We start from the raw sequence: 105258 nt of genomic DNA on the forward strand, positions 1-105258 counted from the left end.
TTCCCCATGTGAGAGTAGGTCATCGTCAAGATTAAATTCCGAAACCCCATTTGCGAAAGCAGGTGGGGTTTTGTTTTGGGCGGTCGAAAAGTGCGAAGAGGCGCCTCGGGGTGGCCTTCAGTGCTAAAGTCCATGCCCTCGATTTTGCTTTTCCCAAGGAAGCCGTTATGCCGGATGCGACGTCCCTCAGCGCTGGATTCATGGTGGTTCACGGCAACCGTTTGGACGAACTGCGCAGCCTGGTGGTGAGTTGGATGCGCCGTTATCCCCTGGCGCCCCTGGAAAACGAAATCGCCCTGGTACAAAGCAACGGCATTGCTCAGTGGCTCAAACTGGCCTTGGCTGAAGACCCGGAAGACGACGATATGGGTGGCTGCGGAATCGCCGCAGCCATTGATGTACAGCTCCCCGGCAGCTTCATGTGGCAGCTCTATCGCATGGTCCTGGGACGTGACGAAATCCCTCCAAAATCCCTGCTCGATAAAGCCCCGCTCACTTGGCGTCTGATGCGCCTGCTCCCGGAACTCATCGATCAACAGCACTTCGAGCCGTTGCAGCGCTTCTTGACCCACGACTCTGACCTGCGCAAACGCTACCAACTGGCGGAACGCCTGGCAGACCTGTTCGACCAATACCAGGTTTACCGCGCTGACTGGCTGGAAGACTGGGCTGCCGGTCGCCACCAATTGCGCAACGGCCGAGGCGAGCCCAAGCCCCTCAACCCTGCCAACTGCTGGCAAGCCGAGTTATGGCGTGCGCTGTTGTTGGACGTAGGTGAAGAGGGCATGGCCGAAAGCCGCGCCGGCGTGCACCAGCGTTTCATCGAACGTATCAATGCTCTTGAGCAAGCACCAAAGGGGCTACCTTCGCGGGTGATTGTCTTCGGGATCTCTTCCTTGCCCGCCCAAGCGCTCGAAGCGCTGGCCGGTCTGTCCCGTTTCAGTCAAGTCCTGCTGTGTGTGCACAACCCGTGTCGCCACCATTGGTCCGACATCGTGGCCGACAAAGACCTGCTGCGTAACGAATACAAACGCCAGGCGCGCAAAACCGGCATGCCCGTCACCATCGACCCACAAACCCTGCACCAACACGCCCATCCGCTGCTGGCCGCCTGGGGCAAGCAAGGTCGCGACTACATCAGCCTGCTGGACAGTTACGACGATCCCAACAGCTACCGCGCCGCTTTCCGCGATGGTCGAATCGACCTGTTCAGCGACAGCGAACCCACCACACTGCTCAACCAGCTTCAGGACGATATCCTCGAACTGCGCCCACTCAACGAGACTCGCGAACTATGGCCCGCTGTCGATCTAGAGCGTGATACATCCATCCGCTTCCACATTGCCCACAGCGCCCAACGCGAAGTGGAGATTCTCCACGACCAATTGCTCCAGCGTTTCAGCGCCGACCCCACGCTTCGCCCAAGGGACATCATCGTCATGGTCCCCGACGTCGACAGCTATGCGCCGCATATTCGCGCGGTATTCGGTCAACTGGACAGAATCGACCCTCGCTTCATCCCCTTCACCCTGACCGATCAAGGCCAGCGCGGCCGCGATCCCCTGCTGATCGCCGTCGAACACCTGCTCAAACTCCCCGATAGCCGCTTTCCCGTCAGCGAGATTCTCGACCTGCTGGACGTCCCGGCCTTGCGCGAACGCTTCGCCATCAAGGAGCGCGATCTGCCGACGCTGCACCGCTGGATCGAAGGCGCCGGTATCCGTTGGGGGCTCAACGCCGAGCAACGTGCGGGGCTCGGTCTGCCGAGTAAGCTCGAACAAAACAGCTGGCGATTTGGCCTTCGCCGTATGCTTCTAGGCTATGCCGTCGGCACCGGTGCGGCCTGCGAAGGCATTGAGCCTTACGACGAAATCGGCGGGCTTGATGCGGCCTTGATCGGCCCGCTGGTTGCTTTACTCGATGCGCTCAGCGATGCCCATCAAGCGCTGTCACAACCCGCAGCGCCCCACGAATGGGGCGAACGTCTGCAACGCCTGATGCAACTATTCTTCCTGCCCAGCAGCGAGCACGACGACTACCTGTTGGGTCATCTTGAGCTGCTCAGAGAAACCTGGTTGGAAACCTGCGAGTCCGTCGGCCTGCAGGATGAGTTACCGCTTACCGTAGTCCGCGAAGCCTGGCTGGCCGGCCTGGACCAAGGCCGTCTGTCCCAGCGCTTCCTCGCCGGAGCTGTCAATTTCTGCACCCTGATGCCCATGCGCGCCATCCCCTTCAAACTCGTCTGCCTGCTCGGCATGAACGACGGCGACTACCCACGCGCCCAGCCACCGCTGGATTTCGACCTGATGGGCAGCGACTACCGTCCCGGCGACCGTTCGCGCCGCGAAGACGACCGTTACCTGCTGCTCGAAGCCCTGCTGTCCGCCCGCGACCAGCTCTATATAAGCTGGGTCGGCCGTAGCATCCGCGATAACAGCGAGCGCCCGGCCTCTGTACTCATCGGCCAACTGCGGGACCATATCGCCAGCGGCTGGCACAACGCACAGGAAACACCGCTGCTGGACGCGATGACCCAGGAACACCCGCTCCAACCCTTCAGCGCCCGCTACTTCCACGAAGGTGATCCGCTGTTCAGCTACGCCCGCGAATGGCAGTTACTCCACGCCGCCCCGGATGCCGTTACACAGGAAGACCAACTGGCGCAGCACCAACAGGAGGAGCCCCTGAGCCTCGGCCAGTTACAGGATTTCCTGCGCAACCCGGTCAAACACTTCTTCAGCCAGCGTCTGAAAGTGTTCTTCGAAGCCGCCGAAGTGCCCTTGGCCGATGAAGAACCCTTCGTGCTTGACGCGCTGCAACGCTACAGCCTGAGCGATAGCCTGTTGAACGCTGCGCTGTCCCAACCCGAGCACCTCGACCAGGCCCTTAACGCCCAGGCCCTGCGGTTGCAAGGCAGTGGCCTGTTGCCGATGGTCGGTTTCGGCGAGTGCCTGCGCAACGAACTCATTGAGCCCCTGCCTGATTTGTTGCAACGCTACCAGCACTTGCTGGCTCTCTGGCCAACGCCACACACCGCTGCAGAACCGATCAGTTTCGAGCATCAAGGTATAGCGCTGGAAGGCTGGATCAGCGGCCTGCATCGCCGCAGTGACGGTGGATTGCTAAGTGTCACCACCATCCCCAATAGCATCGGATCGATCAAAACACGCAAATGGCATCGCCTGATACGTCCTTGGGTCAATCATGTGGTGGCCTGCGCCTGCGGCCTGTCGTTGAGCACAGGGCTGGTGGCCAGCGACGATACGTTGCTACTGGCCCCGCTGGATAAGCCCATCGCCCGGGAAATCCTCGGCAACCTGCTGCTGGCCTGGCACAGCGGCATGAGAGAACCGCTCCCGGTAGCCGTCAAGACCGCTTTCGCCTGGCTCAGCCAAACCGATCCGGTCAAAGCCCACGCAGCCGCGAGCAAAGCCTATGAAGGCGACGGCCTGACCACCGATGGCGAGCGCCGCGAAACCCCGGCGCTCACCCGACAGTTCTCCGATTACGCCGCACTGGTCGCCAGCGAAGAGTTCGAAGGCTGGTGCGAAACCTTATATCGACCGCTCATCAACGCCCCATGGCGATCACTCACAGGCGAGGAGGCCGGCGCATGAGCAGCAAACCCTTGGCCCTGGCCTTCCCGTTGCATGGCAGCCAGCTGATTGAAGCCAGCGCCGGCACTGGCAAAACCTTCACCATCTCCGCCTTGTACCTGCGTCTGGTCCTGGGCCACGGTGGCGATGAGTCCGGTTTCGGGCGTGAACTGCTGCCGCCGCAAATCCTCGTGGTCACCTTTACCGATGCCGCTACCAAAGAGCTGCGTGAGCGCATCCGCATTCGCCTGGCCGAAGCCGCGCGTTTCTTCCGCGAGGAGATTGAACAGCCCGACGCGCTGATCGCCGACCTGCGTGCGCAATACCTCCCCGAGCAATGGCCCGCCTGCGCCAACCGCCTGGACATCGCTGCCCAGTGGATGGATGAAGCGGCGGTTTCCACAATTCACAGTTGGTGCCAGCGCATGCTGCGCGAACACGCGTTCGACAGCGGCAGCCTGTTCACCCAGACCCTGGAAACCGACCACAGCGACCTGCTGGGCGAAGTGTTGCGCGATTACTGGCGGTTGTTCTGCTACCCCATGCATGACGATGCACTCAACTGGGTGCGCAGCAACTGGGGTGGCCCCGCGGCGTTGATGCCACGCGTGCGCGCACTGTTCGGCAGCGAACGGTCGCCGGATGAAACCCGCGAACCCGCCGAGTTGATCAACGCTTGCCTGCAAGAACGCCGCGAAGCATTGATAAACATCAAGGCTCCCTGGCAACAATGGGCCGCCGAGTTACGCGAAATCTGCCTGCAAGCGGTGGCCGCCAAAGCCGTCGACGGCCGCAAGATGCAAGCGCGTTACTTCGAGCCCTGGTTCGAAAAGATCAGCGCTTGGGCCGTTGACGAAACCCTGGAACAGTTGGACATCGGCACCGGCTTCACCCGCCTCACTCCCGACGGCATGGCCGAAGCCTGGAAGGGCGACCCGCCGCAACACCCCGGCATCGACGCCATGGCCGGCCTTAAAGCCGCCCTCGACGCGCTGCCAACCCCCGACGCTGCCGTGTTGCAACACGCCGCCGGTTGGGTGGGTAAGCGCTTCGAAGAAGAAAAACGCCGTCGTGCCGAAATGGGCTTTGACGACATGCTGATTCGCCTCAACGCGGCCCTGCAAGCCGATGGCGGCGAGCGCCTGGCCAGTGTGATCCGCGAGCAGTTCCCGGTGGCCCTGATCGACGAGTTCCAGGACACCGACCCGGTGCAATACAGCATCTTCGACAGCATCTACCGCATTGAAGAGAACCACCTCGACAGCGGCCTGTTCCTGATCGGTGACCCCAAGCAAGCGATCTACGCCTTCCGTGGCGCCGATATCTACACCTACTTGCGCGCGCGTAAATCCACGATCGGCCGTCACCACACCCTGGGCACCAACTTCCGTTCCAGCCATGCGATGGTCGAGGCAGTGAACCATGTGTTCCAGCGGGCGGAAACGGGTCGGGGCGCGTTCCTGTTCCGGGAGTCGAATGGCGACAACCCGGTGCCGTTCCACCCGGTGCTGTCACAAGGCCGCAAGGAAAGACTGCAGGTCGACGGCCAAACGTTGCCGGCGATGAACCTTTGGCACCTGGCCACCGACCAGCCGGTTTCCAACGCGGTGTACCGTCAGCAACTGGCTGGCGCCTGTGCCTCGCAGATTGTCGAGTTGCTCAACGGCGGGCAGCAAGGTACGGCTGGTTTCCTGCAACCGGACGACAGCTTCAAAGGCGTACTGCCGTCGGACATCGCCATCCTCGTGCGCGACGGCAAGGAAGCCCAAGCCGTGCGCGCCGAGTTGGCCGCCCGTGGCGTGCGTAGCGTGTACCTGTCGGACAAGGACTCTGTCTTCGCCGCCCAGGAAGCCCACGATCTGCTCGCCTGGCTCAAGGCCTGTGCCGAGCCGGATGTCGAGCGGCCGCTACGGGCTGCCCTGGCTTGCGTCACCTTGAACCTGTCACTGCCGGAACTGGAGCGTCTGAACCAGGACGAACTGGCGTGGGAAAGCCGCGTGATGCAGTTCCGTGGCTACCGCGCGATCTGGCGCACCCAAGGCGTGCTGCCGATGCTGCGTCGCCTGCTGCACGACTTCAAACTGCCGCAAACCCTGATCGCCCGCAGCGACGGCGAACGTGTGCTGACCAACCTGTTGCACCTCAGCGAGTTGTTGCAACAAGCCGCGTCGGAACTGGACGGTGAACAGGCGTTGATCCGCCACCTGGCCGAACACCTCGCGTTGTCCGGTCAAGCCGGTGAAGAGCAAATCCTGCGCCTGGAAAGTGATGAGCAACTGGTCAAGGTCGTGACCATTCACAAATCCAAGGGCCTGGAATACGACCTGGTCTTCCTGCCTTTCATCTGCTCGGCCAAGCCGGTCGACGGCAGTCGCCTGCCGCTGCATTACCACGATGAACACGGCAAATCCCACGTCAGCCTGCGCCCGACCGCCGAGTTGATCGCCCAGGCCGACGATGAGCGCCTGGCCGAAGACCTGCGTTTGTTCTACGTGGCCCTGACCCGCGCCAAACACGCCTCCTGGCTCGGCGTTGCCGACCTCAAACGCGGCAACAGCAACAGCTCGGTATTGCACCTGTCGGCGCTGGGTTACTTGCTCGGCGCGGGTGCTTCGTTGAGCGAATCCGCCGGCCTCGCGCGTTGGCTGCTGGATCTGCAGGATGGCTGCCCGGCCATCCACTACGTCCCTGTGCCCGACGCCCAAGACACCCTGTTTCACCCGCCGCGCAACACCGCCAACTTGCTCGCGCCCTTGTTACCTAAACGCAAGGCCGCCGAGAACTGGTGGATCGCGTCCTACAGTGCCTTGCGCATTGGCGACAGCATGAGCGTCGCCCACCTCGAAGCGCCCGAAAGCCCACAGGCGCAAAAGCTGTTCGATGACGAACGCCTCGATCCCGACGCACCGCGTGAAGTGGCAGCGTCCGGCGCAGACATTCACCGTTTCCCACGTGGTCCGAACCCCGGCACCTTCCTTCACGGTCTACTGGAGTGGGCCGGGGAAGAAGGCTTCAACGTGACCTCGCAAGCGATCGAACAAGCCGTAGGCGCGCGCTGCAATCGCCGTAACTGGGAAGGCTGGATCGTCACCCTCAGCGAGTGGCTGGGCCATCTGCTGCACACGCCGCTGCCGGTGGATAACGACCAGATCGCCCTGAGCAGCTTGCAGCACTACCAGATCGAAATGGAGTTCTGGTTCGCCAGTCATAAAGTCGACGTGCTCGCCCTCGACAAGCTGGTGTGCCAGTACACCCACAACGGTGTGTCCCGTGTCTCTGCCGAACCGGTGCTGCTCAACGGCATGTTCAAAGGTTTTATCGACCTGACCTTCGAACACGATGGCCGCTACTACGTGGCTGACTACAAATCCAACTGGCTCGGCCCTGACGATTCGGCTTACACCCAGGACGCCATGGAACAGTCGATCCTCGAGCATCGGTACGACCTGCAATACGTGCTTTACCTGCTCGCGCTGCATCGTCAACTCAAGGCACGCCTGCCGGACTACGACTACGACCGTCATGTCGGCGGCGCGCTGTACCTGTTCCTGCGCGGCACCCAGGCTGTCAGCCGAGGGGCGTTTTTCACCCGGCCGCCACGGGAGCTGATCGAAAGCCTGGACCTGCTGTTCCAGGGCAAGCCCATCCCGCCCAAGGCTGAGCCCGCCTGGGAACAAGGAGTGTTGTTATGAGCCTGTCGCCGTTACCGCTTGAGGCGCTAGCTCCCTTGAGCCGCGCCGCCGACCTGGTGCACCTGCTGGAGCGTTGGGTTGAGCGTGGTTGGCTACGGGCGTTGGACAAGGCCTTCGTGGGCTTCCTGCACGAACTCGATCCACACGCCGACCCCTTGGTGTTGCTGGCGGCGGCGCTGACCAGCCATCAACTGGGCCACGGCCATGTGTGCCTGGACCTGTTCGAAACCCTTAACGCGCCGGATTTTGCCCTGTCCTTGCCGCCCGAAGGCGACCTGCAAACCGGCGCCATGCTGCTGCCGTCGCAATTGCTCGACGGCCTCGACGGTGCCCATTGGTGTCATGTACTGGCCGCCAGCCCGTTGGTCGCCCTGGCGGTGGACGGCAGCGAATCGGCACACAGTCGTCCCTTGGTACTGTCGGGCAAACGCCTGTACTTGCGCCGCTACTGGACCTACGAACGGCGCATCGACACTGCCCTGCGCCTGCGTCTCGCCACCCAGGAAAGCGTCGCCGCCGATTTACCCCAGCGCTTGAATAGCTTGTTTGACCAGCCGGCGCCCGATGGCGTGATCGACTGGCAGAAACTCGCCTGCGCCCTGGCCACCCGCGGTGCATTCAGCATCGTCACCGGCGGCCCCGGCACCGGCAAGACCACCACTGTGGTGCGCCTGCTCGCGCTGTTGCAGGCGCCGGCCGTAGAGTCCGGCAGCCCGTTGCGCATCCGGCTGGCCGCGCCGACCGGTAAGGCCGCCGCGCGTTTGACCGAATCCATCAGCCAGCAAGTGCTGTCGCTGACAGTGCCGCAAAGTGTGAAGGAAAAGATCCCGACCCAGGTCACCACGGTTCACCGCCTGCTGGGCAGCCGTCCGGGCACTCGGCACTTCCGCCATCACCTTGGCAATCCGTTGCCCCTGGATGTGCTGGTGGTGGACGAAGCCTCGATGATCGATCTGGAAATGATGGCTAACCTGCTGGACGCATTACCGCCCCATGCCCGCCTGGTGTTGCTGGGCGACAAGGACCAACTCGCCTCGGTAGAGGCCGGCGCCGTACTCGGTGATTTGTGCCGCGACGCCGAAGCCGGCTGGTACAGCCCCCACACCCGCCAATGGCTGCAAACCGTCAGCGGCGAAGACCTCAGCGCCAGTGGCCTGCACGAAGACCTCGACGGCAGCCATCCCCTGGCGCAGCAAGTGGTGATGCTGCGCTATTCGCGCCGGTTCGGCGAAGGCAGCGGCATCGGCCAACTGGCGCGCTGGGTCAACCAGCAAAACGCCGACGAGGCGCGCAAGCTGCTGGCAGCGCGCAGCCACAGTGACCTGTTCTGCCTTAGCCTCAAAGGCGAGCACGACCACGCCCTGGAGCGCCTGGTGCTGGACGGGCAGGGCGACGGCGCCCAGGGTTATCGCTATTACCTCAACCTGCTGCACAGCGCGCGGCCCGCCGTCGACACCCCGCGTGACGACCCCGCCTGGACCCACTGGGCCCAACAACTGCTGCAAGCCTTTGATGCGTTCCAACTGCTCTGCGCCGTGCGCAAGGGCCCTTGGGGTGTGGAAGGGCTGAACCTGCGCATCACGGCCGCCTTGCGCAAAGTGCGGCTGATCGAGGGGGACGAGCAATGGTACGAAGGCCGCCCGGTGTTGATGACCCGCAACGATTACGGCCTGGGCTTGATGAACGGCGACATCGGCATTGCCCTCAAACTGCCTGAAAGTGATGGCGGGCCCCAGGTGTTGCGCGTTGCTTTCCCACGTAACGATGGCCAGGGTGGCGTGCGATTTGTACTGCCCAGCCGTCTCAATGATGTGGAAACCGTGTACGCCATGACCGTGCACAAATCCCAGGGTTCGGAGTTCACCCACACTGCACTGATCCTGCCGGACGCGCTGAACCCGGTGCTCACCAAAGAGTTGATCTACACCGGCATCACTCGCGCCAAGCGCTGGTTCAGCCTGATCGAACCCCGTGGCGGCGTGTTTGAAGAGGCCGTGCGACGCAAGGTCAAACGCTTGAGTGGGTTGATGCTGGAGTTGGGTCAGGAGTCAGAACTATCTGATGCTGTGCTATCGTTGCGGCATCACCCCGAAAACACCTGAGAGTATCGCTGCATGAACGTGGCCGTCTCGCCCACAGGGCGTAGTTTGAGCTGGAGACGCCTGCTGCTGGTGGCGGTTCTATGCCTGCTGGCGCCCCGCGTATTTGCCGAGGCTCCGGGCCCGGCTGACCAGCGCGCCCAGGCGGTCACCCAGGTGGTACTCGGTATCCTCAGCTATGCCCGCTGGCCAGTAGAGCCTGAGCAACTGCGCCTGTGCATCGTCGGCCCGACCCAATACACCGACGACCTGATCAAAGGCACCATCCAGGCCACCGGCCGTCCGGTCGTGGTGCGGCGCCTGCTGGCCGACCATCCCGATATCGTCAACGCCTGCGACGCCGTGTACATCGGCAAACTCAGCAATGACGAACGCAGCCGCCTGTTTGCCTCATTGATCGGCCACCCGGTGCTCAGCATCAGCGAAGGCGGCGACCAGTGCACCGTGGGCAGCCTGTTCTGCCTGCAGGTGGGGGATGAGCAAGTGTCGTTTGAGGTCAACCTCGACTCGGTGGCGCGCAGCGGCGTGCGCATTCATCCAAGCGTGTTGCAACTGTCCCGTCGCCGGGCGCCTGCGCCATGAGAGTGCGACCGACCCTGCGTTCGGTCATCGGCCGAGGGCACCTGATCCTCGCGCTGATGGCGGTGACCCTGGCCAGTGTGTCCCTGACCCTGCTCGGCGTATTGGCGCTACGGGTCTATGCCGAACATAACCTGCACCTGATCGCCCGCTCCATCAACTACACCGTGGAGGCGGCGGTGGTGTTCAATGACAGCGCCGCAGCCACCGAAGCTCTCAGCCTTATCGCTTCAACCGAGGAAGTCGCCGAGGCCGAAGTATTCGATGCTAGTGGCAAGCTGTTGTCGTATTGGACGCGCCCGGAAACCGGGATGCTGTCGCGGGTAGAACTGGAACTGGCGCACGCCTTGCTCGAACAGCCCATCATCCAGCCGATCCTCCATCAGGGGCGCACCATCGGCAGCATTCACCTGACCGGCCACGGCGGCAGCCTGTTGCGCTTCCTGCTCAGCGGCCTGGCGGGGATCCTGATCTGCACCGCCCTCAGCGCCTGGGTTGCCCTGCACTTGGCGCGGCGTCTGTTGCGCGGCATTACGGAGCCGCTGCAAAGCCTCGCCGCCGTGGCCCACGCCGCCCGCAGCGAGCGCGACTTTGACCGCCGCGTGCCGCCGGCCCGCATCGCCGAACTCGACAGCCTGGGCAGCGACTTCAATGCCTTGCTCGGCGAGATGCAAGCCTGGCAAAACCACCTGCAAAGCGAAAACGAAACCCTCGCCCACAAGGCCAACCACGACAGCCTTACCGGTCTGCCCAACCGCGCATACTTCGAAGGCCGCCTGATTCGCGCGCTGCGCAGCGCCGCCAAAGCCAAGGAACAGGTGGCCGTGCTGTACCTCGACAGCGACCGTTTCAAAGAGATCAATGACAGCTTCGGTCATGCCGCAGGTGATGCCGTGCTGGTGGCCGTCGCCGAGCGCGTGCGTGCGCAATTGCGTGAAGATGACCTGGTGGCGCGCCTGGGTGGTGACGAGTTCGCCATCCTGCTAGCGCCGCTGCACAAGGTGGAAGACGCCCAGCGCATCGCCGACAAAATCATCGCCAGCATGGACATGCCGATTGCGGTGCCTGGCGACACCCAGGTGTTGACCTCCCTCAGTATTGGTATCGCCCTCTACCCCGAGCATGGCGTCACACCTGGCACCTTGCTCAATGCCGCCGATGCGGCGATGTACCAGGCCAAACGTTTGTCGTCGGGCGGCCAGCAAACGGCGGAGTCGGAGAGCCCCGTCGTCAACGTTCAACACAGGAGCTGATCCCTTGTTCTCTACCGCGCGTTTTATCTTTATCACCCTGCTGGTGGCGTTGCTCGCCCTTGGCGGCTGCCAGACGGTACCCTCCAAAGGCCTGACCCCGGCGCAAGTCGCCGTCCTCAAGCAACAGGGCTTCGAGCTTACCGATGACGGCTGGGCGTTCGGCCTGTCCGGCAAAGTGCTGTTTGGCAGTGACGTCGAAACCCTTAACCAACCCAGCACCGACATCGTCCAACGCATCGGCAAGGCCCTGCTGGACGTAGGCATCGAGCGTGTACGCATCGACGGCCACACCGACGCCTCGGGCACAGAGACCTACAACCAGCAACTGTCCCTGCGCCGCGCCCAAAGCGTGGCGACGGTGCTGCAAGGCGTGGGCATGAAAGAAGACAACATCCAGCTGCGTGGGCTGGGCAGCAGTAACCCCGTGGCCACCAACGACACAGCGGAAGGGCGTACCGAGAATCGACGGGTGGCGATTGTGGTGATTGCCGACTGAGCCGGCAGTCCGATTTCAATCTGAAATCCAATCAAAATGTGGGAGGGGGCAAGCCCCCTCCCACATTTGAACGATGTTCGCTTAACTGCCCGGCGTCATCGCCTGCGTCAAGTCACCCACCACGGCCTTGCCCATCTCTCAGAGACACCGCGCAGCCCAGCCCTTTAATCCGCAAACCGAATCTCCCTTGTCTCCCCCATCAACAACCCCTGGTTCTGCTCCGTCACCTCGCGGATGTAATCCCACAGCAACGTAATCCGCTTCAACTTCCTCAGATCCTCACGGCAATACATCCAAAACTGACGAGTGATTGAAATCTGCTCCCCCAGCACCGGCAGCAACCGTGGATCCTGCGCCGCCAGAAAGCACGGCAAGATCGCCATCGACCGCCCTTGCTGCGCCGCCACGTATTGCGCAATCACGCTGGTACTGCGCAGGCTGGCGCTGGCGCCGGGCACTACATTCGCCAGGTACAGCAGCTCCGAACTGAAGGCCAAATCATCCACATAGCTGATAAACGGATGCTCGGCCAAATCGGCCGGGCGCTGGATGGGCGGGTGTTGGTCGAGGTATTCCTGGGTCGCGTACAGCTGCAGTTTGTAGTCGCACAGTTTGCAGCACACGTAGGGCCCGTGTTCCGGGCGTTCCAGGGCGATGACGATGTCGGCTTCGCGCTTGGACAGGCTGATGAAGTGGGGCAGCGGCAGGATGTCGACCGAGATGGCCGGGTAGGTGTCGACGAAGTGGCTCAACTGCGGGGTGACGAAGAAGCTGCCGAAGCCTTCGGTGCAGCCCATGCGCACATGGCCGGACAGCGCCACGCCGGAGCCGGACACCTGCTCGCAGGCCATGTGCAGGGTGCTTTCAATGGACTCGGCATACCCCAGCAAACGCTGGCCTTCGGGGGTGAGGACGAAGCCGTTGGTCCGGGACTTTTCGAACAGGAGGGTACCGAGGGACACTTCCAATGAGCTGATGCGCCGCGACACGGTGGTGTAGTCCACCGCCAGGCGCTTGGCCGCGACGCTGGCCTTGCGGGTGCGGGCCACTTCCAGGAAAAACTTCAGGTCATCCCAGTTCAGGGAACCCAGCGATGTGATGTTTTTTTGCATATTGGACCGGCTTTTATGTGCGTTCTTATTAGAGATTTGCACATCTATACTCCAAAAACAGTCCGAACGCCTCATTTCTCAAGGCGGTTTACGCGCCTTGTCTCTGCATAAATATAAGAGTTGGAGACCACATGAACGCATCTGCCGATATTTCTGTGCAACAGGTCAAGTTGCTGATCAATGGTGAGTGGGTCGAGTCCAAGACCACCCATTGGCAAGACATCGTCAACCCCGCTACCCAGCAAGTGCTGGCCAAAGTCCCGTTCGCCACGGCCGATGAAGTCAATGCTGCCATCGACGCCGCCCATCAAGCCTTCCAGACCTGGAAGCTGACGCCCATCGGCGCGCGCATGCGCATCATGCTCAAGCTGCAAGCCTTGATCCGTGAGCACTCCAAGCGCATCGCGGTGGTCCTCAGCGCCGAGCAGGGCAAGACCATTGCCGATGCCGAGGGCGATATTTTCCGTGGCCTGGAAGTGGTGGAGCACGCCTGTTCCATCGGCACCCTGCAAATGGGCGAGTTCGCCGAGAACGTCGCCGGTGGTGTTGATACCTACACCCTGCGCCAACCCATCGGCGTGTGTGCCGGCATTACCCCGTTCAACTTCCCGGCGATGATTCCGCTGTGGATGTTCCCGATGGCCATCGCCTGCGGTAACACCTTCGTCCTCAAGCCGTCCGAACAAGACCCGCTGTCGACCCTGCTGCTGGTGGAGCTGGCGCTGGAAGCGGGCGTACCGGCGGGTGTGCTCAACGTGGTGCACGGCGGCAAGGATGTGGTGGATGCGCTGTGCACCCATAAAGACATCAAGGCCGTGTCCTTCGTCGGCTCGACCGCTGTCGGTACTCACGTCTACGACTTGGCGGGCAAGCACGGCAAGCGCGTGCAGTCGATGATGGGCGCCAAGAACCACGCCGTGGTGCTGCCGGATGCGAACCGCGAACACACCCTCAATGCCCTGGTCGGTGCCGGTTTCGGCGCGGCGGGCCAGCGTTGCATGGCCACCTCGGTGGTGGTGCTGGTGGGCGCAGCCAAGCAATGGCTGCCGGATCTGAAAGCGCTGGCGCAAAAGCTCAAGGTCAACGCCGGCAGCGAAGCGGGCACGGATGTCGGCCCGGTGATCTCCAAGCGCGCCAAGGCCCGCATCCTGGAGCTGATCGAAAGCGGCGTGAAAGAAGGCGCCAAGCTTGAGCTGGATGGCCGCGACATCCGGGTGCCGGGCTTCGAGCAAGGCAACTTCGTCGGCCCGACCCTGTTCTCGGGTGTGACAACCGATATGCAGATCTACACCCAGGAAATCTTCGGCCCGGTGCTGGTGGTGCTGGAAGTCGACACCCTCGACCAGGCCATTGCGCTGGTCAACGCCAACCCCTTCGGCAACGGCACCGGCCTGTTCACCCAGAGCGGGGCGGCGGCGCGTAAATTCCAGAGCGAAATCGATGTGGGCCAGGTCGGCATCAACATCCCGATCCCGGTGCCGGTGCCGTTCTTCAGCTTCACCGGTTCCCGTGGCTCCAAGCTCGGCGACCTCGGCCCGTACGGCAAGCAAGTGGTGCAGTTCTACACCCAGACCAAAACCGTCACCAGCCGCTGGTTCGACGACGACACGGTCAACGATGGCGTCAACACCACCATCAACCTGCGCTGATTCGGGAGACGACCATGAAGATTGCATTTATCGGCTTGGGCAACATGGGCGCGCCCATGGCCCGCAACCTGATCAAGGCCGGCCATGCGCTGAACCTGTTCGACCTGAACCAGACGGTGCTCAAGGAACTCGCCGAACTGGGCGGCCGCATCAGCGACTCGCCGCGTGACGCTGCCCAAGGCGCCGAGCTGGTGATTACCATGCTGCCGGCCGCCGCCCATGTGCGCAGTGTCTGGCTGAATGAAGACGGTGTATTGGCCGGGATCGGCAACGGCGTGCCCGCAGTGGACTGCAGCACCATCGACCCGCAGACCGCGCGCGATGTCGCCGCTGCTGCCGCCAAGCAAGGCGTGGTGATGGCCGATGCACCGGTCTCCGGCGGCACGGGCGGCGCCCAGGCGGGCACCCTGACCTTCATGGTCGGCGCCACCCCGGAACTGTTCGCCACCCTGCAACCGGTGCTGGCGCAGATGGGCCGCAACATCGTGCATTGCGGCGATGTGGGCACCGGGCAAATCGCCAAGATCTGCAACAACCTGCTGTTGGGCATCAGCATGGTCGGCGTCAGCGAAGCCATGGCCTTGGGGGACGCGCTGGGCATCGACACCCAGGTGCTGGCCGGCATTATCAACAGCTCCACCGGGCGCTGCTGGAGTTCCGACACCTACAACCCCTGGCCGGGCGTGATCGAAACCGCGCCGTCGTCCCGTGGTTATACCGGTGGGTTCGGCGCCGATTTGATGCTCAAGGACCTGGGCCTGGCCACCGAGGCCGCTCGCCAGGCCAAGCAACCGGTGATCCTCGGTGCCGTGGCCCAGCAGTTATACCAATCGATGAGTCAGCGTGGGGAAGGGGGCAAGGACTTCTCGGCGATTATCAACAGCTATCGCAAACCCAAATAACCTTGTAATGGAGGCTTACTGTGGCGATCGGGCTGGCCCCGCTCGCCACAACAACGTCAAATTGCCCGCTTTGGAAGCGACTCAAGCAAACACAAAATACTTACGCACCGTCTCAACCACTTCCCATGTCCCCTTCATCCCCGGTTCCACCACGAAAATATCCCCAGCGCGCAGATGGATCGGCTCCATCCCCTCAGGGGTGATCACGCAGTAGCCTTCCTGGAAGTGGCAGTATTCCCACTTCACGTATTCCACGTACCACTTGCCCGGGGTGCAGATCCAGGTGCCCATGATCTTGCTGCCGTCTTCGCTGGTGTAGGCGTTGAGGTTGACGGTGTGCGGGTCGCCTTCGAGCTTTTCCCATTTGCAGGCATCCAGGACCGGCAGGGGATGGGTGTCGCGCAATACGGTGATGGGCTTGGACATGATGACTCCGAGGCAGGGAATGGAAAGATGCACCCTAAGGCCTTGGGCGTTGCGCCAGTGGTCTGAACTCGACATCGGGATGCCCAGAAGCGCAGGTGAATGCGACTCCTCTGGCCGTGCGCAGTCAATGTGGGAGGGGGCTTGCCCCCGATGGCGGAGGGTCAGTGGACACATAAGTGACTGACACACTGCTATCGGGGGCAAGCCCCCTCCCACATTAATCCTTGGTGGGAGCTCCACTGTGGCCAGGCAATACTTCTGAGCGTAAATAGGCCATTTCCTCGCAGTAAGTGCGAAAGATTTCACGCTTTACGCAGGAATTCGCAAGAAAATTCACGTCTGGCCCTCGTATCATTCACCCCAGTAACCGCCGAGAGCCTTTAAATGAACCCAATAAAAACGTGGTGGGACATCAGCCCGCCCTTGAGCACGGCGACCCCGACCTGGCCGGGCGATACGCCGTTCCAGGAAGAGCGTGTGTGGCAGTTCGGCCCGGAGTGCCCGGTGAATGTCGGGCGCATTACCTTGTCGCCGCACACCGGCGCCCATGTGGATGCGCCGCTGCATTACAGCGCGGACGGTGCACCGATTGGCGAGGTGTCGCTGGACGTGTACATGGGCCCGTGCCGGGTGCTGCATTGCCTGGACAGCGGCGCGCTGGTACAGCCGCATCAGTTGGAAGGGCGTGTGGATAACTTGCCCGAGCGCGTGCTGTTGCGTACTTATCCACAAGCACCGCTGACCGAATGGGATTCGAACTTCACCGCCATCGCCCCGCAGACCATCGAACGGCTGGCCAGCCTGGGGGTGCGCCTGATCGGTATCGACACGCCCTCCCTGGACCCGCAACAGTCCAAGACCATGGATGCCCACAACGCCGTGGCGCGGCATGGCATGGCGATTCTCGAAGGCATCGTGCTCGACGACGTACCGGAGGGCGACTACGAACTGATCGCCCTGCCGCTGCGTTTCGCCAACCTGGACGCCAGCCCGGTCCGTGCCATTCTCCGCCCGCTCAAGGAGCCCTCGCCATGAGCCAATGTCCTTTCTCTGCCGACTACCAGCCACCGGAAGAATGGCATAACGCCGAACTGAATTTTTCCGAGTCCATGAGCTATGGCGACTACCTGGACTTGGGCAAAGTCCTCAGCGCCCAGCATCCGCTGTCGCCGGACCACAACGAAATGCTCTTCATCATCCAGCACCAGACCTCCGAGCTGTGGATGAAACTGATGCTCCACGAACTCAAGGCCGCCCGCGAACACGTGCGCCTGGGCGAATTGCCGCCGGCGTTCAAGATGCTGGCGCGGGTCTCGCGGATCTTCGATCAACTGGTGCACGCCTGGGCCGTGCTGGCGACCATGACGCCGTCGGAATACAAGGCGATTCGCCCGTTCCTGGGGCAGTCGTCCGGGTTCCAGTCGTTCCAGTACCGCGAGATCGAATTTATCCTCGGCAACAAGAGTGCGGCGCTGCTGCGGCCCCATGCCCATCGGCCTGAATTGTTGCAGGCGTTGCAGGTAGCGATTGCCACGCCGTCGCTGTATGACGAAGCGGTGAACCTGATGGCCAAGGCGGGCCTGGCGATTGACCCCAAGCGCGCCGAGCGCGACCCGACGGCGGCGACCGTTCACGATGAGTCGGTGGAGGCGGCGTGGCGCGAGGTGTATCGCGACCCGAGCCGGTATTGGGACTTGTACCAGTTGGCCGAGAAGTTTATCGACCTGGAAGATTCGTTCCGCCAATGGCGCTTCCGGCATGTGACCACGGTGGAGCGGATTATCGGCTTCCAACCCGGCACCGGCGGCACCGAGGGCGTGGGTTACCTGCGCAAGATGCTCGACACCGTGCTGTTCCCCGAGCTGTGGCGAGTGCGCTCCACGCTGTAAACGCAATCAAATGTGGGAGGGGACTTGCCCCCCGATGGCGGAGGGTCAGTGGACACATAAGTGACTGACACACTGCTATCGGGGGCAAGCCCCCTCCCACATGGATATTACTGCGCAGCGGCGACCGCTTTCGTCTTACTCACTCGCAACCGGTAGGCCACATAGATAATCCCCACCCAAACCGGCATCGCATACACCGACTCGCGAATGCCCGGGATCGCCAGCATCACGCTGATGATCATAAGCATGAACGCCAGGCACAGGTAGTTGCTGAACGGGAACCAGAAGGTCTTGAACGACGGCGTCACACCTTGCTCACCCATGGCTTTGCGGAACTTGATGTGGGTGATGCTGATCAGCGCCCAGTTGATCATCAGCGAAGCAACCACCAGCGCGAACAGCAGCTCCAGGGCACTTTGCGGTGCCACGTAATTGACCACCACGCACAGCATCGTCACCAACGCCGAGATCGCCAGGGCCCGCAGTGGTACGCCTTGCTTGTTGAGCTTCATCAGCGCTTTTGGCGCATCACCTTGCTCGGCCAGGCCGAACAGCATGCGGCTGTTGCAGTACACGCCGCTGTTGTACACCGACAGCGCCGCGGTCAGCACCACGAAGTTGAGGATGTGGGCGGCGGTGTCGTTGCCGATCAGCGAGAAGATCTGCACAAACGGGCTGCCGCTGTAGGCATCGCCCGACGCGCCGAGGGTTTGCAGGAGTTGATCCCATGGGTACAGCGACAGCAGCACGGTCAATGCGCCGACGTAGAAAATCAGGATCCGGTACACCACCTGGTTGATCGCTTTCGGGATCACCTTGCGTGGCTCGCTGGCCTCGGCAGCGGTGATACCCACCAGCTCCAGGCCGCCGAACGAGAACATGATGAAGGCCATGGACATCAACAGCCCCATGCCGCCATTCGGGAAGAACCCTCCGTGGCTCCACAGGTTGCTGATGGACGCTTGCGGGCCGCCGGTGCCGCTGAACAGCAGGTAGCAGCCGAGCACGATCATGCCGACAATCGCCACCACCTTGATGATCGCAAACCAGAACTCGGTCTCACCAAAGAATTTAACATTCAGGGTGTTGATCAGGTTCACCGCGACAAAGAACACCAGTGCACTGACCCAGGTCGGGATCTCCGGCCACCAGAACTGGATGTACTTGCCCACGGCGGTCAGCTCGGCCATGCCCACCAGCACGTACAGTACCCAGTAGTTCCAGCCGGCCAGGAAGCCCGCGTAACCGCCCCAGTATTTGTGGGCGAAGTGGCTGAACGAGCCGGCCACCGGTTCTTCGACGATCATCTCGCCGAGCTGGCGCATGATCAGGAACGCGATGAAACCGGCAATCGCGTAGCCCAGGATCATCGACGGCCCTGCCGACTTGAGTACCCCGGCCGAACCGAGGAACAGCCCCGTGCCAATCGCCCCGCCCAAGGCGATCAACTGAATATGCCGGTTCTTCAGGCCACGCTTGAGGCCTACCGGGTTAACCATGTCATCCGCCATTAACGTTCCCTTCTACTTGTTTTTCTCGGGGTAGAACCCCTCAGAAGTGCTGAGGCGTCAGATATTACTCTGCGTAAACTTTTCGTAATACAGCTGAACGCCATCAAGTGCCTGATCCGCCAGCCATTGTTGGATGGATTCGACCATCGGAGGGGGGCCGCACACGTACATATCCGCCAATCCGTCGCGCAATTCGGCCAGGTCGAAATGGTCGGTGAGGTAGCCGCGCTTGCCGGGCCACTCGGGCGACGGTGCGCTCAGCACTTCGGTGTAGCGAAAACCGGGGATTTTCGAGGCGTATTGATCGATACGCTGCGCTTCGCATAAATCCTCAGCCCCGCGCACGCCGTAATACAGGTGCACCGGCTGCTCGCAGCCCGTGGCGGCCAGTTCATCGAGCATGCCGAGCAAGGCTGACAATCCGGTGCCGCCGGCCACCAGCACCAACGGTTTGCTGACATGACGCAGGTAGAACGCACCCAGAGGCGCCTCGATCAGCAACGCATCGCCGACGTGGCAACGGTCACGCAGGTAGTTGCTCATCACCCCATCCGGCAGCAGGCGGATCAGGAACTGCAGCTGATTGCCCGGCAGGTTGGCGAAAGAGTAGGAGCGCCAACCGTCCGTGCCGGGCACCGAGATGCGCGCATATTGGCCCGGTAGAAAATCCAGCGACGCGTCCAACCGCACCGTCAAGATCGCCGTACTGGCCGACACCTGCTGCACCTCGCTCACCGTGCCGCGCACCTGCACCGGCCCCGACGCATTGCACAGGCTTGAATCAAAGTCGAAGTAGAACGCCGCGTCGGACTTCACTCGGGTCTGGCAACTGAGCATCTTGCGCTGTTGCAGGTCGAGGCTGGAGAGGGCTTCCTCGTCCACATAGTCCTGGGTGTAATCCCCCGACTCGCACCGGCCCTGGCAGGTGCCGCACACGCCTTCGCGGCAATCCAGGGGGATCTTGATGCCATTGCGCAGTGCCGCATCCAACAGGATTTCATTCGCGCCCACCGGGAAAAACAGCGTCTTGCCGTCGGCAAAACTGAAGGCCACTTTGTGATTCATGTAGGGGCTCCGCATATTGATGACGTGCGCACAACCTGTGGCAAGTCCGCTCGCCACAAAGGCGTGTTCATAGGTGATAGAAATCCAGCACCGAATTGATGGTGTCGTTAAGCAGCAGCGCATGCTTGCGGGTGATCAGCCAGCTGTCGCCATGGGGCTTGAGGCGATAGGTGGCATGCCCGTAGAACTGCTCCGACGTGGCCAGCCGATAGAACAGCGTGTGCCAGTTCAACCGGACCTCCAACGTGCCATCCGCCTGCTCGGCGATGCGCACGTTGTTGATCAGGTGCAAGGTGCGCGGCATCGGTGTGGCAGACGCCGCTTTGCCGGTGCGCAGGCGGAACACGCGGTCTTCCAGGCCCGAACGGTTGGCGTAATAGATCAGTGACATCTCACGCTTGGGGTCGCGGGTGTAGACGTGCTCCGAGTCCCATTGCGGCAGGTGAAATTCGCTCTGCGGGTCGAACAACTGCACATAGGCGTCCCAGTCCTGGGCGTCGCACAGCTCGGATTTACGGTAGAAAAACTGCTCGATCCGGTACTGCAATGGCGCATTCATCATTTCACCTCCCGCAGTTTCAGCGCTTGTTGATCCAGGCCGTTGAGCAGAAAGTGCTGCCAGTTGCGGTGCTGGTTGACGTACAGGCCTTCATGGGTGAACTCGGTGCCGGTCATGGCCGGTTGGATGCCGATGGCCTCGCTGTTCGGCGTCGGCCCGGTTTCCCAGCGATGGCTGCCGCGTGAGATATCGCTCCAGCGTTCCAGGCGGCCCTGGAAACCACGCTGGGCTTCGCGAAACTCCACGAGGTCGTCCGGCGTGCCCATGCCCGAGACGTTGAAGAAGTCCTCGAACTGGCGGATACGGTTTTCACGGTCGGCGTCGGATTCGCCTTTCACCCCCAGGCACTGGCTGATGATCTCGGTCTTGTTCCACGCCACCGGGCGGATGATGCGCAACTGCGAGCTGATCTGGTCGAGGAAGAACAGGCTCGGGTAGATATTCAGGTTGCGCAGGCGGTGCATCATCCACTCGGCCTTCTGCTGGCCGTGCTCTTTCACCAGGCGCGGCATGATGGTGGCGTAGCCGGAACGCACGCTGGGGTTGGGCATGTCGCTGAACAACACGCTGTGGCCATTGTTGAAGGCGAACCAACCGTCATCGGTGTTGGCGTCGCCGGCGCCGAGCTTGCTGTAGTCCAGGGTGCTGGCGGACCCGGTGCCGTTCTCGGTATTCACCTGCTGGCGATGCTGCACCGTGGCCACGTAGTTGTAGTGCACGGTGCTGACGTGATACCCGTCCAGGCCGTTTTCGTTTTGCAGTTTCCAGTTGCCGTCGTAGGTGTAGGCAGACTTGCCCGGCAGCACCTCCAACTCACCGGTGGCAGACTGCGCGACCATCATGTCGAAGAACACTTTGGCGTCGCCGAGGAAGTCTTCCAGGCTGTCACGGCCATTCACATCCAGGCTGATGAAGACAAAGCCCTTGTAGCTGTCGATGCGCGTCTTTTTCAGGCCGCGTGTCGCCTTGTCGAAACCTTCCGGATATTCCCCCGGCGCCTTGACCTTCACCAGCCGGCCATCGCTCTTGTAGCACCAGGCGTGGAACGGGCAGGTGAAGGTCGACTGGTTGCCCTTGCCGACCCGGGTGAGGGTGGTGCCGCGATGCTGGCAGGCGTTGACCAGCGCATTGAGCTGGCCCTCGCCATCGCGGGTGATGATCATCGGCTGGCGCCCGGCACGCATCGTCACGAAGTCGTGATGATTGGCCAGTTCGCTTTCGTGGCAGGCGTAGATCCAGTTCTTCTCGAAGATCAGCTCCATCTCCAGGTCGAACAGCTCGGGCTCGGTAAACATGTCGCGGGCGATACGGAACACTGCGTCTGCCGGACGAAAATCCAGGCAGCTTTCGATAAAGCTTTTCCATTGCTCGACGCTTCTTGCACCACTCATGGGAGGCACCTTTTGATCATGGCTAAACAGGTGAGCCATTAAGAGGCTGCGACAAGGTGGCGGGCTATCCACTTAATGGGGGAAGGTGGGCCGCAAAGTTGGGCAGCAAATACCCACGGCGGTGCGGGGCGGTGACGCGACGCGCTACCGTCTGGCGAGGCAAGGGGCGTCAACACCTGCGGTTTATCCACATAGTTGGCGGTTGCTATCCACCCGGTTGCAATCGGGCCGGCGTGGCGTAGAACTTGCTGTGGAACCACAACGACGCGCCGCCAGAGCGCGCAACAGCCTAACCGCCGTGGGTGCACCCTGATGAGTAGCCAGACACGCGATATTCATATTCAACGCTTCGACCTCGAAGGCGCCCGCAGCTGGATGTCCGGCATTTGCGGGCCCCATCGCCTGGCGACGGCCACGCCCGAGCGCCTGCGCTTTCATCACAGTGCCAACGTGTTCAAGTCCCGCGCCACCACCCTGGGGGTGATCGAATACGGCACCGACGTGACCATCGATATCGAAGACGCCGAGCACTTCAGCAGCTACAGCGTGAGCCTGCCGCTGGTGGGCGAACAGGCGTTGAGCAAGAACGGTGAGTGCCTGGGTTCCAACCGCGATCAGGGCGTGATCATCGCGCCCAACGAGCACCAGGTGCTGGCGATTTCCGGTGACTGCCGCAAGTTGCAGGTGGTGATCACGCGGGCGGCGATGAGCGAATCGCTGGAAGGCTTGCTGCAACGGCCTATCGAAGCGCCGCTGCAATTTGAACCGGTGATGGATGCCGTGGAGGGCGCTTCGGCGTCGTGGTGGCGCATGGCGCGTTATTTCATCGCCGAGCTGGAAGGCAGCAGTGAGTTGTATGAGCAGGCGGCGTTTACCCGTGACCTGGAAAGCTCGCTGATCAAGGGCCTGATCCTCGCCCAGCCGAACAACTACTCGGAAGAACTGCGCGCCGTACTGGGGGTGAAACTGCCCCATTACCTGATCCGTGCGCGCCAGTACATTCACGCCAACGCCCGCGAGGCGCTGCACCTCGAAGACCTGGAAGCCGCTGCCGGCGTGTCGCGGTTCAAGCTGTTCGATGCGTTTCGCAAGTACTTCGCCCTGTCGCCCATGGCCTACCTGAAGAAGCATCGGCTGAATGCAGTGCGCCAGGAAATCCTTGAGCACGGTTCAATCCGCACCATCTCCGAGATCGCCCTGGGCTGGGGCTTTACCCACCTGGGGCGGTTCTCGGCGGAGTATCGAAAACTGTTCGATGAGTCCCCCAGCCAGACGTTGCAGCGCAAGCGTATGCGCAGTACTTGAACCTGATGAAGATCAACATGTGGGAGGGTTTCAGATCAGTTCTTCAACCAACTGCAGGCAATGACTAAGCCCTGGCGACTGATCATTCACCCGTCGGCTCAGAATGATCGGCGAGGTCGCTGTCGCTTCTACAACCGGCGTGTAGCCAATATCCGCGCGATGCAGCACCTGCACCGATGCCGGCACCAGCGTCACGCCCATGCCCGCACCGACCAGGCCGATGGCGGTCTGCAATTCGTTGGTCCACTGCGCCACCTTGAGGCTCAGGCCGTGGGCGTCGAACAGCGCGATCACATGGTCGGCATAGCTGGGGCGCGGGTTGCCGGGGTAGAGCACAAACGGCTCGGCGGCCAGTTGGGCGAGGGTCGCGGGGGCGCCCAACAAGGGGTGGCCGGCGGGCAGCACGGCGACCAACCGATCCTCCACCAGCACGCGCTGGACGATGGCCGGGTCGTCGATACGAATGCGCCCGAAACCCACATCGATACGCCCGGCCTTGAGCGCCTCGACCTGCTGCAAGGTGGTCATTTCCGACAACCCCAGTTCCAGCTCCAACGCCTCATGGTTGCGCAGCCGCCGAATCAATTCCGGCAGCACGCCATACAAGGTCGATGGGGCAAAGCCAATGCCCAGCCAGGTCTTCTCGCCCTGGCCGATGCGTCGCGTGTTGTCGCAGACTTTGTTCAACTGCTCGAGCAATACATTGGCGTGTTCATAGAAAAACCGCCCGGCCTCGGTCAGCCGCAGCGGTCGCCCGCGCTCCAGCAGAATCACGCCCAATTCCTCTTCCAATTGCTGGATCTGCCGGCTCAACGGCGGCTGGGCGATGTGCAGGCGTTCGGCGGCACGGGTGAAGTTGAGGGTCTGCCCCAACACCTGGAAGTAGCGCAGATGACGCAGTTCCATAACGGCTCCTTTCATACCTTGAGAGTATTGCTTGAGACTAATTCTATATTGGAAGCCAGGAAAGATGCGGCACAGAATCGACGTAAATCTATAAAGAACCCAACGGGTATTGCCATGCCGATTTGCGCCATCGAGTCGATCGAGACCATTATCGTCGACCTTCCCACCCTTCGCCCGCACAAACTGGCGATGCACACCATGCAAAACCAGACCCTGGTGATCATCCGCGTGCGCTGCGCCGACGGCATCGAAGGCATCGGTGAATCCACCACCATCGGTGGTCTGAGCTACGGTAACGAGAGCCCCGACAGCATCAAGGTCAACATCGACCGTCACTTCGCGCCACTGCTGATCGGCCAGGACGCCAGCAATATCAACGCGGCCATGTTGCGCCTGGAGCGCAGCATTCGCGGCAACACCTTTGCCAAATCCGGTATCGAAAGCGCCTTGCTCGACGCCCACGGCAAGCGCCTGAACCTGCCCGTCAGCGAACTGCTCGGTGGGCGTGTGCGCGATGCGTTGCCGGTGGCCTGGACACTCGCCAGCGGCAATACCGCCCAGGACATTGCCGAGGCCGAAAAGATGCTCGACCTGCGCCGCCACCGCATCTTCAAGTTGAAGATCGGTGCCGGTGAAGTTGGCCATGACCTGGCCCATGTCATCGCGATCAAAAAGGCCCTGGGCGAGCGTGCCAGCGTGCGCGTCGACGTCAACCAGGCCTGGGACGAGGCCGTGGCCCTGCGTGCGTGCAAGGTGCTTGGCGACAACGGCATCGACCTGATCGAGCAGCCGATCTCGCGCAATAACCGTGGGGGCATGGCCCGGCTCAACCTGTCGAGCCCGGCGCCGATCATGGCTGACGAATCCATCGAGTGTGTCGAAGATGCCTTCAACCTGGCCCGTGAAGGCGCGGCCTCGGTGTTCGCCCTGAAGATCGCCAAGAACGGCGGTCCCCGCGCGGTATTGCGCACCGCTGCGATTGCCGAGGCAGCCGGTATCGGCCTGTACGGCGGCACGATGCTGGAAGGGGGGATCGGCACCCTGGCGTCGGCGCATGCCTTCCTTACGCTGGACAAACTGGCGTGGGGCACCGAGTTGTTCGGCCCGCTGTTGCTGACCGAAGACATCCTTACCGAGCCGCCGCTGTACCGCGACTTCCAGCTGCATGTCTCCCATTTGCCGGGCCTGGGCCTGGCCATCGATGAAGAGCGTCTGGCGTTCTTCCGTCGTGACAAACACTAAGAGGCGCCGCCATGTTGTTCCACGTAAAAATGACCGTGAACCTGCCCGTCGACATGAACCCCGAGCGCGCCGCCAGCCTCAAGGCCGACGAAAAAGCCCTGGCTCGACGTTTACAAGAGCAAGGCAAATGGCGCCACTTGTGGCGCATCGCCGGGCTCTACGCCAACTACAGCGTGTTCGACGTCGACAGTGTGCAAGAACTGCATGACCTGCTGATGCAACTGCCGCTTTACCCCTACATGGCCATCGAAGTGAACGCCTTGTGCCGGCACCCTTCGTCGATCCATGCGGACGACCGCTAGGCCGGTTTTCACCCTGATAACTACAAGATGAGGAATGCACCATGTCCATCCGACTGTCCCAGACTGCCCATGCCCAACAGTTTCTCGAAGAAGCCAGCGGCAACCTCACTGACGGCGGCAACCCGCGCACCAAGGCGCTGATCTACCGGATCCTGCGCGATACGGTAAACATTATCGAAGACCTGGAAGTGACCCCGGAAGAGTTCTGGAAGGCGGTCAACTACCTCAATGAATTGGGCAAAAACCAGGAGGCCGGACTGCTCGCCGCCGGGCTCGGTCTGGAGCATTACCTGGACATGCTGATGGACGCCGCCGATGAGGAAGCCGGCAAATCCGGCGGTACCCCGCGCACCATCGAAGGCCCGCTGTATGTGGCCGGCGCGCCGCTGTCGAAGTACGAGGCGCGGCTGGACGATGGCAAGGACGAGGCGGTGCCGCTGTTTATGCGCGGGCAAGTGCGCGACACCGAGGGCAAGCCGTTGGCGGGGGCGATTGTCGATGTGTGGCAGGCCAATACCGGTGGCACCTATTCGTGGTTCGACCCGACGCAATCCGAATTCAACCTGCGCCGCCGCATCGAGACCGACGCCCAGGGCAACTACCGCTTTCGCAGCATCGTGCCCTCGGGCTATGGCTGCCCGCCGACCGGGCCGACCCAGCAGTTGCTCGATCAACTGGGGCGTCACGGCCAGCGGCCGGCGCATATCCACTTCTTCATCTCGGCGCCGGGGTACCGGCACCTGACCACGCAGATCAACCTGTCGGATGACCCGTACCTGCATGATGATTTTGCCTACGCGACGCGGGATGAGTTGATTGCCGAGATTCGCTTCAGCGACGATCCGCAACTGGCGCGGGAGTTTGGCGTGGAAGGGCGGTTTGCGCAGATTGATTTTGACTTTGAGTTGCAGGCCGCGGCAGCGCCGGTAGAGCAAAAACGCATGCAGCGGGTTCGTGCGTTGGAGGATTGATCAACACGGTCAAAAATGTGGGAGGGGGCAAGTCGAATCGTCGCACCGCCCCTCCCACATTCGAGCGATGGTGCTGCTCCTATTTGCGAACAACCAGATCAAGCACCTCATCCCGATCCTTGATCTTCTGCAACACAATCTCCGAGCGGATATCCATCACCCCCGCCGTGCGGTTCAGGTGGTTCACGATAAAGTCCGAAAAGTGCTTGAGGTTGCGCGCCTGCACGCGCAGTACATAATTGCTGGCGCCGGTGATCACGTAGGCGCTGGCCACTTCCGGCCAGCCCTGCACCTTCTTGATAAACGTCTCATGCCAATCCTCCACATCCTGGCGCAATGACAGGTGGACGATGGCCTCCAGTTCAATCCCCAGTTGCTCGGCATTCAACACCGCGCGGTAGCCGCTGATAATCCCTTCGCTTTCCAGCAGGCGTAAACGGCGCAGGCAGGCAGAGGGCGACAACGCGACTTTTTCCGCCAGTTCCTGATTGCTGATACGGCCATCCTGTTGCAGGAAATGCAGGAGGCGAAGGTCGGTGGCGTCGAGAATCATGATTAGAATAAATCCGCGTATTTTCGGTTGTTAGTCGAATTTCCTACAGCTTAATTAGCCTGTTACCCACCACTTTGCACGAAAATTCTCTAAATCTTCGTTCATTATTTGCTGCATCCTCACTTATAAAAACCAGGACAGCCCATGACCCCTCGCAGCCATTGCCAAGCCCTTGACACCCAGGACCCGCTGGCGCCGCTACGTCACCAGTTCGCCTTGCCCCAGGACGTTATCTACCTGGACGGCAACTCCCTCGGCGCGCGTCCAGTGGCGGCGCTGGAGCGGGCGCAGGCGGTCATCGTGCAAGAGTGGGGCAATGGCTTGATCCGCAGTTGGAACAGCGCCGGTTGGGCCGACTTGTCCCAGCGCCTGGGCAACCGCCTGGCACCGCTGATTGGTGCGCGCGACGGTGAGGTGGTGATCACCGACACCACCTCGATCAACCTGTTCAAGGTGCTCAGTGCCGCCTTGAGCGTGCAGCGCCAACGGGAGCCTGCGCGCAAGGTGATCGTCAGCGAAGCGAGCAACTTCCCCACCGATTTGTACATCGCCCAGGGCCTCGCCGAGTTGCTGCAACAGGGCTATTCCCTGCGCCTGGTCAACAGCCCGGATGAACTGCCCGAGGCCATCGACGGGGATGTGGCGGTGGTGATGCTTACCCACGTCAACTACAAGACCGGCTACATGTACGACATGCAGGCGCTCACTGCCTTGAGCCATGAATGCGGCGCGCTGAGCATCTGGGACCTGGCGCATTCGGCGGGCGCGGTGCCGATCGACCTGCACGGTGCCGGTGCCGACTATGCGATTGGCTGCACCTACAAATACCTCAATGGCGGCCCGGGCTCCCAGGCGTTCGTATGGGTCAGCCCGACCCTGGTGGACCTGGTGCACCAGCCGCTGTCGGGCTGGTTCGGGCATACCCGGCAGTTCGCCATGGAATCCAGCTACGCGCCGAGCGCCGGCATCGCCCGCTACCTGTGCGGCACCCAGCCGATCACTTCGCTGGCGATGGTGGAATGCGGCCTGGAGATTTTTGAACAGACCGACATGGCCCGCCTGCGCAGCAAATCCCTGGCGTTGACCGACCTGTTTATCGAGCTGGTTGAAAGCCGCTGCGCCGCCCATAACCTCGTGCTGATCACTCCGCGTGAACACGCCCGGCGTGGCAGCCATGTGAGCTTCGAACACCCTGAGGGATATGCGGTGATCCAGGCCCTGATCGCCCGGGGTGTGATCGGTGATTACCGCGAGCCGCGCATCATGCGCTTTGGGTTTACGCCGCTGTACACGAGCTTTACCGAGGTGTGGGATGCGGTGGAAATCCTCGGTGAGATTCTCGATAACAACACTTGGGACCAGCCGCAATTCAAGGTCCGCCAGAGCGTCACCTGAAGATAACGCAGATCAAAATGTGGGAGGGGGCTTGCCCCGATAACAGTGTGTCAGTCGCCGGATTTGCAGGTTGATACACCGCCATCGGGGGCAAGCCCCCTCCCACAGGGGACCTGTGACAACCGTTAGATAGTGCAACCACAATAATAAAGGGGCACACCACGTGACCACGCCAGACAACGGCTTTGCCGAGATCACCCACCGCGAACTGGGCCTGAGGCGCCAGCTCACTTCCGGCCAGATGAGCATGATCGCCATCGGTGGCGCCATCGGCACCGGGCTGTTCATGGGCAGCGCCTATGCCATTGGCTATGCCGGGCCCAGCGTGCTGGTGAGCTACGCGATCGGCGCGTTGATCACCTTGCTGCTGATGGGCTGCCTGGCGGAGATGACGGTGGCCCACTCCACCTCGGGTTCTTTTGGCGCCTATGCCGAGTTCTACATCAGCCCGCTGGCCGGGTTCCTGGTGCGTTATGCCTACTGGGCGGCGATTGTGCTGGCGGTGGGCGCCGAGGTCACGGCGGTGGCGATGTACATGAAGTACTGGTTCGCCAACGTGCCGGAGTGGGTGTGGATCGTGTCGTTTTCCAGTGTGCTCATCCTGCTCAACGCCATCAGCGTGAAGACGTTCGGCAACTTCGAGTACTGGTTTTCGACGATCAAAATCAGCGCCATCGTCGGCTTCATCATCCTTGCGGTGTACGTGGTGTTCGGCTCCGGCAACCCGGACTATGGCGTGCAGCACTACACGGCCCACGAGGGCTTCTTCCCCCATGGCCTGAGCGGCATGTGGATAGCGGTGATCGTGTCGATCTTCAGCTACTTGAGCGTCGAGATGATCGCCGTGGCTGCCGGTGAAGCGGCGGACCCGGAGCAGGCCGTGAAGAAAGCCTTTCGCGCGACCATCGTGCGGCTGGTGGTGTTTTACCTGCTGACCCTGGCGCTGATGCTCGCCATCGTGCCGTGGAACCAGGCCGGCCAGACCCAGAGCCCGTTCGTCACGGTGATGCAGACCATCGGCATTCCCGGCGCCACCGGGGTGATGAATTTCGTGATCCTGATCGCGGCGTTGTCGGCGATGAACAGCCAGCTCTACATCACCACGCGCATGATGTTCAGCCTGTCCCGCGCCGGCTTTGCGCCCAAGTCCATGGGTGCACTGAGCAAGAGCGGCATTCCGCTGAATGCCTTGCTGTTGTCCAGCTCGGGCATCGCCCTGGCGACGCTGTTGAACGTGGTGTACCCGCAAAGCTCGTTCACCCTGATGATGGCGATCTCGATGTTTGGCGCGATCTTCACCTGGTTCATGATCTTCCTCACGCACCTGTTCTTCCGGCGCTATCGCAAGCGTCATGGCGGCGCGAAGCTGTCGTTCCAGTTGCGCCTGTTTCCCTACAGCACGTTACTGGGCCTGGTACTGATGGGGGCGGTGATGATCACCACGTACTTCACCGAGGCGTTCAAGATGACCCTGGTGTTTGGCGTGCCGTTCCTGCTGATCCTGTCGGCGGTGTATTACGGGTTTTTCCGCAAGGGTAGGGCCAAGGTGTCGAACAAGGCCCTGGCGTAACCCGGCAAGTGTTCGAACGAGCGCGCGCATAACAGCAGCGTTCGGCGAGCCCACTCTTCCTGCAACGGTTGGGCGGTGAAGGGGTGTGGCGCTGGCCAGCGCGCCAACGCCGCCTGGGGCACGATGCCCAGGCCGGCGCCGCGGGCGACCATGCGCATCAGCCCGTCAAAACCCTCGGCGCGGATGCGCGTCTGCACACGAAAGCCCGCGTGCAGTGCCTGTTCTTCCAGGTACACCGAGAGTGCGCTGGCGGCGCCCAAGCCGACGAAGTCGAATTGCAGGCTGTCGACAAAACTCACCTTGCCGCCTGCCAGGGGATGGTCGCGCGGCATGATCAGCACCAGTGGGTCGTCGCGAAACGGCAGGGTCTGCAAGCCGTGGGTGTCCACGGCGTCGGAGATGATCCCCAGCTCCGCCGTACCCTGGCGCAAGGCCTGGGTAATGCGCAGGCTGGGCAATTCCTGCAGGTCGATATCGAGGTTGGGGTGTTCGCGCAGAAAGTCCGCGAGCAGTTCCGGCAGGTATTCGCTGAGTGCGGTGGTATTGCACAGCAGGCGCACCTGGCCTTTGACGCCGTTGGCGTATTCCGCGAGGTCCTGTTGCAGGTGATCGGCTTGTTGCAACAACAGGCGAGCGTGACGGGCCAAGGCCTTTCCCGCCGGTGTGGGGGTGACGCCTCGACGCCCTCGGTCGAGAAACTCGATGCCCAACGAGGCTTCCATCGCCCGGATGCGTGCACTGGCGGCGGCCAGGGATAAATGGCTGCGGGCCGCGCCGGCGGTGATATTGCCGGTGTCGAGGATGTGCAGGTAGAGGCGCAGGTCGATCAGGTCAAAGTGCATGGCTGGTTGCTCGGGTGACTGGACTGGCATCGTCAGCCTCACGCAAAACAAGAGGCTGCCTCAGTATATGGCGGATTTTAGAGTCCATCGAAAAGTCGCACACTCGGCCCATGAACACCTTCCTCGCGTTTTACCAAAACCTCGGCCCCGCCCTTACCTTGCTGGTGATCGGCACCTTTCTGTTGGCCGGTACGGTCAAGGGCGTCATCGGCCTGGGCCTTCCCACCGTTGCCATGGGCATGCTCGGCCTGGCTATGCTGCCGGCGCAGGCTGCGGCGTTGCTGATCATTCCTTCGACCGTCACCAACCTGTGGCAATTGGCATTCGGCGGGCACCTGAGTGCTTTGCTCAAGCGGCTATGGCCGATGTTGCTGCTGATTTTCCTCGGCACCGGGCTGGGCACGTTGTGGCTGGGGATGGACGGCGGGCAATGGGTGGTGCGCGCACTGGGCGCGGCGTTGCTGGTGTATGCACTGAGCGGACTGTTCCTGCCCGCGTTCAAGGTCAAGGTCCAAATCGAACGCTGGCTGGGCCCGTTGTGCGGGCTGATCACCGGCATCATCACCTCGGCCACCGGTGTGTTTGTGATTCCGGCCGTGCCGTACCTGCAGGCGCTGGGTTTGAACCGCGATCAACTGGTGCAGGCGTTGGGGCTGTCGTTCACCGTGTCGACCCTGGCGCTGGCCGCCGGTTTGGCCTGGCGCGGCACGTTGGGCGGTGGCGAAATCAATGCATCGTTGCTGGCGCTGGTGCCGGCGCTGCTGGGCATGTGGCTGGGCCAGGTGGTGCGCCAGCGCATCAGTGCGGTGCTGTTCAAACGGGTGTTTTTTATCGGCATGGCACTGCTGGGCGGGCATCTGCTGATCAGTGGTTGACGGCGCAGCGGTGTAAGCTGCTGTGAACCGATAACGAGGACCGCCCGTGAAAGCCCGATCCGATGAGCTACAGATCTTCGTCAGCGTGATTGAGTGCGGCTCAATTTCCGCGGCGGCGGAGCAGGTCGGGCAGACGCCGTCGGCGGTCAGTCGCACCCTGTCGCGCCTGGAAGCCAAGCTTGAAACCACACTGATCAACCGCACCACGCGGCGCATGGACCTGACCGAGGAGGGCAAGTACTTCTTCGAGCAGGCCAAGCTGATCCTGGCGCAGATGGACGCGCTGGAAGAGCGCCTGTCGTCACGCCAGAAAAAACCCGCCGGGCGGCTGCGCATCAATGCCGCCGTGCCGTTCATGCTGCATGGGATCGTGCCCTATATCGCAGAATTTCGCCGTTTGTACCCGCAGATCCAGCTGGAGTTGAACAGCGATGACCTGATCATCGACCTGCTGGAGCAGAGCACCGATATTGCGATTCGCATCGGTGCCCTGGCCGACTCCACCCTGCATGCGCGCTCCCTCGGCTGGTCGCCGCTGCATATCCTCGCCAGCCCCGACTACCTCAAGCAGTACGGCACGCCGACGACGGTCGCCGAGCTGGCTGACCACACCTTGCTGGGCTTTACCCAGACCGAAACCCTCAACCATTGGCCGCTGCGCCATGTGGAAGGCGACCGCTGGCTGATCCAGCCCAGCGTGGCCGCGTCCAGTGGTGAAACCCTGCGCCAGCTGGCGTTGGAAGGGCAGGGCATTTGCTGCCTGTCGAACTTCATGACCTCCGAAGACATCAATGCCGGACGCCTGGTGCCGGTGCTGGAGGCGTTCAACAGTGGGTATCGCCAACCCATCCATGCGGTGTTCTACCGCAACTCGCAATTGGCGCTGCGCATCCAGTGCTTCCTGGACTTTATCCAGGCCAAGCTGGCGCGGTATGCCTGCTGATTCGTGACCGTCACGCAAGAGTGAATTGGGCGGTACGGGCTTATTCGTCAGGGATGAGTCCGTAACAATGGACCCATCACTTACCCCGTCAGGAGCACTCTCCATGAACGTATTCATTACCGGCGCAGCCGGTTTTATCGGCGGTTCCATCGCCACTGGCCTGGTCAAGGCCGGTCACACCGTTACCGGCCTGGTACGCAGCGCCGAGCAAGCGGCTGAAATGACCGCCCTGGGCATCAACCCGGTGATCGGCACCCTCGATGATGCCGCTGTGTTGACCGAGCAAGCGCAGAAAGCCGATGCGGTGATCAATGCCGCGAGCAGCGACCATCGCGCTGCGGTGGAAACCCTGCTGGCCGCGCTGAAAGGCTCGAACAAGCCATTCCTGCACACCAGCGGTTCGAGCATCGTGGGGGATGCCTCGGGCGGTAAGGCCAGCGATGTCATCTACTTCGAAGACAGCTTGCCGGAGCCGACCGTCGACAAGGCTGCCCGCGTGGCCATCGACAACCTGATCCTGGCAGCGGCCAAAGACGGGGTGAATTCGGCGGTGATCTGCAACACCCTGATCTACGGCCACAGTCTTGGCGTGAAGCGCGACAGCGTGCAACTGCCGCGCTTGCTCAAGCAGGCACGCAAGAGCGGTGTGGTGCGCCATGTCGGCACCGGGCAGAACATCTGGTCCAACGTGCACATTGACGACGTGGTGGCGCTGTACCTGCTGGCACTGACCAGGAACGTGCCGGGCACTTTCTACTTTGTGGAAAGCGGCGAGGCCTCGTTTATCGACATGACCACGGCTATCGCCCACGCCCTGAACCTGGGCCAGCCACAGGATTGGCCATTGGCCGAGGCTGAAGCCGAGTGGGGCTATGAAATGGCCAACTATGGCCTGGGCTCCAACAGCCGCGTGCGTGGCAAGCATGCCCGCGAGTTGCTGGGCTGGGTGCCGAAGCGTACGTCGGTGGTGGAGTGGATTCGCGACGAGATGGTGTGATGTTCGCTTGAAACCCAGGTGCTGCTATCGGGAGCAAGCCCCCTCCCACATTTGACTGAGTTCCAACGCTGGAATGCAGTCAAGTGTGGGAGGGGCGGTGGGACGATTCGACTTGCCCCCGATTGGGGCCACTCGATCTTTCAGACTGGCCCCACCGGGCTCAATTCCGTACCATTCCCCGCCTTATCCCCCGCAATGCCCTGGTACCTCATGAACCTCACCCGCCTACGCGCCGATGCCTTGGCCGGCCTCACCACGTCCTTTGCGCTGCTGCCCGAATGCATCGCCTTTGCCCTGGTGGCTCACCTCAACCCGCTGATGGGGCTCTACGGCGCCTTTATCATTTGCACCCTTACTGCCTTGTTCGGCGGCCGGCCCGGCATGGTGTCCGGGGCGGCAGGCTCGATGGCGGTGGTGATCGTCGCGCTGGTGGTGCAGCACGGCGTGGAATACCTGCTCGCCACGGTGCTGCTGGGCGGGCTGATCATGATCGCGTTCGGCCTGTTGCGCCTGGGCAAGCTGGTGCGCATGGTGCCGCACCCGGTGATGCTGGGGTTCGTCAACGGCCTGGCGATCATCATTGCCCTGGCCCAGTTGGAGCATTTCAAGAGCGGTGAAAACTGGCTCAGCGGTACGCCGTTGTACGTGATGACCGGCCTGGTGCTGGTGACCATGGCCATCGTCTACCTGCTGCCGCGCATCACCCGTGCGGTGCCGCCGGCCCTGGTGGCGATCCTTGGCGTGGGCCTGGCCGTGTACCTGCTCGGCCTGCCGACCCGTACCCTCGGCGACATGGCCCACATCGCCGGCGGCCTGCCGACCTTCGCGCTGCCGCAGATCCCCTGGACCCTGGAAACCCTCGGCATCATCGCCCCCTATGCATTCCTGATGGCCATGGTAGGCCTGCTGGAAACCCTGCTGACCCTGAACCTCACCGACGAAATCACCGAGACCCGTGGCTACCCCGACCGCGAAAGCGTGGCCTTGGGCGCGGCGAATATGCTCTCGGGCCTGTTCGGCGGCATGGGCGGTTGCGCGATGATCGGGCAAACCGTGATCAACCTCAGCTCCGGCGGGCGCGGGCGTTTCTCCGGGGTGTTCGCCGGGGTGATGATCCTGCTGTTTATTCTGTTTCTGTCACCGCTGATCGAGCGGATCCCGCTGGCGGCGCTGGTCGGGGTGATGTTTGTGGTGTCGCAGCAGACCTTCGCCTGGGCGTCCCTGCGGGTGATCAACAAGGTGCCGCTCAATGATGTGCTGGTGATTATCGCGGTGACCGTGATCACGGTGTTCACCGACTTGGCCACCGCCGTGCTGTGCGGCATCGTGATCGCAGCACTGAACTTTGCCTGGCAACAGGCCCGTGAGCTGTATGCCGATGAGCATCTGGAAGCGGACGGCAGCAAGCTCTATCGCCTGCACGGCACCTTGTTTTTTGCCTCGACTACGCCGTTTCTGAACCAGTTCGATCCGGCCAACGACCCCGCCCAGGTGACGTTGGATTGCCGTCACCTGAGCTTTGTCGACTACTCGGCGATTGCCGCGCTGATGACCCTGCGCGAGCGCTACAGCAAAGCTGGCAAGCATCTGCGGGTGCTGCATTTGTCTGAGCGCTGCAAGCAGTTGCTCAAGCGTGCCAAGGTTCACCACGACTGATTTTTACGGCCCGACCAGGTCTTCCAATTCCTGGGCGCGGGTCTGTGTCATGTCCAGCACGCAGCCGGTGCCGTTGACCTGGTCGATGGTGCCGCCGGTGGCGGAGCCGGCGAAGGCGCAATTGGCGTCACGGTATTTGATCCACAGGCGCTGCAGGTCCTGCAGTTGCTGTTTGCGTGTGCCTTCCTGGGCGGCGAGGGCGGTCTTGTAGGCTGTGTTCAGGCGCGTGTCTTGCACCTTGGTTTCCTTGACGTTGCAACTGACCATGTCGGCAGTGGTATTGGCGCCGTCCATGCATTTTTTCAGGGCCGGGTTGTCGGCGGCGGCGGCAGTGCCGCACATGGCGAGTAGCAGGGCGCCGGTGGCGAGTGTCGTACGAATCATGCTCGATTTTCCTGGCATCAGTGGGTGTGCATTCTATGACTCAAGGGTGTTCGTCGAGTTTCCAGCCTTCTCTGATCTTGATGTAAGAACATCCCTCGAATTTTCATACACGGCCCTTGGGCTTATCCCAACGCGACAGCGCTTATCCGTAAGCGAAAGTTACTTTCATACAGTTTGAAAATACGCCTCGGTAATGATTTATGAGTTTCACAACCCATTCGACGTGACCCTTTCCGAGGAGTACCGCATGGCCGCATCACCGGGCTTCGGGCTGTTGGCATACGCTGCCATCGCCATCATTGCTTTGATCGTGCTGATCGCACGTTACCGGCTCAACCCGTTTATCGTCATCACCCTGGTGTCCATCGGCCTGGCGCTGATGGCCGGGATGCCAGCAGACTCCATCATGGGTTCCTACGAGGCCGGCGTCGGCAAAACCCTGGGGCATATCGCCCTGGTGGTGGCGCTGGGCACCATGCTCGGCAAGATGATGGCCGAGTCCGGTGGCGCCGAGCAGGTGGCCCGCACGCTGATCAACCGTTTCGGCGAACGGAATGCCCATTGGGCCATGGTGTGCATCGCGTTCCTGGTGGGGCTGCCGCTGTTTTTCGAAGTGGGCTTTGTGCTGCTGGTGCCGATCGCCTTTACCGTGGCGCGGCGCGTGGGGGTGTCGATCCTGATGGTCGGCCTGCCGATGGTCGCCGGCCTGTCGGTGGTGCATGCGTTGGTGCCGCCGCACCCAGCGGCGATGATGGCCGTGCTGGCGTATAACGCGTCGGTGGGGCAGACCGTGCTCTATGCGATTCTCATCGGTATTCCGACGGCGATCATTGCCGGCCCGCTGTACGCCAAATTCATCGTGCCGCGTATTCACCTGCCGGCGGAAAACCCGCTGGAACGCCAGTTTATCGAGCGTGAACCTCGCGAGCGTTTGCCGAGCTTTGCCCTGACCATGGGCACTATCCTGTTGCCGGTGGTGTTGATGATGATCGGTGGCTGGGCCAACGTGATTTCCACCCCGGGTACGGGCTTCAACCAATTCCTGCTGTTTATCGGTAACTCGGTGATCGCGCTGCTGGTGGCGACCCTGGTGAGTTTCTGGACCCTGGGCCTGGCGCAGGGCTTCAACCGCGAGTCGATCCTCAGGTTCACCAATGAATGCCTGGCGCCGACCGCGAGCATCACCTTGCTGGTGGGCGCGGGTGGCGGTTTGAACCGGATATTGGTGGACGCTGGCGTTACCAACGAAATTCTAGGCCTGGCGCATGCCTTCCACCTGTCACCGCTGGTGATGGGCTGGCTGTTCGCTGCGTTGATGCGGATTGCGACGGGCTCAGCCACGGTGGCCATGACTACGGCTTCGGGCGTGGTGGCCCCGGTCGCCCTGGGCCTGGGTTATCCACACCCGGAATTGCTGGTGCTGGCCACTGGCGCGGGTTCGGTGATCTTTTCCCACGTTAACGACGGTGGCTTCTGGCTGATCAAGGAATACTTCAATATGACGGTGATCCAGACCTTCAAGACCTGGACCGTATTGGAGACGCTGATCTCTGTGGTTGCCTTCGGTCTGACTTACGGCCTGTCCTGTATTTTGTAACCCGGAGCCCCCATGGACATCCTCTACCAGATCCGCGCCCGCCAGGATTCCTTCAGCGCCGGCGAAGGGCGTATCGCCAGGCTGATGCTGGAGGATGTGGGCTTTGCCGCCTCGGCCAGTCTGGAAGAGCTGTCCCAACGGGCCGAGGTCAGTACCGCCACCTTGTCGCGCTTTGCCCGCAGTGTCGGTTGCCGGGACTTGCGCGATCTGCGCCTGCAACTGGCCCAGGCCAGCGGCGTCGGCAGCCGCTTCCTGGACCCGGCGGGGTTGCCTGAACAGTCGGCGTTTCATCGGCAGATTCTCGGCGACATCGAAGCGACGTTGCGCCAGCACTTGTCCGGTTTCAACCAGGCCAGTTTTGTCGATGCGGTCAACCTGCTGGGTAAGGCGCGGATGATCCACGCGTTTGGCATGGGCGGGCCATCGAGCTTGTGCAGCGATGAACTGCAGGTGCGCCTGGTACGCCTGGGCTATCCGATTGCCGCCAGCCACGACCCGGTGATGATGCGCGTCACGGCTGCAACCCTGGGGCCGGAACACGCGCTGATCGTCTGCTCGCTCACCGGCCTTACCCCCGAGTTGCTCGATGTGGTGGCGCTGGCACGCAACTACGACGCGCGCATCGTCGCCATCACTCTTGCCGACTCACCCCTGGCGCAGTTGGCGGATGTGCTGCTGCCGCTGCAACCGGCGGAAACCAGTTTTATCTACAAACCCACGGCGGCGCGTTACGGCATGCTGCTGGCCATCGACCTGCTCGCCACCGAACTGGCGCTGGCCCTGCCCGACGACAACCAGGAACGCCTGCGCCGGATCAAGCTGGCCCTCGACGATTATCGCGGCGGCCCTGACAGCCTGCCGCTTGGAGATTGATATGACGTACGACACGCTGATTCGCCAGGCGCTGATCATCGATGGCAGCAACACCCCGGGTTATGTCGCCGATGTGGGGCTGCGTGACGGGCGCATCGAGACGATCGGCGACTTGTCGACGGCGGCGGCCGTGCATGAAATCGATGCGACAGGCCGTGTGCTGGCGCCGGGCTTTATCGACGTGCACACCCACGACGACACTGTGGTCATCCGCCAGCCGCAGATGCTGCCCAAGCTCAGCCAGGGTGTGACCACGGTGATTGTCGGCAACTGTGGCATCAGCGCCTCACCGGTGAGTTTACGCAGCGATCCGCCCGACCCGATGAACTTGTTGGGCAGCGCTGCGGCATTTGTTTATCCCCGTTTCAGCGACTATCGCAGTGCCGTTGAAAGCGCTCATCCAGCGGTCAATGTCGCAGCATTGATCGGCCACACGGCGCTGCGCAGTAACCACATGGACGATCTGCATCGCACCGCCACACCGGATGAAATCGCCGCCATGCGTGTGCAGTTGCACGAGAGTCTTGAGGCCGGCGCCCTCGGTTTATCCACAGGCCTGGCCTACGCCAGCGCGTTCAATGCCGAGACCGATGAGGTGCTGCAACTGAGTGAAGAACTCACGGCCTTCGGTGCGGTGTACACCACCCATTTGCGCAGCGAATTCGAACCGGTGCTGGAGGCGATGGACGAGGCTTTTCTGATCGGCCGGCACTCACAGGTACCGGTGATTATTTCCCACCTCAAATGTGCGGGAGCGGGGAACTGGGGGCGTAGTCCACAGCTGTTGGCAGCGTTGGAATCGGCGGCGAAAACCCGCCCGGTGGGGTGTGATTGTTATCCCTATGCGGCCAGTTCTTCTACCCTGGACCTCAAGCAGGTGACCGACGCGTTTCGTATCACGATCACCTGGTCGACGCCGCACCCTGAAGTGGGGGGGCGCGACTTGCAGGACATCGCTGGCGAATGGGACGTCTCCCTGATGGACGCCGCCCGTCGTCTGCAACCTGCGGGGGCGGTGTACTACGGGATGGATGAAGCGGATGTGCGACGTATCCTCGCGCATCCGTTGTCGATGGTGGGGTCGGATGGCTTGCCTGAAGATCCGTTTCCGCATCCTCGCTTATGGGGCGCGTTCCCACGGGTGCTGGGGCATTTCAGCCGGGATGTCGGCTTGTTCCCGTTGCACACCGCCGTGCACAAGATGACCGGCTTGTCGGCAGCGCGTTTTGGGTTATCCGAGCGTGGCGAAATTCGCGAAGGGCACTGGGCCGACCTGGTGTTGTTCGACCCTGTGCGGGTGCGCGATGTGGCGGACTTCAATGAACCACAGCGGGCAGCGCAAGGCATTGATGGCGTGTGGGTCAACGGCGTGTTGAGCTACAGCGATGGCCAGGCGAACGGTCAGCGACCGGGGCGGTTCCTGGCGCGCAGTGGGGATTTGCGTGGTGGGTTTTCGACTCTATAGTGGGCGCTTTCATACACGGAGCGATTGCCATGCACTTAGGAAAAGTCACCCCCATCCTGCGGATTTTCGATGAGGCCAAGGCGCTGGAATTCTACGTCGACTTCCTGGGCTTCAAGGTCGATTGGCAGCACCGCTTCGAGGCGAATTATCCACTGTATCTGCAGGTGTCGCTGGGCGATTGCGTGCTGCACCTGTCCGAGCATCATGGCGACGCCTCTCCGGGCACGGCGGTGCGGATCCAGGCGCAAGGGGTGGATGCGTACCAGCAGCAGTTGCTGGGCAAGGATTACCGTTACGCCAAGCCTGGGGTTGAGGAAACGCCTTGGGGATCGCGGGAGATGAGCATCAAGGATCCGTTTGGGAATCGCGTGGTGTTTGTTGAGGAAGGCGAGGGCTGAGCGGCAAATCGCAGGCAATAAAAAACCGCCTTGGTAGGCGGTTTTTTTTTGCAACCCCAGTTAGTGGCTGGGGTTGCATTCTTACAGGAAGCGCTGACCCGCCTAAGGGATACTAATGCCGGTTATCGTCTCGCGCAAGGCTTGACGAGGGGCGTTGCTTTTTATCTGTCGACTTTATTTCTATTTAGAGTTGGTGGCAAAAATTTGCAACATATCAGTTGATCTTTCCAGCAGGTTTATCGTCGCCTGTCACACCTTTGATTCGGATGTTGATTAGTATCACCCCCGTTCCAAGTATGTCGTTTTGTAGGTGGCTGGGTATGCGCGCGGAATTATGGACCGAACGCCACGGGCTAGTAATCCGTGCCGGATTCATGCGGGAGGAACCAAAGCCCGGCCGCCTCACAGGAAGCGTTGACCCGCATCCAAAGGCTCACGTGTTCCGGTAAGTGTGCTGGAGGTAAGGCCCAACTCACGGAGGGCCGAGTATGTCTAAGTTTGCACGACGTACATGGAACCTCGTAGTGAATGCCGTACGTGTTTATCACGTGTGGACATTCCTGCGGGACAGCTTCGATGACCTGTAAGGTCTGAGAAGTGGAGCCGCTTCGGTTAATACCGAAGCGGCTTTTTGGTTTCTTAAACCCGGAAGTGACTGACCATCTGCTGCAACTGGCTACCCAAACGTGCCAGTTCCACGCTCGATTTTGCCGTCTCGTCGCTCGCGGTGGCGGTCTGCTCGGACACATCACGCACATTCACGATGCTGCGGCTGATCTCTTCGGCCACGGCGCTTTGCTGTTCGGCGGCGGCGGCGATCTGCTGGTTCATCGACTGGATGTTCGACACTGTGCGGGTGATGTTTTCCAGTGACACACCGGCCTTGCGCGTCAGTTCGACACTGCTGTCGGTGAGGCTGCGGCTGTTGTTCATTACGTTGGCAACTTGCTGGGTGCCGTTCTGCAAACCGGCGACCAGGCCTTCGATTTCCTCGGTGGACTTCTGCGTGCGCTGGGCCAGGCCGCGTACTTCGTCGGCGACCACGGCAAAGCCGCGACCGGCTTCACCGGCACGCGCCGCTTCAATCGCTGCGTTGAGGGCCAGCAAGTTGGTCTGTTCGGCCACAGCCTTGATCACATCCATCACGCTGCCGATCTTGTTGCTCTCTTGTTGCAGGTGCGCCATGGCGTCGGTGGAACGCGCCACTTCGGCGGCCAGGCGTTCGATCTGGGCGATGGCCTCGGCTACCACTTTGTCGCCAGCGCGGGCTTGGCCGTCAGCATCGGCGGCGGCCAGAGAGGCTTGCTCGGCGTTGCGTGCGACTTCCTGCACGGTGGCGGTCATTTCGTGCATCGCCGTGGCGACCTGATCGGTCTCGATTTTCTGGCTGTTCACGCCGGCGCTGGTCTGCTCGGTGACGGCCGACAACTCTTCGGCGGCGCTGGCGATCTGGGTCACGCCGTCGCGAATACCGCTGATCAATTCACGCAGGGTCGTGCCCATGCGCTGAATACCTTGTTGCAATACGCCCAGCTCATCGCGACGGGTGACCTGGATATTGTGGCTCAGGTCGCCGGAAGCGATGCGTTCAACCACGGCCAGGGTTTCCTGCAGTGGACGCGTGATCTGGCGGGTGATCACCAGTGCCGCAATGATACCGACCAGCAGTGCCAGCAAGGTGCTGATCAACTGCAGGCTGCGGGCCTGGGCGCTTTCAGCGTCGCGACGATCCAGCTGGATGTCGTACAGCTTGTCACTGATCGTGACGATATCGGCGCCTTGGGTGGTCATTTCGGCACGGGCAGCCACGATATTGGCGTTGGCGGCCTTGTAGTTCTGCACGGCGCTGCGATAGGCGCCAAGGGCGGTTTCCAAGGAGCTCAGGGCGCTTTGCTGGCTGGCGCCGAAGGCGGCGCTGAGGCCTTTCAAGCCACTGATGGCTTTTTCGATTTGTGCGGCAGCGCGGGCTTCGGTGTCCGGGTTGACGTTGCCGGTGTAGCCGCGCACTTCGTAGCGGGCCAACTGGAACTGCATCTTGGCGTCGGCCACGGCCTGGAACTGTGCAAGGTGCTCCGCGCTGTCGGGCATTTGCCTCACGCTGGCGTCCAGCGCGTCGATTTGGGCATTGGCGATATCGGCCTTGTCGCCCATCACTTGGCGAGAGGCATTACCGTTTCGGTAAGCCTCGCGCATTTTGTTCAGGGATTGCTGATAAGCCGTGATGATGGCTTTCTGCTCGTTGAGCAGCTTGACGTTTTCCGGGCTCTTGAAGCTGTTCAGGAGTTTCTGTTGCTGGGCAGTAAAGGCGTCCAGGTTGGTCTGTACGTTTTGTGCCACGGCTTCGTCGCCGTTGGCCAGCATGTATTGCAAACGCACGATACGCAGTTTGGTCAGTGAGGCATTGAGCTGGGTGATGTCGCTCATCCAGTTACTGCGGTCGATCAGACCGCCCAGGCTGGTCCAGCCGGTGAGGGCCAGGATCGAGGTGAGGACCAGTACCAGGCCGAAGCCCAGGCCCAGTTTGAGGTTGACGCTGATGTTACCGAACCAGCTGTTCATCTAATGCTCCGCAAAGGTGATGTCTGTCTGCTGGACGGTGTTGTTATTTGAGCCAGCCAAAGTGTGTAGGGCTGTATCGGCGACGAGGGACGAATCTGAAGTGCTTTTATTGCGCGTGCGACGAAGGGTCGCGATCCCCGTGCCGCACCAGCGTGGAGGGCTCATCACGAGCAGGTCTTGTGTGCTAGTCTGCTGGCCCTTTTAGTTCTGGGCGGCGCGCAAAACACTGTTTCCAGTGCTGCCCTACAGCGGAGCCTCTTCATGTCCGAAGTTAATCTGTCCACCGACGAAACCCGCGTCAGCTACGGTATCGGCCGTCAGTTGGGCGACCAACTGCGCGACAACCCACCGCCGGGTGTGAGCCTGGACGCGATCCTGGCTGGCCTGACCGACGCATTCGCCGGTAAACCAAGCCGTGTTGATCAAGAGCAAATGGCTGCCAGCTTCAAGGTCATTCGCGAAATCATGCAAGCCGAAGCGGCTGCCAAGGCTGAAGCGGCTGCTGGTGCTGGCCTGGCTTTCCTGGCTGAAAACGCCAAGCGTGATGGCATCACCACCCTGGCTTCCGGCCTGCAATTTGAAGTGCTGACCGCCGGTGACGGCGCCAAGCCGACCCGTGAAGACCAGGTTCGTACCCACTACCACGGCACCTTGATCGACGGCACTGTGTTCGACAGCTCCTACGAGCGTGGCCAGCCTGCAGAATTCCCGGTGGGCGGCGTGATCGCCGGCTGGACCGAAGCCCTGCAACTGATGAATGCCGGCAGCAAATGGCGCCTGTACGTGCCGAGCGAGTTGGCTTACGGCGCTCAAGGCGTTGGCAGCATTCCGCCGCACAGCGTGCTGGTATTTGACGTCGAACTGCTCGACGTTCTGTAAGACCTGCTTTTGATTACCTGTAGGAGCGAGCTTGCTCGCGAAAAACGTCAACGATGACGCGGGCATCCTGGATGAGCGCGTTGTTTATGCGGTCTTCGCGAGCAAGCTCGCTCCTACAGTGTTTTGCTGGTTTTCTCATGGATGGAACTTGCCACTGAGCTCCGTGGCCGGGCGCAACGCTCGGGCATAGCAGAACAGAAACAGATTGCGCACAACCTCCTTCAGTACTCCAGGTTCACTCGAACTCAGGCCGTTGACGTCCAGGTCGCCCTGGTCCTGCAGCTCATTCAACGCTTCTTCTTCCAGCACAGCACAGACTTCACCGGTTTCCCGATGGAGGATGCGTAGGTAAGGGTGTGGGCGGTCGAGCCAGGCATCTATCAAATAAGTCATGGTTGCATCTCCTTGATGGGTTTCAATGAGAATAATTCTTATTCGTAGAATAGCAAGTGCCTATTGGCAGTTTCCTGGTTTTTCTGTGTGGATATTGAGAGGGGTCAACGGGGAGGGCAAAACGCCATCCCGCGCGGGCGCGGGATGGATGCAGCAGGTTCAGACTTTGCGCACGAATTCGGACTTGAGTTTCATCGGGCCGATACCGTCGATCTTGCAATCGATATCGTGGTCGCCGTCGCACAGGCGGATGTTCTTGACCTTGGTGCCGACCTTCACGACCAAGGACGTACCCTTGACCTTGAGGTCTTTGATCACGGTGATGGTGTCGCCGTCCTGCAGGACGTTGCCCACAGAGTCTTTCTTCACGGTTTCATCGCCGGCCACTTCGGCCTCGCCATTGGCGGACCACTCATGGGCGCATTCCGGGCAGATCAGCTGGGCGCCGTCTTCGTAGGTGTATTCGGAATTGCATTTCGGGCAGGGTGGCAACGTGCTCACTAAAGCTCCTTAACGGTCAGGATGGCTAAAAGTCGCACATTATATAGGGAATTGTGGTCTTGCAGGTTTTATCAAATCCGAATGTGGGGGGGGCAAGCCCCCATCCCACATGGGTATGCGTTTGCAGGTAGGACCTAGTGCGTCCGCGCGACCGCAAATTCACTCAGCTCAACCAAGGCATCCCGGTACTCGCTGGCCGGAAGGGCTTCCAGGCACTTGATCGCACGGGCCACGTAGTCACGTGCCAGTTGCGCGGTGTAGTCCAGCGAGCCCGAGGCTTCCACAGCCTCACGGATGCTTTCCAGGTCCTCGATCCCGCCTTTCTGGATCGCCTTGCGCACCAGGGCCGCCTGTTCCGGCGTGCCTTCGCGCATGGTGTAGATCAGCGGCAAGGTCGGTTTGCCTTCGGCCAGGTCGTCACCGACGTTCTTGCCCAGGGTCTCTGCATCGCCGCGGTAGTCGAGCAGGTCGTCCACCAGTTGGAACGCCACGCCCAGATGGTCGCCAAAGGTACGCAGGGCTTCGGCCTGTTCGGCGGTCGCGCCACAGAGCGCGGCGGCACTGTGTGTAGAGGCTTCGAAGAGCATCGCGGTCTTACCGCGAATCACTTCCATATAGGTTTCTTCGGTGGTGCTGGCGTCGCGGACCTTGGACAGCTGCAGCACTTCGCCTTCAGCGATGATGCGCGTGGCCTGGGAAAGAATCTTCATCACCGGCATCGAGCCCAGCTCGACCATCATTTCGAACGAGCGCGAGTACAGGAAGTCGCCGACCAGCACGCTCGGGGCATTGCCCCACATCGCATTGGCGGTCTCGCGGCCACGGCGCATGCCGGACATGTCGACCACGTCGTCATGCAGCAGGGTGGCGGTGTGCAGGAATTCGATGGTGGCAGCCAGCAGACGCAGGTCATCGCCTTCGCGGCCCAGGGCCTTGCCACACAGCAGCACTAATAAAGGACGCAGGCGTTTACCGCCTGCCGACGTAATGTAGTCGCCAATTTTTGAGACCAGCGGCACCTTAGACGTCAGCTGCTGCTTGATGATGCCGTCGACGGCGCTAAAATCGTCCGCGACCGCGCGGTAGAAAGCTTGGGGTTGCATCAGCGACAGTCGCTCCAGAAGGGTTGCGCGGCATGCTAGGACCCTGACCCCGTAGTGTCAAGGCGCGATAGACAGCCACTTGCAACACCCATTTACCTTGCGTACAATCGCGCACCCTGAACTTCCTGGGCAGCACCTGCCTTACGCAATTGCATTCGGGACGTCCATCCCATGCAGCCATGCCAGCCAATACCTCTTCTTATAAAGCGCTGGGTGAGCAGGATTATCGGAGAAATACCATGTCGTACGCAGTAATTGTTACTGGTGGCAAGCAATACAAGGTCGCCCCAGGTGAATACCTGAAGATCGAAAAACTGGAAATCGCTACCGGCGAATCCGTTACCTTTGATCGCGTTCTGTTGGTCGCCAATGGCGATGACGTGAACATCGGCGCTCCAGTTGTTGCTGGCGCTACCGTTGTGGCTGAAGTGATCTCCCAAGGTCGTCACGATAAAGTCCGCATCATCAAGTTCCGTCGTCGTAAGCACCACATGAAGCGTATGGGCCACCGCCAGTGGTACACCGAGATCAAAATCACCGGTATTCAGGCTTAATTTCAGCCTAATTCCTCACTAGGAGAATTGACTCATGGCACACAAAAAAGCTGGTGGTAGTACCCGTAACGGTCGCGACTCAGAAGCCAAACGCCTTGGCGTGAAGATGTATGGCGGCCAGAAAATCATTCCGGGCAACATCATCGTGCGTCAGCGCGGCACCCAATTCCACGCCGGTTACGGTGTTGGCATGGGTAAAGATCACACCCTCTTCGCGAAAATCGAAGGCGTGATCAAGTTTGAAGTAAAAGGCGCGTTCAACCGCCGTTACGTGAGCGTTGTCGCCGCTTAATTGCGCGATCGCTGGAAAAGCCCTGTCTTGCGACGGGGCTTTTTCGTTTGTGGAGTGAGTCTCTTGCAAAGCTGTTTGTAATGGGCTCGAGCAGCTGGATTTGCGGCTGTTGATTGAGGTCGCTGCGCTCATTTTTGCAAGAGTCTTATGTCTTGGTTTCTTAAGCTCGTCCGTGCGGCGAGAGGCGTTTTGTTATGAAGTTCGTTGATGAAGTTTCCATCCGAGTAAAAGCAGGCGACGGCGGTAACGGTTGCATGAGTTTCCGTCGCGAAAAATTCATCGAAAACGGTGGCCCCAACGGCGGTGACGGCGGTGATGGCGGTTCCATCTACATGATGGCCGACGAAAACCTCAACACCCTGGTCGACTACCGTTACACCCGGCACTTCGATGCCGAGCGTGGCTCCAACGGCGGCAGCACCGACTGCACCGGTAAAAAAGGCGAAGACCTGGTACTGCGTGTACCGGTCGGCACCACGATCATCGACTCCGCGACCCAGGAAGTGATCGGCGACCTGACCAAGGCCGGCCAGAAGCTGATGGTTGTGCAGGGCGGCTGGCACGGTCTGGGTAACACCCGATTCAAGTCCAGTACCAACCGTGCGCCGCGCCAGACCACGCCGGGCAAGCCGGGCGAGCAGCGCGACCTGAAGCTGGAAATGAAAGTATTGGCTGACGTGGGCCTGCTGGGCCTGCCGAACGCCGGCAAGAGTACCTTCATCCGCTCGGTATCGGCCGCCAAGCCGAAAGTCGCCGACTACCCGTTCACCACCCTGGTGCCAAACCTGGGCGTGGTCAGCGTCGACCGCTGGAAAAGCTTCGTGATCGCCGACATTCCCGGCCTGATCGAAGGCGCTTCCGACGGCGCAGGCTTGGGGATTCGCTTCCTCAAGCATTTGTCCCGCACCCGTTTGCTGCTGCACCTCGTCGACATGGCGCCATTGGATGACACCAGTGCACCGGACGCCGCCGAAGTGATCGTCAGCGAGCTGACCAAGTTCAGCCCGGCCCTGGCCGAGCGTGATCGCTGGTTGGTGCTGAACAAGTGCGACCAGATCCTCGAGGAAGAGCACGAGGAGCGCGTCAAGGAAATCGTCGATCGCCTGGAGTGGACGGGTCCTGTCTACGTGATCTCGGCCATCGCCAAAGAAGGCACCGAGCGCCTGACCCGCGACATCATGCGCTACCTGGAAGACCGCGCCGACCGCCTGGCGGCCGACCCGGTATTCAAGGCCGAACTCGCCGAACTCGACCAGCAGATCGAAGACGAAGCCCGTGCCCAGTTGCAAGCCCTGGACGACCAGCGTGCCCTGCGCCGCAGCGGCGTGAAGTCGGTCCATGACATCGGCGACGATGATTGGGACGAAGAAGACGTGGATGATGAAGACGGTCCGGAAATCATTTACGTGCGCGACTGATCCGTTGCGATAAACTTGAACGCCGCTCCCTGGAGCGGCGTTTTGGTATCCGGGTATAACGTTATGGGCGGCGCTGGGTCGCGTGGCCCTCAATCTAAGGTTGAAGATGATGCGGAGCAAAGTGACAGGTGCGCAGCGCTGGGTCGTAAAGATCGGAAGTGCGCTGCTGACGGCAGACGGCAAAGGCCTGGATCGCGCAGCCATGAGCGTCTGGGTCGAGCAGATGGTGGCCTTGCATGAGGCGGGTGTGGAGTTGGTGCTGGTGTCGTCCGGGGCGGTTGCCGCCGGGATGAGCCGCCTCGGTTGGACCGCGCGACCCAGCGCGATGCACGAACTGCAAGCCGCCGCCGCCATCGGTCAGATGGGCCTGGTGCAAGCCTGGGAGTCCAGCTTTGCAGAGCACGGCCGTCATACGGCGCAGATCCTGCTGACTCACGATGACCTGTCCGACCGTAAGCGCTACCTAAACGCCCGCAGTACTTTGCGTGCGCTGGTGGAGCTCAAGGTTATCCCGGTGATCAACGAGAATGACACCGTGGTCACCGACGAAATTCGTTTCGGCGACAACGACACCCTGGCCGCTCTGGTGGCCAACCTGGTGGAGGCCGACCTGCTGGTGATCCTCACCGACCGCGACGGCATGTTCGACGCCGACCCACGCAACAACCCCGATGCCCAACTGATCTACGAAGCGCGCGCCGATGACCCGGCGCTCGACGCCGTGGCCGGCAGCGTTGGCGGTGCCCTGGGCCGTGGCGGCATGCAGACCAAGCTGCGCGCAGCACGCTTGGCCGCACGTTCCGGGGCTCACACCATCATCGTCGGTGGGCGCCTGGAGCGTGTGCTGGATCGCCTCAAGGCCGGTGAGCGCATCGGTACGTTGCTGTCGCCCGAGCGCGGCATGCTCGCGGCGCGCAAGCAATGGCTGGCCGGGCACCTGCAAACCCGTGGCACCCTGGTGCTCGACGATGGCGCGGTGTCGGCGTTGTCTCAAGGCAACAAGAGCCTGCTGCCGGTGGGCGTCAAGTTGGTGCAGGGCAGCTTTCGCCGTGGCGAGATGGTTGTGTGCGTAGCGCCCGACGGTCGTGAGATCGCCCGCGGCCTGGCCAACTACAGTGCCCTGGAAGCGCAGAAAATCATTGGACAATCGTCTGACGCGATTGTCGGACTATTGGGTTACATGGCAGAACCGGAACTGGTTCACCGCGATAACCTGATCCTGGTCTAAACAAAGGGAATACACGATGCGCGTGATGAAGGGATTGCTCGGCCTGCTGCTGGCCATGCCGCTGCTGGCTTCGGCCGAAGAAATTGGCCAGGTGTCGACGGTGTTCAAGTTTGTCGGCCCCAACGACCGGATTGTGGTCGAAGCGTTCGATGACCCCAAGGTCGACGGCGTGACCTGCTATTTGTCGCGCGCCAAGACCGGCGGCGTGAAAGGCGGCCTGGGCCTGGCCGAAGACCGTGCTGAAGCATCTATCGCTTGCCGCCAGGTCGGCCCGATCCGCTTCAAGGGCGAACTCAAGGACGGCGACGAAGTGTTCAAGGAGCGCACCTCGCTGGTGTTCAAGACCATGCAGGTGGTGCGCTTCCTCGACAAGAAGCGCAATACCCTGGTGTACCTGGTCTACAGCGACCGCTTGATCGAAGGCAGCCCGCAGAATGCGGTGACGGCGATTCCTGTTCTGCCGTGGCCGACCGCTCAGTAATTCGCAGGCGGATTTTGCAATCGGCGTCTATGATTGCAGGCTTGCGGGTTGTAATCTCGAAGCGCTGCAACGCAAAGTACATGGAAAATCTGGAGTTCGTCATGAGTGCTTTCCACGACCTGAAACTCAAAGCTTTGGACGGACAAGAGCTGCCGTTGGCGCCCTTCAAGGGGCACGTTGTGCTGGTGGTCAATGTCGCCTCCAAATGTGGCTTGACCCCGCAGTACGCGGCGTTGGAAAACCTTTATCAGCAGTACAAGGACCAGGGATTTACCGTGCTTGGCCTGCCGTGCAACCAGTTTGCAGGCCAGGAACCGGGCACCGAGGAAGAAATCCGCGAGTTCTGCAGCCTGAACTACGGCGTGACCTTCCCCCTGGGCAGCAAACTCGATGTGAACGGTCCTGAGCGTCACCAACTGTACCGTTTGCTGGCGGGCGAGGGCGCGGAGTTTCCAGGGGATATCACCTGGAATTTCGAGAAGTTCCTGCTGGGCAAGGATGGCCGGGTCCTCGCGCGATTCTCGCCGCGCACCGCACCGGATGATCCGACGGTCGTCCAGGCCATCGAAAAAGCCCTGAGTTGAACACCTGCCGGTGCAGCTTCAAGTTCTAAGCTTGAAGCTGCAAGTAGAAGCACAAAGGGTCCTCTTGCAGCTTTAAAATTGCAGCTACCCGCTACCTTCATACCCCTTAATCACCCAAATCAATAGTGCTATTCAGCACGCTGCACTCCCCCATATTATCCACATCATAAACCTCGTCTTCCGTGGAGTGCCCCCATGCCTGTCCAAGCCTTGTTCAAACCGTTCCAGCTCGGCGCACTGCAGCTGTCGACCCGTGTGGTCATGGCGCCGATGACCCGTTCGTTTTCCCCGGGTGGCGTGCCGAATTCCAAGGTCATCGAGTACTACCGCCGCCGAGCCGCTGCCGGCGTGGGCCTGATCATCACCGAAGGCACCGTGGTCGGTCACCCAGCCTCCAACGGCTACCCGAATGTCCCGCATTTCTACGGCGAGGCGGCGCTGGCCGGCTGGAAGAAGGTCGTCGATGCCGTGCACGCCGAAGGTGGCAAGATTGTTCCGCAGCTCTGGCACGTGGGCAGTGTGCGCCGCATCGGTACCGAGCCTGACGCCAGTGTGCCGGCATACGGCCCGATGGAAAAACTCAAGGATGGCAACGTGGTGGTCCACGGCATGACCTCCCAGGACATCAAGGAGGTGATCGCCGCATTCGCCCAAGCCGCCAAGGATGCCCAGCGCATCGGCATGGACGGTGTGGAAATCCATGGCGCCCATGGCTATCTGGTTGACCAGTTCTTCTGGGAAGGCAGCAACCAGCGCACCGACGAATACGGCGGCAACCTGGCCAACCGTTCGCGCTTTGCCATCGAACTGATCCAGGCCACCCGCGCTGCGGTCGGCCCGGACTTCCCGATCATCTTGCGTTTCTCCCAGTGGAAACAGCAGGACTACACCGCGCGCCTGGTGCAAACCCCCGAGGCATTGGGTGAGTTCCTCAAGCCGCTGTCTGAGGCAGGTGTGGATATTTTCCACTGCTCTACCCGTCGCTTCTGGGAGCCGGAGTTCGAAGGCTCCGACCTCAACCTCGCCGGCTGGACCCGCCAACTCACGGGCAAACCGACGATCACCGTGGGCAGTGTCGGCCTGGATGGCGAATTCCTGCAGTTTATGGTCAACACCGACAAGGTTGCACAACCGGCCAGCCTGGAGAAACTGCTGGAGCGGTTGAATAACAACGAGTTTGATCTGGTTGCTGTGGGCCGTGCGCTGCTGGTAGATCCGGACTGGGCCGTGAAGGTGCGTGAAGGCCGCGAAGGCGACATTCTGCCGTTCAGTCGTGAGGCGTTGACGACCCTGGTGTAAGCGGCGCCAGGACGGGCACCGGTTGCCCGTCCTCGCACACACCGCGTAACTGGCGCTCGAATTGCTCGATAATCGCCGGCCAGCCCTGGCGACTGGCATGCTGGCGAGCATTCAGTCGGGCCCTGCGCAAGGTCTCGCGCTCTTCCAGCAGCCAGGTAGCAGCATCGCAAAATGCGTTTTCATCTCCCGGCATCGCCAGCACGCCGTTGTAGCCATGGCGAATATGCTGGGTGGCGGCGGCCTGGTCGTACGCCACCACGCCCAGGCCAGAGGCCATTGCCTCCAGCACCACATTGCCGAAGGTTTCGGTCAGGCTGGGGAACAGGAACAAGTCCCCTGATGCGTAGTGCCTGGCCAGTTCTTCACCGCGTTGGGTGCCGCAGAACACCGCCTCGGGCAGGTCGCGCTCAAGCATCGGGCGCTGCGGACCATCCCCGACGATGATCAACTTCAGCCGACGCTGTGGATAAGTAGCCTGCAGCCCATCAAAGCACCGTTTGAGCAGCCCGAGGTTTTTCTCCTGGGCCAGGCGCCCCACGTGCAGTACGGCAATATCGTCGTTTTCCAGGCCCCAGCTTTCGCGCAGGGCATTGTCGCGCTTGGCCGGGTGGAACAGTTGGCTATCCACTCCGCGCGCCAGCATCCCCAGGCGCTCGAAATGCCTGCGCTCCAGTTCCAGGCGCTGGCTGGCGCTGGGCACCAGGGTCAAGCTCGAGCGGTTATGAAACCAACGCAGGTAGTGCGTGACCATGCGGCTCAACAGGCTCAAGCCGTACTGGTTGGAGTACTGCTGGAAATTGGTATGAAACCCGCTGACCACGCTGATGCCCAAACGCCGCGCCGCCCGCAGCGCCGACAGCCCCAGCGGCCCTTCAGTGGCGATATACAGCACGTCCGGGCGCTGGCGGGTCCAGCGGCGCAGCAACTTGTGCATCGACGACTGGCCCCATTGCAGGCCGGGGTAACCCGGCAGCGGCCAGCCACGGCAGAGCAGTAAACCATCATCGCTGGGCCGGCTCTCGTCGGCGCCCTGGCGCGGGCGTACCAGCTCGACCTGATGGCCGCGCGCGCGTAAACCTTCGCACAGGCGGCCAAGGGTATTGGCCACCCCGTTGATCTCTGGCGGGAAGGTTTCGGTGATCAGGGTGATGTGAAGCGAAGCTGTCGTCATGACCCACAGTGTCGCTATGGGCCATGTCGCCATTGTGTCATGCAGATGATGGATTTATGACTTGACCACTTTCGACGTCGCCATCGCCTCAGCGCCCTGTTCACGCACCCAGAACAACGTCGCCCCAGCCACTGCGGCCGGCATCATCAGGAGGTTGACCACCGGCACCAGCAGCACCAGGTAAACAATGCCGCCGAAACTCATGCTCTGCCAGCGTTTCTGGCGCAGCCAGGCGAGCATTTCGTTCCAGCCCAGCTTGTGGTTATCCGCCGGGTAGTCGATGTATTGGATCGCCATCATCCACACGCCAAACAGCAACCACAGCGGCGCGGCGATCAGGTTGACCACCGGAATGAACGACAGGATAAACAGGCCGATGGCCCGTGGCAGGAAGTAGCCCAGCTTGCGCATTTCCCGGGCCAGGGTACGCGGGACCATTTCAATCAGCTCGCCCCAACTGAATGCCGGGAAGTCATCAGTGCCACGTACCACCACTTCCACTTTCTCGGAGAGAAAGCCGTTGAACGGTGCCGCGATGATATTGGCGAGCATGGTGAAAGTGAAAAACACCATCAGCACCACCAGCACCACAAACAGCGGCCATAGCAGGTAATTCAGAAAGCTCAGCCAGCCGGGCAGGGTCGGCATCAAGTGGTCGACCCACAGGCTGAACTGATGGCCGGCAAAATAGATCAAGCCGACGAACAGCACCAGGTTGATTGCCAGCGGCAGCAGCACAAACAGGCGCAGGCCGGGGCTCAGCACCAGTCTGAGGCCTTCGCGCAGGTATTGCGGGCCGGAAAGGGCAGGGGCGGGCATGGAGAACTCCGAGCAGGATGACGAACGCGCCGACCTTACCGGCTTTGCCTTCAAGGCGAAAGCGTGGTCGGTGTGACGACATCAACGGTAACAAAGGCGTCGATTAATCGGCCTGACTGCATAGAGACCACCTATGAGCTGGATTGTTATTCCGTATTTCCTTAATCTTGCCCCCCTCGATACGCTGCACCCATTATTTTTCAGGGCCTGCGAGTTAAAGCCTTCCCCAAGTGCTTCGTGGTCCCTTTTTTATTCCAGCCGTCTTGTAGTCCGGGCGGTCGATAGGAGTGAGTCATGTCTGATACCCGTCATTCGCGAGTGATTATTCTCGGTTCCGGCCCTGCCGGTTACAGCGCTGCCGTCTACGCTGCCCGGGCCAACCTCAAGCCGCTGCTGATCACCGGCATGCAGGCGGGCGGTCAGTTGACCACCACCACTGAAGTCGACAACTGGCCGGGCGATGTCCACGGCCTGACCGGTCCGGTGCTGATGGAGCGTATGAAAGAGCACGCCGAGCGCTTTGAAACCGAGATTGTGTTTGATCACATCAACAAGGTCGACTTCTCCAAGAAGCCTTACAGCCTGACCGGCGACAGCGGCGTTTACACCTGTGACGCACTGATCATCGCCACTGGCGCCAGCGCTCGTTACCTGGGCCTGCCTTCGGAAGAAGCATTCATGGGCAAAGGCGTTTCCGCTTGCGCCACCTGTGACGGTTTCTTCTACCGCAACAAGCCGGTCGCCGTGGTCGGTGGTGGCAACACTGCCGTGGAAGAGGCGCTGTACCTGGCCAACATCGCCAGCACCGTGACCCTGGTTCACCGCCGCGAGACGTTCCGCGCCGAGAAAATCCTGATCGACAAGCTCCACGCCCGTGTGGCTGAAGGCAAGATCATCCTCAAGCTCAACGCCACCCTGGATGAAGTCCTGGGCGACAACATGGGCGTGACCGGTGCTCGCCTGAAAAACAACGATGGCAGCTTCGACGAGCTGAAAGTCGACGGCGTGTTCATCGCCATCGGTCACACCCCGAACACCTCGTTGTTCGAAGGCGTGCTGGAAGCTAAAGACGGTTACCTGGTGGTGCAAGGCGGCCGTGAAGGCAACGCTACCGCGACCAACATCGAAGGCATCTTCGCTGCCGGCGACGTGGCCGACCATGTCTACCGCCAGGCCATCACTTCGGCCGGCGCCGGTTGCATGGCGGCCCTGGACGCCGAGCGTTACCTCGACGGTTTGAAGGACGCTTCCTTCTAAATTGTTGAAATAAAAAAACCGGCTGCGAGGCCGGTTTTTTATGCGTGCAATTTAACTGACTCAGGATTTGCGAGTCAGTGGCTGGGCGGTGAAGGTCACACCGGCCAACCCATGGGCAATCAACGCCCGAATATTGCCATGGTCACTGCCTTCAGGCGTCGCCACCACCGAGCGGTAGTGCTCACCAAACGCCAGCAGCGCTTCCTGGTCGCTCAAGCCTTCCAGCAACGCCAAGCCCAGGGTCTTGCACGAACCTTCGTTTTGCCCGGCAGCGTTTTCCACATCGCCATTGGTGAAGGCTTGCGGCTGGTACTCGTAACCGGCAGCGACAAACGCCAGGGTGTCGGCAAAAACATGTGCGCCGCTGTTGAGGCTGGCGCGCAGGGTGTTCAAATCAGTCATGGGGTTTTCCTTTGGCGAACGCCGCCTGCTGCTCGGCGCTGGCTTCTTGCTGGTATTGGGCTTTCCACTCGGCATACGGCATGCCGTACACCACTTCGCGGGCGTCATCGAGGCTCAGCTCGATCTGGCGCTCGTCGGCCTCGGCCTTGTACCACTTGGACAGGCAGTTGCGGCAGAAGCCGGCGAGGTTCATCAGGTCAATGTTCTGCACATCCTTGCGGCTGTCCAGATGCGCCACCAGCCGGCGGAAGGCGGCGGCTTCGAGTTCGAGGCGTTGTTGATCGTTCATAGGGCTCACTGACAATTCAGGGGTTAGCGGCTGGCCGCCAGGGTAATCGACACCGACTCGGCAAAGCGCAGCGCATGGGGCTTATCCACTTCGACTTCGGCGTACAGCACCGATTCGTTGCTCATCACCAGGTCCAGCAGTTCCTGGGTCAGGCGCTCCAGCAAGGCAAAGCGGTTGCCTTCCACGTGGGCGATGATGGCCTTGGTGATGGTGCGGTAGTTCAGCGCATGGTCGATGTCGTTGTCGCGCACGGCTTCCTGGGCGGCATACAGGATGGTCAGGTTGATCAGCACATCCTGCTTGTTGAGGATTTCGTCCTCATTGATACCGATGAAGGTGCGCAGGCACAGGTCCTTGACCCGGATGCGCGCCATGCCTGGTTGAAGTTGTGGCATTGCTACTTGCTCCGTCCAATCAGTTGCAGGAACTCCATGCGCGTGGTGTTCGACTCGCGGAACGCGCCGAGCATCACCGAGGTGTTCATGGTTGAATTCTGTTTTTCCACGCCGCGCATCATCATGCACATGTGCTTGGCTTCGATCACCACGGCCACACCGGCCGCCTGGGTCACTTCCTGGATGGCGTCGGCGATTTGCCGGGTGAGGTTTTCCTGGATCTGCAGGCGCCGGGCGAACATGTCGACGATGCGCGCCAGCTTCGACAGGCCCAGCACCTTGCCGGTCGGAATATAGGCCACGTGAGCCTTGCCGATAAAGGGCAGCAGGTGATGCTCGCACAGCGAATACAGCTCGATGTCCTTGAGGATCACCATCTCGTCATTGTCGGAGGCGAACAGTGCGCCGTTGACGATTTCCTCGAGGTTCTGCTCATAGCCATGACACAGGTACTGCATGGCCTTGGCGGCGCGCTTGGGGGTGTCGAGCAGGCCTTCGCGTTCCGGGTCTTCGCCCAGGCCCTTGAGGATCTCGCGGTAATGGTGGGGCAGGGATAAGGTCATACAACATCCTCACAAGCGGCTTACTTGATGTGCCGCCCGCCGTTGACGGTCAGGGTGGTCCCGGTGACATAGGGGTTGTCCAGCAGGTAACGCACGCTCTGGTAAATCACCTCCGGCCCGGGTTCGATGCCCAGTGCCGATTTGGCCAAGACCTTGACGCGGTAGGCCGCGTCGTCGCCTTCGTTGAACATCACCATCGCCGGGGCGATGCCGTTGACCTTGATCAGCGGCGCGAACTGCGCGGCAAACGACAGCGTGAGGCTCTCGAGCCCCGCCTTGGTGGCACAGTAGGCGATGTGCTGGCGGCTGCCCTTGCGCACCACGTCATCGCTGATATGCACGATGTCGGCAGGTGTCGAGCGTTGCAGCAAGGGTGAACAATGCAGGTTGATCAGGTAGGGCGCAAGCATGTGCACGCTGAACATATCGCGAAAGGCGCGGCTTTCGTCGCCCGGCGCCTCTGCGACCCACGCCGAAGCATTGTGGATGATTGCACGCAGGCTTTGTGTGTGTGTGTTCAGTTCAGCGATAAACGCGAGAATCCCGGCTTCAGTGGAAAAGTCGGCAAACACACCGACCGCGCCACGCTCGCGCAGGGCCTGCACGCCAGGGCGTTCGCTGCGGTAGCTGAAAATCACCGGTTGGCCCTCGTCCAGCAGGCGTTCGGCGCAATGCAGGCCGACGCGCTGGCCGGCGCCGGTGATCAGGATCGGGGCGTTCGTTGCAGTCATGGGAGGCTCGCGTCGCTGGCAGGCGCAAATCATACCAGCGACGGGCCGCCCCTGTACTCACGCCGCCGCTTCGGAGGCCTTGCGGGGGGCAGGCGCTGGGTGCAGCCAGTTCGCCAGCAGGTGGGTCGACAGCGGAATGAACCAGTACACCATCAAGGGCGTGAGTGCCATTGTGCTGACCAGCACACGTGGGCCCAGTTCGAGTTCACTGAGCAGCGGCCCCAGGACGAAGTTGAACAGCAGCGACACCGGAAAAAACGCCAGCCAGATCGCCACCGCCTGCTTCCAGCGTGGCGGACGGGCGCCCGCTGCGCCAAACCAGCCATCGATGCCCCGTACACGGTGCTCGGACGGGTCGGCGAATAAATCGCTCCCACGGCTCAACCACGCACTGCGTGAGGCGGAAAACTCCCAGGCGTGCAGGGTTTTCTCATCGGCGAAGCGGAAAATGATCTGGAATTCATCGTCATTGGGCGGTGGGGCCAGCACGCCGGAGCCCAGATAGCCGGGGAAATCGGTGGCCAATTGCTCGCCTTCGCGCAGCCAGGCCATCAGTTCTTCATAGCGCCCTTTGGCCACGCGGCGCGCAACCAGCAAGGTGACGGGAGAGGTAGACATTGTGTATCTCCAAATGTACGGGGGCGCTGAACCGGGTAGGTGGCGCACAGACGACGCTGCGGGGGTGTTGCAGCGACGTGTAAAAAGCAGGCAAGGATTATTCCTGTTTTACCCGAATACACCAGCGACATTGGTCCGAAAAGCGGGAAACTTGAAAAAGACAGGTGTAAAGGCGTTAAATGAGCGCCCAGTTAACGTTGGTTTTTTGGTCTAAAATGCCCGTGATTACTGCTCCGTTTGATAGTGTTTCGCATCTGGATTCCACCGCTTCCGATGAGCTGTTTCCGATTCGTGAAGTCTCGAGATTGACAGGCGTCAACCCGGTCACCTTGCGTGCCTGGGAGCGCCGTTATGGGCTGATACAGCCCACGCGCACTGAAAGTGGGCATCGCCTCTATTCCAAGGTCGATATACAGACAGTCCATCGTGTTCTCGCTTGGATCGAGCGCGGCGTCGCCGTGAGCAAAGTGGGCAAGATTCTCGCTCGTGACGATCAGCAGGCCGAAGCCGTTCGTGCACAGCGCGATGCCGTCGAGGAAAGTGAATGGCCGCAGTGGCAGGCGCGGTTGATGCAGGTCATCAGCGACTTCGACGACCGTCAACTGGAACGTTTGTATGGGCAGGTTCTGGCTACCTACCCACTTGACGTGGTGTTCCAGGACATTCTGATGCCCCTGTGGAATGAGCTGTTGCGTCATCAGGGGCGTTTCGGCCAGGCCAGCGAATGGTTGTTCTTCGACAACTTCCTGCGAGTACGTGCCTTGGAGCGCCTGCAATTGGCGTGCGCTTCACCCGTGCCGCGGGTATTGCTGGCGGCCATGGCGGGTGAGTGCCGTAAGTTGGAGTTGCTGGTGGCGGCGCTCCTGATGAGCAGAGATGACCTGGCCGTGAAAGTGCTGGGCATGGGGCAGCCGGTTGACGAGTTGACGCTGGTCTGCGAGAAAACTCACCCACAGGCCCTGGTCCTCTTCTCCAATTACTCGCATAACCATGATCTTGCCGGGCGCTTGAACCGCTTGGCGTTGACCCTGGATTGCCCGCTGCTTCTTGCGGGTGCGGCTTCGGATCTTGCCCAGGACGACCTGGCCGGCACGTCCATTGGCTGCCTGGGCAATGAAGGTCGCCTGATGCGGCGGCGCTTGCAACAGTTTCTCAGCGGCGGGCTGGATACCTGATTTCAGGCATGCATGTGCGGATGGGCCAGGCGGTGCTGGTGCAGGATGAACTGACGCAGGCGCTCGGTTTCATCCACGTCGCTTTGGCTCAAGCGATAAGCAAACAAGCCCCGTGCCGTTTCCCGCTCGAACGCGCCGCGCAGCGCGATGCGTTCGTAGCCCGATGGGCTGAACCACAGGGAAAAGGTTTTTGGCGGCTTGATCCGGCCGCGAATTTCCACCAGTACACCCTTGAATGACACCTCATGCACCCACAGGGCGCCGGCATTGCCCCGGATGTTCTCGAGGGCCACCGGCGTTTCAAGCGCCAGGCGCCACGGGCGTATCATCGGGCCGTCTTCGAAAATACTCGGCACGCCCAAACGCAGATGCATTGCATTGAACTCATCCTCCACCAGATGCAGAGGGAAGGTCAGTTGCTGGTTGTTGAACTGCGCCTGGATGGTGAGATGGTCGTGGGCGGCTAGGCGGGTGAGCAAGTCGCGAATCTGTGCACCGCCGTTGACGGTCAGGCTCGACGAAGCATCCCGCAGGTTGAGTTGCGGGTTGTGTTGCATATTCTGAATGAAATCCAGCTCATCCTGGGTCAGAAGCGCATTGCGTCGCATCGTGCTTGCTCAATAGAGGGGTATTAAAGTGCCATTATCCGCTCTTATGCCTGCACTTTCTAAATTTTGTTTAATCCATTTGTCGCTTTGAGCGCTGCCAGTTCGGCCTTGACCTGCGCCAGTTCGCCTTCCAACTGCGCGACACGCTGCTGGGCCTTGACCTGGAGCGTGACGTCCTTTTGTACACCGACGAAATACGTCTGTTTGTCCGCCGCGTTATAAACCGTTGAAAGCGACAGTTCGTTCCAGAAGTGGCTGCCGTCCTTGCGGTAATTACGCAGGATTTCCCGGCAGGCACCGTCGTTCTCCAACGCTTCGCGAATGGCTATCAGGGCCGGCTGGTCGCGGTCGCCTGACTGCAGGAAGCGGCAATCCTGATAGAGGATTTCGTCGAGGGTGTAGCCGGTCAGCCGTTCGAATGCGGGGTTTACGTAGATCAGCGGCTTGTCCTTGCCTTCTCTTTCAGCGATGACGATGCCGTCGTTGGAAGCGTTGATCACCATGTGCATCAGCTTGGCGTTAATCATTGCGCGGTCCATGGCTTTGGGTTGGAGTTGCCAGTTTAAGACATGCCTTGAATCTTGCACGGCGGGCGCTGAAATATTTGCGCCAGCTGCTAATATCCCAGGCTTTCGCTCAACTACAGGATCAGATTGATGAAAGTCGCCATCCTTTCCGGCTCGGTGTACGGCACGGCTGAAGAAGTCGCCCGCCACGCCGCCGACATCCTCAACAAGGCCGGCTTCGAGGCCTGGCACAACCCCCGTGCGACCTTGGCGGATGTACAAGCCTTCAGTCCGCAAGCCTTTCTGGCGGTGACCTCCACCACCGGTATGGGTGAATTGCCCGACAACCTGCAACCCCTGTATTCAACCCTTCGCGACCAACTGCCCGCCGCCTGGCGTGGCCTGCCCGGCGCGGTGATCGGCCTGGGCGACGCCAGCTACGGCGATACCTTCTGCGGCGGCGGCGAGCAAATGCGCGAGCTGTTCGGCGAGTTGGGTGTGCGTGAAGTGCTGCCGATGCTGCGCCTGGACGCCAGCGAGAGTGTCACTCCGGAAACCGACGCAGAGCCGTGGCTGGCCGAGCTGGTCACTGTACTGCGCGCTTGACCGGGAATTCGCGTAACAACGCCAGCCAGGCCTGGGCGGCTTTCGATAGATAGGCGCCCTCACGCCAGATAAAGGCAATGTCCCAGCGCAGGTAGTCGGGCGCCTTCAACGTCAGGCGCACCACGCCAGGTCGCACCAGCCCACGGGCGACCACGCTGGGCAACAGCACCACCCCTTGGCCGGCGGCCACCAACGCGGCGAGGAAATCTGCCTGGCCACTGCGGCCGATTTCCTTCGGGGTAAAGCCCAACTGCTGACACGCCTGCATCAGACGATCATTGAGCACAAAACTGCGCTGGTACATCAGGAACGGCGTGTCAGCCAATTCTTCAAGGCGTACCTGGGCGTTGTCTGCCAGAGGGTGGTCAATCGGCAGCAGTGCATCCAGTGGTTCATCGCAAAAGGCTTGCCAGGCAAACGCCGGGTCATTGGGCTTCAAGCTGCCTCCCACTTCCAGTTCACCGTTCAGAATCGCCTGCTCGATATTGCGGCTGCCGCCCTCCAGCAACTGGATGGTGACGTTCGGGTAGCGTCGGCGGTACTCGGCAAACAACCCGGCGAACAGCGTGTCGCCCGCCAGCAATGGCAGGCCCAGGCGCAGTTCACCGCGGGTGAGGTGGTGCATATCGTCCAGTTCGCTGAGCAATTCGGACTGCAAGCGCAGCATGGCTTCGGCGCGTTGCAGCACGACTTGACCAGCGGCGGTCAGGCGGATCTGCGAGCCGATACGGTCGAGCAGCGGCGTGCCCAGGCTTTGCTCCAATTGTGCGACCTGCTTGCTGACGGCGGACTGGCTGATATGCAGGGTTTTCCCCGCCTGGGTAAACCCGCCTCGGTGAATCACTTCGACAAAGCTGCGCAGCTGTTTGAATTCCATTGCCTTGATTCCAGTTTGGAATAGTTGGCAGTCTAACAATTCGCTATGGGGATGGAAGGTCGCTCTCTAAAATGGAGGCCTGCGAGGACCCAAAGCCCATGAAACGTTTTCCCTTCAAACACCTTGCCCGTTTGCTGACTGAACTGGTCGTGCTGCTCGCGATTTATCTGCTGGGCACCCAGTTGGCGGTTTGGCTGGCCTTGCCCATCCCCGGTGGCGTCGTGGGCCTGGGCCTGCTGCTGGCAGCGTTCGCCAGTGGCCTGGTCAAGCCGGCGGCGCTGCAATTGGGCGCCGGGGTGTTGATGGCCGAGATGCTGCTGTTCTTCATCCCGGCCCTGATGAGCCTGCTCGATTACGGCGGCCTGCTGCGCAACGACGGCTGGCGCATCCTGTTGGTGATCGGCTTCAGCACGCTGGCGGTGATGCTGGTCACGGCGTTTACGGTGGAAGCCGTGTGCCGCTGGAGATTGCGCCATGAAGCTTGAACTGATGCCGGTGTTCTGGCTCGCCTTGACCCTGGGCGCCTACGTGTTCAGCCGCTGGCTCTACCGGCGCACCGGGCGCTACCTGCTGTCGCCGCTGATCCTGGTACCTGCGCTGTTGTTGGCGGTGGCCGTGCCGATGCACACCGCCTATGCCGAATACGCCACCGACACCCACTGGCTGATGCTGGTGTTGGGCCCGGTCACTGTGGCGTTTGCCGTGCCGATCTGGCAGCAGCGCCGCTTGCTGGCGCGGCACTGGCCGGCGTTGCTGCTGGGCATGGTGGCGGGCAGCGTGGCATCGATCGCGACCTCGTTCGGCCTGGCGAAGGCACTGGCGCTGGACAGTTCGGTGACGATGTCGCTGGTGCCGCGCTCGATCACCACACCGTTCGCCATGCCGGTGTCTTCCGACCTTGGTGGCGTGCCGGAGTTGACGGCGGTGTTTGTGATGTTCACCGGTGTGTTCGGCGCCATGCTCGGTGGTGTATTGCTCAAATGGCTGCCGCTGCGTACGCCCCTGGCTCGTGGCGCGTTGTTTGGCGTGGGGGCCCACGGTGCGGGTGTCAGCCGAGCTCATGAAGTGGGCGGCGAAGAGGGCTCGGTCGCCGGCCTGGTGATGGTGTTGACGGGGTTGCTCAACCTGTTCGCCGTGCCTTTTCTGGCGGCGCTTCTCTGACGCGCTTTAAACAAAATTCAACTATTCTCTGAGCTGACCCGCTCGGTCATCAAGCTGGCTGCCAAGGCAACTACGGCAGGCATGAGGTCTGACTAGACTGGCCCATCACACAAAAAAATAACAATAAGACAGTGCGCCAAGGAGGTCGTTGCCGTGAGCCTAGCCCCCGTTCTATCGCCGCAGAATGTCAAAGACCAGGTCAGCGCTGCCGAATGGCAGATCCGCGTCGACCTCGCGGCCTGCTATCGCCTGGTGGCGCTGCATGGCTGGGATGATCTGATCTTCACCCATATCTCGGCCAAGGTGCCGGGCACCGATGATTTCCTGATCAACCCCTATGGGCTGATGTTCCACGAGATCACCGCGTCCAGCCTGGTCAAGGTCGATCAGGCCGGCAACAAACTGATGGACAGCCCCTACGAAATTAATCCGGCGGGCTACACCATCCACAGTGCCATCCATGAAGTTCGCCACGATGTGACGTGCGTGCTGCACACCCATACCGCCGCGGGTGTCGCCGTCGCTGCGCAGAAGCAGGGCGTGTTGCCCATCAGCCAGCAATCGCTATTCGTGCTGTCGAGCCTGGCCTATCACGCCTACGAAGGCGTGGCCTTGAACCACGAAGAAAAAGCCCGCTTGCAGGCCGACCTCGGTGATAACAATTTCCTGATGCTGCACAACCATGGCCTGCTGACCTGCGGCAGTACCATCGCCGACACCTTCCTGATGATGTTCATCTTCCAGCGCGCCTGCGAAATCCAGGTGCTGGCGCAAAACGGTGGGGCTGAATTGATCTCCATCGGGCCGCAAATTCTTGCCGGGGCCAAGACAATGGTGGCGACTGTTACAAAGAGCGCCCAAGGCATGGGGGGCGCGCTGGCCTGGCCGGCCTTGCTGCGCAAATTGGACCTGCAAGACCCTGGGTATAACAGTTGATGTCACTCGCCGAGATCCCGCTCAGAGCCTGGCGCAAGCGTGGTCAGGATTTCGTCTTTCGCGGCCGTACCATTCGCTATTGGGTGGCCGGGCAGGGTGAACCGCTGCTGCTGATCCATGGCTTCCCCACGGCCAGTTGGGATTGGCATTACCTGTGGCAACCCCTGGTCCAGCGCAATCTGGTGATCGCCTGCGACATGCTCGGCTTCGGTGACTCGGTCAAGCCGCTGGACCACGATTATTGCCTGCTGGAACAGGCGGACTTGCAACAGGCCTTGCTCGAACACTTGCGGGTGGAGCAGTCGGTGCATGTGTTGGCCCATGACTACGGTGACAGCGTTGCCCAGGAACTCCTGGCCCGGCACTACGAGGGCCGGTTTGAGATGGCCAGTTGTGTGTTCCTCAATGGCGGGTTATTCCCCGAAACCCATCGCCTGGCCCTGGTGCAAAAACTCTTGCTCAGCCCCCTGGGCTGGATGATCGGCCGTGCCTTCGGGCGCAGCGCTTTGTCTGACAGCTTCGGCCAGATCTTCGGCCCCGACACCCGTCCCAGTGAAAGTGCCCTGGATGATTTCTGGAGCCTGATCAACTGCAACGACGGCACACGCATCCTGCACAAACTGATCGCTTACGTCCCCCAGCGCCGTCGCCTGCGTGATCGCTGGGTCGGCGCGATGCAGCGCGGCGAAGTGCCGTTGCGGGTGATCGACGGCGAAGTTGACCCGATCTCCGGCGCGCATATGGTCGAGCGCTACCAGCAATTGGTGCCCCACGCCGACACGGTGTTGCTGGCCAATATCGGCCACTACCCGCAGATCGAGGCACCGGTGCAGGTGCTCAAGCACTACCAGGCGTTTCGTGATCGGGTCGCGCGGCCGGCCTCGCAAGTGGCCTATTCCTGATCCCGAATCCTTTTCTGTAGGCGCGAGCTTGCTCACGAAAATCGTCAACGATAGCGTGGGAATCCTGACACCACGCGGCGCTCTGGGATTTTTCGCGAGCAAGCTCGCTCCTACAGAGACGAGTCATCATCCCTCAGCCTTATCGAGCACCATTCAGCCTCAGCCGTATTTATTGTGACCGGCGGCGCCTTGCCGGACACTCAAACCCATCCCATTGTCGCCATCGGAGTTCGGTATGAGTGAGTCAGTACAGTTCCAGGATAAGGTCGTGATCGTCACCGGTGCCGGCGGCGGATTGGGCCGGGCCCATGCGCTGCTGTTCGCCAGACACGGGGCCAAGGTACTGGTCAACGATCTCGGCGGTTCCACCCAGGGCGAGGGCGCCAATGCGTCCGCTGCCGACCGGGTCGTGGCAGAGATTCGCGAGGCGGGCGGTATCGCCGAGGCCAACCATGACTCTGTCACCGACGGTGACAAGATCGTCCAGAACGCCCTCGACGTCTTCGGCCGCATCGACGTGGTGGTCAACAACGCCGGCATCCTGCGCGACAAAACCTTCCACAAAATGGACGACGCCGACTGGGACCTGGTTTACCGGGTGCATGTCGAAGGTGCCTACAAAGTCACCCGCGCCGCCTGGCCCCACCTGCGTGAGCAAGGCTACGGCCGGGTGATCTTCACCGCGTCCACCTCGGGCATCTACGGCAACTTCGGCCAGTCCAACTACGGCATGGCCAAGCTTGGGCTGTACGGCCTGACCCGCACCCTCGCCCTGGAAGGGCGCAAGAACAACATCCTGGTCAATGCCATCGCCCCCACCGGCGCCACACGCATGACCGAAGGCCTGATCCCGCCGCAAGTGTTCGAGCGCCTCAAGCCGGAATTGGTCAGCCCGCTGGTGGTGTACCTGGGCAGCGACGCGTGCCAGGAAACTTCAGGGCTGTTCGAGGTGGGTGGCGGCTGGATCGGCAAGACCCGCTGGGAGCGCAGCCTGGGCGTAGGCTTTGACCCAGAGGCCGGGTTCTCGCCAGACGATGTGGCGGCACATTGGGCGCAGATCTGCGACTTCGAAGGCGCAGCCCATCCCAAGGACAATATCGAAGCGTTAAAGGAAATGATGGCGAACTTGCAGAAGTACAGCCTGTGATCGTTGCTTGAAAAAGATTGAATCCCACGGGGCGCTGATGGCGCCCCGTTTTATTTCAGGCAAAAAAAAGCCGCGGCAAACGCAGCGGCTGAAGTAAGACGTTGGATCAAGGAGCGACAAATCAACGTCAGTGAACACGGGTAACAGACTGAAAAAACACTTCAATCTATTCAAGATCGGCTTTTCTCCCGAGAGCGGAAGCGGGCGGTTTGCCCTGAAAGCCAGGCAAGAATAGTCTCTTGTAACAAAATGAGTAATAGCTGTTCAGGACAAGGACTGTTACCGATATGGCAACAGTCGCCCACGTCGCCATCCATTTTCTTGATAACCCACCATCCACCCGGTCCATGCCCTCGCCCAGACCCAGGCCAGAGCGGCCTGTAATCCTTTCGAGCGACAACACGAATCCCTCCTTGGTGCGCTTATCGCTCCTGATGCACGGCAGTAGGGTGGGGCCTTCTGTCACTCACCGGGGAAGACGCATGACAAAAACAATAATGCGCGCCATCTTCACGCCACAGGCGCTGGCCGCTGCGGTTGCGTTGGGTTGCTGTGCCCAGGCACAGGCTGTTTCTTTCAACATTGGCGAGATCGAAGGGCAATTCGACTCCTCGCTGTCGGTCGGCTCGAGCTGGGGCATGCGCGATGCCGATAAAAAACTCGTGGGCACCGTCAATGGCGGCACAGGCCAGGCTTCCACGGGAGATGACGGGCGCCTCAACTTCAAGAAGGGCGAGACCTTTTCCAAGATCTTCAAGGGCCTGCACGACCTGGAACTGAAGTACGGCGACACCGGTGTGTTCGTGCGTGGCAAGTATTGGTACGACTTCGAACTCAAGGACGAAGACCGCGAGTTCAAGCAGATCAGCGACCACAACCGCAAGGAAGGCGCCAAATCCAGCGGTGCGCAGATCCTCGATGCGTTTGTCTATCACAACTATTCCCTGGGCGACCTGCCGGGCACCGTGCGCGCCGGTAAGCAGGTGGTCAGTTGGGGCGAAAGTACCTTCATCGGCAACTCCATCAACAGCATCAACCCGATTGACGTGTCGGCGTTCCGTCGGCCCGGTGCCGAGATCAAGGAAGGGCTGATTCCGGTCAACATGCTGTTCGCGTCCCAGAGCCTGACCAACCAACTGACCGTGGAAGGGTTCTATCAGTTGGAGTGGGACCAGACGGTGCTGGATAACTGCGGCACGTTCTTTGGCGGTGACGTGGCGGCGGATGGCTGCACCGGCAACTACACGGTGGGTAGCCCGGCGATTGCGCCGTTGCAACCGATTGCAGCGGCTCGCGGCCAAGGCTTTGTGGTGACCCGCGAAGGTGTGGTGGTGCAGCGTGCCGGTGACCGCGATGCACGGGACTCCGGCCAATTCGGTGCAGCCTTGCGCTGGCTGGGCGATGACACGGAGTACGGCCTGTACTTCATGAACTACCACAGCCGCACGCCGACCGTGGGCACGATTACTGCCAACACCAATCTGGCGACCATCGGTGGTATCGCGGCGGCTGCCCCGGCCGGCTTCGGTTCGGCCCTGGCCCAGAGCACCATGCTCGGCCGTGGCCAGTACTACCTCGACTACCCGGAAGACATCCGCCTGTTCGGCGCCAGCTTCTCCACCACCTTGCCCACCGGCACGGCGTGGACCGGTGAGATCAGCTACCGCCCGAATGCACCGGTGCAGCTCAATACCACTGACTTGACCCTGGCCCTGATCAACCCGATTGCGGGCAATGCGGCATCGCCGATTCGTTCCTCTTTCGGCGCCGACAACAAAGGCTACCGCCGCAAGGAAATCACCCAGATCCAGAGCACCATGACCCAGTTCTTCGACCAGGTGCTGGGCGCTGAACGCCTGACCCTGGTAGGCGAAGCGGCGGTGGTCCACGTCGCCGGCCTGGAAGACAAATCCAAACTGCGTTACGGCCGCGACTCGGTCTACGGCGCTTACGGTTTCGAGGGTGACACCGACGGTTTCGTCACATCCACCTCCTGGGGCTACCGAGCTCGGGCGATCCTTGACTACAACAACGCCATTTTCGGGGTGAACCTCAAGCCCAACCTGTCCTGGTCCCATGACGTGGCCGGCTACGGGCCCAACGGGATCTTCAACAAAGGCGCCAAGGCCATCAGCGTCGGCGTGGATGCGGACTACCGCAGCACCTACACCGCCAGCCTCAGTTACACCGACTTCTTTGGTGGCGACTACAACACCCTGACCGACCGCGACTTCCTCGCCCTCAGCTTCGGCGTGAACTTCTGATTTGGCTTAAAGAAGGACAAGAATCCATGCGTAAGACAATTGCAGTGTTGGCCCTCAGCCTGTTGGCCTCCCACGTGATGGCGGCGGTGTCGCCGGAAGAGGCGGCCAAGCTGGGCACTACTCTGACCCCGGTCGGCGCTGAAAAGGCTGGCAACGCCGATGGCTCGATCCCGGCGTGGACCGGTGGCATCCCGAAAAACGCCGGCGCGGTGGACAGCAAGGGCTTCCTCGCCGACCCGTTCGCCAGTGAAAAACCGCTGTTCGTGATCACCGCGGCCACCGTCGATAAGTACAAAGACAAACTCTCCGACGGCCAGGTGGCGATGTTCAAGCGTTACCCCGAGACCTACAAGATCCCGGTCTACCCGAGCCACCGTACGGTCAACCTGCCACCGGATATCTACGAGTCGATCAAGCGCAGCGCGCTGAACGTCAAGGCGATCAACGACGGTAACGGCCTGGAAAACTTCACCGGTAACCGTTACTACGCCTTCCCGATTCCGAAGAATGGCGTGGAGGTGCTGTGGAACCACATCACCCGTTATCACGGCGGCAACCTGCGCCGCATCATTACCCAGGCCACCCCGCAGACCAATGGCAGCTACACGCCGATCCGCTTCGAGGAGGAAGTGGCGGTGCCTCAGGCGATTCCCGATATCGACCAGGCCAAGGCGGCCAACGTGCTGAGCTATTTCAAGCAATCGGTGACCGCCCCGGCGCGCCTGGCGGGTAACGTGCTGCTGGTGCACGAGACCCTCGACCAGGTGAAGGAACCGCGCCTGGCCTGGATCTACAACGCCGGCCAGCGCCGCGTGCGCCGCGCGCCGCAAGTGTCCTATGACGGCCCGGGCACCGCGTCCGACGGCCTGCGCACCACCGACAACTTCGACATGTTCTCCGGCGCCCCCGACCGCTATGACTGGAAGCTGGTGGGCAAGAAAGAGATGTACATCCCCTACAACAGCTACAAGCTCGATTCGCCGTCGCTCAAATACGACGACATCATCAAGGCCGGTCACATCAACCAGGACCTGACCCGTTACGAACTGCACCGCGTGTGGGAAGTGATCGGCACGGTCAAGCCAAGCGAGCGGCACATCTACGCCAAGCGCCATATGTACATCGACGAAGACAGCTGGCAAGTCGCGCTGGTGGATCACTACGACGGTCGTGGCCAACTGTGGCGCGTCGCCGAAGGTCATTCGCAGTTCTACTACGACCACCAGGTGCCGGCCTACACCGTCGAGACCTTGTACGACATCATTGCCGGGCGCTATATCGCACTGGGCATGAAGAACGAGGAGAAGAGCAGCTTCGTGTTCGGCTTTGCGGCCAAGGCAGCGGACTACACCCCGGCGGCGTTGAGGGCTGAAGGCGTACGCTGATCCCAATATGAAATGCAGTCAAATGTGGGAGGGGGCTTGCCCCCTCCCACAGTGGGTTTTTTACGCATGGGGTTTTGTGCATGGCCTTCAATCACCCTGCTGAATACTTCTTCAACAACCACCCGCCACAGGACTAGGGTAAGCACCAGGTTGCATAACAATAAAAAAGCAGGATGCAGCAATGACTGCCATGACACGCTGCCTGGACCGTCCTGGATTCATGCCCCGGCTGTCCGCTCACCATCTGCTGCGCCCCCGCCTGGCCGAGCCCTTGCTGACGGCCCCGGCCAGGGTCAAATTACTCTGCGCCCCCGGTGGCAGTGGCAAGAGCGCGCTGCTCGCCGAATGTGCGTTGCAGGCGCCTGCGGGTTGCCAGGTGTACTGGTTGCCGCTTAATGGCGCGACCCTCAGCCCCCTCGACCTGTGCCTGCGGCTCGCGCAAAACCTGGGCCTGACGTTTACCGATGAAACCACCTTGCTGCTCGACCTCAGCCGCTGGCAGGCCTCGGCATGGCTGTTCCTCGATGATTTTTGCCGCTTGCCAACGCCCGACACCGACGCCTTGCTCGACCGTCTGCTCACCGCCAGTAGCCCGGCCCTGACTTGGTGGCTGGGCGCGCGGCGGCGACCGGCGTGCAACTGGCCGCGCCTGCTGCTCGACGATGAGTTGCTCGAATGTGGCGCAGAACTGGCCTTCAACCCTGCGGAAATCCAGCAACTGCTCAGCCATGCGCCCGCGCATTCGGTCGACAGCGTGCTGCAGTTCAGCGCCGGCTGGTGCGCGGGTGTGCGCATCGCGCTGCTGGGCGATGGGCACCCCGACAAGACCTTGCTCGACTACCTGCAACACGAGCTGTTCAGCACACTGCCGCCGGAACTGGCGGAGGCCTGGCGCGTACTGGCGCATCTGCCGCGCTTCAACACCGGCCTGTGCGAGCACTTGTTCGGCGCGGGTGACGGTGACCAGTACCTGAGGGATTTGCAGGTGCTCGGCGCCTTTATCCAACCGTGGGAAGACACCGGCTGGCTGCAGGTTTTTCCGCCCCTGGCGCGCCTGATGCAGGACGAGCCCTGGCCGGCCAAACGCTCCTGGCATCGGCGCGCCTGCCAATGGTTCTGCGCCGAACAGGACTGGCAGGCCGCCTTCGAACAGGCGCTGCTGGCCGAAGAATATGAAATGGCGGTGAGCCTGTTGCAGCACTTCAGCTTCGAGGACCTGTTCCGCCAGCAGAATGCCGTCTTGCTGTTGCACCTGCATGAGCAGCATGGCGATGAATTGATGCTCGGCTCGGCGCAACTGGTGGGGCTGGTGACGGCGGCGTTGCTGTTTGCCGGGCGCTTCGAACAGGCGGCGGTGTGCATCGATCAACTGGCCCGGTTTGCCCCGCAACCGACGGCGGCGCAACAGCGGTATTTATTGGCGCGCTGGCAGGCGCAATGGGGCTGGTTGCTGCACCTGGGCGGCGATGCCGAGGGCTCGCGCCTGCATTTTCTTGAGGCGCTGCAAGCCTTGCCCGACAGCGCGTGGACCTCGCGGCTGATGTGCCTGTCGGGCCTGACCCAGCAAGCCTTGTTGCGCGGCGAGCTGGACGTGGCCCAAGGCCTGAACCGTGAAGCGCTGTGCCTGGCGCGCGCCCATGGTTCGTTACTGTTGGAGGCGCTGCTTGAGCTGGATCACGCTCAATTGCTGGAACAGCGCGGTGCACCGTACAGAGCTCAGAGCCTGCTGGAAAATGTACAAGCCATATTGCTTGAACAGCGGCTCAAGGCCGGTCCCTTGGTGGGGCGTATTGCCTTGCGACGCGGGCACCTGGCCTTGCGCCAAGGCCAGGACAGCCTGGCCGCCGAGTGTTTCGACACGGGCTTGAAGATGTGCCTGCACAGCCAGGACAAGCGCGTGCTCTACGGCTTTCTCGGCCTGGCGCTGTTGGCTGCCAACCGTGGCGATTACGCCCAGGCCTTTATCCAGTTGCGTGAGGCCGAGCGGCTGATGCAGCAACGCCAGGTTCCGGACACGGTGTACCGCGCGGTGCTGCTGTTGGTCAGCGGGCACTTCTGGTTGCAGCAGGGGCGCGCCGAATTGACCGTGGAAGCGGTGCGCCGCGTGCTGCGTCACTTTCGTGGGCCGCAGGCCAAGCAAGCACCGCCGGCCACCCTGGAACTGATTCCGCGTCTTGAATACCTGTTGGTGCTGGCGGAGGTGAAGCTGGGCTGCGCCGATCAACCGGTGGAGCGGCTCAACGCCTTGCTGCAAGCCACCCATCAGCGCGGCATGCTTTGCCTGGAAATCGAACTGCACCTGGTGCTGGGCGAAGTCGCCTGGCAGTTGGGGGATCCGGCCTCGGCGCGCCGCTCGCTGCAAGCCGGCCTGGAACTGGCCGGGCGTTGCCAGGTGCAACAAGCGATTCGCGAACTGCGTTTGCGTGCGCCGGGATTGCTGAGTGAGCTGGGCCTGGAACCTCAGGCATCAACACCCGGCACGGTGGAAAACCCCTTGAGTCAGCGCGAACTGGAAGTGCTGCAACTGATCGCCCTAGGCAGTTCCAACCTCGAGATCGCCGACCGCCTGTTTATCTCCCTGCACACCGTCAAGACCCACGCGCGGCGCATTCACAGCAAACTCGGTGTAGAGCGGCGCACCCAGGCGGTGGCCAAGGCCAAGACCTTGGGCTTGATGGTTTAGATGAACGCCTGACGGTATTCGCCGGGCGTGGCGCCCATGGCCTGGCGGAAGCGATGGGTAAAGTGGCTGGCGCTGGAAAAACCGCACAGCAAGGCAATCTCGCCCAACGGCAGGGCGCCGCCACGCAGCAGGTTTTGCGCGCGGGTCAGCCGGCGCGCCAGCAGGTACTGATGGGGCGGCAGGCCGAAACTCTGGCGAAACATCCGTGCGAAATGGTACTCCGACAACGTACATAACCCAGCCAGTTGCCCAAGGCTGATGGGGTCTTCCAGGTGCTGGTCGATGTAGTCCACCAGCAACCGTCGTTGGTAGGCGGCGAGCCCGCCTTTTAAACGCAGGCCTTCGCGGGCGCCCACCTGGCTGAGCAGGGTGTGGCTGAGCATTTCATGGGCGAGGCTGCTGGTGAGCAGGCGTTCGGCGGGCTCGTGCCAGTTGAGGGCGATCAACTGGTGGAAGCGTCGGGCCAGGCGCTGGTCTTCCAGGAAGGTACTTTCCCGCAGTTCCAGCGTGCGCGGTTCGCGGTCAAGCAGGGTAACGCAGCCCAGGGCAAATTGTTGCGGGCTGAAATACACGTGGGCCAGGCGGATTTCACCGTTGATCACCCAGGCCGATTGGTGCTCGGCAGGCAGGATGCACAGCTTGTCCGGTCCACCCTTGGTGCCCGGTTGGTCCCGCCGAAACGTGCCGGTGCCGCCACCGACATAGCAGGACAAGGTGTGATGGCTGGGCGCCTGGTAGTCCTGGGAATCATGATGGTTGCTCCACAAGGCCGCGGACAAGCCGTCACCGAGCTCGGCGCAGGCTTCCAGGCGTGCGTTGGGCGAGCGGTTAAGGGCTTGGAAGACTTGCAGGGATTCCAGGTCTGACATGGTGTGTTCTCCGACGCCTTGCATCCTACTCCGCGATACGGACGCTGTGATCCCATCGCCCGACAAAAGCGCAAGATTGTGCAAGAGCCTTGCCCGGGGTGAAGGCGACACTGTGGCTCAATCGATGGAGCCCGCTATGAACCTTTCCCTGTATCTACTCACCGTGCTGATCTGGGGCACCACCTGGATCGCCCTTAAATGGCAACTGGGCGTGGTGGCGATTCCCGTGTCCATCGTCTACCGCTTCGGCCTGGCGGCCCTGGTGTTGTTTGCGTTGCTGCTGGTCAGTCGCAAGTTGCAGGTGATGAACCGGCGCGGGCACCTGATCTGTGTGGCCCAGGGGCTGTGCCTGTTCTGCGTCAACTTCATGTGCTTTCTCACGGCCAGCCAGTGGATCCCCAGCGGCCTGGTGGCGGTGGTGTTTTCTACGGCCACGCTGTGGAATGCCCTGAACTCCCGGGTGTTTTTCGGCCAGCGGGTGGCGCGCACGGTGTTGATGGGCGGCGGCCTCGGGTTGGCGGGTTTGGGCTTGCTGTTCTGGCCGGAACTGGTGGGGCACACCGCCAGCCCGCAGACCTTGCTGGGTTTGGGGTTGGCGTTGCTGGGGACGATGTGTTTCTCGGCGGGCAATATGCTGTCGAGTCTGCAGCAGAAGGCCGGTTTGAGGCCGCTGACCACCAATGCCTGGGGCATGTTGTATGGATCCTTGATGCTGGCGACCTACTGCGTGGTGCGGGGCATTCCGTTTGAGATGGACTGGAGCACACGGTACATCGGTGCGCTGTGGTACCTGGTTATTCCGGGGTCGGTGATTGGGTTTACCGCTTACCTGACGTTGGTAGGGCGCATGGGGCCGGAGCGTGCGGCGTATTGCACGGTGCTGTTCCCGGTGGTGGCGCTGAATGTGTCGGCGTTTGCCGAAGGCTACCAGTGGACCGCGCCGGCGTTGGCGGGGTTGGTGCTGGTGATGCTGGGGAATGTGTTGGTGTTTCGTAAGCCTAAGGTGGCTCAGCCGGTGAATCCGATCCTTCAGGCAAAGCAGGTCTAGTGCGGGAGGGGGCAAGCCCCCTCCCATATTTCCTGCATTTCTCACATTTGACTGAGTTGGCCTTGCTATCTCATACCGAGGCGCTTGGCCATTCGGCCCAGGTTGGCGCGGTCCAGGCCCAGTTCGCGGGCGGCGCCGGCCCAGTTGTGCTGGTGGCGCTCCAGGCAGGCGTTGATCACTTGGCGCTGATAGTGCTCGGTGGCCTGGCGCAGGTCACCGGTGACGGCAAGGGCGGCTTCTGTCGGTGCTTCGATCACCGGCGCGCTGACATCGGGCAAGTCCAGGTCCTGGGCACTCAGGCTCAGAATCTTTGGACGCTCGCGACAGTTACCCAGTGCCTTCAGCGCACTGCGCCCGATCAAATGTTCCAGCTCCCGCACATTGCCCGGCCAGTTATAGGCCAGCAGCGCCGCTTGGGCATCGCTGGTCAGGCGCAGGCTGCCCAGGCCCATGCGTGAGCGGTTCTGCTCCAGGAAGAAGCCGGCCAGCAGCAACACATCACGCCCGCGCTCGCGCAGGGCCGGCACTTGCAGCGGGTACACGCTCAGGCGATGGTAGAAGTCGGCGCGGTAGCGGCCGTTGCGCACCTCGTCGGCGAGGTCGCGGTTGGTGGCGGCGATCAGGCGCACGTCCACCTGATGTTCCTTGTCCGAGCCCAGGCGCTGCAATTGGCCACTTTGCAGCACCCGCAGCAGCTTGGCCTGCACGCTCAGCGACAGCTCGCCCACTTCATCCAGAAACAACGTGCCGCCATTCGCCAGCTCGAACTTGCCGCGCCGTTCATTCAGCGCGCCCGTAAAGGCGCCGCGTACATGGCCGAACAACTCGCTTTCCACCAGGGTTTCCGGCAGGGCCGCACAGTTGAGGCTGATCAAGGGCTTATCTGCCCGGGACGACGCCGCGTGAATGGCCTGGGCCACCAGTTCCTTGCCCACCCCGGTTTCGCCGGTGATCAGCACCGTGAGGTCGCTGCCACCCACCAGCTTGATTTCATCCACCAGGCGCTTGTGGGTTTTACTCTGGCCGATCATTTCCTTGTGCTGCTGGCCGCTGGCCTGGCGGTAGATCTCGGCGCGCTGGTGTTCGTCTTCGGCCCGCAACGCCAAGCGTTCGATACGTTCGGCCACGTTGACGGTGGCGGCGGCGAGGCTGGCGAAGGCTTGCAAGGCTTCCAGTTCCACGCGTTCGAAGCGCTCGGTATTGAGGGCATCCAGGGTCAGCAGGCCCCAGGGCTGGTCGTCGACGAACAGCGGGCAGCCCATGCAGTCGTGCACTTGCAGATGACCGTGCAAGCCATCGACCAGGCCGTCGTAGGGATCGGGCAATTCGCTGTCACTGTCAAAGCGTGTGGGCCCAGGGCTGCTGAGCAGCACGGCGAAGCGCGGGTGTTCGCTGACCTTGAAGCGGCGGCCCAGAGTGTCTGCACTCAGGCCATCCACCGCCAGCGGTACCAGCGATTCGCCGTCCAGGCGCAACAGTGCGGCCGCATCACACGGCAATAGGGCGCGCATGGCTTGCAGCAGGCGTCGATAGCGTTCGCCTTCGGGCAGTTCCCGTGACAGGTCGGCGACCAGCGGCAGCAGGGTGGTGAGCAGCGAGTGTGCAGTCATAATGACTCCTTGTAGTCCTTATGACTATAAAGTGTAGGAGGTCATACTGACTACATATTATTCAAATCGTTGAAATGGAAGGATTTATTAGTTGGCATGAATACTGAGTAGCTAAGGGTAATCAGTAAAGAAGCCCAGGAGGCTCCCATGCTTAGTGCCCAAGACCGTGCCATCGTCAAATCCACCGTGCCCCTGCTGGAAAGCGGCGGCGAAGCGCTGATCACCCATTTCTACCGCATGATGCTCTCCGAGTACCCTGAGGTCCGCCCGCTGTTCAACCAGGCCCACCAGGCCAGCGGTGACCAGCCCCGCGCCCTGGCCAATGGCGTATTGATGTACGCACGGCATATCGACCAGCTCGACCAACTGGGCGACTTGGTGGCGAAGATCATCAACAAGCACGTGGCCTTGCAGATCCTGCCGGAGCATTACCCGATTGTGGGCGTTTGCCTGCTGCGGGCGATTTCCGAGGTGCTGGGCAGCGAGATCGCCACCCCTGAGGTGATGAGTGCCTGGGGCGCCGCTTACGGCCAACTGGCGGATATCCTGATTGGCGCCGAAGCGGCCATCTATGCCGAGAAAGCCCAGGCCCCCGGCGGCTGGCGCGGTGCGCGGGCGTTTACCCTGGCTAAGCGTGTGGAGGAGAGCGCCGAGATTACCTCCTTCTATTTCGCGCCGGTGGACAACGGGGCGATCCTCGCTGCCGCGCCGGGCCAATACATCGGCATGAAGCTGGTGCTCGACGGTGAGGAAGTGCGCCGCAACTATTCATTGTCGGCGTTGAGTGATGCGGGTCAGTACCGCATCAGCGTCAAGCGCGAGGCCGGCGGGCGGGTTTCCAACTACCTGCATGACCAGTTGCAGGTCGGTGCGACGATTGACCTGTTTCCGCCGTCGGGCGAGTTCACTCTGGCGGCCAGCGATAAACCGCTGGTGCTGATCAGCGGCGGGGTAGGGATCACCCCAACCTTGCCGATGCTGGAAGCGGCACTGGCCACCGAGCGTCCGGTGCACTTTATCCACTGCGCGCGCAATGGCGGGGTGCATGCGTTCCGTGATTGGGTGGATGCACTGGCGGCCAAGCACCCGCAGCTCAAGCGCTTCTATTGCTATGCCGAGGACGACGGCGTGAGCCCGGCGGCGGATACAGTCGGCCTGCTGAGCCAGGAGCAACTGGCGGCGTGGTTGCCGGAGCAACGTGACCTGGACGCGTACTTCCTCGGCCCTAAAGGTTTCATGGCGGCGATCAAGCGCCACCTCAAGGCCCTCGGTGTACCGGAAAAACAAAGCCGCTACGAATTCTTCGGCCCGGCTGCGGCGTTGGAGTAACACGGTCAAAAATGTGGGAGTGGGCTTGCCCCCTCCCACATTTGGATCTCTGTTCTTCCCGATTAATCCCCTGTTAACCCCTCTCTGTTTAAACCACTCTCTGTGTGTAAACTTGCGGCCATTGGCACAACCAAACAAAGGGATACGGGGATGAGTGACGAATTGCGTTTAGGCAGGGAGCGGCGCTTTCTGGTGTTGCTGGGCATCATCTGCCTGGCACTGATCGGTGGTGCGTTGTACATGCAGGTGGTGTTGGGCGAGGCGCCGTGCCCGTTGTGCATCCTGCAGCGCTACGCTTTGCTGCTGATTGCGATCTTTGCGTTCATTGGCGCGGCCATGCGCAGCAAAGGTGCTATCACGCTGTTCGAAGGCCTGGTGGTACTCAGCGCCCTCGGTGGGGTGGCCGCAGCCGGCCACCATGTGTACACCCAATTCTTCCCGCAGGTCAGCTGCGGCATCGATGTGCTGCAACCTATCGTCGACGACCTGCCCCTGGCCAAGGTTTTCCCGCTGGGCTTCCAGGTCGACGGTTTCTGCAGCACCCCATACCCGCCGGTACTCGGCTTGTCCCTGGCGCAATGGGCGCTGGTGGCGTTCGTGCTGACGGTCATCCTGGTGCCCCTGGGTATCTATCGTAATCGCCAGCGCAAGGCCTGAATCCATCAGCAAAACGCCCCGGCCCTTCTTCAAGGAAGGCCGGGGCGTTTTGCATGTAGGGTTTTGTGAACAGAACGTGACGCCGGACAATTTTGGGTGCGCGCAATGTGCGACATGTTGTCACACGGAAGCCGCCGCAGGACGTTTCTGACCTGCCAAACCAGCGCTTAAATTTGCAAGAAACCTCCAAGATGTGCTGTCAGTTCGTGGTTTGGGTGACAGCGCGTACCTCACGCCGTACAAGGCTTTGAGTGATGTCCGAATGCCTTGTTTTCTGGGGGGTTGGTTAGGTTTTGCAGGCCCTTACGGGGTGTAAGGGCCGTGACGGATTGCCCTATAACACGGCAATTTTTGTGGTTTTTGTTGGGAATCGAACGCGATAAGATCGCGAACCTTTGCAATATTGGTGAAGGATTATTGCTGTAATCGATAAAAATTATTTCTTTATAAGACATGGTTTATACATCGCCAGCTAACTACAATCGCCCGCACTGAATGTCCGGTGCTGCTCAATCTTTGAGCACTGGAGCGGTCGAGGGGCAGATGGACGGCTCTGTGCGACCCCAAGGTTCCGGCAGCCTTTCAACTATCCGCACCAAAGGGAATTGGTCTGTAACAAGGCCTTTAACCACGAAATCGAATAAGAACTCACCGCAGGCTCGTGAAGCGTACCTATATGACGTGACGGGCAGGCTCTTATTCAATCGAAGAGAAATGCCAACCCTTGGCAGGGTGAAGTGTTGGCGATCAAAACCCAACTGCATTGCGCAAGCTGCTTTAGAGGTCGTGAGATGAGTAAAAACAGGTACCCCCGATTACTAGGCTTTTTGCCGCTGCTTGGCATGATGTTAATGCTGGGAGGCTGCAAGTGGACCTTGATGGACCCGAAAGGACAGATCGGTCTGGATCAACGAAACCTGATCATCACTGCCACCCTGCTGATGCTGTTGGTCGTGGTGCCTGTGATCATCATGACCTTCGCCTTCGCCTGGAAATACCGCGCGTCGAACACCAGCGCGACCTACGCGCCGAAGTGGTCGCACTCCACCAAGATTGAAATCGCGGTGTGGCTGGTTCCGATCCTCATCATCATCGCCCTGGGTTACATCACCTATAAGTCGACCCACGAGCTGGACCCGTACCGTCCGCTGGAGTCCGACGTCAAGCCGATCAACATCGAAGTGGTCGCGCTGGACTGGAAGTGGCTGTTCATCTACCCGGACCTGGGTATCGCCACGGTTAACCAGATCCGTTTCCCGGAAAACACCCCGCTTAACTTCCGGATCACCTCCGACGCCGTGATGAACTCGTTCTTCATCCCAGCCCTGGGCGGTCAGATCTACGCGATGGCCGGCATGCAGACACGCCTGCACCTGATCGCCAACGAAAAAGCTGAAATGGAAGGCATCTCCGCGAACTACAGCGGCGCTGGCTTCACCGGCATGAAATTCAAAGCGATCTCGACGAGCCAGGAAGATTTCAACGCCTGGGTAGCCGAAGTCAAGGCCGCACCTAAACAGCTTGATCAAGCTGAATACGATGCCCTGACCAAACCAAGCCAGAACAACCCAGTCGCCCTGTACTCCGCGTATGAGCCGAACCTGTTTCAGAAAATCGTCGACAAGTACGAAGGTATGAAACCAGGCAAGCCGGTCAAGCACGAGAAGAAAGAAGTGGCCGCGGTTGAAGGTTCTGACACGGGCTCGCATTCAACTGCTGGGGCAGAGGAGTAAACGATGTTTGGTAAATTAAGTTGGGATGCGGTCCCGTTCCACGAGCCGATTGTGATGATTACCATCGCCATGATCGCGCTGGGTGGTCTGGCACTGTTTGCAGCAATCACTTATTTCAAGAAGTGGACCTACCTGTGGACCGAGTGGTTGACGTCGGTCGACCACAAGAAAATCGGCGTGATGTACATCATCGTTGCCATGGTCATGCTGCTGCGCGGTTTTGCTGACGCCATCATGATGCGTACCCAGTTGGCCATGGCCACCGAAGGTTCGCCTGGCTACCTGCCGCCTGAACACTATGACCAGATCTTCACCGCCCACGGTGTGATCATGATCATCTTCATGGCGATGCCTTTCTTCACCGGCCTGATGAACCTTGCGGTGCCGCTGCAGATCGGTGCGCGTGACGTTGCCTACCCGTTCCTGAACTCCCTGAGCTTCTGGCTGCTGGTTTCCGGCGTGGTGCTGATCAACGTGTCCCTGGGCGTCGGCGAGTTCGCCAAGACCGGTTGGGTTGCGTATCCGCCACTGTCTGGCTTGCAATACAGCCCTGGCGTGGGTGTGGACTACTACATCTGGGCGCTACAGTTATCAGGACTCGGGACGACGCTGACGGGGGTCAACTTCCTGGCCACCGTCCTGAAAATGCGCGCCCCTGGCATGAAACTGATGGACATGCCGATCTTCACCTGGACCTGCACCTGGGCAAACGTGCTGATCGTGGCTTCGTTCCCGATCCTGGCCGCTACCATGGCGCTGCTGTCGCTTGACCGTTACCTGGATTTCCACATTTTCACCAATGAACTTGGTGGCAATCCAATGATGTACGTGAACCTGTTCTGGGCATGGGGTCACCCTGAGGTGTACATCCTGATCCTGCCGGCGTTCGGTATCTTCTCCGAAGTGATCTCGACCTTTACCGGCAAGCGCCTGTTCGGTCACCACTCGATGGTTTACGCATCGGGCGCAATCTCTGTACTGGGCTTCATGGTGTGGCTGCACCACTTCTTCACCATGGGTTCGGGGGCCAGCGTCAACGCCTTCTTCGGCCTGGCGACGATGCTGATTTCCATCCCGACGGGGGTGAAGCTATTCAACTGGCTGTTCACCATCTACCACGGTCGTCTGCGCATGACCAGCCAGGTCCTGTGGACCCTGGGCTTCATGGTGACCTTCGCTATCGGCGGCATGACCGGTGTACTGCTGGCCATCCCGGGCGCTGACTTCGTGCTGCACAACAGCCTGTTCGTGATCGCTCACTTCCACAACGTGATCATCGGTGGTGCTGTATTCGGCTACATCGCTGGTTTCAGCTTCTACTTCCCGAAAGCGTTCGGCTTCAAGCTGCACGAAGGCTGGGGCAAGGCTGCATTCTGGTTCTGGATCTCGGGCTTCTTCGTCGCGTTCATGCCGCTCTATGCACTGGGCTTCATGGGCATGACCCGTCGTCTGAACGCCACCACCAACCCTGAGTGGGTACCGTACCTGTACGTCGCCATGTTCGGTGCAATCATGATCGCTGTGGGCATCGCCTGCCAGTTGATCCAGCTGTACGTGAGCATCCGTGACCGTAAGCAGAACGCTTGCGAATCCGGCGACCCATGGAATGGCCACACCCTGGAATGGTCGACCTCGTCGCCACCACCGTTCTACAACTTCGCGGTGATCCCGACTGCGAACACCATCGATGCGTTCACCGAAGCCAAGGAAGACGGTACTGCGTACCAGCAACCTAAGCACTACGAACCGATCCACATGCCAAGCAACACCGCCACTGGCGTGGTGATGGGTGCGCTGTTGACCGTGTTCGGTTTCGCGATGATCTGGCACATCTGGTGGCTGGCAATCGTGAGCCTGGTGGGCACCATCGGCTACTTCATTGTCCACGCAGCACGTGATGATCAAGGCTACATGGTGCCGGTCGAAACGATCGAGCGCATCGAAGCCGAGCAGCACGCTCGCCTGGTCGCCGAGAAGAAAATCCCGGCCAACCGTGTAGAAACCTCGTTGGAACAGGCTTAAACCATGTCGAACTTAGTGACCAATGCTGGACACGCCCATGTCGATGACCATGGGCATGATGACCATCACCACGACTCGGGGCCGATGACCGTTTTCGGTTTCTGGCTCTACCTGATGACCGACTGCATCTTGTTTGCGTCGATCTTCGCGGTGTACGCGGTACTGGTAAACAACGTTGCGGGTGGCCCGTCGGGCCACGACATCTTCGAACTGCCTTACGTGCTCGGCGAAACCGCCTTGCTGTTGTTCAGTTCGATCACCTACGGCTTCGCCATGTTGGCCTTCTATAAGGGCAACAAGAAAGGCGTCCTGAGCTGGTTGGCACTGACCTTCCTGTTCGGCCTGGGCTTCATCGGCATGGAGATCAACGAGTTCCACCTGCTGATCTCCGAAGGCTACGGCCCGCACCGTTCCGGCTTCCTGTCGGCGTTCTTCACGCTGGTAGGCACCCACGGTCTGCACGTAACTGCCGGCCTGCTGTGGATGGCGGTGATGATGTATCAGGTCAATAAACACGGCCTGACCAACACCAACAAGACTCGCCTGAGCTGCCTGAGCCTGTTCTGGCACTTCCTGGACGTGGTCTGGATCTGCGTCTTCACCGTTGTTTACCTGATGGGGACTCTGTAATGGCTAATGCACACTCCCATGACCATGACAGCCATGATGCGAGCCACGGCAGCGTTAAGTCGTACGCCATCGGCTTCATCCTGTCGGTAATCCTGACGCTCATCCCGTTCGGTCTGGTGATGTACCCGACCCTGCCGAAGTCGATCACTTTGATGATCGTGCTGGCGTTCGCGGTGATTCAGGTTCTGGTTCACCTGGTGTACTTCCTGCACCTGGATCGCTCTAAAGAGCAGCGCGATAACGTGGTTGCGTTCGTGTTCGCAGGCATAGTAATCCTGCTGCTGGTTGGCCTGTCGATATGGATCATGTTCAGCATCCATACGTTCATGATGGCGAAGTGAGGTAAGACCCGATGTCGCTTAAGCACTTTATCCAAATCACCAAACCGGGGATCATTTTCGGTAACGTGCTTTCTGTGGCGGGCGGTTTCTTCCTGGCCTCCAAGGGACATGTCGATCTGGCCATCTTCCTGGCTGCGATGATCGGTACGTCCCTGGTGGTGGCTTCCGGCTGTGTCTTCAACAACTGCATCGACCGTGACATCGACATCAAGATGGAGCGCACCAAGAATCGCGTGCTGGTCCAGGGCCTTATCTCCCTGAAACTGGCGCTGATTTTCGCGACCGTCCTGGGTGTTGCCGGTGTGGCGCTGTTGTACCAGGTGGCCAACCCGCTGGCGGCGTTGTTTGCCGTGATCGGTTTTGTCATCTACGTCGGCCTCTACAGCCTGTACCTCAAGCGCAAGTCGGTTCACGGCACGCTGGTGGGCAGTCTGTCGGGGGCGATGCCGCCGGTGATTGGTTATGTGGCTGTGACCAATAGCTTCGACATGGCTGCGCTGGTGCTGCTGGTGATGTTCAGCCTGTGGCAGATGCCGCATTCCTACGCCATCGCGATCTTCCGCTTCAACGACTACCTGGCTGCTTCGATTCCGGTCCTGCCGGTCAAGCGTGGCATCCAGGTCGCCAAGAAACACATCCTGCTCTACATCCTGGCCTTCCTCGTGGCGACCTTGATGTTGACCTTCAGTGGCTACGCCGGCATGAGCTACCTTGCCGTCGCCGCGGCCATGGGCATGTACTGGTTGTACATGGCCTGGACCGGCTACAAGGCGGTGGACGACACCGTCTGGGCGCGCAAGCTGTTCGTGTTCTCGATCTTCACCATCACCGCTCTCAGCGTGATGATGTCCCTGGATTTCCAAGTACCGAAAGAGCTGTTGCTGACCTACGCACACTGAGTGTCCGAGTAGTAAAAAGGCCCCGCCTTCGAAAGAAGCGCGGGGTTTTTTATTGAGTGAGCTTTAAACTACGACCCAACCCTACCCCGGCAGGAAGCAAGTGATGAGTAAAAAAGCCGTTATGGTGTTCAGTGGCGGTCAGGATTCGACGACCTGTCTGATCCAGGCGCTGCCGCTGTATGACGAAGTGCACTGCATCACCTTCGATTACGGTCAGCGTCATGTGGCGGAAATCGAAGTCGCCCAGCAACTGGCCAAGCAACTGGGGGCCACCGTTCACAAAGTGATGGACGTGTCCCTGCTCAACGAACTGGCGATCAGCAGCCTCACCCGCGACAACATCCCGGTGCCGACCGTGAACAGCTCCGGCGAAAGCCTGCCGAGCACCTTCGTGCCGGGCCGCAATATTCTGTTTTTAACCCTGGCGGCTATCTACGCGTATCAGGTCAAGGCCGAGACGGTGATCACCGGCGTGTGTGAAACCGACTTCTCCGGCTACCCCGATTGCCGTGATGAGTTCGTCAAAGCCTTGAACCAGGCCCTCAAGCTGGGCATGGAGTACGACGTGCGCCTGGAAACCCCGTTGATGTGGCTGAACAAGGCTGAGACCTGGGCACTGGCGGATTACCACCAGCAACTGGACCTGGTCCGCGAGCAGACCCTGACCTGCTACAACGGCGTTATCGGCACCGGCTGTGGCGAATGTGATGCGTGCAACTTGCGTGCACGTGGCTTGAATGACTACCTGCAGAACAAAGCAGCGGTCATGCAGGGCCTGAAGCGGAAGTTACAGCTGAACTAACCCCGACACGCACCAGAAAAAAGCCCCGTCTTCGCAAGTCGTACGGGGCTTTTTCATGGCGGCTCGGTTAAATCATTCGTTCCTTGTCTCGTCATACCCTTCTATACGAGCTGTGCGAATCCATCACCCGCCTACAAGGAGTAGTCACCATGGTCAGCGTTAGTCGTCGGTCCCTTCTCGCCCTGGGCGCCGCCCTGCCTTTGCTCGGGCGCCTGGATTGGGCGGTCGCCGCGCCCGCGCCGGCCAACGCTGACAAGGTACTGCTCAACTACAACGAAAGCCCCTACGGCCCCTCGACGGCGGCCCGCGAAGCGATGCAGCGCGGCATCGCGACAGCCGGGCGGTATCCGTACAAACACATGTACGCCTTGGCCGGCTTGTTTGCCCAGCAGCACGGGATTGCCGAAGAGCAGGTGGCGGTGTTTGCCGGCTCCATGGCCGCACTGCGCTACGCGGTGCTGGCGTTCACCAGCGAAACTCGCGGCCTGGTGATGGCCACGCCGTCCTACGAAGTACCGCGCCAGGCCGCCGAGTCCCGTAAGGCGCCGGTGCGCGAAGTGGGCCTTAATGCCGACCACGCCCATGACGTCCCCGCAATGCTCGCCGCCGATCCCCAGGCGGGGATGCTCTATGTATGCAATCCCAACAATCCGACTGGCACCATCACCTCCACTGAGGCTATTCGCCAGGCGCTGACGAACAAACCCAAGGGCAGCGTATTGGTGGTGGACGAGGCCTACATCGACTTTGCCGACACCCCAAGCGTGGTGAGCTGGGTCAAGGAGCATGACGACCTGTTGGTATTGCGCACCTTCTCGAAAATCTACGGCATGGCCGGCGCCCGTCTGGGCCTGGCGATCGGCCACCCGGCGCTGCTGGAACGGCTGGCGGTGTTCGGCGGTGACAATGTGCCGGCAGGTTCATCCTTGCTCGGCGGACTCGCCAGCCTGGAAGATGTGAAGCTGCTGCCACAACGCAAGGCGCTCAATGCCCAGTTGCGCGATGAAACAATCACCTGGCTCAAGGGCCGTGGCTTCACCTGCACGGCCTCCCAGGCCAACTGCTTCATGATCAATGTGAAGCAACCGGCCGAGCAGGTCATCGAGAAACTTGCCACGCAAGGCGTACTGATCGGGCGGGTGTGGAAAAACTGGCCGCAGTGGGTGCGCGTGACGGTGGGGAGCAAGCGGGAGATGGAGCGGTTTCGCGAGGTGTTTGCGGCGACGGTCTAGCGCCGATGTGGGAGGGGATTGCTCCCTCCCGCATTCAGTTCAGTGGTATCACTGTTGCGCGATGCTGTAACCCTCAAACGCCGTCTGCTGTTGCAGCGCAGTAATCACGCTCTTGCGGCTCAGCGGCTGCTCGACGCCGGCGTTATCCACAAAGCTTTCAACCTCCAGCTCGGCTTCATCGCCTTCGCCTACAAAGCTGAAACCCAGGAACTCGAACGCCTCACGGTCGACGTTCAACCGCGAGCGTGGCGTGCGCAGCGGCAGAGTGATGCTGATGCCGTCCTTGCTGATCACAAACACTTCGGCTTCTTTTTTGGGGCGAGCTGCCTTGCCTTTGCCGGCGCTTGGGTTGCTGATGGCCTGGTGAGACTGGTTCAGCACTTTGAGGGCCAGCCCGTAGACCAGCTCCTGAAACTGCGGATCATCCTTGAAGCTCGACAGGATGCGGCTGATGGAGAACTTGCTGCTCAGGTCTTCAAGGGCGATGTTGTCAGCGGCTTCGGCGTCCTTGAGCTGCTTGAGCTGGCCCATCAGGTCGTAGGCCTTGTCGTCGTCGAAGGCGTCGTGGGCCTGGCGGATGGCGACGCGCAGTTCGCGGATCTGGTCGCTTTCCTTGGAGGTGTGAAAGGCGTCCAGCACCATCTCGCTGATGATCTTGGCGGCTGGCACATGCTGTGAAAGATTGATGGCGTTTTCGTATTCAGCTTTGGCGTGCAAGGCGACTACGGATTCTTCGGCGGATTGTTCGGTGTAAGAATCGGACATTGAAATTTCACTACTTCAGTAAACGGGAGACAAAAAAGCGTCGCGCATTTTCAGCGGGGAGGGAGGTCAGGTCAAGGCAGCACAATGCCCTTATCGCGGAGCAAGGCTGCCGACCGGCGGAGGCGGGGGGTTAAACCAACTGCTTGAGGCACGCCTGGAGAATATCCAGTCCTTCTTCCATTACCGCAGCCTCAATGGTCAGCGGTGCCAACAGGCGGATGATGTGCCGCGACTTGCCGCTGGGCATCAACAGCAACCCGGCGTCTCGCGCCAGGCTCAGCAATTGGGTCAGTTGCCGGGGCGCGGGCGTGCCGTCGGCGTTGGTCAGTTCGATGCCGCGCATGGCACCGACGCCGGTCAGGCGGCCCAGGTACGGCGACAGGTGCTGCGAACGCCAGGCTTCATAGCGGCCGACGATCGCTGCTTCCTGCCGCGAGCCCCAGGCCTGCAAATGTTCATCGGTCATTGCATCGAGGGTGGCCAGCGCCGCTGCGCAGGCGATGGGGTTGCCGGAGTACGTCCCGCCCAACCCGCCTTTGGGCAGGTTATCCATCAATGCCTTGCGCCCGACCACCGCACCCAGCGGTACGCCGCCGGCGATGCTTTTGCCCAGCAGGATCAAATCCGGCTCGATGCCCAGGCGTGAGAAGGCGAAACGCTGGCCGGTGCGACCGAAGCCGGATTGGATTTCATCGGCAATCAGCAGAATGTTTTTCTCATCGCACAAGCGCCGCAACGCCTGGGCGAACTCGATATCCAAGGCGAGGAAACCCCCTTCGCCCTGCACCGGCTCGATGATGAAACAGGCGACGTCATTGACGTCGATTTCCACGCTGAACAGGCGGTCCATGGCTTTCAGCGCTTCAGCGCAGCTCACGCCGTTATCGGCGCTGGGGTAGGGCAGGTGATACACCGGGCCGGGCAGTACGCCGACCTTTTGTTTGTAGGGCGCCACCTTGCCATTGAGGTTGAGGGTGGCCAGGGTGCGGCCGTGGAAGGCACCGTCAAAGGCGATCACCGCCGTGCGGCCGGTGGCGCCGCGGACGATCTTCAAGGCGTTTTCTGCAGCTTCTGCGCCGCTGTTGGTGAGCATGCCGCTGACGGGGTAGTCCACCGGGATAAACCCGGCCAGGCGATCCATCAGTTCGATGTAGGGTGTGTGGGGCGCGGCGTTGAACGCATAGTGGGTCAACTTCGTCGCCTGTTCACGAATCGCCGCCACCACGCCCGGGTGGCAATGGCCAAGGTTGAGCACGCCGATCCCGCCGACAAAATCGATATAGCGTTTGCCCGTGGTGTCCCAGACCTCGGCGTTCCTGCCATGGCTGAGGCTGATGGGGTGAACGATGGAAATCGACTGGCTGATGGTTTCGCGGCTCATGAATCTCGGACTCGGCAGTGGCGGGCGTGTTTTTATCTAAGCCGTGGGCCAGGCTCTGCCGCAAACGAAATAAAGTCGCCGGGTCATTCCAAATCGGAAGAGCTGTTGCCAAAAGCTCGTTTTTGGCAACGTCGTAGCCCCGTCGATGCTACGTCGACACCCCATCCTTGCCCGCCGCCTTGGCGCGATACAGCGCCTGATCGGCACGTGCCATAAGGGCGGCGGGGGACTCATTCATACGGCGCTCGGCCACACCCAGGCTCAGGGTGACGTGGAGGTTGCTGCGCGTCGGAATCTTGCGCATCGTCTGGCAGATGTTTTCGGCCAGTGCCGTGGCGGTTTCCAGCGAGCTTTTGGGCAGCACCACCATGAACTCATCGCCTCCCCAGCGGGCCAGCAGGTCGCCTTGGCGAAGGCAGCTTTCCAGGCATTCCACTACCTGCAAAAGGGTTTGGTCGCCCACGCCGTGGCCATGTTGGTCATTGATCGGCTTGAAGTCATCGATATCCATCGCGATCAATGCCATTGGCAGGCGAAAACGCTGGGCACGGTCGCACTCTTCCAGCAGGACTTTTTCCAGGCGGTAGCGGTTGGCAACGAGGGTCAATGCATCCCGTTCGGCCAGGGAGCGGTTTTCGTCCAACTGCAATTGCAACTGCTGATTGACCCGTGACAACTCGCGCGTGCGCTCGGCCACCAGCGCCTCAAGGGATTGGTTGCGCCGCTCCAGCTGTTCGACGGAGCACTTGCGTGTATGAATATCGCGATGGGCGCCCACCATCCGCGCCACCGAGTCATCGGCGTTACGTGCAATCACGTAGCCCCGGTCTTCGATCCACAGGTAGCTGCCGTCTTTTTTGCGGCAACGGTATTCGATTTGATAATGGGGGGCGCGACGGTTGATGTAGTCATCAAACAGCGTCATCACTTGGGGGTAGTCTTCCGGGTGGATGACGGTCTCCCAGGTGAACACGCTGTTTTCGAGGGAGTGGCGGGGGTAGCCCAGCATTTCGTACCAGCCTGGGTTGCGGTAGACGAACCCGGTATTGGCGTTCCAGTCCCAGATTCCGTCGCTGACCAGCTCCAGCACGGTATGCAGCATGTCGGCGTTGAGGTGAGAGAAATCACTCTTCAGGTTGCCGTCGTCGGAGGTATCGTCCATCTGCGCGCTCCTTGCATGGGCTGGCGTCCAGGGCCAGCCATATTGATGCCGATACTCCGTGGCTGGGGCTACTGTACAACGGGGCTTGTGCGCTTTGAATAGGGCGGATGGCCGGTTATAGAGGGGTGGCAATAGGCTATTGTTTCGGCGCCATCATCCTCGTCCGAGCTTTCCCATCCGCGTTGTGCTGGTAAATCGTTTCCGGCTGGCCGTGTTCATTGAAAAACACCTGGCTAATCCCCGCCGAATTCCATAGCCGCTCACCCGCTTCGGCATGCTCCGGAATATGCGGTACTACCTGCATGGTGCGGCGGCGAGTGAACCAGTTGAGCGGCGACCGCGGTGAGTACAGCCAGCGGTTGAGGCGGTCGAACCATTCCAGCAATCGCGCTGGGAATTCATTCTTGATGCCGCTGCTGGTGATCTGCCAGATCCTGGGGCCGGCGTTGCGATGGCGGATCAGCACTTCATAGACGAACGAGTAGTGCACGTCGCCCGAGAGGATCACGTAGTTACCGGGTGTACGCGAGTGTCGGAAGATGTTGAGGATCACCTGGGCCGCGCCGCGATGGGCCATCCAGTTTTCCGCGTCCACCAGCAAGGGGTGGCCGCACCAACTGAAGATTTTCTGCACAGTCTCGATCAGCTTGACGCCAAAGATCGGCGCGGGGGAGACGATGATGGCCGAAGGGTGGTCGAGCAGTTCCTGTTGCAGTTCGCTCAAGGCTTCCCAGTCCAGCAGGCCGGACGGTTGTTTGAGGGTGAATTCGCTGCGCCAGCGCCGGGTGCGGGTGTCGAGTACCACCAGGGCCGGGGTGGTGGGCAGCACGTAGTGCCACTGCTGGAACTTCAGCAGCGCCGCGAGTAAATCATCCTGTGCCTGGGCGTCCAAGTGATCGTTCTGCGCTTGGGTGGCCAGTGCCTGGGTGTGGCCCACCAACTCATCAAAGGCGTCCGGGTTATTACCCCAGCCTTGGCACAACAGGTACGCAAGCAGGGCGTTACCGATGATGCGTGTGGAGAACGGATGGCCGTAGGCGGTTTCTTCCCATTGCGCGCTGAGGTTCCAGTCGTCGGTAATGTCGTGATCGTCGAAGATCATCAACGTGGACAGATGGGCGAATACCCGCGCCACGCCCGGCAAGCCATCGCGAAATTTATCCACCTGCACCTGTTCGCGGGCATAGCGCGCAGCTTCATCGGCGTTCAGTTGCGGTGGCTGTAGGGTGATCAGTGACCAGGGGGTAGGTGACCACACCAGCAGGTACATCGCCATGACCTCGGCGAACGTCACCAGGTGATTGTCGGCGGTGCTGCTGGTGAAAATCGGCTTTTTCACGCCGCCAAAAAAACGTTCGCGCAGGGTCTCGTTGCTGTCCAGCGCAGGTAGCAGATCCGCGCGGTTGTAGTAGCTGGCGTGATGCCCGTAAAGGCTGGCGCTGTCGTCTACCACGGCGCCTTCCAGGTACTCATCGAACAGGCCCAGACGCGCAATCAGCCCATGGATCGCCCGCAACATCGGGCCGGCGACATCGTCGGCGTACACCTGGTCGCCGCTCATCATCAGCAAAGCTGGGCGGTCGGCTGGGGTCTGTGCATCGGCCAGCAGGCGATCGAGGCAGAGCAGGCCTTCGTCGGCCTTGTGGTGAGGTTTACGGCACGAGCCGTGTACCAACTGATGGATATGGCTGTGCAGTACGAAACTTGGGCATCGCGTGTCGGCGTACAGCAGGTGCGGTGCCCACTCGGCAATGCCGGCATCGTCGACCAGCAGGTCATAGTTGATGACCACGTCCTGTGGCAGCGCCTCGTCCAACCGTACATCAATCAGATGGATAAACGCCTGGCGCCCCACTGGCACGATCTGGCACTGGTCCTGGCCCAGGGGTATTTCCAGGCTCCGTTCGGCACAGTGCAGCTTCAGGGTCAGGGGCAATGCCCGGCTTCCCACCAGCCACAGCACCAGGCGCCGGGGTTCCAGGCGCCGCAGCAGAGGGCCGGCGAGTACGGCGGGCAATGTGTCGGGATGTGGCATGCAGTAACAGGCTCCGGCCAGGGTTGAACCGGCAAGGTTAGCGCAACGGATGTCAGTGTTTTGTTAAGGCGCGGCGGTCAGTAAAGAAGAAGGGCAGTGTGCTGCCCTTCTTCCTACGGTTTAGAGCAGGTTTCCTCTGCCCAGGCTGTCCAGGCCGCCACTTCCGGTTCGGCGGTTGCGCGCCGAACCGTCGGCTTCTTGAGGCTCCAGTTGCGACTGAGGTGCTTCGATGCTGCGCTTCTTGCGTTGGAGGGTTGCATCATCCTGTGGCGCAGTGGGGTATTGAGGGGGGAGTTGTACGGCGTTGATGGAGCTGATCATGGACGTGTCCTTCTCTCTATTAATCGTGGGTTACTTCGCCCCTTGGCGCGAAGTGGCGCCAAACTTATAGAGCCAGGAGAAGGTGAGCTATAAACGCCCTGCTGCAAGATATGACGGCGGTTGGCAACCGGCTTCAGACGTCATCCCGCCATTTTTGCGTGGCGAGCAGGCTCGCCACAGGAGCGGTCAGGTATGGGAGTCCTCGATCACTCTCGGCACGGTAAAGCGGAACTCACTGCCACGTCCGACTTCACTCTCGGCAACGATTTTGCCGCCATGGGCTTGGACTATCCCCTGGGTGATATACAGCCCCAGACCCGTACCGGTGGGGTTGTTTTCGGCCTGGGTCCAGTAGCGATCAAACACATGCGGCAATTGCTCAGGCGCAATGCCTTCACCGGAGTCGCGCACCGAAAACACGATCTCTTCACCATTGCTCAATGCGCTGATGCCGATATGGCCTTGGCGCGGGGTGAACTTGATGGCATTGCCAATCAGGTTCGACAGCACCTGAAACAATCGCTCCGGGTCGCCGTTGATCTGCAGGCCAGGCTCGGCGTTGAACGACAGGTCGATGCCTTTTTCCATCGCCAGTGGCGCCAGCAGGGAATAGGCCTCTTCGAACATTTGGCTGACGTCCAGGGCCACCCGTTTGACCACATAGCGTCCGGCCTCGATTTTCGAGGTGTCGAGCAAATCTTCCAGCAATACGTTCATGCGCCCGGCGGCCTGTTGCATGGTGTCGATGGCCGAGGAAATGCGGCGCGATGTGTGCGGGCCGTCGGAGCTGAAAGCCTTTTGCATCATGCCGCAGAGCATGGAGATTACCGTCATCGGGTTGCGCAGGTCGTGGGATACCACCGCCACCAGGTCATCGCGGGCACGCACGGCTTGTTGCTCGCGCAGCACCTGGCGGGCCAGATCGTTTTCCAGGGCCGAGCGGCGCAGGTCATTGGCTGCGAAGAGGTCGCCGTGGCTCCATTTGGTGGAGATACCGGCCATTTCCACTTTCCAGATTTCAAACGAGGTGCGTGGGCGAAGGCGCAGGCCGGCGTTGGAGTTTTCCAGGGCCAGCGGCTTGTTCGGGTCGCCGCTCCAGTTGATGCTCTCTTTCACTTCCGGGCGGAACCACAGCACGCCGTTATCCACAGGCTTTGGCAGGCTCATTGCCAGGACACCACTGGCCACCTGTTGAAATTCGGCAGCTGGCGGGTAGACCGACACCAGGTTATGGCTGGAAAACACCGGCTCGCCGCTGTCTTGCAACCACTTGTGCAATGCACGGATCTGAGCGGGTTCCGGGCAGTTGCCGTAGCGGTGCAGTTGCTTGTCTTCGATGATCGCCACGCCGCTGGACAAGGTCAGGTCCATCAGCAACTGGCCTTGTTGGGCCAAGCCGTCGAACACGTTTTCTTCCGAGGCCTTCATCGCTTGATCAAGCTTGGCCAAGGCCTCGATTTTCTCTTCACGCTGACGGCTCAGGTCCAGGGCTTCCATGGCGCTGATCTGCAATGACAACACCTGGCCGATGGTCTGGCAGGTGATGCGCAAGTCATTGGGCACCAACAGTGGTTCGCGGTTGCCGCAACTGATCAGGCCCCAGAGTTTGTCGCCCTTCATCAGCGAAATGCTCATGGACGACAACACTCCCATGTTCTGCATGTACTGGCAGTGAATCGGCGACACGCTGCGCAGGGTGGCGAAGCTCAAGTCCAGCGGTTCACCGGTATCCGGGCGCAGTTTGGGCAGCAGTGGCACCGGCTCGTAGGCGGCGTTCGGGATGATGCGCAGCCAGTTGGTGCGATACAGCTCGCGGGCCTGTTCCGGGATGTCGGACGCAGGGAAGAAGAGGCCGTTGAACAACTCCATGGACGGTGCCGACGCTTCGGCGATCACCTGACCATGGCCTTCCTCTTCGAAGCGATAGATCAACACCCGGTCGTAACCGGTCATGGCCTGGATTTCAGTCACGCTGATTTCGTACAGCGCTTGCAGGGTTTTCGCTGATTGCAGACGTTGCAGCATCTTGCCCAAGTCACTGCTGCGCCCCTTCAGCGCCCGTGGCCGGAAGTCCTTGAGCCGCGGCTCGAACTCCAGCACCAGCACATCCTGATGGCGGTGCAACAGGCCTTCGAACTCGGCGCCGTTGAACGTGACATGCAGCGGCTGCGCATCGACAAAACTGTTGTGTTCCGCCATGACCTGCACGGCCTGGGCATGCTCGGCACCCACCAGCGTGTGCAGCGGCTGACCCAGCAACGACTCGGGGTCGCGGTTGAACAAAGCGGCGATGTTGGCACTGACTTGAATGATGTTCAGGTCGGGTTCCGACAGTGTCAGCAGCACGCCGTGGGGTTGGATCGCCCCCGGAAAGCGGATGGGCTCGTCGGCACAGTTGGCAAGCAGCTCTTCAAAGTCTTCGGGTTTCATAGCAGTACCTCCTGGCTGTCGAGCCATTGCTCAAAGCAGCTGAATGTCGAACGTGCCGCGTTCACCGCACGCTGTTTGGCTGGCGCGTCCAGCGGCTGACGGCCCAGATAGTCGAGAAAATCCTTCCAGCGCCGACCGGTCTCGGCACCGTATACATCGAGGAACGCACCGCCGTTATCGGCGTCCAGATCCAGGCGCAGGGCCATTTCCCGGCGCAATACCTGGCCGCCCAAGGTTGCGCCTTCCAGCACATACAGGGCGCCGAGGCAGGCTGCGGGGGTGTCGAAGGAGGGCAGTTGCACACAGTGTGGCAAGGCATTGATCGCGGGGGCATCCAGGCCAAGGGCGTGAAGATCGTCTAACAGGGTCGGTGTTTTCACACGCAGCGCCGGGTCGAAGCCTTCAGGGATGAAGTCGCAGCCGTACAGCGCCGCTTCCATCGGTCCATAAAACCCGTAATACGCCTGGATCAAGCGCTGGTACCAATCGGCATCCAGGTGCTCGGAAAAAAACGGCAGGCGTTTTTCCAGCGCTACGTGCAATAGGCCAGTGCCTGCGCGCAACGCTTCCAGCAATGAGGGCGTACCACCATCATGGGCCTGTGAATGCATTCAATGAGCTCGAACTGTGGGCCTTTCGGCCATGAATGACGCGTTAAAAAAGGCGACGATTCTACACAACACGTAAGCATCAGCTGAACGCACAAAGCGAAAAGGCTGACCAGTGGATCAGAAAAGTCGCTCCCTGCTTAATTAAGTGACCATAAGGCCAGCTGTGAAGTTCGGCATAAATGATATCGCGACGCTATCAATGCATGGACGACCCCTGCTGGGTCAACGCGGTTTGCACGCACTCAAGTAGATGTTCGGTGCTCCACGGCTTGGGCAGGAACCGCACGGAGCCTCCCAATTGCTCCGCGAGTCTGGCGTTTCCCGAGGTGAGCAATACCGGCACCGACGGCCAGCGGTGTGCAACTACCCGGCTGAGGTCATAACCGTTGAGCAACCCCGGCATCTGCACATCGCTGACAATCAAATCCACCGGGTCATCGCCACGCTCCAGGTAAATCATCCCTTCATCGGCCGAAGGGAAAGAGGTCACCGTCGCGCCGAAATCCTCCAGTACATCCACCATCAACGACCGAATGATCTCGTCGTCTTCCAATACCAAAATCGATGGCTGAGCCATGATCGTTACTCCACCATCAGGGTTCAGTAGGGTGGAGTGGAATAGGGTTAGATAGGTTCTATTGGATCTGCACGGGGCGATGGGTGGTCGATTCGAGGGTCTAGGTTGCGCATTTGCGCGGTGGTACGGCACGATACCGGCGCTCTGCAACCAGGATCTGCCCGAACCCCACGGGCCCTCGCACAAGGTCGTCAACCGTGAACGCTTCCGCTGCCCCCTTGATCGACCCGAACCTGGGTAACCGCATGATCAAAGTCGACCACGCCGGCGAACATGGCGCGATCTGTATCTACAGTGGCCAGCTGTTTATGGCGCGGTTGTTCGCCCCCGGCATGGTGGGGGAGCTCCAGGAGTTCCTCGCCCACGAGCGCCGCCACCGCGCCGTGTTTCAGGCTGAGTTGCAACGGCGAGGCTACCGACGCTGCCGCAGCTACTGGCTGTGTGGCCTTGGTGGGCTGGTGCTGGGCCTGCTCACCGGGGTGTGCGGGCGCAAGGCTATCGCCACCACCACCGTGGCGGTGGAAAGCGTGGTGCTCAAGCACCTGGCTCATCAACTTCACGCTTTACGCGACGTAGACCCGCTGGCCGTGGCGGCCATTGCCTCCATCGTCGAAGAAGAACAACACCACCACGATCACTCGGCAGCGCAGATTGATGTTCGCGACCCTTGGTTTCGTGCGCTGACGCCGGTGGTTACGGCGTGGACCGAAGCGGTGATCTGGATGGGCATGCGCTCCTGACAAACAGGCATAATCGCCGGCAACGCCCGATGTGGAGTCACCTATGAAGTACGTCCTACTGACCCTCGCGCTCATCCTCAACACCGGCACGGCTAATGCGGCCGGCGATGCCGAGGCTGGCGCCAAGCTCTTCAGCAAGACCTGCGGCGGCTGCCACAGCGTCGGCGAAGGCGCGCGCGGTGGCTTTGGCCCGGAGCTCAACGGCATCATCGGCCGACCCGCCGGTACCACCGCCGACTATCAATATTCGGACGCGATGAAAAACTCCGGCGTGGTCTGGACTCGCGACAAGCTGGCGGCCTATATCGAAGCGCCAAAAAAGGTGGTGAGTGGTACGCGCATGATTTTCTGGGGCATCAGCGACCCGGAAAAAATCGACAACATCCTGGCGTACCTTGAGACGTTCCAGCCCAAGTAATCACTCACGCACATTCCTGAACAGCATCAACCGCGCACTTTCATGCAGCCCACGGGTCAGCGCCTGCAAACGCTGAAATTCCTCGGGGTGCTGCGCGGCCACATCGTCACGCGGGGTGAGTGATGCCAGGTCATGCAAGGTCGGAGAGCTGCCGTCGTATTGCATCTGCAGCAGGAAGTCCTGGGTCACGCCGCCGATGATCGGGAAGGTGCCCTCGCGCAACACCAGCGGCACCACGCGTTCGCCCTCGGGCGCCGGTTGCTGGATGTCCCGGCCCATCGCGCCATTGCGAAACGGTACGCCCGCCATGCCGGCGACGGTGGGCAGCAGGTCGGCCAGCCCCACCGCTTCTTCGATCACCCGGGGCTCAAGGCCGGGGGCGTGGATCAACAGCGGCACGTTGTTACTTTCCAGGCCCAGCTGTTCGAAGGCCGGCGCCATGTGCGGGATCTGGCTGATGCGGGTGTTGTGGTCACCGAAGAACACAAAAATGCTGTTGTCGTAGTAGCCGCCGGCCTTGGCGATGTCCATCAGCCGGCCGATGTTGTAGTCCAGCAGGCGCACGGCGTTGTACTGCTCGACACTGCGGGAACCCGCGGCCTGGGCCTGTTCCAGCGTCACGTCGCTGAGCTGGAAGCCATCGTTGTGCTTGGGGATGGTGAAGGGGCGATGGTTGCCGGAGGTTTGCAGATAGGCGAAGAACGGCTGGTCCTTGGGCACCGCGCTTAACAGCCCGTCAGCTTCCTTGAACAGGTCCAGGTCGGAAATCCCCCACACGTCCACCCGTGGCGATTGCCAGTCGCTCTCCTCGAACAGTTGCACATCGTCGATGCTCTGGCGGATCAGTGCATTGATATTCGCCCAGCCGGCGTTGCCGCCGATCATGTAGAACTTCTGGTAGCCCTCGAATGCATTGATCAACGTGTGTTGCCGAGTGATCAGCGGATTGCGCGTGGCGGTCTCCTGGCGGGTGACGTCGGGCACACCGGTGATGCTGGCCCATACGGTTTTGGCTGTGCCGGTGACGGGGACGTAGAAGTGTTTGAAGAACCAGCTTTGCGTCGCCAGTTTATCCAGGTTCGGCGTGGGGTTGAGCGGGTTGCCATAGGCACCCACGGCGCTGGTGCCGAGGGATTCGAGCATCACGAAAATCACGTTGGGCGGGCGCTCGCCGGCCAGTCGATAGGGCTGTACGCCTTGTTCGCGGATGAAGTTCAGGGACTGGGCATCGGGCTGGGCCACGCCCAGGTACTGGGCGACGTGCGGGTAATACTCGCGAACCTGGGCTTCATCGAACTGCGATTGGCCGACCTTGAGCGTGTCATACAAAAACAGCACCGGGTTCAGGCCCACGGCGGCCAGTTGGCTGTTGCCGGAAAAGAACGCATCGCTCCAGCGCAGGGGCACCGGGTTCTCCAGGTTGAGATGGGCGACACGGCCGAGCAGGGCCAGCAGCACCGCGACGACGCCCATCACACTCACCACCGTCAGTGTCGGCTTGCTGATAGCGGCGGGCGCTCGATCCAGGGTCAACCGCTCCAGGCAGACCAACGCCCAGACCCAAAGCGCCACCGCCGCGAGCCAGCTGGCGGTTATCCACAGCACTGGGTAGGTTTCCCACACCATCTGTTGGGAAATCTGCGGGTCTTGCAGGTAGCGCAGCACCGTCGCATTGATACGCACGCCGAGGTAGGCGTAGTGGCCGAAGTCGATGATGTACACCAGCCCCACCACTGCCAGTGCGATGACCAGATAACCGCGCGCCAGCCAACGCAGGGCCGGCAGGGTGGTGAGGTTCCAGCGCGGCAACCATGCCACCACGGCCAGAGGCAGCAGGATCAACACCGCCAGGCGCAGGTCGAAACGCAGGCCGATACCCAGGGTTTCCAATAGCGCCGGAGTGTTCAAGTCAAGGCCGGAAAAACCCAGCACAAACACCAGCCGCAACGCAGCCAGCAACACAAACACCAACCCGATCGCGCCCACGCCGTAGCGCAGGCGGCGTGATTGCAACGCACTCATCATTGACCCCTGTGCCATTTCAAAAGAGGGCGCCAGGCGGCGCTGATCAGCAGCCCCGCGCCGGCGATCAGGCAGTAACCGGTCAGCAACGGGTCGACCAGATAATCCCAATAGTTTTCTGACGCCTTGAGCCGTAACGCAAAAGCCAACGTGCCCATCGCCAACATCCACACCGACAGCGTATTACGCCGCCACAACATCAACAGTGCGGCCGCTGCCGCCAGGACGATCATCGGCCGCGGGTTGTAGCCCCAACGGTACGGGTCGAAGTAGGTCAGGCCCAACGTGGCCGGATACAACACCAGGCTCAACAGGCCAAACAGCAGCAACATCTGTACCTGATGCCGGCGAGCAAGCGGCTGCACGACGCCCAGACGGCTGAGCACGACCCAGGCCAACAACACCAATGTGCTGATCGCCAGGTCATCGGTAAAACTGCGCACATACGCCGCCAGCGGCAGCTCGTTGACCGGGATAAAACTGACCGCCACCAGCGCCGGCAGCAGCCATGGCCGCCAGGGTGCGGTAAACCTGAGCGTGCTTAACAGCACAAACCCCAGCAGCACAAAACTCAAATGGGCCTGCCACAGAGAAACCATCACAGACGTTCCGCCAGCCAGGCTTCGTTGAAGCTGACATGTTTGATAAAGGTGTTATTCCACGAGTACACCAAGTGGTACATGCCGTCCGGGCTGCGGCTGAAGTACGGGTACTCGTATTCGAAATCGCAGCCCCGGGGTTTGCACACGCGGTAGTCGAGGTTGCTGAGAAAGCGCTGTTCCAGCGGCAGGCGTTTGGCGCCGCTGGAGGCGCGGAAGCCTTCGCCGATGATTTCTTTATAGGCCTCGGGGGAGAAGGGTTGGCCGAGCGGGTCGGGTGATTCATCCAGTTGCGCCACGGTGCGCCATTGGCTGAGCTGGGCGTCGGTGCCGTAGAGACTGAGCTTGAAGCGGCCATCCTGCAGGTCGTTGAGGGCCACGAGTAACCCGTCATCTACCGTGCCCACCGCCGCCAACGACGAATTGGGGTTGGCCGGTTCCAGCGGGTACGGCTCGCTCCAGGTTTGCCCGGCGTCTTCGGTGCGGCTGGCCAGGACGCGGTGGTGGGTGTCGCCGGCGTAGCGCAACATCGCCACCGCGCGCTTGCCATCCAGCGGCACGATGGTCGGTTGCAGGGAGTTCTTGCCGCGGCTGATGCGGAATTTATCGATCACCGCGCCGTCGGCGCTCAAGTACAGGTACTCGGCAAACTTGCCCATGAACTCGTGGTACACCGGCAGGCCGATGGAGCCGTCGGCGTGGAACACCGGCGCTGCGCGCACCAGCGTACTGATGTTGAAAAACGGAGAGGTCACCAATTGCCGGGGCGCCGACCAGTTGGTGCCGAGGTCATCCGACACCATCAGGTTGATCGCACTGGTGGCCCAGCCGCCGACCGACACCGAGACATAAAACATCCACAGGCGTTTATCCGGCCCCAGGGCGATCACCGGGTTGCCGAGTTTGCGGATATAGCGCTGGGTGCCGTCGCGGGTGCTTTCCCGCGTGGCCAGCACCTGCTCGGTGCCCCATTCGCCGCTGCGCGCATCGAAGCGTGCGGTGCGTACCTGCACATCGGCGGCGCCTTCGCGCGAACCGGCAAACCACACCGCCATCAAGTCGCCGCCGGGCAGGGCGGTGACCGAGGAAGAGTGCACAAAGTCCGTGAGCTGCGAAGACACAAAACGGCTGGTGTACTGTGGCGCCGCCGCCACCTTCATGGTGTTCGGCGCCACTTGGGCAAAGGGGGCCAGCACATGGGGCGGGTGGCTTAGCCACGCGGCCACGAAGACGGCGAGCAGGCTGCAGATCAGTAAGGCGGAGCGCATAGAGGACCTGTCGAGAAAGGATTACTGCGCACGTTCATCCGGCAGGCGCTTCCTGCGACCGGTGAGCATGGATAGCGGCAGGTTGTCCCGCACCTGGATACTTTCAAACACCGCGGCCAGCACATGGATGCACACCAGGCCCAGCAGCACATTGGCGGCGGTCTCATGGATTTGCAGGGGCCAATCGGCGCCCCACAGGGCATCCACTTCCTGCATCAAAAAGCCGCTGATGCCGATGGTCAGCAACGCCAGCAACATCAACAGCATCACCAGCGCACCGATGGGCGAATGGCCCAGGCGATGCTGCGGGCGGCGGTTGAGCAGCGAGCGCAGATGGGTTTTCAAGCGTTTCGGGGTCGGCCAGAAGTCCGCCCAGCGTGCGCTGCGCGGCCCGATGAATCCCCACACCGTTCGTACCGGCAGCCAGGCCATGGCGTAATAGCCCAGCCAGACATGCCAGTCGTCGCCCGCTTCGTTAAAGAAGTAATTGGCGACAAAGACCCCGGCGATCGACAGATGAAACAGCCTTACCAACGGGTCCCACAGGCGCAGGGATTCGCCTGGCATCAGCCTTTGATCTCAGTCTTCACAGCCTTGCCGGTCACCGGATCGTGGTAGATCTCGACCTTGCGCTTGTCCTTGTCGAAACCGTAGATCTCGTAGCAGTTGCCGTCGGTGACCTTGAACTTGCTGATCTCGTAGCCTTCGGCCTTGAGCTTGTCCTGGAAGGCTTTTTCGTCTTGCCATTGCGAGCGTTCGGCGGTGGTGCATTGCGGACCGGCAACGGCCAGGGGGCTGGCGATAATCAGGGACAGCAGGAGAATTTTGCGCATGGAAAAGCTCTCAGCAGATGTGGGAGATTTCACAATGCAAAATCAACCTTAGCGCAACCTTAGTTGGCAACGCGCGGTAACATCTTTGCCGAAATAGCCTCGGCCAGAACCCGGCATGATGCCGCCGATTCCCACAGAGACTTTGCTATGCGCCTACTCCTTGTCGAAGATGATCGTGCCCTTGGCCAAGGGATTCGCGTGGCATTGGGCGTTGAAGGCTACACCCTGGATTGGCTGCAGGATGGCGTTGCGGCCCTGTATGCCCTGCGCACGGAAAACTTCGATCTGTTGCTGCTCGACCTCGGCCTGCCGCGCCTCGATGGTCTGGATTTGTTGCAGCAACTGCGCGCCGAGCAGCGCGACCTGCCGGTGTTGATCCTCACTGCCCGCGACGGCACCGCCGAGCGCATCGCCGGTCTGGACGCCGGTGCCGACGACTACCTGGTCAAGCCCTTCGATGTGGAAGAACTCAAGGCCCGCGTGCGCGCCTTGTTGCGCCGCAGTCAGGGCCGCGCGCAACCGATGCTGGAACATGCCGGCGTCAGCCTCGATCCGGCCACTCAGCAAGTGCGGTATCTGGACGAGGACATCATCGTCACCCCCATGGAATACCAACTGCTGCACCAACTGATGGTACGCCCCGGCAAAGTGGTGACCCGCGAGCGCCTGTCCCGCGCGTTGTATGGCTGGCAGGACCGGGTCGAGAGCAACACCTTGGAAGTGTTGATCCACAACCTGCGTAAAAAGTTATCCACCGAGCTGATCCGCACCGTGCGCGGTGTTGGCTATGTACTGGCGCTTAAATCATGACCTCCGTGCGTGCACGCATCCTCATCCCTGTCCTGGTGCTGATCCTGTTGGGCGACGCCCTGATCAGCTGGCTGGTGTTGCGCGACAGCCACCACGAAATCGAGGAAGTCTACGACGCCCAACTCGCCCAAAGCGCGCGCCTGTTGCAAGGCGTATTGCGCCAGCGCGACCCTGGCGAAGCCGACTGGGACCGCCTGTACCAGGCCTTCGATCAGGCGATGAGCCGTGTCGGCGAGGACGGTGTCGCCCACCCTTATGAAACGCGGTTGACCTTCCAGGTGTGGCGCAGCGACGGCCAATTACTCGTACGCTCCGCTGAAGCGCCAGTGTTGGCCGCACCGCCGGCTACCCTCGGCTCCCACGACATCCTGGACAACGGCAACGACTGGTGCGCCTTTCTCCTTGCCGACCCGCAACAGGGCCTGCTGATCTGGGTGGGCGAGCGCGACGATATTCGTCAGGACGTGATCCAGCGCATCATGCGCCACACCCTCTGGCCCACCTTGATCGGCGTGCCGCTGCTCACTGTATTGATCTGGCTGGTGATCGGCTGGGGCCTCAAGCCCTTGCGCGCCATGGCCTTGTCGATTCGCGGGCGTAACTCCGACACCTTGCAACCGCTGCACCTCAAGCCGCTGCCCAGCGACCTGGAGCCGATGCAAACCGCGCTCAACCGCCTGTTGGTGCAAGTGGACGACCTGTTGGAACGCGAGCGCCGTTTCATCGCCGACGCCGCCCACGAACTGCGCACACCCCTGGCAATCCTGCGCATCCACGCGCAAAACGCCCAAAGTGCCGGCACCGAGGCTCAGCGGCGCGAAGCGTTGGACTTCCTGGTCAACGGCGTCGACCGCGCCACTCGCATTGGCAGCCAACTGCTGACCATGGCGCGCATCGAACCGCAGTTGAACAACCCCAAGCGCAGCCGCGTACAACTCACCGAACTGGTGCGCGAAGAACTCGCCGAACTGACACCGCTGGCCATGGAAAAAGGCGTGGAGTTGGTGCTGGAAGGGGATGAAGATTGCTGGCTCGAAACAGAGCCGATAGCACTGGCCATCGCCCTGCAAAACCTGGTGACCAATGCCCTCAACTTCTCCCCGCCGGGCAGCGAAGTGAAAGTGGTGATTGGTGCCCATTGCCTCAGCGTGGAGGACCAGGGGCCGGGCATTGATGAGGCGGAAATGGGGCGTTTGTTCGAGCGGTTCTACAGCCGTGGCAATGCCAATGGCGCAGGGCTGGGGCTGGCAATTGTGGAGATGATCGTGGGCAAGATCGGCAGCCGGCTGGCGCTGCATAACCGGGAGCAGGGCGGGTTGTGCGCGCGTTTGGTGTTTAACGAGGCCTGAAGCGATCACTGCTCAAATGTGGGAGCTGTCGAGCCCCTGCATCGCAGGTCGCTCCACTGCGGAACATTTTGTTTAATCACTGGTCCAGTTTTCATGATCTGTCACCCTGATAAGGACATCCTCCCGTGAAGCGAATCGCACTGCTCTCCCTCGCCCTGGCCCTGTGCGCCTGCCAATCCAACCAACGCGACTCATCCCCCAGCCTGCTCAAGGATGGTATTCAACTGCGCCAGAAAACCGTGACCGTCGATGCTGAGCACGCCAAAGTCATCATGAAAGCCTATGGCGGCACCGCTCCCGTCGAGTTCTCGATACGCCGCGAAGGCGACCCCGATGAACGCATGGAAACCCTCGGCACGGTGATGGATACAGGTGAAGGCCGCGTCTTCAACTGGATTGCAAAGCTCAACCAGACCGTAGCCAGCGCGGGGTTCAAGCGCTTCCCGCAGTTGGAGATCCAGGCAGATCCTGGCAAGAAGCTGACCGTCGCCAGTTCGTCCACCGACTCACGCCCTGGCATCTACGCCATTTGCGGGCCTCTGTTAAGTAGCTTCCAGCCTGAAAAGGGCAAGGTGTATCTGGTGGAGTTCCAGTTCAAACCTTCGTCGTGTGCGCAGCAGGTGTTTGATATTACGGATCCGGCGAGTCGGGTTCTGATTGTGGGGGGAGGGGAGTGAGGCGAAAGAGGGTTAGGTGGACGGCCGAACAAATGCGGATGCTGCGCTTGGAAGGGCCTGAAGGTTTGATAATTCCAGCACTCTCCGTCAGGGGCTTCGTCTGATCGTGCTTCAACCAGGTGGCCTGCGAACTTGATCAACTATTGAGCGCAATGCGCCAGAATTTTCGGTGTGGTTTGATTACCTTCCACAAGATTTTCGATAACTGGATTCTTTCGTTTACGTAGTCGGGTTGTGATGGTGACTCTTCTTAAAAGCAGCCTGGCTCACTTCTTTGTGTGGGGGGAGTGAGCCTACGAGGTGGGGCAAAGGGGGGGGAGTTGGCTTTGTTCGATGGTGGATGTGGGAAACTTCAGCTATTGAGTATGGTTTTTCTCAACTTGTTTGACGAGGTTGTGTGTAGTCAGCGGCGGTTTACTTTCACCAGTTCGTGATGGCGTAACCGCACTTCTTCAATCGTGGCAAACACTAGAAAGTCCGCTCGCAGCCGGCATTGCCGCGGCAGATTAATCGGGCTCGGTTCAACAGCGTGGATGACGATCAGTCAGCGTCATCGGTGATCTCCTGAAGCAAGCCCGCCGATCAAGTCAGCAGGTGCTTGGAGATCAGGCGGGAGATTTCGACAATCGAGGTCTTGCCGGTGAACTCAAATTTCACTTTTCCCAGCGACGAAAAGTAAATCTCCAGTTCCGAATCCAGGTCAAACGTCCCGGACGTTTCCACCGAGTACGCGACGATGTTTTTGTACGGTAGCGAGGTGAAGTCCTTCTTGCTGCCGGTGATGCCTTGCACGTTCACCGCGATGATGCGTTTGGTGGTGAATACCACGCCGTCGCGCATGGCTTTGTAGGCGTCGACGACTTCTTCGCCGTCCAGCAGCAGGGCTGCGACGCGTTCGGCGTATTCGTTGTTTTGTTTGAGTTTGAAGAAGCCTTTGTTGTTGAAGTCGATCATGTGACGGTCCTTGTGGTGAGTCGGTTATTGGATGGCTTTAAGGTAGTCCTTCAGTGCCACGAGCGGTGGGTTGAGTTCCTCCAGCGTGCTGACTTGCTGTACGTCGCTAGACAACCACTGCAACTCACGCCCCAGCACCGTATCGGCGCCACCCAAAGTGGTCAGCGCCTGCACCACACACTCATCTATCTTCAGCAGAATTCCCGACAGATCCCCCTGCCGCACCAGCAACCCAAATACCTCCCGCTCATACCCATCCATCACCAGGTCATCCCTCAACACCGGGCTGCCGCCGTCCTCCTCATGCACGAGCTTGAGTGCAAAGAGCGCAACAGCTTCCAGCGTCAATTCCATGGTGTCGGTTCCTCAGGGTTCGGGGCGGAGGGCGATGATCACTGTTCTGGGCGTGAAAAAAAAGACCTGGTGCGTACCGGGTTTCGGATGTTCTGCAGTATTGATGAGAACCCGTATGCGGCCGGCCTGACTTCACGGTTCGATGTCACTGACAACACGGCCGTGGTTCTTGGCTGCTGGCCAAGTACACCTTCTATATAGAAGCAATGACGCCCCCTTTAATAAGAAGGCCTTTATTGCGTCGTGGTGTGTGGGGCTTTTGTTAAGGAAAGTTTTTCCAGAAGGGGGTTGACCACGCAATTCAATACTGTATTATTCGCCTCCCGCTGACGAGAGATCGGAAGCGCAAGTGGTTGAAGTTGTTGAAGAAATCTTCGAAAGCTTCTGAAAATAATCACTTGACAGTAAATGAGGCTGCTGTAGAATGCGCGCCTCGGTTGAGACGAAAGCTCTTAACCAACCGCTCTTTAACAACTGAATCAAGCAATTCGTGTGGGTGCT

At 60.9% G+C, this 105258-nt stretch carries 100 protein-coding genes and 1 pseudogene; 58 read left to right on the top strand and 43 right to left on the bottom strand.

From position 1 onward, the window contains the following. Nucleotides 1-167: 167 nt before the first annotated feature. Genes recC through M2397_RS26680 form a run of 6 tightly spaced genes read left to right on the top strand, consistent with a single transcriptional unit; the run spans nt 168 to nt 11715 of the window. A complete protein-coding gene (gene recC / locus M2397_RS26655; RefSeq protein ID WP_259244755.1) occupies nt 168-3617 on the top strand; it encodes an exodeoxyribonuclease V subunit gamma in 3450 nt (1149 codons plus the stop codon). Next, nucleotides 3614-7288: an exodeoxyribonuclease V subunit beta gene (gene recB / locus M2397_RS26660; protein WP_259244756.1), complete on the top strand. Its 3675-nt coding sequence runs from the start codon at nt 3614-3616 to the stop codon at nt 7286-7288. Before recC ends, recB begins: the two co-directional genes overlap by 4 nt. Next, complete coding sequence (recD, locus tag M2397_RS26665) at nt 7285-9390, top strand: exodeoxyribonuclease V subunit alpha (RefSeq protein WP_259244757.1); 2106 nt, start codon at nt 7285-7287, stop codon at nt 9388-9390. The genes recB and recD overlap by 4 nt, the downstream gene beginning before the upstream one ends. A gap of 12 nt (nt 9391-9402) precedes the next feature. Beyond that, the gene (locus M2397_RS26670) at nt 9403-9969 is read left to right on the top strand and encodes a YfiR family protein (RefSeq protein ID WP_131700220.1); all 567 of its coding nucleotides are present in this window, start codon (nt 9403-9405) and stop codon (nt 9967-9969) included. After that, entirely contained in the window at nt 9966-11219 is a 1254-nt protein-coding gene (locus tag M2397_RS26675) for a diguanylate cyclase domain-containing protein (RefSeq protein ID WP_145338527.1), read from the top strand. The genes M2397_RS26670 and M2397_RS26675 overlap by 4 nt, the downstream gene beginning before the upstream one ends. A 4-nt stretch (nt 11220-11223) precedes the next feature. After that, nucleotides 11224-11715: an OmpA family protein gene (locus tag M2397_RS26680; protein WP_131700222.1), complete on the top strand. Its 492-nt coding sequence runs from the start codon at nt 11224-11226 to the stop codon at nt 11713-11715. Between the two features lie 164 nt (nt 11716-11879). On the opposite strand, the gene M2397_RS26685 is transcribed toward M2397_RS26680, so the two are convergent. Then, nucleotides 11880-12827, bottom strand: a complete 948-nt coding sequence (locus tag M2397_RS26685) for a LysR family transcriptional regulator (protein ID WP_053134031.1) — start codon at nt 12825-12827, stop codon at nt 11880-11882. A 131-nt stretch (nt 12828-12958) separates the two neighbouring features. On the opposite strand from M2397_RS26685, the gene M2397_RS26690 reads away from it, so the two are divergent. Beyond that, nucleotides 12959-14476: a CoA-acylating methylmalonate-semialdehyde dehydrogenase gene (locus tag M2397_RS26690; protein ID WP_259244758.1), complete on the top strand. Its 1518-nt coding sequence runs from the start codon at nt 12959-12961 to the stop codon at nt 14474-14476. Between the two features lie 14 nt (nt 14477-14490). Continuing rightward, nucleotides 14491-15378, top strand: coding sequence for a 3-hydroxyisobutyrate dehydrogenase (mmsB, locus tag M2397_RS26695; RefSeq protein WP_131700224.1), 888 nt, complete (start codon nt 14491-14493; stop codon nt 15376-15378). An 81-nt stretch (nt 15379-15459) separates the two neighbouring features. Here the strand turns inward: mmsB and M2397_RS26700 are convergent, their stop codons facing one another. Continuing rightward, nucleotides 15460-15804, bottom strand: coding sequence for a cupin domain-containing protein (locus M2397_RS26700; protein ID WP_003230905.1), 345 nt, complete (start codon nt 15802-15804; stop codon nt 15460-15462). A gap of 384 nt (nt 15805-16188) precedes the next feature. Here M2397_RS26700 and kynB point away from each other — a divergent pair, with 384 nt between their 5' ends. Continuing rightward, nucleotides 16189-16839, top strand: coding sequence for an arylformamidase (kynB, locus tag M2397_RS26705; protein WP_259244759.1), 651 nt, complete (start codon nt 16189-16191; stop codon nt 16837-16839). Continuing rightward, nucleotides 16836-17693 (top strand): tryptophan 2,3-dioxygenase, encoded by an 858-nt coding sequence (kynA, locus tag M2397_RS26710; RefSeq protein WP_131700226.1) that lies wholly within the window; start codon nt 16836-16838, stop codon nt 17691-17693. The genes kynB and kynA overlap by 4 nt, the downstream gene beginning before the upstream one ends. Before the next feature lie 107 nt (nt 17694-17800). Here kynA and M2397_RS26715 read toward each other — a convergent pair whose 3' ends face one another. The 4 genes from M2397_RS26715 to antA all read right to left on the bottom strand — a co-directional run bounded on the left by M2397_RS26715 (nt 17801) and on the right by antA (nt 22219). Continuing rightward, nucleotides 17801-19204, bottom strand: a complete 1404-nt coding sequence (locus tag M2397_RS26715; protein WP_131700227.1) for an amino acid permease — start codon at nt 19202-19204, stop codon at nt 17801-17803. A 57-nt stretch (nt 19205-19261) separates the two neighbouring features. Beyond that, nucleotides 19262-20269 carry an anthranilate 1,2-dioxygenase electron transfer component AntC gene (gene antC, locus M2397_RS26720; protein WP_131700228.1) on the bottom strand — a complete coding sequence of 336 codons (1008 nt, stop codon included), beginning with the start codon at nt 20267-20269 and terminating at the stop codon, nt 19262-19264. Between the two features lie 67 nt (nt 20270-20336). Continuing rightward, a complete protein-coding gene (gene antB / locus M2397_RS26725; RefSeq protein WP_053131958.1) occupies nt 20337-20828 on the bottom strand; it encodes an anthranilate 1,2-dioxygenase small subunit in 492 nt (163 codons plus the stop codon). After that, entirely contained in the window at nt 20828-22219 is a 1392-nt protein-coding gene (antA, locus tag M2397_RS26730) for an anthranilate 1,2-dioxygenase large subunit (protein WP_259244761.1), read from the bottom strand. The genes antB and antA overlap by 1 nt, the downstream gene beginning before the upstream one ends. Before the next feature lie 312 nt (nt 22220-22531). Here antA and M2397_RS26735 point away from each other — a divergent pair, with 312 nt between their 5' ends. Further along, nucleotides 22532-23524: a helix-turn-helix domain-containing protein gene (locus M2397_RS26735; protein ID WP_259244762.1), complete on the top strand. Its 993-nt coding sequence runs from the start codon at nt 22532-22534 to the stop codon at nt 23522-23524. A 30-nt stretch (nt 23525-23554) separates the two neighbouring features. On the opposite strand, the gene M2397_RS26740 is transcribed toward M2397_RS26735, so the two are convergent. Then, nucleotides 23555-24430 (bottom strand): LysR family transcriptional regulator, encoded by an 876-nt coding sequence (locus tag M2397_RS26740; protein ID WP_131700231.1) that lies wholly within the window; start codon nt 24428-24430, stop codon nt 23555-23557. A gap of 114 nt (nt 24431-24544) precedes the next feature. Here M2397_RS26740 and M2397_RS26745 point away from each other — a divergent pair, with 114 nt between their 5' ends. From M2397_RS26745 to catA, 3 genes are read left to right on the top strand one after another with little or no spacing between them, the layout of a single operon-like run. Continuing rightward, entirely contained in the window at nt 24545-25672 is a 1128-nt protein-coding gene (locus M2397_RS26745; RefSeq protein ID WP_259244763.1) for a muconate cycloisomerase family protein, read from the top strand. A gap of 11 nt (nt 25673-25683) precedes the next feature. Further along, nucleotides 25684-25974, top strand: a complete 291-nt coding sequence (gene catC / locus M2397_RS26750; RefSeq protein ID WP_131700233.1) for a muconolactone Delta-isomerase — start codon at nt 25684-25686, stop codon at nt 25972-25974. Nucleotides 25975-26015: 41 nt separating this feature from the next. Continuing rightward, nucleotides 26016-26945 carry a catechol 1,2-dioxygenase gene (catA, locus tag M2397_RS26755; RefSeq protein WP_167656693.1) on the top strand — a complete coding sequence of 310 codons (930 nt, stop codon included), beginning with the start codon at nt 26016-26018 and terminating at the stop codon, nt 26943-26945. Between the two features lie 79 nt (nt 26946-27024). Here catA and M2397_RS26760 read toward each other — a convergent pair whose 3' ends face one another. Next, a complete protein-coding gene (locus tag M2397_RS26760; protein WP_003176072.1) occupies nt 27025-27498 on the bottom strand; it encodes an Lrp/AsnC family transcriptional regulator in 474 nt (157 codons plus the stop codon). 144 nt (nt 27499-27642) lie between these two features. On the opposite strand from M2397_RS26760, the gene kynU reads away from it, so the two are divergent. Both kynU and M2397_RS26770 read left to right on the top strand, forming a co-directional pair. Beyond that, nucleotides 27643-28893, top strand: coding sequence for a kynureninase (kynU, locus tag M2397_RS26765; RefSeq protein WP_259244764.1), 1251 nt, complete (start codon nt 27643-27645; stop codon nt 28891-28893). Nucleotides 28894-29056: 163 nt separating this feature from the next. After that, entirely contained in the window at nt 29057-30463 is a 1407-nt protein-coding gene (locus M2397_RS26770) for an amino acid permease (RefSeq protein WP_259244765.1), read from the top strand. On the opposite strand, the gene M2397_RS26775 is transcribed toward M2397_RS26770, so the two are convergent. After that, a complete protein-coding gene (locus M2397_RS26775; RefSeq protein ID WP_259244792.1) occupies nt 30409-31305 on the bottom strand; it encodes a LysR substrate-binding domain-containing protein in 897 nt (298 codons plus the stop codon). The two genes, M2397_RS26770 and M2397_RS26775, sit on opposite strands and share 55 nt — an antisense overlap. A gap of 110 nt (nt 31306-31415) precedes the next feature. Between M2397_RS26775 and M2397_RS26780 the strand changes: the two genes are divergently transcribed. The 4 genes from M2397_RS26780 to M2397_RS26795 all read left to right on the top strand — a co-directional run bounded on the left by M2397_RS26780 (nt 31416) and on the right by M2397_RS26795 (nt 35776). Next, a complete protein-coding gene (locus tag M2397_RS26780) occupies nt 31416-32180 on the top strand; it encodes a sulfite exporter TauE/SafE family protein (protein ID WP_167656690.1) in 765 nt (254 codons plus the stop codon). Between the two features lie 46 nt (nt 32181-32226). After that, on the top strand, nt 32227-33123 hold the full coding sequence (locus tag M2397_RS26785; RefSeq protein ID WP_259244766.1) for a LysR family transcriptional regulator: 897 nt from the start codon (nt 32227-32229) through the stop codon (nt 33121-33123). A 103-nt stretch (nt 33124-33226) separates the two neighbouring features. Beyond that, complete coding sequence (locus M2397_RS26790; RefSeq protein ID WP_167656688.1) at nt 33227-34120, top strand: NAD-dependent epimerase/dehydratase family protein; 894 nt, start codon at nt 33227-33229, stop codon at nt 34118-34120. Between the two features lie 210 nt (nt 34121-34330). Then, a complete protein-coding gene (locus tag M2397_RS26795) occupies nt 34331-35776 on the top strand; it encodes a SulP family inorganic anion transporter (RefSeq protein ID WP_259244767.1) in 1446 nt (481 codons plus the stop codon). A gap of 3 nt (nt 35777-35779) precedes the next feature. Here the strand turns inward: M2397_RS26795 and M2397_RS26800 are convergent, their stop codons facing one another. Next, nucleotides 35780-36160, bottom strand: a complete 381-nt coding sequence (locus M2397_RS26800; protein WP_259244768.1) for a lysozyme inhibitor LprI family protein — start codon at nt 36158-36160, stop codon at nt 35780-35782. 247 nt (nt 36161-36407) lie between these two features. Between M2397_RS26800 and M2397_RS26805 the strand changes: the two genes are divergently transcribed. Genes M2397_RS26805 through M2397_RS26820 form a run of 4 tightly spaced genes read left to right on the top strand, consistent with a single transcriptional unit; the run spans nt 36408 to nt 40493 of the window. Beyond that, nucleotides 36408-37757: a GntP family permease gene (locus M2397_RS26805; RefSeq protein WP_259244769.1), complete on the top strand. Its 1350-nt coding sequence runs from the start codon at nt 36408-36410 to the stop codon at nt 37755-37757. Between the two features lie 12 nt (nt 37758-37769). Then, nucleotides 37770-38630, top strand: coding sequence for a MurR/RpiR family transcriptional regulator (locus tag M2397_RS26810; protein ID WP_065925967.1), 861 nt, complete (start codon nt 37770-37772; stop codon nt 38628-38630). 1 nt (nt 38631) lies between these two features. After that, entirely contained in the window at nt 38632-40095 is a 1464-nt protein-coding gene (locus tag M2397_RS26815; protein ID WP_259244770.1) for an amidohydrolase family protein, read from the top strand. A gap of 29 nt (nt 40096-40124) precedes the next feature. Further along, complete coding sequence (locus M2397_RS26820) at nt 40125-40493, top strand: glyoxalase superfamily protein (RefSeq protein ID WP_131700244.1); 369 nt, start codon at nt 40125-40127, stop codon at nt 40491-40493. Nucleotides 40494-41132: 639 nt separating this feature from the next. Here the strand turns inward: M2397_RS26820 and M2397_RS30600 are convergent. Together M2397_RS30600 and M2397_RS30605 are read right to left on the bottom strand one after the other, a co-directional pair. After that, entirely contained in the window at nt 41133-41996 is an 864-nt protein-coding gene (locus M2397_RS30600; protein WP_370879637.1) for a methyl-accepting chemotaxis protein, read from the bottom strand. Further along, nucleotides 41988-43052: pseudogene (locus M2397_RS30605) on the bottom strand (methyl-accepting chemotaxis protein); the annotation flags it as partial. The gene M2397_RS30600 and the pseudogene M2397_RS30605, both read right to left, overlap by 9 nt. A 261-nt stretch (nt 43053-43313) precedes the next feature. On the opposite strand from M2397_RS30605, the gene M2397_RS26830 reads away from it, so the two are divergent. Beyond that, nucleotides 43314-43931: an FKBP-type peptidyl-prolyl cis-trans isomerase gene (locus tag M2397_RS26830; RefSeq protein ID WP_003176055.1), complete on the top strand. Its 618-nt coding sequence runs from the start codon at nt 43314-43316 to the stop codon at nt 43929-43931. A gap of 135 nt (nt 43932-44066) precedes the next feature. On the opposite strand, the gene M2397_RS26835 is transcribed toward M2397_RS26830, so the two are convergent. The 3 genes from M2397_RS26835 to M2397_RS26845 form a co-directional block, all read right to left on the bottom strand. Next, nucleotides 44067-44324 (bottom strand): hypothetical protein, encoded by a 258-nt coding sequence (locus M2397_RS26835; protein ID WP_057724031.1) that lies wholly within the window; start codon nt 44322-44324, stop codon nt 44067-44069. Between the two features lie 159 nt (nt 44325-44483). Continuing rightward, nucleotides 44484-44825, bottom strand: coding sequence for a zinc ribbon domain-containing protein YjdM (locus M2397_RS26840; protein WP_003230858.1), 342 nt, complete (start codon nt 44823-44825; stop codon nt 44484-44486). 134 nt (nt 44826-44959) lie between these two features. Continuing rightward, nucleotides 44960-45928, bottom strand: coding sequence for a polyprenyl synthetase family protein (locus M2397_RS26845; RefSeq protein ID WP_053132020.1), 969 nt, complete (start codon nt 45926-45928; stop codon nt 44960-44962). Nucleotides 45929-46167: 239 nt separating this feature from the next. Between M2397_RS26845 and rplU the strand changes: the two genes are divergently transcribed. The 7 genes from rplU (at nt 46168) to M2397_RS26880 (ending at nt 51784) form a co-directional block, all read left to right on the top strand. After that, nucleotides 46168-46482 carry a 50S ribosomal protein L21 gene (gene rplU, locus M2397_RS26850; protein WP_003176051.1) on the top strand — a complete coding sequence of 105 codons (315 nt, stop codon included), beginning with the start codon at nt 46168-46170 and terminating at the stop codon, nt 46480-46482. 34 nt (nt 46483-46516) lie between these two features. After that, nucleotides 46517-46774, top strand: a complete 258-nt coding sequence (gene rpmA / locus M2397_RS26855) for a 50S ribosomal protein L27 (RefSeq protein WP_003176049.1) — start codon at nt 46517-46519, stop codon at nt 46772-46774. Between the two features lie 194 nt (nt 46775-46968). Continuing rightward, nucleotides 46969-48192, top strand: coding sequence for an Obg family GTPase CgtA (gene cgtA / locus M2397_RS26860; protein WP_015885843.1), 1224 nt, complete (start codon nt 46969-46971; stop codon nt 48190-48192). 109 nt (nt 48193-48301) lie between these two features. Continuing rightward, on the top strand, nt 48302-49420 hold the full coding sequence (gene proB, locus M2397_RS26865; protein ID WP_026013771.1) for a glutamate 5-kinase: 1119 nt from the start codon (nt 48302-48304) through the stop codon (nt 49418-49420). 16 nt (nt 49421-49436) lie between these two features. Next, the gene (locus M2397_RS26870; protein ID WP_131700246.1) at nt 49437-49901 is read left to right on the top strand and encodes a CreA family protein; all 465 of its coding nucleotides are present in this window, start codon (nt 49437-49439) and stop codon (nt 49899-49901) included. A gap of 101 nt (nt 49902-50002) precedes the next feature. Further along, nucleotides 50003-50485, top strand: a complete 483-nt coding sequence (locus M2397_RS26875) for a glutathione peroxidase (protein WP_027607649.1) — start codon at nt 50003-50005, stop codon at nt 50483-50485. A gap of 195 nt (nt 50486-50680) precedes the next feature. Further along, entirely contained in the window at nt 50681-51784 is a 1104-nt protein-coding gene (locus M2397_RS26880) for an NADH:flavin oxidoreductase (RefSeq protein WP_131700247.1), read from the top strand. On the opposite strand, the gene M2397_RS26885 is transcribed toward M2397_RS26880, so the two are convergent. Both M2397_RS26885 and cysZ read right to left on the bottom strand, forming a co-directional pair. After that, entirely contained in the window at nt 51753-52955 is a 1203-nt protein-coding gene (locus M2397_RS26885) for a glycosyltransferase family 1 protein (RefSeq protein ID WP_184746629.1), read from the bottom strand. The genes M2397_RS26880 and M2397_RS26885 overlap by 32 nt on opposite strands. A 54-nt stretch (nt 52956-53009) precedes the next feature. After that, the gene (gene cysZ, locus M2397_RS26890) at nt 53010-53774 is read right to left on the bottom strand and encodes a sulfate transporter CysZ (RefSeq protein WP_131700249.1); all 765 of its coding nucleotides are present in this window, start codon (nt 53772-53774) and stop codon (nt 53010-53012) included. 294 nt (nt 53775-54068) lie between these two features. Between cysZ and trxB the strand changes: the two genes are divergently transcribed. Beyond that, nucleotides 54069-55031: a thioredoxin-disulfide reductase gene (trxB, locus tag M2397_RS26895; protein ID WP_003194076.1), complete on the top strand. Its 963-nt coding sequence runs from the start codon at nt 54069-54071 to the stop codon at nt 55029-55031. A gap of 60 nt (nt 55032-55091) precedes the next feature. Here the strand turns inward: trxB and M2397_RS26900 are convergent, their stop codons facing one another. The 6 genes from M2397_RS26900 to M2397_RS26925 are packed head-to-tail and all read right to left on the bottom strand — an operon-like array spanning nt 55092 to nt 58029. Beyond that, on the bottom strand, nt 55092-55433 hold the full coding sequence (locus M2397_RS26900; RefSeq protein WP_259244772.1) for a HopJ type III effector protein: 342 nt from the start codon (nt 55431-55433) through the stop codon (nt 55092-55094). Then, the gene (locus M2397_RS26905; protein WP_139237772.1) at nt 55426-55722 is read right to left on the bottom strand and encodes a DUF1244 domain-containing protein; all 297 of its coding nucleotides are present in this window, start codon (nt 55720-55722) and stop codon (nt 55426-55428) included. The genes M2397_RS26900 and M2397_RS26905 overlap by 8 nt, the downstream gene beginning before the upstream one ends. Nucleotides 55723-55745: 23 nt before the next feature. After that, nucleotides 55746-56117: a dihydroneopterin triphosphate 2'-epimerase gene (folX, locus tag M2397_RS26910; protein ID WP_003194073.1), complete on the bottom strand. Its 372-nt coding sequence runs from the start codon at nt 56115-56117 to the stop codon at nt 55746-55748. A 2-nt stretch (nt 56118-56119) separates the two neighbouring features. After that, nucleotides 56120-56680: a GTP cyclohydrolase I FolE gene (folE, locus tag M2397_RS26915; protein ID WP_024077360.1), complete on the bottom strand. Its 561-nt coding sequence runs from the start codon at nt 56678-56680 to the stop codon at nt 56120-56122. Nucleotides 56681-56700: 20 nt separating this feature from the next. Continuing rightward, the gene (folM, locus tag M2397_RS26920; RefSeq protein ID WP_131700251.1) at nt 56701-57411 is read right to left on the bottom strand and encodes a dihydromonapterin reductase; all 711 of its coding nucleotides are present in this window, start codon (nt 57409-57411) and stop codon (nt 56701-56703) included. 57 nt (nt 57412-57468) lie between these two features. Then, nucleotides 57469-58029 (bottom strand): antibiotic biosynthesis monooxygenase, encoded by a 561-nt coding sequence (locus M2397_RS26925; protein WP_131700252.1) that lies wholly within the window; start codon nt 58027-58029, stop codon nt 57469-57471. A 215-nt stretch (nt 58030-58244) separates the two neighbouring features. On the opposite strand from M2397_RS26925, the gene M2397_RS26930 reads away from it, so the two are divergent. After that, the gene (locus M2397_RS26930) at nt 58245-59204 is read left to right on the top strand and encodes a MerR family transcriptional regulator (RefSeq protein WP_259244773.1); all 960 of its coding nucleotides are present in this window, start codon (nt 58245-58247) and stop codon (nt 59202-59204) included. 2 nt (nt 59205-59206) lie between these two features. Here M2397_RS26930 and M2397_RS26935 read toward each other — a convergent pair whose 3' ends face one another. After that, nucleotides 59207-59812, bottom strand: coding sequence for a hypothetical protein (locus M2397_RS26935; protein WP_131700254.1), 606 nt, complete (start codon nt 59810-59812; stop codon nt 59207-59209). 59 nt (nt 59813-59871) lie between these two features. Next, entirely contained in the window at nt 59872-60339 is a 468-nt protein-coding gene (locus M2397_RS26940) for a PAS domain-containing protein (RefSeq protein WP_131700255.1), read from the bottom strand. 129 nt (nt 60340-60468) lie between these two features. On the opposite strand from M2397_RS26940, the gene M2397_RS26945 reads away from it, so the two are divergent. After that, on the top strand, nt 60469-60924 hold the full coding sequence (locus tag M2397_RS26945; protein ID WP_259244774.1) for a flavodoxin: 456 nt from the start codon (nt 60469-60471) through the stop codon (nt 60922-60924). On the opposite strand, the gene M2397_RS26950 is transcribed toward M2397_RS26945, so the two are convergent. Continuing rightward, on the bottom strand, nt 60905-61801 hold the full coding sequence (locus tag M2397_RS26950) for a LysR family transcriptional regulator (protein WP_131700257.1): 897 nt from the start codon (nt 61799-61801) through the stop codon (nt 60905-60907). The two genes, M2397_RS26945 and M2397_RS26950, sit on opposite strands and share 20 nt — an antisense overlap. Nucleotides 61802-61899: 98 nt before the next feature. Here M2397_RS26950 and M2397_RS26955 point away from each other — a divergent pair, with 98 nt between their 5' ends. From M2397_RS26955 to M2397_RS26995, 8 genes are all read left to right on the top strand, one after another. Continuing rightward, nucleotides 61900-62286, top strand: coding sequence for a CidA/LrgA family protein (locus M2397_RS26955; protein WP_259244775.1), 387 nt, complete (start codon nt 61900-61902; stop codon nt 62284-62286). Beyond that, nucleotides 62276-62962: an LrgB family protein gene (locus M2397_RS26960; protein ID WP_131700259.1), complete on the top strand. Its 687-nt coding sequence runs from the start codon at nt 62276-62278 to the stop codon at nt 62960-62962. The genes M2397_RS26955 and M2397_RS26960 overlap by 11 nt, the downstream gene beginning before the upstream one ends. Before the next feature lie 153 nt (nt 62963-63115). Continuing rightward, nucleotides 63116-63898, top strand: a complete 783-nt coding sequence (locus M2397_RS26965; protein ID WP_259244776.1) for a class II aldolase/adducin family protein — start codon at nt 63116-63118, stop codon at nt 63896-63898. Further along, nucleotides 63898-64800: an alpha/beta fold hydrolase gene (locus M2397_RS26970; RefSeq protein ID WP_259244777.1), complete on the top strand. Its 903-nt coding sequence runs from the start codon at nt 63898-63900 to the stop codon at nt 64798-64800. The genes M2397_RS26965 and M2397_RS26970 overlap by 1 nt, the downstream gene beginning before the upstream one ends. Before the next feature lie 235 nt (nt 64801-65035). After that, nucleotides 65036-65947: an SDR family oxidoreductase gene (locus tag M2397_RS26980; protein WP_131700262.1), complete on the top strand. Its 912-nt coding sequence runs from the start codon at nt 65036-65038 to the stop codon at nt 65945-65947. 482 nt (nt 65948-66429) lie between these two features. Continuing rightward, nucleotides 66430-68211: a DUF1302 domain-containing protein gene (locus M2397_RS26985; protein WP_145338504.1), complete on the top strand. Its 1782-nt coding sequence runs from the start codon at nt 66430-66432 to the stop codon at nt 68209-68211. A 26-nt stretch (nt 68212-68237) separates the two neighbouring features. Then, entirely contained in the window at nt 68238-69596 is a 1359-nt protein-coding gene (locus tag M2397_RS26990) for a DUF1329 domain-containing protein (protein ID WP_131700264.1), read from the top strand. 181 nt (nt 69597-69777) lie between these two features. Beyond that, nucleotides 69778-72279: a LuxR C-terminal-related transcriptional regulator gene (locus tag M2397_RS26995; protein ID WP_131700265.1), complete on the top strand. Its 2502-nt coding sequence runs from the start codon at nt 69778-69780 to the stop codon at nt 72277-72279. Here M2397_RS26995 and M2397_RS27000 read toward each other — a convergent pair. Then, nucleotides 72276-73148 (bottom strand): helix-turn-helix domain-containing protein, encoded by an 873-nt coding sequence (locus tag M2397_RS27000; RefSeq protein ID WP_167656678.1) that lies wholly within the window; start codon nt 73146-73148, stop codon nt 72276-72278. The two genes, M2397_RS26995 and M2397_RS27000, sit on opposite strands and share 4 nt — an antisense overlap. Nucleotides 73149-73284: 136 nt before the next feature. On the opposite strand from M2397_RS27000, the gene M2397_RS27005 reads away from it, so the two are divergent. After that, nucleotides 73285-74196 carry a DMT family transporter gene (locus M2397_RS27005; protein WP_259244778.1) on the top strand — a complete coding sequence of 304 codons (912 nt, stop codon included), beginning with the start codon at nt 73285-73287 and terminating at the stop codon, nt 74194-74196. A gap of 65 nt (nt 74197-74261) precedes the next feature. On the opposite strand, the gene norR is transcribed toward M2397_RS27005, so the two are convergent. Further along, nucleotides 74262-75806 carry a nitric oxide reductase transcriptional regulator NorR gene (gene norR / locus M2397_RS27010; protein ID WP_145338501.1) on the bottom strand — a complete coding sequence of 515 codons (1545 nt, stop codon included), beginning with the start codon at nt 75804-75806 and terminating at the stop codon, nt 74262-74264. Nucleotides 75807-75953: 147 nt separating this feature from the next. Between norR and hmpA the strand changes: the two genes are divergently transcribed. The 9 genes from hmpA to M2397_RS27055 all read left to right on the top strand — a co-directional run bounded on the left by hmpA (nt 75954) and on the right by M2397_RS27055 (nt 85451). Next, the gene (hmpA, locus tag M2397_RS27015) at nt 75954-77135 is read left to right on the top strand and encodes an NO-inducible flavohemoprotein (RefSeq protein ID WP_259244779.1); all 1182 of its coding nucleotides are present in this window, start codon (nt 75954-75956) and stop codon (nt 77133-77135) included. A gap of 150 nt (nt 77136-77285) precedes the next feature. Then, entirely contained in the window at nt 77286-77792 is a 507-nt protein-coding gene (locus tag M2397_RS27020) for a disulfide bond formation protein B (protein ID WP_131700270.1), read from the top strand. A gap of 791 nt (nt 77793-78583) precedes the next feature. Then, complete coding sequence (gene cyoA, locus M2397_RS27025; RefSeq protein WP_027607622.1) at nt 78584-79525, top strand: ubiquinol oxidase subunit II; 942 nt, start codon at nt 78584-78586, stop codon at nt 79523-79525. A 3-nt stretch (nt 79526-79528) separates the two neighbouring features. Next, nucleotides 79529-81547 carry a cytochrome o ubiquinol oxidase subunit I gene (cyoB, locus tag M2397_RS27030; protein ID WP_167656676.1) on the top strand — a complete coding sequence of 673 codons (2019 nt, stop codon included), beginning with the start codon at nt 79529-79531 and terminating at the stop codon, nt 81545-81547. Nucleotides 81548-81550: 3 nt separating this feature from the next. Continuing rightward, complete coding sequence (locus M2397_RS27035) at nt 81551-82177, top strand: cytochrome o ubiquinol oxidase subunit III (RefSeq protein WP_010206435.1); 627 nt, start codon at nt 81551-81553, stop codon at nt 82175-82177. Then, on the top strand, nt 82177-82518 hold the full coding sequence (cyoD, locus tag M2397_RS27040) for a cytochrome o ubiquinol oxidase subunit IV (protein WP_065925996.1): 342 nt from the start codon (nt 82177-82179) through the stop codon (nt 82516-82518). Before M2397_RS27035 ends, cyoD begins: the two co-directional genes overlap by 1 nt. A gap of 11 nt (nt 82519-82529) precedes the next feature. Continuing rightward, nucleotides 82530-83417 carry a heme o synthase gene (cyoE, locus tag M2397_RS27045; RefSeq protein ID WP_027607620.1) on the top strand — a complete coding sequence of 296 codons (888 nt, stop codon included), beginning with the start codon at nt 82530-82532 and terminating at the stop codon, nt 83415-83417. Nucleotides 83418-83520: 103 nt separating this feature from the next. Further along, nucleotides 83521-84219, top strand: a complete 699-nt coding sequence (gene queC, locus M2397_RS27050) for a 7-cyano-7-deazaguanine synthase QueC (RefSeq protein ID WP_145338499.1) — start codon at nt 83521-83523, stop codon at nt 84217-84219. Nucleotides 84220-84368: 149 nt separating this feature from the next. Then, on the top strand, nt 84369-85451 hold the full coding sequence (locus tag M2397_RS27055; protein WP_145338498.1) for a pyridoxal phosphate-dependent aminotransferase: 1083 nt from the start codon (nt 84369-84371) through the stop codon (nt 85449-85451). A 48-nt stretch (nt 85452-85499) separates the two neighbouring features. Here M2397_RS27055 and M2397_RS27060 read toward each other — a convergent pair whose 3' ends face one another. The 8 genes from M2397_RS27060 to M2397_RS27095 all read right to left on the bottom strand — a co-directional run bounded on the left by M2397_RS27060 (nt 85500) and on the right by M2397_RS27095 (nt 94733). Beyond that, the gene (locus M2397_RS27060) at nt 85500-86216 is read right to left on the bottom strand and encodes a hypothetical protein (RefSeq protein ID WP_259244780.1); all 717 of its coding nucleotides are present in this window, start codon (nt 86214-86216) and stop codon (nt 85500-85502) included. A gap of 130 nt (nt 86217-86346) precedes the next feature. Then, a complete protein-coding gene (locus M2397_RS27065) occupies nt 86347-87597 on the bottom strand; it encodes an aspartate aminotransferase family protein (RefSeq protein ID WP_259244781.1) in 1251 nt (416 codons plus the stop codon). A gap of 148 nt (nt 87598-87745) precedes the next feature. Further along, nucleotides 87746-88759: a diguanylate cyclase domain-containing protein gene (locus tag M2397_RS27070; RefSeq protein ID WP_167656672.1), complete on the bottom strand. Its 1014-nt coding sequence runs from the start codon at nt 88757-88759 to the stop codon at nt 87746-87748. A gap of 136 nt (nt 88760-88895) precedes the next feature. Next, nucleotides 88896-90794 (bottom strand): alkaline phosphatase D family protein, encoded by a 1899-nt coding sequence (locus M2397_RS27075; RefSeq protein WP_259244782.1) that lies wholly within the window; start codon nt 90792-90794, stop codon nt 88896-88898. Between the two features lie 120 nt (nt 90795-90914). Further along, nucleotides 90915-91115, bottom strand: coding sequence for a hypothetical protein (locus M2397_RS27080; RefSeq protein ID WP_131700280.1), 201 nt, complete (start codon nt 91113-91115; stop codon nt 90915-90917). A gap of 186 nt (nt 91116-91301) precedes the next feature. Further along, complete coding sequence (locus tag M2397_RS27085; RefSeq protein WP_259244783.1) at nt 91302-93545, bottom strand: ATP-binding protein; 2244 nt, start codon at nt 93543-93545, stop codon at nt 91302-91304. Further along, on the bottom strand, nt 93542-94156 hold the full coding sequence (locus M2397_RS27090) for a biliverdin-producing heme oxygenase (protein WP_167656669.1): 615 nt from the start codon (nt 94154-94156) through the stop codon (nt 93542-93544). Before M2397_RS27090 ends, M2397_RS27085 begins: the two co-directional genes overlap by 4 nt. Before the next feature lie 196 nt (nt 94157-94352). Next, entirely contained in the window at nt 94353-94733 is a 381-nt protein-coding gene (locus M2397_RS27095; RefSeq protein WP_131700283.1) for a response regulator, read from the bottom strand. 197 nt (nt 94734-94930) lie between these two features. Between M2397_RS27095 and M2397_RS27100 the strand changes: the two genes are divergently transcribed. Both M2397_RS27100 and M2397_RS27105 read left to right on the top strand, forming a co-directional pair. Further along, a complete protein-coding gene (locus tag M2397_RS27100) occupies nt 94931-95473 on the top strand; it encodes a demethoxyubiquinone hydroxylase family protein (protein ID WP_259244785.1) in 543 nt (180 codons plus the stop codon). Between the two features lie 43 nt (nt 95474-95516). Next, entirely contained in the window at nt 95517-95891 is a 375-nt protein-coding gene (locus M2397_RS27105) for a cytochrome c family protein (RefSeq protein ID WP_131700284.1), read from the top strand. Here the strand turns inward: M2397_RS27105 and M2397_RS27110 are convergent, their stop codons facing one another. The 5 genes from M2397_RS27110 to M2397_RS27130 are packed head-to-tail and all read right to left on the bottom strand — an operon-like array spanning nt 95892 to nt 100613. Beyond that, nucleotides 95892-97913, bottom strand: a complete 2022-nt coding sequence (locus tag M2397_RS27110) for an LTA synthase family protein (protein WP_259244786.1) — start codon at nt 97911-97913, stop codon at nt 95892-95894. Further along, the gene (locus tag M2397_RS27115; RefSeq protein ID WP_145338492.1) at nt 97913-98512 is read right to left on the bottom strand and encodes a hypothetical protein; all 600 of its coding nucleotides are present in this window, start codon (nt 98510-98512) and stop codon (nt 97913-97915) included. Before M2397_RS27115 ends, M2397_RS27110 begins: the two co-directional genes overlap by 1 nt. After that, a complete protein-coding gene (locus tag M2397_RS27120; RefSeq protein WP_259244787.1) occupies nt 98512-99780 on the bottom strand; it encodes an exo-alpha-sialidase in 1269 nt (422 codons plus the stop codon). Before M2397_RS27120 ends, M2397_RS27115 begins: the two co-directional genes overlap by 1 nt. Nucleotides 99781-99801: 21 nt before the next feature. After that, on the bottom strand, nt 99802-100347 hold the full coding sequence (locus tag M2397_RS27125; protein ID WP_259244788.1) for a cytochrome b/b6 domain-containing protein: 546 nt from the start codon (nt 100345-100347) through the stop codon (nt 99802-99804). Continuing rightward, nucleotides 100347-100613: a PepSY domain-containing protein gene (locus M2397_RS27130; protein WP_048722823.1), complete on the bottom strand. Its 267-nt coding sequence runs from the start codon at nt 100611-100613 to the stop codon at nt 100347-100349. The genes M2397_RS27125 and M2397_RS27130 overlap by 1 nt, the downstream gene beginning before the upstream one ends. A 147-nt stretch (nt 100614-100760) precedes the next feature. On the opposite strand from M2397_RS27130, the gene M2397_RS27135 reads away from it, so the two are divergent. From M2397_RS27135 to M2397_RS27145, 3 genes are all read left to right on the top strand, one after another. Continuing rightward, nucleotides 100761-101423 (top strand): response regulator, encoded by a 663-nt coding sequence (locus M2397_RS27135; RefSeq protein ID WP_259244789.1) that lies wholly within the window; start codon nt 100761-100763, stop codon nt 101421-101423. Beyond that, a complete protein-coding gene (locus tag M2397_RS27140) occupies nt 101420-102772 on the top strand; it encodes a sensor histidine kinase (protein WP_259244790.1) in 1353 nt (450 codons plus the stop codon). Before M2397_RS27135 ends, M2397_RS27140 begins: the two co-directional genes overlap by 4 nt. A gap of 125 nt (nt 102773-102897) precedes the next feature. Continuing rightward, nucleotides 102898-103449: a hypothetical protein gene (locus tag M2397_RS27145; RefSeq protein ID WP_259244791.1), complete on the top strand. Its 552-nt coding sequence runs from the start codon at nt 102898-102900 to the stop codon at nt 103447-103449. A gap of 582 nt (nt 103450-104031) precedes the next feature. Here M2397_RS27145 and M2397_RS27150 read toward each other — a convergent pair. Beyond that, nucleotides 104032-104403 carry a PH domain-containing protein gene (locus M2397_RS27150; RefSeq protein WP_032885644.1) on the bottom strand — a complete coding sequence of 124 codons (372 nt, stop codon included), beginning with the start codon at nt 104401-104403 and terminating at the stop codon, nt 104032-104034. A gap of 24 nt (nt 104404-104427) precedes the next feature. After that, nucleotides 104428-104757 (bottom strand): hypothetical protein, encoded by a 330-nt coding sequence (locus tag M2397_RS27155; protein WP_131700292.1) that lies wholly within the window; start codon nt 104755-104757, stop codon nt 104428-104430. Nucleotides 104758-105258 lie beyond the last annotated feature (501 nt).

This window comes from Pseudomonas sp. BIGb0381 (assembly GCF_024809815.1).
In the GTDB taxonomy this organism is placed as follows: Bacteria; Pseudomonadota; Gammaproteobacteria; order Pseudomonadales; family Pseudomonadaceae; genus Aquipseudomonas.

Coding starts and splice junctions, on each gene's coding strand:
- recC (WP_259244755.1), top strand. CDS start 168: ATGCCGGATGCGACGTCCCTCAGCGCTGGATTCATGGTGGTTCACGGC.
- recB (WP_259244756.1), top strand. CDS start 3,614: ATGAGCAGCAAACCCTTGGCCCTGGCCTTCCCGTTGCATGGCAGCCAG.
- recD (WP_259244757.1), top strand. CDS start 7,285: ATGAGCCTGTCGCCGTTACCGCTTGAGGCGCTAGCTCCCTTGAGCCGC.
- M2397_RS26670 (WP_131700220.1), top strand. CDS start 9,403: ATGAACGTGGCCGTCTCGCCCACAGGGCGTAGTTTGAGCTGGAGACGC.
- M2397_RS26675 (WP_145338527.1), top strand. CDS start 9,966: ATGAGAGTGCGACCGACCCTGCGTTCGGTCATCGGCCGAGGGCACCTG.
- M2397_RS26685 (WP_053134031.1), bottom strand. CDS start 12,827: ATGCAAAAAAACATCACATCGCTGGGTTCCCTGAACTGGGATGACCTG.
- M2397_RS26690 (WP_259244758.1), top strand. CDS start 12,959: ATGAACGCATCTGCCGATATTTCTGTGCAACAGGTCAAGTTGCTGATC.
- mmsB (WP_131700224.1), top strand. CDS start 14,491: ATGAAGATTGCATTTATCGGCTTGGGCAACATGGGCGCGCCCATGGCC.
- M2397_RS26700 (WP_003230905.1), bottom strand. CDS start 15,804: ATGTCCAAGCCCATCACCGTATTGCGCGACACCCATCCCCTGCCGGTC.
- kynB (WP_259244759.1), top strand. CDS start 16,189: ATGAACCCAATAAAAACGTGGTGGGACATCAGCCCGCCCTTGAGCACG.
- kynA (WP_131700226.1), top strand. CDS start 16,836: ATGAGCCAATGTCCTTTCTCTGCCGACTACCAGCCACCGGAAGAATGG.
- M2397_RS26715 (WP_131700227.1), bottom strand. CDS start 19,204: ATGGCGGATGACATGGTTAACCCGGTAGGCCTCAAGCGTGGCCTGAAG.
- antC (WP_131700228.1), bottom strand. CDS start 20,269: ATGAATCACAAAGTGGCCTTCAGTTTTGCCGACGGCAAGACGCTGTTT.
- antB (WP_053131958.1), bottom strand. CDS start 20,828: ATGAATGCGCCATTGCAGTACCGGATCGAGCAGTTTTTCTACCGTAAA.
- antA (WP_259244761.1), bottom strand. CDS start 22,219: ATGAGTGGTGCAAGAAGCGTCGAGCAATGGAAAAGCTTTATCGAAAGC.
- M2397_RS26735 (WP_259244762.1), top strand. CDS start 22,532: ATGAGTAGCCAGACACGCGATATTCATATTCAACGCTTCGACCTCGAA.
- M2397_RS26740 (WP_131700231.1), bottom strand. CDS start 24,430: ATGGAACTGCGTCATCTGCGCTACTTCCAGGTGTTGGGGCAGACCCTC.
- M2397_RS26745 (WP_259244763.1), top strand. CDS start 24,545: ATGCCGATTTGCGCCATCGAGTCGATCGAGACCATTATCGTCGACCTT.
- catC (WP_131700233.1), top strand. CDS start 25,684: ATGTTGTTCCACGTAAAAATGACCGTGAACCTGCCCGTCGACATGAAC.
- catA (WP_167656693.1), top strand. CDS start 26,016: ATGTCCATCCGACTGTCCCAGACTGCCCATGCCCAACAGTTTCTCGAA.
- M2397_RS26760 (WP_003176072.1), bottom strand. CDS start 27,498: ATGATTCTCGACGCCACCGACCTTCGCCTCCTGCATTTCCTGCAACAG.
- kynU (WP_259244764.1), top strand. CDS start 27,643: ATGACCCCTCGCAGCCATTGCCAAGCCCTTGACACCCAGGACCCGCTG.
- M2397_RS26775 (WP_259244792.1), bottom strand. CDS start 31,305: ATGCACTTTGACCTGATCGACCTGCGCCTCTACCTGCACATCCTCGAC.
- M2397_RS26780 (WP_167656690.1), top strand. CDS start 31,416: ATGAACACCTTCCTCGCGTTTTACCAAAACCTCGGCCCCGCCCTTACC.
- M2397_RS26790 (WP_167656688.1), top strand. CDS start 33,227: ATGAACGTATTCATTACCGGCGCAGCCGGTTTTATCGGCGGTTCCATC.
- M2397_RS26795 (WP_259244767.1), top strand. CDS start 34,331: ATGAACCTCACCCGCCTACGCGCCGATGCCTTGGCCGGCCTCACCACG.
- M2397_RS26800 (WP_259244768.1), bottom strand. CDS start 36,160: ATGATTCGTACGACACTCGCCACCGGCGCCCTGCTACTCGCCATGTGC.
- M2397_RS26805 (WP_259244769.1), top strand. CDS start 36,408: ATGGCCGCATCACCGGGCTTCGGGCTGTTGGCATACGCTGCCATCGCC.
- M2397_RS26810 (WP_065925967.1), top strand. CDS start 37,770: ATGGACATCCTCTACCAGATCCGCGCCCGCCAGGATTCCTTCAGCGCC.
- M2397_RS26815 (WP_259244770.1), top strand. CDS start 38,632: ATGACGTACGACACGCTGATTCGCCAGGCGCTGATCATCGATGGCAGC.
- M2397_RS26820 (WP_131700244.1), top strand. CDS start 40,125: ATGCACTTAGGAAAAGTCACCCCCATCCTGCGGATTTTCGATGAGGCC.
- M2397_RS30600 (WP_370879637.1), bottom strand. CDS start 41,996: ATGGGCACGACCCTGCGTGAATTGATCAGCGGTATTCGCGACGGCGTG.
- M2397_RS26830 (WP_003176055.1), top strand. CDS start 43,314: ATGTCCGAAGTTAATCTGTCCACCGACGAAACCCGCGTCAGCTACGGT.
- M2397_RS26835 (WP_057724031.1), bottom strand. CDS start 44,324: ATGACTTATTTGATAGATGCCTGGCTCGACCGCCCACACCCTTACCTA.
- M2397_RS26845 (WP_053132020.1), bottom strand. CDS start 45,928: ATGCAACCCCAAGCTTTCTACCGCGCGGTCGCGGACGATTTTAGCGCC.
- rplU (WP_003176051.1), top strand. CDS start 46,168: ATGTCGTACGCAGTAATTGTTACTGGTGGCAAGCAATACAAGGTCGCC.
- rpmA (WP_003176049.1), top strand. CDS start 46,517: ATGGCACACAAAAAAGCTGGTGGTAGTACCCGTAACGGTCGCGACTCA.
- cgtA (WP_015885843.1), top strand. CDS start 46,969: ATGAAGTTCGTTGATGAAGTTTCCATCCGAGTAAAAGCAGGCGACGGC.
- proB (WP_026013771.1), top strand. CDS start 48,302: ATGCGGAGCAAAGTGACAGGTGCGCAGCGCTGGGTCGTAAAGATCGGA.
- M2397_RS26870 (WP_131700246.1), top strand. CDS start 49,437: ATGCGCGTGATGAAGGGATTGCTCGGCCTGCTGCTGGCCATGCCGCTG.
- M2397_RS26875 (WP_027607649.1), top strand. CDS start 50,003: ATGAGTGCTTTCCACGACCTGAAACTCAAAGCTTTGGACGGACAAGAG.
- M2397_RS26880 (WP_131700247.1), top strand. CDS start 50,681: ATGCCTGTCCAAGCCTTGTTCAAACCGTTCCAGCTCGGCGCACTGCAG.
- M2397_RS26885 (WP_184746629.1), bottom strand. CDS start 52,955: ATGACGACAGCTTCGCTTCACATCACCCTGATCACCGAAACCTTCCCG.
- cysZ (WP_131700249.1), bottom strand. CDS start 53,774: ATGCCCGCCCCTGCCCTTTCCGGCCCGCAATACCTGCGCGAAGGCCTC.
- trxB (WP_003194076.1), top strand. CDS start 54,069: ATGTCTGATACCCGTCATTCGCGAGTGATTATTCTCGGTTCCGGCCCT.
- M2397_RS26900 (WP_259244772.1), bottom strand. CDS start 55,433: ATGACTGATTTGAACACCCTGCGCGCCAGCCTCAACAGCGGCGCACAT.
- M2397_RS26905 (WP_139237772.1), bottom strand. CDS start 55,722: ATGAACGATCAACAACGCCTCGAACTCGAAGCCGCCGCCTTCCGCCGG.
- folX (WP_003194073.1), bottom strand. CDS start 56,117: ATGCCACAACTTCAACCAGGCATGGCGCGCATCCGGGTCAAGGACCTG.
- folE (WP_024077360.1), bottom strand. CDS start 56,680: ATGACCTTATCCCTGCCCCACCATTACCGCGAGATCCTCAAGGGCCTG.
- folM (WP_131700251.1), bottom strand. CDS start 57,411: ATGACTGCAACGAACGCCCCGATCCTGATCACCGGCGCCGGCCAGCGC.
- M2397_RS26925 (WP_131700252.1), bottom strand. CDS start 58,029: ATGTCTACCTCTCCCGTCACCTTGCTGGTTGCGCGCCGCGTGGCCAAA.
- M2397_RS26930 (WP_259244773.1), top strand. CDS start 58,245: ATGCCCGTGATTACTGCTCCGTTTGATAGTGTTTCGCATCTGGATTCC.
- M2397_RS26935 (WP_131700254.1), bottom strand. CDS start 59,812: ATGCGACGCAATGCGCTTCTGACCCAGGATGAGCTGGATTTCATTCAG.
- M2397_RS26940 (WP_131700255.1), bottom strand. CDS start 60,339: ATGATTAACGCCAAGCTGATGCACATGGTGATCAACGCTTCCAACGAC.
- M2397_RS26945 (WP_259244774.1), top strand. CDS start 60,469: ATGAAAGTCGCCATCCTTTCCGGCTCGGTGTACGGCACGGCTGAAGAA.
- M2397_RS26950 (WP_131700257.1), bottom strand. CDS start 61,801: ATGGAATTCAAACAGCTGCGCAGCTTTGTCGAAGTGATTCACCGAGGC.
- M2397_RS26955 (WP_259244775.1), top strand. CDS start 61,900: ATGAAACGTTTTCCCTTCAAACACCTTGCCCGTTTGCTGACTGAACTG.
- M2397_RS26960 (WP_131700259.1), top strand. CDS start 62,276: ATGAAGCTTGAACTGATGCCGGTGTTCTGGCTCGCCTTGACCCTGGGC.
- M2397_RS26970 (WP_259244777.1), top strand. CDS start 63,898: ATGTCACTCGCCGAGATCCCGCTCAGAGCCTGGCGCAAGCGTGGTCAG.
- M2397_RS26980 (WP_131700262.1), top strand. CDS start 65,036: ATGAGTGAGTCAGTACAGTTCCAGGATAAGGTCGTGATCGTCACCGGT.
- M2397_RS26985 (WP_145338504.1), top strand. CDS start 66,430: ATGACAAAAACAATAATGCGCGCCATCTTCACGCCACAGGCGCTGGCC.
- M2397_RS26990 (WP_131700264.1), top strand. CDS start 68,238: ATGCGTAAGACAATTGCAGTGTTGGCCCTCAGCCTGTTGGCCTCCCAC.
- M2397_RS26995 (WP_131700265.1), top strand. CDS start 69,778: ATGACTGCCATGACACGCTGCCTGGACCGTCCTGGATTCATGCCCCGG.
- M2397_RS27000 (WP_167656678.1), bottom strand. CDS start 73,148: ATGTCAGACCTGGAATCCCTGCAAGTCTTCCAAGCCCTTAACCGCTCG.
- M2397_RS27005 (WP_259244778.1), top strand. CDS start 73,285: ATGAACCTTTCCCTGTATCTACTCACCGTGCTGATCTGGGGCACCACC.
- norR (WP_145338501.1), bottom strand. CDS start 75,806: ATGACTGCACACTCGCTGCTCACCACCCTGCTGCCGCTGGTCGCCGAC.
- hmpA (WP_259244779.1), top strand. CDS start 75,954: ATGCTTAGTGCCCAAGACCGTGCCATCGTCAAATCCACCGTGCCCCTG.
- M2397_RS27020 (WP_131700270.1), top strand. CDS start 77,286: ATGAGTGACGAATTGCGTTTAGGCAGGGAGCGGCGCTTTCTGGTGTTG.
- cyoA (WP_027607622.1), top strand. CDS start 78,584: ATGAGTAAAAACAGGTACCCCCGATTACTAGGCTTTTTGCCGCTGCTT.
- cyoB (WP_167656676.1), top strand. CDS start 79,529: ATGTTTGGTAAATTAAGTTGGGATGCGGTCCCGTTCCACGAGCCGATT.
- M2397_RS27035 (WP_010206435.1), top strand. CDS start 81,551: ATGTCGAACTTAGTGACCAATGCTGGACACGCCCATGTCGATGACCAT.
- cyoD (WP_065925996.1), top strand. CDS start 82,177: ATGGCTAATGCACACTCCCATGACCATGACAGCCATGATGCGAGCCAC.
- cyoE (WP_027607620.1), top strand. CDS start 82,530: ATGTCGCTTAAGCACTTTATCCAAATCACCAAACCGGGGATCATTTTC.
- queC (WP_145338499.1), top strand. CDS start 83,521: ATGAGTAAAAAAGCCGTTATGGTGTTCAGTGGCGGTCAGGATTCGACG.
- M2397_RS27055 (WP_145338498.1), top strand. CDS start 84,369: ATGGTCAGCGTTAGTCGTCGGTCCCTTCTCGCCCTGGGCGCCGCCCTG.
- M2397_RS27060 (WP_259244780.1), bottom strand. CDS start 86,216: ATGTCCGATTCTTACACCGAACAATCCGCCGAAGAATCCGTAGTCGCC.
- M2397_RS27065 (WP_259244781.1), bottom strand. CDS start 87,597: ATGAGCCGCGAAACCATCAGCCAGTCGATTTCCATCGTTCACCCCATC.
- M2397_RS27070 (WP_167656672.1), bottom strand. CDS start 88,759: ATGGACGATACCTCCGACGACGGCAACCTGAAGAGTGATTTCTCTCAC.
- M2397_RS27075 (WP_259244782.1), bottom strand. CDS start 90,794: ATGCCACATCCCGACACATTGCCCGCCGTACTCGCCGGCCCTCTGCTG.
- M2397_RS27080 (WP_131700280.1), bottom strand. CDS start 91,115: ATGATCAGCTCCATCAACGCCGTACAACTCCCCCCTCAATACCCCACT.
- M2397_RS27085 (WP_259244783.1), bottom strand. CDS start 93,545: ATGAAACCCGAAGACTTTGAAGAGCTGCTTGCCAACTGTGCCGACGAG.
- M2397_RS27090 (WP_167656669.1), bottom strand. CDS start 94,156: ATGCATTCACAGGCCCATGATGGTGGTACGCCCTCATTGCTGGAAGCG.
- M2397_RS27095 (WP_131700283.1), bottom strand. CDS start 94,733: ATGGCTCAGCCATCGATTTTGGTATTGGAAGACGACGAGATCATTCGG.
- M2397_RS27105 (WP_131700284.1), top strand. CDS start 95,517: ATGAAGTACGTCCTACTGACCCTCGCGCTCATCCTCAACACCGGCACG.
- M2397_RS27110 (WP_259244786.1), bottom strand. CDS start 97,913: ATGAGTGCGTTGCAATCACGCCGCCTGCGCTACGGCGTGGGCGCGATC.
- M2397_RS27115 (WP_145338492.1), bottom strand. CDS start 98,512: ATGGTTTCTCTGTGGCAGGCCCATTTGAGTTTTGTGCTGCTGGGGTTT.
- M2397_RS27120 (WP_259244787.1), bottom strand. CDS start 99,780: ATGCGCTCCGCCTTACTGATCTGCAGCCTGCTCGCCGTCTTCGTGGCC.
- M2397_RS27125 (WP_259244788.1), bottom strand. CDS start 100,347: ATGCCAGGCGAATCCCTGCGCCTGTGGGACCCGTTGGTAAGGCTGTTT.
- M2397_RS27130 (WP_048722823.1), bottom strand. CDS start 100,613: ATGCGCAAAATTCTCCTGCTGTCCCTGATTATCGCCAGCCCCCTGGCC.
- M2397_RS27135 (WP_259244789.1), top strand. CDS start 100,761: ATGCGCCTACTCCTTGTCGAAGATGATCGTGCCCTTGGCCAAGGGATT.
- M2397_RS27140 (WP_259244790.1), top strand. CDS start 101,420: ATGACCTCCGTGCGTGCACGCATCCTCATCCCTGTCCTGGTGCTGATC.
- M2397_RS27150 (WP_032885644.1), bottom strand. CDS start 104,403: ATGATCGACTTCAACAACAAAGGCTTCTTCAAACTCAAACAAAACAAC.
- M2397_RS27155 (WP_131700292.1), bottom strand. CDS start 104,757: ATGGAATTGACGCTGGAAGCTGTTGCGCTCTTTGCACTCAAGCTCGTG.